The 112,885-nt window shown below is 59.8% G+C and carries 107 protein-coding genes, 11 pseudogenes and 1 riboswitch (1 of these 119 cut by a window edge); of the genes and pseudogenes, 55 read left to right on the top strand and 63 right to left on the bottom strand.

The window, feature by feature from the left end:
* The 4 genes in view from FHX09_RS13115 to FHX09_RS13100 are tightly spaced (at most 56 nt apart) and all read left to right on the top strand, a layout consistent with a single transcriptional unit that may run on beyond the window.
* Positions 1-1,135, top strand: partial view of a copper oxidase gene (locus FHX09_RS13115; RefSeq protein ID WP_132591387.1) — the 3' portion only. Its footprint begins 212 nt before the window's first position; the window shows 1,135 of its 1,347 coding nt (coding positions 213-1,347); the start codon falls outside the window, past its left edge; its stop codon occupies positions 1,133-1,135.
* A gap of 35 nt (positions 1,136-1,170) precedes the next feature.
* Positions 1,171-1,650 (top strand): plastocyanin/azurin family copper-binding protein, encoded by a 480-nt coding sequence (locus FHX09_RS13110; protein ID WP_183719591.1) that lies wholly within the window; start codon positions 1,171-1,173, stop codon positions 1,648-1,650.
* Between the two features lie 25 nt (positions 1,651-1,675).
* A complete protein-coding gene (locus FHX09_RS13105; RefSeq protein ID WP_132591385.1) occupies positions 1,676-1,963 on the top strand; it encodes a copper-binding protein in 288 nt (95 codons plus the stop codon).
* Positions 1,964-2,019: 56 nt separating this feature from the next.
* Entirely contained in the window at positions 2,020-2,481 is a 462-nt protein-coding gene (locus tag FHX09_RS13100; protein WP_184450137.1) for a DUF411 domain-containing protein, read from the top strand.
* Positions 2,482-2,515: 34 nt separating this feature from the next.
* On the opposite strand, the gene FHX09_RS13095 is transcribed toward FHX09_RS13100, so the two are convergent.
* The 3 genes and pseudogenes from FHX09_RS13095 to FHX09_RS13085 form a co-directional block, all read right to left on the bottom strand.
* Positions 2,516-2,884 carry a hypothetical protein gene (locus FHX09_RS13095; protein WP_183719593.1) on the bottom strand — a complete coding sequence of 123 codons (369 nt, stop codon included), beginning with the start codon at positions 2,882-2,884 and terminating at the stop codon, positions 2,516-2,518.
* Between the two features lie 96 nt (positions 2,885-2,980).
* Positions 2,981-3,382 (bottom strand): EF-hand domain-containing protein, encoded by a 402-nt coding sequence (locus tag FHX09_RS13090; RefSeq protein ID WP_132591379.1) that lies wholly within the window; start codon positions 3,380-3,382, stop codon positions 2,981-2,983.
* 35 nt (positions 3,383-3,417) lie between these two features.
* Positions 3,418-3,585 (bottom strand): annotated as a pseudogene (locus FHX09_RS13085) (HAD hydrolase family protein); the annotation flags it as partial.
* Between the two features lie 352 nt (positions 3,586-3,937).
* Here FHX09_RS13085 and FHX09_RS29455 point away from each other — a divergent pair.
* Together FHX09_RS29455 and FHX09_RS13075 are read left to right on the top strand one after the other, a co-directional pair.
* The gene (locus FHX09_RS29455; RefSeq protein WP_210301546.1) at positions 3,938-4,108 is read left to right on the top strand and encodes a hypothetical protein; all 171 of its coding nucleotides are present in this window, start codon (positions 3,938-3,940) and stop codon (positions 4,106-4,108) included.
* A gap of 75 nt (positions 4,109-4,183) precedes the next feature.
* Positions 4,184-5,566, top strand: coding sequence for a DUF882 domain-containing protein (locus FHX09_RS13075; protein WP_184450135.1), 1,383 nt, complete (start codon positions 4,184-4,186; stop codon positions 5,564-5,566).
* A gap of 188 nt (positions 5,567-5,754) precedes the next feature.
* Here FHX09_RS13075 and FHX09_RS13070 read toward each other — a convergent pair whose 3' ends face one another.
* Together FHX09_RS13070 and mntR are read right to left on the bottom strand one after the other, a co-directional pair.
* Positions 5,755-6,072, bottom strand: a complete 318-nt coding sequence (locus tag FHX09_RS13070) for a transcriptional repressor (RefSeq protein ID WP_246699439.1) — start codon at positions 6,070-6,072, stop codon at positions 5,755-5,757.
* A gap of 272 nt (positions 6,073-6,344) precedes the next feature.
* A complete protein-coding gene (mntR, locus tag FHX09_RS13065; protein WP_183719597.1) occupies positions 6,345-6,806 on the bottom strand; it encodes a manganese-binding transcriptional regulator MntR in 462 nt (153 codons plus the stop codon).
* Between the two features lie 162 nt (positions 6,807-6,968).
* On the opposite strand from mntR, the gene FHX09_RS13060 reads away from it, so the two are divergent.
* Together FHX09_RS13060 and FHX09_RS13055 are read left to right on the top strand one after the other, a co-directional pair.
* Positions 6,969-8,099, top strand: a complete 1,131-nt coding sequence (locus FHX09_RS13060; RefSeq protein WP_184450133.1) for a multicopper oxidase domain-containing protein — start codon at positions 6,969-6,971, stop codon at positions 8,097-8,099.
* A complete protein-coding gene (locus tag FHX09_RS13055) occupies positions 8,096-9,298 on the top strand; it encodes a metal transporter (RefSeq protein WP_132591365.1) in 1,203 nt (400 codons plus the stop codon). The genes FHX09_RS13060 and FHX09_RS13055 overlap by 4 nt, the downstream gene beginning before the upstream one ends.
* Before the next feature lie 279 nt (positions 9,299-9,577).
* Here the strand turns inward: FHX09_RS13055 and FHX09_RS13050 are convergent, their stop codons facing one another.
* From FHX09_RS13050 to FHX09_RS13040, 3 genes are all read right to left on the bottom strand, one after another.
* Positions 9,578-10,426 (bottom strand): carbohydrate ABC transporter permease, encoded by an 849-nt coding sequence (locus FHX09_RS13050; RefSeq protein WP_184450131.1) that lies wholly within the window; start codon positions 10,424-10,426, stop codon positions 9,578-9,580.
* Positions 10,419-11,357 carry a sugar ABC transporter permease gene (locus FHX09_RS13045; protein ID WP_132591361.1) on the bottom strand — a complete coding sequence of 313 codons (939 nt, stop codon included), beginning with the start codon at positions 11,355-11,357 and terminating at the stop codon, positions 10,419-10,421. The genes FHX09_RS13050 and FHX09_RS13045 overlap by 8 nt, the downstream gene beginning before the upstream one ends.
* Positions 11,358-11,425: 68 nt before the next feature.
* Positions 11,426-12,736, bottom strand: a complete 1,311-nt coding sequence (locus FHX09_RS13040; RefSeq protein WP_132591359.1) for an extracellular solute-binding protein — start codon at positions 12,734-12,736, stop codon at positions 11,426-11,428.
* A 213-nt stretch (positions 12,737-12,949) separates the two neighbouring features.
* On the opposite strand from FHX09_RS13040, the gene FHX09_RS13035 reads away from it, so the two are divergent.
* The 3 genes from FHX09_RS13035 to FHX09_RS13025 are packed head-to-tail and all read left to right on the top strand — an operon-like array spanning position 12,950 to position 15,943.
* Positions 12,950-14,149, top strand: a complete 1,200-nt coding sequence (locus tag FHX09_RS13035; protein WP_037081455.1) for an ROK family transcriptional regulator — start codon at positions 12,950-12,952, stop codon at positions 14,147-14,149.
* Between the two features lie 34 nt (positions 14,150-14,183).
* Positions 14,184-15,284: a Gfo/Idh/MocA family oxidoreductase gene (locus FHX09_RS13030; RefSeq protein WP_184450130.1), complete on the top strand. Its 1,101-nt coding sequence runs from the start codon at positions 14,184-14,186 to the stop codon at positions 15,282-15,284.
* Between the two features lie 17 nt (positions 15,285-15,301).
* On the top strand, positions 15,302-15,943 hold the full coding sequence (locus FHX09_RS13025) for a ThuA domain-containing protein (RefSeq protein WP_007787952.1): 642 nt from the start codon (positions 15,302-15,304) through the stop codon (positions 15,941-15,943).
* Between the two features lie 82 nt (positions 15,944-16,025).
* Here FHX09_RS13025 and FHX09_RS13020 read toward each other — a convergent pair whose 3' ends face one another.
* Together FHX09_RS13020 and FHX09_RS13015 are read right to left on the bottom strand one after the other, a co-directional pair.
* Positions 16,026-17,279: a D-amino acid dehydrogenase gene (locus FHX09_RS13020; protein WP_184450128.1), complete on the bottom strand. Its 1,254-nt coding sequence runs from the start codon at positions 17,277-17,279 to the stop codon at positions 16,026-16,028.
* A gap of 436 nt (positions 17,280-17,715) precedes the next feature.
* A complete protein-coding gene (locus FHX09_RS13015; protein WP_184450126.1) occupies positions 17,716-18,615 on the bottom strand; it encodes a LysR family transcriptional regulator in 900 nt (299 codons plus the stop codon).
* Positions 18,616-18,687: 72 nt separating this feature from the next.
* Here FHX09_RS13015 and FHX09_RS13010 point away from each other — a divergent pair, with 72 nt between their 5' ends.
* The 3 genes from FHX09_RS13010 (at position 18,688) to lhgO (ending at position 23,401) form a co-directional block, all read left to right on the top strand.
* Positions 18,688-21,546, top strand: a complete 2,859-nt coding sequence (locus tag FHX09_RS13010; protein WP_184450124.1) for an FAD-binding and (Fe-S)-binding domain-containing protein — start codon at positions 18,688-18,690, stop codon at positions 21,544-21,546.
* A gap of 38 nt (positions 21,547-21,584) precedes the next feature.
* Positions 21,585-22,037 carry an Lrp/AsnC ligand binding domain-containing protein gene (locus FHX09_RS13005; protein WP_184450122.1) on the top strand — a complete coding sequence of 151 codons (453 nt, stop codon included), beginning with the start codon at positions 21,585-21,587 and terminating at the stop codon, positions 22,035-22,037.
* Positions 22,038-22,165: 128 nt separating this feature from the next.
* On the top strand, positions 22,166-23,401 hold the full coding sequence (gene lhgO / locus FHX09_RS13000) for an L-2-hydroxyglutarate oxidase (protein WP_184450120.1): 1,236 nt from the start codon (positions 22,166-22,168) through the stop codon (positions 23,399-23,401).
* Between the two features lie 258 nt (positions 23,402-23,659).
* Here lhgO and groL read toward each other — a convergent pair whose 3' ends face one another.
* The 8 genes from groL to FHX09_RS12960 form a co-directional block, all read right to left on the bottom strand.
* Positions 23,660-25,288 (bottom strand): chaperonin GroEL, encoded by a 1,629-nt coding sequence (gene groL, locus FHX09_RS12995; RefSeq protein WP_184450118.1) that lies wholly within the window; start codon positions 25,286-25,288, stop codon positions 23,660-23,662.
* Positions 25,289-25,342: 54 nt separating this feature from the next.
* Complete coding sequence (groES, locus tag FHX09_RS12990) at positions 25,343-25,657, bottom strand: co-chaperone GroES (RefSeq protein ID WP_037081550.1); 315 nt, start codon at positions 25,655-25,657, stop codon at positions 25,343-25,345.
* Positions 25,658-26,040: 383 nt separating this feature from the next.
* Positions 26,041-27,039, bottom strand: a complete 999-nt coding sequence (locus FHX09_RS12985; RefSeq protein WP_132591343.1) for a hypothetical protein — start codon at positions 27,037-27,039, stop codon at positions 26,041-26,043.
* 263 nt (positions 27,040-27,302) lie between these two features.
* The gene (locus FHX09_RS12980; protein ID WP_184450116.1) at positions 27,303-28,376 is read right to left on the bottom strand and encodes a lipocalin-like domain-containing protein; all 1,074 of its coding nucleotides are present in this window, start codon (positions 28,374-28,376) and stop codon (positions 27,303-27,305) included.
* On the bottom strand, positions 28,366-30,777 hold the full coding sequence (locus FHX09_RS12975) for an ABC transporter permease (protein ID WP_184450114.1): 2,412 nt from the start codon (positions 30,775-30,777) through the stop codon (positions 28,366-28,368). The genes FHX09_RS12980 and FHX09_RS12975 overlap by 11 nt, the downstream gene beginning before the upstream one ends.
* Entirely contained in the window at positions 30,774-31,430 is a 657-nt protein-coding gene (locus FHX09_RS12970) for an ABC transporter ATP-binding protein (protein ID WP_184450226.1), read from the bottom strand. Before FHX09_RS12970 ends, FHX09_RS12975 begins: the two co-directional genes overlap by 4 nt.
* A 228-nt stretch (positions 31,431-31,658) precedes the next feature.
* Positions 31,659-31,907: a hypothetical protein gene (locus FHX09_RS12965; RefSeq protein ID WP_007787895.1), complete on the bottom strand. Its 249-nt coding sequence runs from the start codon at positions 31,905-31,907 to the stop codon at positions 31,659-31,661.
* Positions 31,908-32,687: 780 nt separating this feature from the next.
* Positions 32,688-33,755: a LacI family DNA-binding transcriptional regulator gene (locus FHX09_RS12960; RefSeq protein ID WP_132591431.1), complete on the bottom strand. Its 1,068-nt coding sequence runs from the start codon at positions 33,753-33,755 to the stop codon at positions 32,688-32,690.
* A 220-nt stretch (positions 33,756-33,975) separates the two neighbouring features.
* Between FHX09_RS12960 and FHX09_RS12955 the strand changes: the two genes are divergently transcribed.
* From FHX09_RS12955 to FHX09_RS12930, 6 genes are all read left to right on the top strand, one after another.
* The gene (locus FHX09_RS12955) at positions 33,976-34,929 is read left to right on the top strand and encodes a sugar phosphate isomerase/epimerase (protein ID WP_132591337.1); all 954 of its coding nucleotides are present in this window, start codon (positions 33,976-33,978) and stop codon (positions 34,927-34,929) included.
* 58 nt (positions 34,930-34,987) lie between these two features.
* Entirely contained in the window at positions 34,988-36,220 is a 1,233-nt protein-coding gene (locus FHX09_RS12950) for an ABC transporter substrate-binding protein (RefSeq protein ID WP_132591335.1), read from the top strand.
* A gap of 72 nt (positions 36,221-36,292) precedes the next feature.
* Positions 36,293-37,180 carry a sugar ABC transporter permease gene (locus FHX09_RS12945; protein WP_132591333.1) on the top strand — a complete coding sequence of 296 codons (888 nt, stop codon included), beginning with the start codon at positions 36,293-36,295 and terminating at the stop codon, positions 37,178-37,180.
* Entirely contained in the window at positions 37,180-38,064 is an 885-nt protein-coding gene (locus FHX09_RS12940) for a carbohydrate ABC transporter permease (protein ID WP_184450112.1), read from the top strand. Before FHX09_RS12945 ends, FHX09_RS12940 begins: the two co-directional genes overlap by 1 nt.
* Positions 38,065-38,068: 4 nt before the next feature.
* Positions 38,069-39,151, top strand: coding sequence for an ATP-binding cassette domain-containing protein (locus FHX09_RS12935; protein ID WP_132591329.1), 1,083 nt, complete (start codon positions 38,069-38,071; stop codon positions 39,149-39,151).
* 30 nt (positions 39,152-39,181) lie between these two features.
* Entirely contained in the window at positions 39,182-40,834 is a 1,653-nt protein-coding gene (locus FHX09_RS12930) for a GMC family oxidoreductase (RefSeq protein WP_184450110.1), read from the top strand.
* 270 nt (positions 40,835-41,104) lie between these two features.
* Here the strand turns inward: FHX09_RS12930 and FHX09_RS12925 are convergent.
* Both FHX09_RS12925 and FHX09_RS12920 read right to left on the bottom strand, forming a co-directional pair.
* Positions 41,105-41,284 (bottom strand): annotated as a pseudogene (locus FHX09_RS12925) (ISL3 family transposase); the annotation flags it as partial.
* Positions 41,285-41,398: 114 nt separating this feature from the next.
* Complete coding sequence (locus FHX09_RS12920; RefSeq protein WP_246699432.1) at positions 41,399-42,160, bottom strand: DUF4157 domain-containing protein; 762 nt, start codon at positions 42,158-42,160, stop codon at positions 41,399-41,401.
* Between the two features lie 202 nt (positions 42,161-42,362).
* Between FHX09_RS12920 and FHX09_RS29830 the strand changes: the two are divergent.
* A pseudogene (locus FHX09_RS29830) lies at positions 42,363-42,543 on the top strand (IS110 family transposase); the annotation flags it as partial.
* A gap of 1 nt (position 42,544) precedes the next feature.
* Here FHX09_RS29830 and FHX09_RS29825 read toward each other — a convergent pair.
* A pseudogene (locus FHX09_RS29825) lies at positions 42,545-42,685 on the bottom strand (ATP-dependent DNA ligase); the annotation flags it as partial.
* A 1,242-nt stretch (positions 42,686-43,927) separates the two neighbouring features.
* Here FHX09_RS29825 and FHX09_RS12915 point away from each other — a divergent pair.
* The 4 genes and pseudogenes from FHX09_RS12915 (at position 43,928) to FHX09_RS29820 (ending at position 45,774) form a co-directional block, all read left to right on the top strand.
* A complete protein-coding gene (locus tag FHX09_RS12915) occupies positions 43,928-44,233 on the top strand; it encodes a hypothetical protein (protein ID WP_037081534.1) in 306 nt (101 codons plus the stop codon).
* 18 nt (positions 44,234-44,251) lie between these two features.
* Positions 44,252-44,329: pseudogene (locus FHX09_RS30475) on the top strand (transcriptional regulator); the annotation flags it as partial.
* A gap of 176 nt (positions 44,330-44,505) precedes the next feature.
* Positions 44,506-44,835, top strand: coding sequence for a type II toxin-antitoxin system RelE/ParE family toxin (locus tag FHX09_RS12910; RefSeq protein WP_246699438.1), 330 nt, complete (start codon positions 44,506-44,508; stop codon positions 44,833-44,835).
* Between the two features lie 735 nt (positions 44,836-45,570).
* A complete protein-coding gene (locus tag FHX09_RS29820; RefSeq protein ID WP_132591321.1) occupies positions 45,571-45,774 on the top strand; it encodes a hypothetical protein in 204 nt (67 codons plus the stop codon).
* A 258-nt stretch (positions 45,775-46,032) separates the two neighbouring features.
* On the opposite strand, the gene FHX09_RS12900 is transcribed toward FHX09_RS29820, so the two are convergent.
* Together FHX09_RS12900 and FHX09_RS12895 are read right to left on the bottom strand one after the other, a co-directional pair.
* Complete coding sequence (locus FHX09_RS12900) at positions 46,033-46,755, bottom strand: response regulator transcription factor (RefSeq protein ID WP_132591427.1); 723 nt, start codon at positions 46,753-46,755, stop codon at positions 46,033-46,035.
* 13 nt (positions 46,756-46,768) lie between these two features.
* A complete protein-coding gene (locus FHX09_RS12895) occupies positions 46,769-48,007 on the bottom strand; it encodes a sensor histidine kinase (protein ID WP_132591319.1) in 1,239 nt (412 codons plus the stop codon).
* 279 nt (positions 48,008-48,286) lie between these two features.
* On the opposite strand from FHX09_RS12895, the gene FHX09_RS12890 reads away from it, so the two are divergent.
* The 6 genes and pseudogenes from FHX09_RS12890 to FHX09_RS29815 form a co-directional block, all read left to right on the top strand.
* Complete coding sequence (locus FHX09_RS12890) at positions 48,287-49,303, top strand: ABC transporter substrate-binding protein (protein WP_184450109.1); 1,017 nt, start codon at positions 48,287-48,289, stop codon at positions 49,301-49,303.
* A gap of 69 nt (positions 49,304-49,372) precedes the next feature.
* Positions 49,373-50,824, top strand: coding sequence for a sugar ABC transporter ATP-binding protein (locus FHX09_RS12885; RefSeq protein WP_184450107.1), 1,452 nt, complete (start codon positions 49,373-49,375; stop codon positions 50,822-50,824).
* The gene (locus FHX09_RS12880) at positions 50,821-51,768 is read left to right on the top strand and encodes an ABC transporter permease (protein ID WP_184450105.1); all 948 of its coding nucleotides are present in this window, start codon (positions 50,821-50,823) and stop codon (positions 51,766-51,768) included. Before FHX09_RS12885 ends, FHX09_RS12880 begins: the two co-directional genes overlap by 4 nt.
* Entirely contained in the window at positions 51,765-52,715 is a 951-nt protein-coding gene (locus tag FHX09_RS12875; RefSeq protein WP_132591311.1) for an ABC transporter permease, read from the top strand. Before FHX09_RS12880 ends, FHX09_RS12875 begins: the two co-directional genes overlap by 4 nt.
* Positions 52,716-52,729: 14 nt before the next feature.
* Complete coding sequence (locus FHX09_RS12870) at positions 52,730-53,644, top strand: SMP-30/gluconolactonase/LRE family protein (RefSeq protein WP_184450103.1); 915 nt, start codon at positions 52,730-52,732, stop codon at positions 53,642-53,644.
* 311 nt (positions 53,645-53,955) lie between these two features.
* Positions 53,956-54,090, top strand: a pseudogene (locus FHX09_RS29815) (plasmid pRiA4b ORF-3 family protein); the annotation flags it as partial.
* A gap of 186 nt (positions 54,091-54,276) precedes the next feature.
* On the opposite strand, the gene FHX09_RS12865 reads toward FHX09_RS29815, so the two are convergent.
* A complete protein-coding gene (locus FHX09_RS12865) occupies positions 54,277-55,200 on the bottom strand; it encodes a LysR family transcriptional regulator (RefSeq protein WP_132591307.1) in 924 nt (307 codons plus the stop codon).
* 109 nt (positions 55,201-55,309) lie between these two features.
* Here FHX09_RS12865 and FHX09_RS12860 point away from each other — a divergent pair, with 109 nt between their 5' ends.
* Positions 55,310-56,278: an NAD-dependent epimerase/dehydratase family protein gene (locus FHX09_RS12860; RefSeq protein ID WP_007787834.1), complete on the top strand. Its 969-nt coding sequence runs from the start codon at positions 55,310-55,312 to the stop codon at positions 56,276-56,278.
* A 54-nt stretch (positions 56,279-56,332) separates the two neighbouring features.
* Here the strand turns inward: FHX09_RS12860 and FHX09_RS30470 are convergent, their stop codons facing one another.
* From FHX09_RS30470 to FHX09_RS12850, 3 genes are read right to left on the bottom strand one after another with little or no spacing between them, the layout of a single operon-like run.
* Entirely contained in the window at positions 56,333-56,716 is a 384-nt protein-coding gene (locus FHX09_RS30470; protein ID WP_348649170.1) for a DsbA family protein, read from the bottom strand.
* Positions 56,656-56,964: a DsbA family protein gene (locus tag FHX09_RS30465; protein ID WP_348632825.1), complete on the bottom strand. Its 309-nt coding sequence runs from the start codon at positions 56,962-56,964 to the stop codon at positions 56,656-56,658. The genes FHX09_RS30470 and FHX09_RS30465 overlap by 61 nt, the downstream gene beginning before the upstream one ends.
* Before the next feature lie 13 nt (positions 56,965-56,977).
* Entirely contained in the window at positions 56,978-57,703 is a 726-nt protein-coding gene (locus tag FHX09_RS12850; RefSeq protein WP_184450101.1) for an SDR family NAD(P)-dependent oxidoreductase, read from the bottom strand.
* A gap of 91 nt (positions 57,704-57,794) precedes the next feature.
* Here FHX09_RS12850 and FHX09_RS12845 point away from each other — a divergent pair, with 91 nt between their 5' ends.
* Entirely contained in the window at positions 57,795-58,175 is a 381-nt protein-coding gene (locus tag FHX09_RS12845; protein ID WP_007787828.1) for a helix-turn-helix domain-containing protein, read from the top strand.
* 242 nt (positions 58,176-58,417) lie between these two features.
* Here FHX09_RS12845 and FHX09_RS12840 read toward each other — a convergent pair whose 3' ends face one another.
* From FHX09_RS12840 to FHX09_RS12795, 10 genes are read right to left on the bottom strand one after another with little or no spacing between them, the layout of a single operon-like run.
* On the bottom strand, positions 58,418-59,452 hold the full coding sequence (locus FHX09_RS12840; RefSeq protein ID WP_132591304.1) for a Gfo/Idh/MocA family oxidoreductase: 1,035 nt from the start codon (positions 59,450-59,452) through the stop codon (positions 58,418-58,420).
* A gap of 5 nt (positions 59,453-59,457) precedes the next feature.
* Positions 59,458-59,907 carry a type II 3-dehydroquinate dehydratase gene (gene aroQ, locus FHX09_RS12835; RefSeq protein WP_132591303.1) on the bottom strand — a complete coding sequence of 150 codons (450 nt, stop codon included), beginning with the start codon at positions 59,905-59,907 and terminating at the stop codon, positions 59,458-59,460.
* A gap of 30 nt (positions 59,908-59,937) precedes the next feature.
* A complete protein-coding gene (locus FHX09_RS12830) occupies positions 59,938-60,306 on the bottom strand; it encodes a 5-carboxymethyl-2-hydroxymuconate Delta-isomerase (RefSeq protein ID WP_132591301.1) in 369 nt (122 codons plus the stop codon).
* A 16-nt stretch (positions 60,307-60,322) separates the two neighbouring features.
* Positions 60,323-61,183 (bottom strand): shikimate dehydrogenase, encoded by an 861-nt coding sequence (locus tag FHX09_RS12825; protein WP_132591299.1) that lies wholly within the window; start codon positions 61,181-61,183, stop codon positions 60,323-60,325.
* A gap of 12 nt (positions 61,184-61,195) precedes the next feature.
* Positions 61,196-61,969: an amino acid ABC transporter ATP-binding protein gene (locus FHX09_RS12820; RefSeq protein ID WP_165933126.1), complete on the bottom strand. Its 774-nt coding sequence runs from the start codon at positions 61,967-61,969 to the stop codon at positions 61,196-61,198.
* Positions 61,970-61,976: 7 nt separating this feature from the next.
* Entirely contained in the window at positions 61,977-62,801 is an 825-nt protein-coding gene (locus tag FHX09_RS12815) for a transporter substrate-binding domain-containing protein (RefSeq protein ID WP_132591295.1), read from the bottom strand.
* A gap of 44 nt (positions 62,802-62,845) precedes the next feature.
* Positions 62,846-63,496 carry an amino acid ABC transporter permease gene (locus tag FHX09_RS12810; RefSeq protein ID WP_184450100.1) on the bottom strand — a complete coding sequence of 217 codons (651 nt, stop codon included), beginning with the start codon at positions 63,494-63,496 and terminating at the stop codon, positions 62,846-62,848.
* A gap of 9 nt (positions 63,497-63,505) precedes the next feature.
* Positions 63,506-64,174, bottom strand: a complete 669-nt coding sequence (locus tag FHX09_RS12805) for an amino acid ABC transporter permease (RefSeq protein WP_132591291.1) — start codon at positions 64,172-64,174, stop codon at positions 63,506-63,508.
* Positions 64,175-64,223: 49 nt separating this feature from the next.
* Positions 64,224-65,045 (bottom strand): sugar phosphate isomerase/epimerase, encoded by an 822-nt coding sequence (locus FHX09_RS12800; protein WP_184450098.1) that lies wholly within the window; start codon positions 65,043-65,045, stop codon positions 64,224-64,226.
* Positions 65,045-65,782: a GntR family transcriptional regulator gene (locus tag FHX09_RS12795; protein ID WP_132591287.1), complete on the bottom strand. Its 738-nt coding sequence runs from the start codon at positions 65,780-65,782 to the stop codon at positions 65,045-65,047. The genes FHX09_RS12800 and FHX09_RS12795 overlap by 1 nt, the downstream gene beginning before the upstream one ends.
* A 252-nt stretch (positions 65,783-66,034) precedes the next feature.
* Between FHX09_RS12795 and FHX09_RS12790 the strand changes: the two genes are divergently transcribed.
* From FHX09_RS12790 to FHX09_RS12770, 5 genes and pseudogenes are all read left to right on the top strand, one after another.
* Positions 66,035-66,928, top strand: a complete 894-nt coding sequence (locus FHX09_RS12790; RefSeq protein WP_184450096.1) for a dioxygenase — start codon at positions 66,035-66,037, stop codon at positions 66,926-66,928.
* Between the two features lie 20 nt (positions 66,929-66,948).
* Positions 66,949-67,731, top strand: coding sequence for a 2-oxo-hept-4-ene-1,7-dioate hydratase (gene hpaH / locus FHX09_RS12785; RefSeq protein WP_132591283.1), 783 nt, complete (start codon positions 66,949-66,951; stop codon positions 67,729-67,731).
* 7 nt (positions 67,732-67,738) lie between these two features.
* On the top strand, positions 67,739-68,503 hold the full coding sequence (hpaI, locus tag FHX09_RS12780; RefSeq protein WP_132591281.1) for a 4-hydroxy-2-oxoheptanedioate aldolase: 765 nt from the start codon (positions 67,739-67,741) through the stop codon (positions 68,501-68,503).
* Between the two features lie 11 nt (positions 68,504-68,514).
* On the top strand, positions 68,515-69,201 hold the full coding sequence (locus FHX09_RS12775) for a transporter substrate-binding domain-containing protein (RefSeq protein ID WP_132591279.1): 687 nt from the start codon (positions 68,515-68,517) through the stop codon (positions 69,199-69,201).
* Positions 69,202-69,240: 39 nt separating this feature from the next.
* Positions 69,241-70,427, top strand: a pseudogene (locus FHX09_RS12770) (FtsX-like permease family protein); the annotation flags it as partial.
* A 189-nt stretch (positions 70,428-70,616) separates the two neighbouring features.
* On the opposite strand, the gene FHX09_RS12765 reads toward FHX09_RS12770, so the two are convergent.
* Complete coding sequence (locus FHX09_RS12765; RefSeq protein ID WP_184450094.1) at positions 70,617-71,702, bottom strand: alkene reductase; 1,086 nt, start codon at positions 71,700-71,702, stop codon at positions 70,617-70,619.
* A 100-nt stretch (positions 71,703-71,802) separates the two neighbouring features.
* Here FHX09_RS12765 and FHX09_RS12760 point away from each other — a divergent pair, with 100 nt between their 5' ends.
* The 3 genes and pseudogenes from FHX09_RS12760 (at position 71,803) to FHX09_RS12750 (ending at position 75,278) form a co-directional block, all read left to right on the top strand.
* Positions 71,803-72,681: a LysR family transcriptional regulator gene (locus tag FHX09_RS12760; RefSeq protein ID WP_184450092.1), complete on the top strand. Its 879-nt coding sequence runs from the start codon at positions 71,803-71,805 to the stop codon at positions 72,679-72,681.
* A gap of 527 nt (positions 72,682-73,208) precedes the next feature.
* Positions 73,209-73,874 carry a response regulator gene (locus FHX09_RS12755; RefSeq protein ID WP_132591275.1) on the top strand — a complete coding sequence of 222 codons (666 nt, stop codon included), beginning with the start codon at positions 73,209-73,211 and terminating at the stop codon, positions 73,872-73,874.
* Positions 73,867-75,278: pseudogene (locus FHX09_RS12750) on the top strand (sensor histidine kinase). The gene FHX09_RS12755 and the pseudogene FHX09_RS12750 overlap by 8 nt, the downstream one beginning before the upstream one ends.
* Positions 75,279-75,338: 60 nt before the next feature.
* Here FHX09_RS12750 and FHX09_RS12745 read toward each other — a convergent pair.
* The 3 genes from FHX09_RS12745 to FHX09_RS12735 form a co-directional block, all read right to left on the bottom strand.
* Positions 75,339-76,214, bottom strand: coding sequence for an ABC transporter permease (locus FHX09_RS12745; protein ID WP_007787814.1), 876 nt, complete (start codon positions 76,212-76,214; stop codon positions 75,339-75,341).
* A 12-nt stretch (positions 76,215-76,226) separates the two neighbouring features.
* Positions 76,227-77,045 (bottom strand): ABC transporter ATP-binding protein, encoded by an 819-nt coding sequence (locus tag FHX09_RS12740; RefSeq protein ID WP_184450090.1) that lies wholly within the window; start codon positions 77,043-77,045, stop codon positions 76,227-76,229.
* A 92-nt stretch (positions 77,046-77,137) separates the two neighbouring features.
* The gene (locus FHX09_RS12735; RefSeq protein ID WP_184450088.1) at positions 77,138-78,154 is read right to left on the bottom strand and encodes an ABC transporter substrate-binding protein; all 1,017 of its coding nucleotides are present in this window, start codon (positions 78,152-78,154) and stop codon (positions 77,138-77,140) included.
* Positions 78,155-78,418: 264 nt separating this feature from the next.
* Between FHX09_RS12735 and FHX09_RS12730 the strand changes: the two are divergent.
* Positions 78,419-78,517, top strand: a pseudogene (locus FHX09_RS12730) (ABC transporter permease); the annotation flags it as partial.
* A 181-nt stretch (positions 78,518-78,698) separates the two neighbouring features.
* Here FHX09_RS12730 and FHX09_RS12725 read toward each other — a convergent pair.
* The 3 genes from FHX09_RS12725 to FHX09_RS12715 form a co-directional block, all read right to left on the bottom strand.
* On the bottom strand, positions 78,699-79,511 hold the full coding sequence (locus tag FHX09_RS12725) for a transglutaminase family protein (RefSeq protein ID WP_132591269.1): 813 nt from the start codon (positions 79,509-79,511) through the stop codon (positions 78,699-78,701).
* A 94-nt stretch (positions 79,512-79,605) separates the two neighbouring features.
* On the bottom strand, positions 79,606-80,478 hold the full coding sequence (locus FHX09_RS12720) for a transglutaminase family protein (RefSeq protein ID WP_184450086.1): 873 nt from the start codon (positions 80,476-80,478) through the stop codon (positions 79,606-79,608).
* Positions 80,479-80,486: 8 nt separating this feature from the next.
* On the bottom strand, positions 80,487-80,789 hold the full coding sequence (locus tag FHX09_RS12715; protein ID WP_184450084.1) for a hypothetical protein: 303 nt from the start codon (positions 80,787-80,789) through the stop codon (positions 80,487-80,489).
* Between the two features lie 1,058 nt (positions 80,790-81,847).
* Between FHX09_RS12715 and FHX09_RS12710 the strand changes: the two genes are divergently transcribed.
* Positions 81,848-82,009, top strand: coding sequence for a hypothetical protein (locus FHX09_RS12710; protein WP_165933124.1), 162 nt, complete (start codon positions 81,848-81,850; stop codon positions 82,007-82,009).
* A 225-nt stretch (positions 82,010-82,234) separates the two neighbouring features.
* Here FHX09_RS12710 and FHX09_RS12705 read toward each other — a convergent pair whose 3' ends face one another.
* The 3 genes and pseudogenes from FHX09_RS12705 to FHX09_RS30330 form a co-directional block, all read right to left on the bottom strand.
* Positions 82,235-82,480 carry a hypothetical protein gene (locus FHX09_RS12705; RefSeq protein WP_184450082.1) on the bottom strand — a complete coding sequence of 82 codons (246 nt, stop codon included), beginning with the start codon at positions 82,478-82,480 and terminating at the stop codon, positions 82,235-82,237.
* Between the two features lie 107 nt (positions 82,481-82,587).
* Positions 82,588-83,289, bottom strand: a pseudogene (locus FHX09_RS12700) (IS1595 family transposase); the annotation flags it as partial.
* A 12-nt stretch (positions 83,290-83,301) separates the two neighbouring features.
* Positions 83,302-83,433: a hypothetical protein gene (locus FHX09_RS30330; protein WP_281040968.1), complete on the bottom strand. Its 132-nt coding sequence runs from the start codon at positions 83,431-83,433 to the stop codon at positions 83,302-83,304.
* A gap of 750 nt (positions 83,434-84,183) precedes the next feature.
* Between FHX09_RS30330 and FHX09_RS12690 the strand changes: the two genes are divergently transcribed.
* The 5 genes from FHX09_RS12690 to FHX09_RS12670 all read left to right on the top strand — a co-directional run bounded on the left by FHX09_RS12690 (position 84,184) and on the right by FHX09_RS12670 (position 86,837).
* Positions 84,184-84,420, top strand: a complete 237-nt coding sequence (locus FHX09_RS12690; RefSeq protein ID WP_184450078.1) for a hypothetical protein — start codon at positions 84,184-84,186, stop codon at positions 84,418-84,420.
* A 306-nt stretch (positions 84,421-84,726) separates the two neighbouring features.
* On the top strand, positions 84,727-85,002 hold the full coding sequence (locus FHX09_RS12685) for a hypothetical protein (protein WP_132591257.1): 276 nt from the start codon (positions 84,727-84,729) through the stop codon (positions 85,000-85,002).
* A 46-nt stretch (positions 85,003-85,048) separates the two neighbouring features.
* On the top strand, positions 85,049-85,621 hold the full coding sequence (locus FHX09_RS12680) for a hypothetical protein (RefSeq protein ID WP_184450076.1): 573 nt from the start codon (positions 85,049-85,051) through the stop codon (positions 85,619-85,621).
* 388 nt (positions 85,622-86,009) lie between these two features.
* Positions 86,010-86,225 (top strand): hypothetical protein, encoded by a 216-nt coding sequence (locus tag FHX09_RS12675; RefSeq protein WP_132591253.1) that lies wholly within the window; start codon positions 86,010-86,012, stop codon positions 86,223-86,225.
* Between the two features lie 81 nt (positions 86,226-86,306).
* On the top strand, positions 86,307-86,837 hold the full coding sequence (locus tag FHX09_RS12670; RefSeq protein ID WP_246699431.1) for a GAF domain-containing protein: 531 nt from the start codon (positions 86,307-86,309) through the stop codon (positions 86,835-86,837).
* 287 nt (positions 86,838-87,124) lie between these two features.
* Here the strand turns inward: FHX09_RS12670 and ribB are convergent, their stop codons facing one another.
* The 7 genes from ribB to FHX09_RS12635 form a co-directional block, all read right to left on the bottom strand.
* Positions 87,125-87,751 (bottom strand): 3,4-dihydroxy-2-butanone-4-phosphate synthase, encoded by a 627-nt coding sequence (ribB, locus tag FHX09_RS12665; RefSeq protein WP_132591251.1) that lies wholly within the window; start codon positions 87,749-87,751, stop codon positions 87,125-87,127.
* A gap of 115 nt (positions 87,752-87,866) precedes the next feature.
* A riboswitch (FMN riboswitch) is annotated at positions 87,867-88,011 on the bottom strand.
* A 106-nt stretch (positions 88,012-88,117) separates the two neighbouring features.
* Positions 88,118-88,900 carry a glucose 1-dehydrogenase gene (locus FHX09_RS12660; protein WP_184450074.1) on the bottom strand — a complete coding sequence of 261 codons (783 nt, stop codon included), beginning with the start codon at positions 88,898-88,900 and terminating at the stop codon, positions 88,118-88,120.
* 71 nt (positions 88,901-88,971) lie between these two features.
* Positions 88,972-89,709, bottom strand: a complete 738-nt coding sequence (tpiA, locus tag FHX09_RS12655; RefSeq protein WP_132591247.1) for a triose-phosphate isomerase — start codon at positions 89,707-89,709, stop codon at positions 88,972-88,974.
* A 4-nt stretch (positions 89,710-89,713) separates the two neighbouring features.
* A complete protein-coding gene (locus FHX09_RS12650) occupies positions 89,714-90,502 on the bottom strand; it encodes an SDR family oxidoreductase (protein WP_132591245.1) in 789 nt (262 codons plus the stop codon).
* Positions 90,503-90,524: 22 nt separating this feature from the next.
* On the bottom strand, positions 90,525-92,003 hold the full coding sequence (locus tag FHX09_RS12645; protein ID WP_184450072.1) for a sugar ABC transporter ATP-binding protein: 1,479 nt from the start codon (positions 92,001-92,003) through the stop codon (positions 90,525-90,527).
* A 28-nt stretch (positions 92,004-92,031) separates the two neighbouring features.
* Positions 92,032-92,961 carry a sugar ABC transporter substrate-binding protein gene (locus FHX09_RS12640; protein ID WP_132591241.1) on the bottom strand — a complete coding sequence of 310 codons (930 nt, stop codon included), beginning with the start codon at positions 92,959-92,961 and terminating at the stop codon, positions 92,032-92,034.
* A 117-nt stretch (positions 92,962-93,078) separates the two neighbouring features.
* Positions 93,079-94,059 (bottom strand): ABC transporter permease, encoded by a 981-nt coding sequence (locus FHX09_RS12635; RefSeq protein ID WP_132591421.1) that lies wholly within the window; start codon positions 94,057-94,059, stop codon positions 93,079-93,081.
* Positions 94,060-94,270: 211 nt separating this feature from the next.
* Between FHX09_RS12635 and FHX09_RS12630 the strand changes: the two genes are divergently transcribed.
* The 4 genes from FHX09_RS12630 (at position 94,271) to FHX09_RS12615 (ending at position 98,544) form a co-directional block, all read left to right on the top strand.
* Entirely contained in the window at positions 94,271-95,080 is an 810-nt protein-coding gene (locus FHX09_RS12630) for a transketolase (protein WP_184450070.1), read from the top strand.
* The gene (locus FHX09_RS12625) at positions 95,080-96,036 is read left to right on the top strand and encodes a transketolase family protein (RefSeq protein ID WP_184450068.1); all 957 of its coding nucleotides are present in this window, start codon (positions 95,080-95,082) and stop codon (positions 96,034-96,036) included. The genes FHX09_RS12630 and FHX09_RS12625 overlap by 1 nt, the downstream gene beginning before the upstream one ends.
* Before the next feature lie 66 nt (positions 96,037-96,102).
* Positions 96,103-97,569 carry an FGGY-family carbohydrate kinase gene (locus FHX09_RS12620; protein WP_184450066.1) on the top strand — a complete coding sequence of 489 codons (1,467 nt, stop codon included), beginning with the start codon at positions 96,103-96,105 and terminating at the stop codon, positions 97,567-97,569.
* Between the two features lie 21 nt (positions 97,570-97,590).
* Positions 97,591-98,544 carry a sugar-binding transcriptional regulator gene (locus FHX09_RS12615; protein WP_007787785.1) on the top strand — a complete coding sequence of 318 codons (954 nt, stop codon included), beginning with the start codon at positions 97,591-97,593 and terminating at the stop codon, positions 98,542-98,544.
* 348 nt (positions 98,545-98,892) lie between these two features.
* Here FHX09_RS12615 and FHX09_RS12610 read toward each other — a convergent pair.
* Together FHX09_RS12610 and FHX09_RS12605 are read right to left on the bottom strand one after the other, a co-directional pair.
* Positions 98,893-99,821: pseudogene (locus FHX09_RS12610) on the bottom strand (arginine deiminase-related protein).
* Positions 99,822-99,831: 10 nt separating this feature from the next.
* The gene (locus FHX09_RS12605; protein WP_132591231.1) at positions 99,832-100,887 is read right to left on the bottom strand and encodes an ornithine cyclodeaminase; all 1,056 of its coding nucleotides are present in this window, start codon (positions 100,885-100,887) and stop codon (positions 99,832-99,834) included.
* A 146-nt stretch (positions 100,888-101,033) separates the two neighbouring features.
* On the opposite strand from FHX09_RS12605, the gene FHX09_RS12600 reads away from it, so the two are divergent.
* Positions 101,034-101,471 (top strand): Lrp/AsnC family transcriptional regulator, encoded by a 438-nt coding sequence (locus FHX09_RS12600; RefSeq protein WP_132591229.1) that lies wholly within the window; start codon positions 101,034-101,036, stop codon positions 101,469-101,471.
* A gap of 348 nt (positions 101,472-101,819) precedes the next feature.
* Here FHX09_RS12600 and FHX09_RS12595 read toward each other — a convergent pair whose 3' ends face one another.
* From FHX09_RS12595 to FHX09_RS12565, 7 genes are all read right to left on the bottom strand, one after another.
* Entirely contained in the window at positions 101,820-102,362 is a 543-nt protein-coding gene (locus FHX09_RS12595) for a YbhB/YbcL family Raf kinase inhibitor-like protein (protein WP_184450064.1), read from the bottom strand.
* A 30-nt stretch (positions 102,363-102,392) separates the two neighbouring features.
* Positions 102,393-103,250, bottom strand: coding sequence for a helix-turn-helix domain-containing protein (locus tag FHX09_RS12590; RefSeq protein WP_132591225.1), 858 nt, complete (start codon positions 103,248-103,250; stop codon positions 102,393-102,395).
* Positions 103,251-103,517: 267 nt separating this feature from the next.
* Complete coding sequence (locus FHX09_RS12585) at positions 103,518-105,656, bottom strand: beta-galactosidase (protein ID WP_184450062.1); 2,139 nt, start codon at positions 105,654-105,656, stop codon at positions 103,518-103,520.
* A 17-nt stretch (positions 105,657-105,673) separates the two neighbouring features.
* On the bottom strand, positions 105,674-106,810 hold the full coding sequence (locus tag FHX09_RS12580) for an ABC transporter ATP-binding protein (RefSeq protein ID WP_184450060.1): 1,137 nt from the start codon (positions 106,808-106,810) through the stop codon (positions 105,674-105,676).
* A 25-nt stretch (positions 106,811-106,835) separates the two neighbouring features.
* The gene (locus FHX09_RS12575) at positions 106,836-107,687 is read right to left on the bottom strand and encodes a carbohydrate ABC transporter permease (RefSeq protein WP_184450058.1); all 852 of its coding nucleotides are present in this window, start codon (positions 107,685-107,687) and stop codon (positions 106,836-106,838) included.
* Complete coding sequence (locus tag FHX09_RS12570; RefSeq protein WP_132591217.1) at positions 107,687-108,571, bottom strand: sugar ABC transporter permease; 885 nt, start codon at positions 108,569-108,571, stop codon at positions 107,687-107,689. The genes FHX09_RS12575 and FHX09_RS12570 overlap by 1 nt, the downstream gene beginning before the upstream one ends.
* Before the next feature lie 148 nt (positions 108,572-108,719).
* Complete coding sequence (locus FHX09_RS12565; RefSeq protein ID WP_246699430.1) at positions 108,720-109,994, bottom strand: ABC transporter substrate-binding protein; 1,275 nt, start codon at positions 109,992-109,994, stop codon at positions 108,720-108,722.
* Positions 109,995-110,203: 209 nt separating this feature from the next.
* Here FHX09_RS12565 and FHX09_RS12560 point away from each other — a divergent pair, with 209 nt between their 5' ends.
* Positions 110,204-111,358 (top strand): ROK family transcriptional regulator, encoded by a 1,155-nt coding sequence (locus FHX09_RS12560; protein WP_184450054.1) that lies wholly within the window; start codon positions 110,204-110,206, stop codon positions 111,356-111,358.
* 622 nt (positions 111,359-111,980) lie between these two features.
* Positions 111,981-112,712, top strand: coding sequence for a hypothetical protein (locus tag FHX09_RS12555; RefSeq protein WP_184450052.1), 732 nt, complete (start codon positions 111,981-111,983; stop codon positions 112,710-112,712).
* Positions 112,713-112,885: the final 173 nt, after the last annotated feature.

The following is a 112,885-nucleotide window of genomic DNA, read 5'->3' as shown; positions in this document are numbered from 1 at the left end:
GGAGTTTCATCTGCTCGCTGAACCAGTCGAGCGCGAGATGGCCGACGGCATGACAGCCTATCTCTGGGGCTACAACGGCCAGTCTCCGGGTCCAACGATCGAGGCAGTCGAAGGCGACCGCGTCCGCATCTTCGTCACCAACAAGCTCCCGGAGCACACGACGATCCACTGGCACGGCATGCTCGTGCCGTCGGGCATGGACGGCGTCGGCGGGCTGACGCAGCCGCACATTCCGGTCGGCAAGACCTATGTCTACGAGTTCGACCTCGTGAAGTCCGGCACCTTCATGTACCACCCGCATTCCGACGAGATGGTGCAGATGGCCATGGGCATGATGGGCTTCTTCGTCGTCCATCCCAAAGACCCGAAGTTCATGCCGGTCGACCGCGACTTCGTCTTCCTGCTCAACGCCTATGACATCGATCCCGGCTCCTACGTGCCTCGGATCATGGAGATGACCGACTTCAACATGTGGTGCTGGAACAGCCGCGTGTTTCCGGACATCAGCCCCCTCGTCGTTTCCAAGAACGACAGGGTGCGGGTCCGCGTCGGGAACCTGACGATGACGAACCATCCAATCCACATGCATGGCTACGACTTCGAAGTGACATGTACCGACGGCGGCTGGGTGCGGCCGGAAGCGCGGTGGCCCGAGGTGAGCATCGACATCCCGGTCGGCGCAATGCGCGCCTACGAGTTCGACGCCAAATACCTCGGCGACTGGGCGATCCACTGCCACAAGTCGCACCACACGATGAACGCGATGGGTCACGACATCCCGACCTTCATCGGCGCGGACAAGTCGAAGGTCGCCGAGAAGATCAAGAAGCTGCAGCCGGAATACATGCCCATGGGCACCAAGGGCATGGCCGACATGGGCGAAATGGAAATGCCCATCCCCGAGAACACCGTGCCCATGATGACCGGCTGGGGGCCGCACGGCCCGATCGAGATGGGCGGCATGTTCTCGGTCGTGAAGGTCCGCGAGGGCATCTCGGCGGACGATTACTCAGATCCCGGCTGGTACGAAAACCCGCCCGGAACGCAGGCCTGGGAGTGGACCGGCGAGCTGCCGGACGCGACCAAGGCCAAAGACGCGAAAACGCAAATCACGCCAAAGCCGACAAACGGCTGAGGCTCAATCTCAAATATTCAAAAAAGGATCTACGCATGAGGAACTATGTACTGGCACTGGCGCTCGTCGCTCTCGCAACCCCAGCACTCGCTTCCGGCAATCACGCTGGCGGCCACGGTGAGAAAATGGCAGTCGGCGAGCCTGGCGACAAGGCCAAGGCGACACAGACGATCCGCGTCACGATGAAGGAAACCGACGACGGCAAGATGGTATTCACTCCGCCCGTCCTCAACGTCCGCAAGGGGCAGACGGTCAAGATCGCGATCAAGAATGCCGGCACCGTCGACCACGAGTTCGTGCTCGATCAGGAAGACAAGATTCTCGAGCACAAGGCGGTCATGGAGAAGTTTCCCGAGATGGAACATGACGATCCAAACTCGATTCGCCTACCTGCCGGCCAATCCGGCGAGATCGTCTGGAAGTTCACCACCGACGGCGCATTCAAGTTCGCCTGCCTGATCCCCGGCCACTACGAAGCCGGCATGCACGGCGATGTCACCGTCGCTGGGAAGTAATCCTCAAATAAAAGGAGTCACGAAGATGAAATCCGCAATGATCAAAATCGGCGTAGCCACCCTGCTTTGTGCCAGCGCGGCATTCGGTGCGTTCGCCCAGGAATTCACCAAGGGCGTCGTCAACAAGGTCGACGCCAAGGCAAGGAAGGTCACCATCAAGCATGAAGACCTGAAGAACCTCGACATGCCTGCGATGACGATGGTCTTCCGCGTCGAGGACCCGGCTCTGCTCCAAAAGCTGAAGGAAGGCTCAAGCATCGAGTTCGTTGCCGAACGCGTGAATGGCAAGCTGACCGTCACCGAAGTAAAATAGCGAGACTCCTGCCGCCCGGATCCAACCGGGCGGCAGGACATCGAGGAGTTGAGACGATGCACAGGAGAAGCTTCATCGCAATGGCGGCATCCGCCCTGGCGTTCCTCGGCGGAGGGGCCCTCGCCGCCGCGCCGGCGAAGATGACGGTCTACAGGGATCCGAACTGCGGCTGCTGTCATGAATGGTCGAAGGCAATGGCCGCGGCAGGATTTTCCGTCGACGCCCGCGACACCGACAACCTTGCCGCGGCCAAGGCGCGGCTGGGCGTGCCTGCCGACTTGGAGGGCTGCCACACCGCCGTTGTCGAGGAATACTACCTCGAGGGACATGTGCCGCTCGAGGCCGTCCAGCGGCTGCTGCGGGAGCGGCCGCCAGTCCGAGGGCTGGCCGTACCGGGGATGCCGCCTGGTTCGTTGGGAATGGGCGACGACCCGCAGGCGCCCTATGACGTCTATGCTATTCCGTCAGGGACCGAATCGCCATACGTGTTCATGGAGGTCCGCCCCCGAAAGGGCTGACGCCTCGATCGATCAAACCATGCCGTACGGCCGTTCAGGACACCTGAGCGGTGCAGAGCGCAGCCCAGAGATCATGCTTCCAGTCAGTTCCCGGCCGCGCCGAAACGTCGATCGCATAGTCGGCGGAATTGATCCGTACCATGGCGGGCGAAAGGCAGCGCACGCTCGCCTTGTGCCTTCCTCCGTCCCGATAGAGTACAGCCCCGCCACCGTCGAATTCCGACAGCGTGATGACGACGTCGTAATCGAAGGCCGGATCGCGGGAGGGACCGCCCTTCGCCAGACTGAGGCTGACCGACCGGCTGCCGCTAAGAGAAGCGGTGTGGAAGACGGCAAGCCCGGACGCCGCCGACATCGATGCGGACTGCGCGCAAAGGATCAGGGACAGAAGGACGCGACGCATCTCCCCCTCCCGTGGATGATGCACTTCGATCCTATCATATCAGCGGAGGCTACGCGACTATTCACAGAACCTGCGAAAACGGATCCGCCGGCTCCGCTAAGGCCGCATGAACGCGTGAATTTCCTCGGTCGTGACCTTGCCGTCCTTGTTCGCGTCCACGCTGTCGAATATCCGCTTATGGATCGCCGTCACCTCCTCGAAGGACAGCGCGCCGTCCCCGTCGGCGTCGGCGACCGCGAACATAATCTTCATCATGTGTCCGTGCATCGCCATCATCGGTCTGCCGCCCATCATGCCGGACATCATGCCGGTTCGACCGGGCATGGCTCCCGGGCCCTGCCCCGTCGTTCCATCGTCCGCGTCGGACGGCGGGGTTGCCTGTGCCGGCGTCGCAGGATGATGCGGGTCGGCATCCGTCTGCGCAAGCGTGAGACCAGTTCCGCCGGCCGCGATCAGCGCGGCCAGCACGGCCGCCTTTGGCAATCTTGTCATCGTCATGTCCGTTCTCCTCTTGCGTGGTCTTCTTCCACCTGCGTGAGCTTGCGCGCCCTGGCGATGCCCTGAAGGTCGCCCTTCAGCAGCGTGACACCCGCGCTCTCGATCGCCTCGTCGGTTCCCGTGCCCATGGCGGTACCGACGTCGGCGGCGGCGAGCGCCGGGGCGTCGTTGACCCCGTCGCCGGCCATCGCGACGACGCGGCCTGCCGCGGGCGCAAGCACAAGCGCGAGTGCGACCAGGAAGGCCAGCCCTGCGTTCATCCATGCGAACCTGCGGCGGTCGGCGGCTATGTGCGCGCGCTCCGCTCCCCTGCTCAGCCGAAACACCGGCTGATGAAATTGAAGATCGCGGCGATCGATGCTCCTGCATAGGCGCCGAAGATGACGCTTTGAAGGAGGCCCGGCGCCAGGCTTCGAAGATCGAAGCCCGTCAAGCACTGGGACCGAAACATGAGCAGGCGTCGCCGGGGATGTCTCGGACTGGACATGCAAGATTGTGTTCGCCATTGAACGACCCTCCGCCGGCTGCATATGCAGCCACCTTGACGAGCGAACAATGAGCCTGCCCGCATGCTTCTTTGATTTAAATCAAGAATGCGAAAACATCGCCGGGCTGCTGCATGAAGGTGCGCGGCCGGAGCCGCTTGCTGTCAGCCTGGCCTTCCTCGGATGGCCCGCGCAATCCTCAATTCGCCGAGCGGAGCTCCAACTATTAAGAGTTCGTTGACCATAACGTGGCTTTACTAAGCGCGATGGATGCGGACGTTCCCGCACGTCGTCGAGTGTTTTGTGTGGGACGGGATTGATCGTGTCGAAGTATCCAGTGAAAGGATTCTCGGGTGGAACCTTGGGCGGCGGGGTTGCGGCACTGCTGTCGCGTGTAGAACGGCTCGTCGCACAGACCATCCTGCCGGCTCTGTTCGCGCTGCCTGCGCTAGCCGGCTCTGCATCATTAGCCTCCGCGGAAGATCGTGCGCTGAAGCTGTTCTTCACCCATACGGGCGAGAAGGCCACGATTATCTATAAGCGCGACGGAAGGTTCGACCCAAAGGGCCTGTCTCAGATAAATCGGTTCCTGCGCGACTGGCGAAGGAACGAACCAACCCGGATGGATCCGCAGCTGCTTGACCTGGTCTGGGAGGTGTACAAGCGCAGCGGCGCGAAGGACTATATCCACATCGTCTCCGCCTACCGTTCTCCGGCAACCAACAACATGCTCCGCAACCGCTCGCGCACGACCGGTGTCGCCAAGAAGAGCCAGCACATGCTTGGCAAGGCCATGGACTTTTACGTTCCCGGCGTGAAGCTTTCGACGCTGCGTGCCCTTGCAATGCAGATGCAGGTCGGCGGTGTCGGATACTACCCAACCTCGGGTTCGCCCTTCGTGCATCTCGACGTCGGCAACGTCCGGGCTTGGCCCCGGATGTCTCGGCAAGAACTCGTTCGAATATTCCCGAGCGGGCAGACGATGCATCTTCCAGCGGATGGCCGCCCACTGCCGGGATATAACCAGGCAGTTGCGAACTACAAGAAGCGCGTCGGCCACGCCTCCATCCAGATCGCCAGCACTACCGGAGAAGAAGACGACGACGCAGGCGCGGCAGCCACGTCGAGCCGCGACTCCGCGGACAGAAGCCTCGTGACAGCGCTCCTGCCCACGCCTCGGAGCCGCGCATTGAATGGGCTGGCCCTGCAGGCCGACGCGTTCGGGCGGGACGACGAACGGTCCCCCGTGGATCTTTCATCACGACCGATTCCGATACCGGCGATGCGGCCGACCGCTCGGGGCGGCGACGCGGGTATCGATGCCAAGCTGGAGACTGCATCGATCGGCCCGATCGACGCGCCTCCGGATAGACGGACATCTGCATTGCCGACCTATTCCGGCTTCGAACCTTTCGCTGCCGTGCGCGAGGCCTTGCAGAAGGGGGCGGACGTGATCGCTTCCCTGCCAATGACTGCTTCCTGGGAATACACAGGTTCGTTCGGATCGACCTCAGGCGCGGCGCTGATGAAATGGGCGCTGCATACTCCTGGCGAGATGATTGGAATGAGAGCGCCTCGCGTGTCCCGCCGCACGGTTCAGCATTACCCGGATGCCGCGGCATCCGATGGGGCAATCATTCCTGTCGCCGCCACAGACCAGTTCGATACCAACCGGTTTGCGTCGCCCCCAAAGGGCTGACCGCAACCTCTCGAACGGCAGCGTTATCTCAATTTTCCGCTATTCGGTAGCAACGGCCATCACCGTGGCCCGAGTGAGCGGTAGGAATCCCGCGACCTGGCGCCTCGCTCCTCGGACGTTTTGGCCGGAAGCAGGTGCACCTGTCGGCCGCCAACGACTTGCGTTGCCGCCATGTTCAAGATCTCTCGTCAAGCGGCACCGCATAAAGCTCTAGTCGCCTTCGAACGACTCGATATCCCATCTGCGCGGCTATTTTCTTCAAGAGCATTGAGGCGAGGTTCGGAAAACTCAATGATCTTGCCGGTCGAAATGTCGATGAGATGGTCGTGGGGCGTGGCGACTTCGTATCGCGCTTTTCCCGATCCAAAATGTTGCTCGGCAACGACGCCAGCCGCGACCAGATGGCCCAAATTCCTGTAGAGGGTCGCCAGGGACACGCGCCTCCCTCGTGCCCACAGGCGTTCATGCAGCGAACCGACATCCCGGTGATCCGGTCGGGTGATCAACGCTTCGAGGATTTCGCGCAAGTTCGCGGTCACTCGCAGTCCGCCCTGCTGGCATCGGTTCTCGAGTTCGGCTAGCGACAGATCGTCCATTCTCACACCACGAAGTCCATGATGCACTTTGCGTTGGGGTCCGCAATGATCAACGCAGTCAATACTTTAGCGGCCACCAGCCGCGCCCGGGCACCCAAGGCTCCCGTTTTCTGCTTGCTTGCTGTGCGTATGCTGGGCGCAGAGACCTCGGAAATTAAACGGCGATCATCTGAGGGATCGCTTTACAGGTGTCGCTTGGGCGTGAACCGCTTCATGGCCTCCAAAGTTTCAGGACTGACGTGATGCTCAATACCCTCCGCATCCATCCGCGCCGTCTCTATGCTGACGCCGATAGAGCAGAGAAACAATTCCACGATCTGATGCCTCTCGCGACTGACGCGCGCCAATTCCTTGCCGGTACCCGTCAGGAAAACACCCCGATACGGGCGCTGCTGGATATAACCTTCCGCAATCAGCCGCTTCAGCATCTTGGCGACCGTCGGCTGCGCAACGCCCAGGCGCTGGGCAATATCCACCTGCCGCGCCTCGCCGCAGTCGGCGAGAAGGTCGGCGATGAGCTCGACGTAATCTTCCACGAGTTCGCTGCGGCGGTTGTTCCGCGCCTGCCGGAAGCTTTCCATCTGGGTGTCGGCTGCGACAAGCGCAGTCTCAATTTCGATCGACTGACGAAGCTTCTCGTTCAATTCAATTCCGCCTGCTCATAATTTTTCTCGAGCATTACGCTAACATAGCAACGGCTATATTTCCAATCTTCATTTGCCTGCGGGCCGGGAAATATAGCTCTTGCTATATTCCTGTTATAATGCTTTATTTCATTTAAATTGCTAATTGGAGCTTCTTCTAAAATGTCGAAGTGGGCACAGACGGCCTTGAGCAGGAGAAGCCTCCTCGGAGGCGGGATCGCAACACTCGGTGCCACGAGCATCTGCACCGTCAACACGGCGGCTCAACAGGCCCATTCCGGCGATCATGGTGCCGCGGTGTCCGCCATGAAGAGCGGCGACATTGCTCCTGCCCACCATTCCGCGCACGGCGCGATGATCACCGTTGGAAATGTCGACAATGCCCGCAACGGGTTCGATCCGACGAGCATGCTTACCGACTGGTATACGGGCGAATTGAGCGATCTGCCCGATGGGCGCAAGCTGCGCCGCTTCGAAATCACCGTCGAAGAAAAGGAAATCGAAATCGCACCCGGCGTCATGTTTCCCGCCTGGACCTATAACGGCCGCGTCCCCGGTCCCGCCCTTCGGGCGAGCGAGGGGGAGCGGCTGAGCATCAAGCTCATCAATAACGGCTCGCATCCTCATTCCTTGCATTTCCACGGCATCCACTCGTCACGTATGGACGGCGTCCCTGGAGCCGGCGTCATCGGCCCTGGCGAGGAGTTCGTCTACGAGTTCGACGCCAAGCCCTTCGGCTGTCACCTCTATCACTGCCACGCCCTGCCGCTTGCCCGGCACATCCACAAGGGCATGTACGGCCTCTTCGTGATCGATCCCGATCCAACGCTGCACTCCGACAACGCCGAGGTGGCGAAGTCCCGCCTGCATGGCTCGCCGGAAAATGCCGAATGGCAGGAACTGGCGATGGTCATGAACGCCTTCGACACCAATTTCGACGGCGAGAACGAGTTCTATGCCTGCAACACCATCGCCCATTGCTACGCCAAGGAGCCGATCAGGATCGAAAAAGGCCGCCCGGTGCGCATCTATCTGGTGAACATCACGGAGTTCGACCCGATCAACTCGTTCCATCTCCATGGGAACTTCTTCGACTACTACGACACGGGAACGACGCTGACGCCGACGCTGCGGACGGTCGACCTCATCACGCAATGCCAGGCCCAGCGCGGCATCCTGGAGTTCACCTTCAAGGAGCATGAAGCCGGGCTTTACATGTTCCACGCCCACCAATCCGAATTCACCGAGCTCGGCTGGATGGGCATGTTTGATGTTGTGGAGACGCTGTCATGAATGAGACCCCGCGCAACTTCCTGCCCGTCTCCACGGTCGCGCCGAGCCGCCAGCATCTTCTGTGGCTTCTTTTACCGTTGGTCGTGTTGGCCGCCGCAGTGCTATGGCTGTTGCAGAGCGACCCGCTGCGAGGCTTCAACAACGGCGCACCGCCGGTCGAAAATCTGAGCGTCGAGCGCACCGTGCTCGATCAGGACGGCTTGCGGATGCTCGTCCGCGCCGGCGGATCGGAGCCGATGACGATCGCGCAGGTACAGGTCGACGCTGCCTACTGGCAGTTCAAGCAGCAACCTGCCGGAACGATCTCCCGCGGCGACACGGCCTGGGTGGCGCTCCCCTTCCCTTGGGTTCTCGGCGAAGCGCACAAGGTCACGTTCGTCACCAACACGGGCGCCACCTTCGATCATGAGATCCCGGTTGCCGTCCCGACGCCCAAGGCCAGCCAAGGCGCGTTGGTGTCTCAAGCCGTCCTTGGTGCCTTCGTCGGAATCCTGCCCGTCGCGATCGGATTGCTTTGCTACCCGGCGCTTCGTGGCGCCGGCCGTGGCACGATGACCTTTCTGCTGGCCATGACGGTCGGGCTGCTCGCCTTCCTGCTTGTCGACACGATGATCGAGGCGCTGGAATTTGCGAACCGGTCGGCTGCGATCTTCCAGGGAAGCGTCATGGTCGTCCTGGTTGCGGCATCAAGTTTCCTGGCGCTGGTCGCGGTCGGCCGTCGCCACGGCTCTCCGACGGGCCTCGCGCTCGCGACTTATATCGCCCTCGGTATCGGACTGCACAATTTCGGCGAAGGTCTCGCCATTGGCGCGGCTTTCGCGGCCGGCGCGGCGGGACTCGGAACGTTCCTGGTGCTCGGTTTCGCCCTCCACAATATCACCGAGGGCATCGGCATCGCCGTTCCTATCCTGAAGATCCGGCCAAAGCTCGTTCACTTTGTGGGCCTGACGCTGCTGGCCGGCGGTCCTGCTGTTCTCGGCATCTGGCTCGGCAGCTTGGCCGTCGCCCCGCACTGGACCGCAATCGCCCTGGCGATTGGCGCCGGCGCTATCGCGCAGGTTATCGTCGAAGTCACGGCGTTGCTCGCAAGGAACGGCAACCGTGGGGACTACGCGCAGGTCCTCAGCCCTACAGCGTTCGGCGGCATCGCGGCCGGACTGGCGTTCATGTATGTGACCGCCATGCTCGTCAAGATCTGACGCCAACCGCCAACAACTGCAGCACGCTTCTCAAAGGCGCGTGATGTCTTTGCCTGGCTAGGGGTGGTTGCGCGCCAAGACTCGACGGAGGCAAGCAGGATCTGTCTCCGACGCATGATCATCCACGGCAAGAGATCATGCTTGATGCACCTTGATCGCAGCAAGGACCGCCCTCGGACCTGGATTGATGTGCTTCGATCGCGTCTTCCGTTCGTTTCCCGGCGAGGAAAAATAACCGGAAAACTCTAACCAAAAACGGTCCAGTTTGAAGGGTTCGGATCAGGACTTGACTGCGCCCGCGGTCAAGCCGGCGATGATATGCTTCTGCGCCAGGAAGAAGACGATGATGGTCGGCATGATCGTCAAGGTGATGAAGGCGAGCACCAGCTGCCAGGCGGTACCAAACTCGCCGCGATACACCATAATGCCGAGCGGCCAGGGATACATCGTTTCCGAGTTCAGCATGATCAGCGGCAGGATGTAGCTGTTCCAGCTGCCGACGAAGGAGATGATGCTGACGGTTGCGATGATCGGCCGCGAGAGGGGCAGCGAGATGTGCCAGAAAAACCGGATGTAGCCACATCCGTCGACGATGGCGGCCTGGAACAATTCTTCCGGAAGGTTGCGAAAATAGTTCCGGAACAGGAGAATGCTCATGCCGAGGCCGAAGGAGACCTGCGGCAGGACAACACCCCAGTATGAATTCAACAAGCCAAGGTCACGGATCCGGATGAAGAGGGGCAGGATGGCAGTCGCAGCCGGGAACATCAGGCCAATCAGGAAATAGTTGAGCAGGAAGCCGGCGCCGAAGAACTTTACGTGCGCGAAGGTGAAGGCAGCCATGGCTGAGACCGAAACGGTCAGACAGACAGTCAATGTCGCGATGATCAGCGAATTCATCATCTGCCGCCAGTAGCGATCCCCGAAGAGAATGTCGGTGTAGTTCTCCGGATGCCATGCGACAGGCAACCCGAAGGGGTTGGTGCGCAGGTCGCCGAGATCCTTGAAGCCGCCAAGCGCTGTCGTCAGCAGCGGCACCAACACGATCGCGGCGATGATCGTCAGCGAGACGTAGAGGTAGATCTTTGTGCTGGTCGCAATCCGGGCTGTTGAGGCCATGTCAGTCATTGCGCATGAATATCCGTTTGTAACCGAAGGCAAGCGTCACGCAGATCACGAACAGGACGACGCCGACGGCACTGCCGAGGCCGACCTGCATGCGCGTGACGCCGAAGTTGAACAGGAAGGTGACCATGGTCTGCGTTGCGTTGAACGGCCCGCCGCCCGTCAGCGGCATGATGAGGTCGAAGAGCTGCAGCGAGCCGACGACTGCGAAGAAGACGGACAGGCGGACGGTCGAGCCAAGAAGCGGCAGTGTGATATAGCGGAACCGCTGCCAGCCGCTCGCGCCGTCGATTTCGGCAGCCTCCAGCACGCTCTTGTCAAGCGACTGCAGCCCTGCGATGAAGAGCATCATGTGGAAGCCGAAGTACTTCCAGACGACGACCGCCAGCACTGCATAAATCGCCAGGTCCTTGTCGGCCAGGACATAGGGGGTCTCGACGCCGATGAGGTGGGCAGCGGAGGCAAACAAGCCATAGTCGCCGTCATAGACGAAGCGCCAGATGAGGCCCGCTGCCACCTCAGCCAGGACGTAGGGCAGGAAGAAGATCAAGCGGAAGAGAACCACGCCGGCGATCCGGTGGGCCAGCATCATCGCCAGCCAGATGGCGAGCGGTATCTGGATCAGGATCGAAATAACGATGATCAGGGCATTGTTCTTCAACGCCGTCAGGAAGGCGCTATTCTTGAATAGCACCTCGAAATTTCGCATTCCGACGAACTGCGTCGGCAGACCGTAACCATCCCACTTGTAAAGGCTGTACCAGGCCGCCTCCCCCATCGGCAGGATGACGAAGATCGTAAACAGCAGCAGTGCTGGCGGCAGGAACAGAAGCAGGACCGGCAGGCGCCGCGCCAGGCTGGGGTCCTTGCTGCGCGCCGACGACCTGACAGTCGGGCGCGCACGGACGAGGCTTGTCGCGCTGATGGTGGTCATGGAGGCCGATCCCCTTGATTCAGATTGAGGGCGGCGCGGATACTTGCTCCGCGCCGAGATAGTCTTGGTCAGAGTTGATCCTGCTCGAAGGCTTCCTGGATCTGCTGAGCGCCATCGGCAGGGCTCATCTGGCCAGATACGATGGCAACGGAGACATCGTTGACCACACGGCCAACGGACGGGCCGAGATCCTGATCGAAGAAGTTCTGGTGCCACGTCGAATGTGCGAGCTGTTCGGCGGCTTGATGCATCAACGGATTGGTCACTCCGTCCTCAGCGCCGACGGCGACCGGGATGAGCATGCCGGCCTTGGCCATTTCGCGCTCGTTTTCGGCGTTTGTCAGATAGGCAAGAAAATCAAGCGTTTCGGGTGGAGCCTTCTTCGTGACCGCCCAGCCGTTCAAGCCGCCAAGCGTGTCGGTTATAGCACCAGAACCGCCGGAGACGGCAGGGAACGCGAAGCGGCCGATATTGTCGGGATCGAGGCCCTTTGCGTCGCCGGAATTGGTGCGTTGGTTGGCAGCGGTGTTTTCGAAACCGAGGATCATCGCGGCCTTGCCGTCACCGAAGACGCCAAGCGCCTGCGGCCAGGTCGCACCGAGGTAGCCCGGCTGGAACGGCTCGAGCTTGCCGAGTTCAGCAAGTTGTTCGCCCGCCTTGATGATGGCCGGATCGTTGAAGCCTTCGCCCTGCCCGTTCTTGGCCGCATCGAAGACCTTCTGGCCACCGTCGCGCATGACCAGGTAGCTCCAGTAGAAATGGATCGGCCATTTTTCGCCGCCGCCACCTGCAATCGGCACGATGCCGGCATCCTTGAGCTTTTTGACGGCAGCGAGATAATCGTCCCACGACTTGATGGACGCTGCGTCGACGCCCGCCTTTGCAAACATCTGCTTGTTATAGAAGAAGGAAACCGTGCCCATCTTGTAGGGAACTGCACCGATCTTGCCCTCGAAGCTCAGGCCGTTGATCGATGCCGGATTATAGCTCTTCAGCCAGGCGCCATCCTTGGCCTTCATGGCTTCGGTCAAGTCCATCAGTGTACCGGTGGCAAGCTGCTGCTTCAGCACGCCGCCGCCCCAACTGAAAAATAGATCCGGGGCATCGCTCGATTGCAGCAGCGTCGGAAGCTTCGCCTTGAAGGCTTCGTTTTCCAGAAACTGCATCTCAATCTTTACGCCAGGATGCTCAGCCTCGTATTTTTCAGCGATCTTTTTCCAAACCGCCAGATAGTTCGGGTCGATTTCAAGATGCAGCCACTTGACGGTCGTGTCGGCTGCGGCACTTCCCGCAGCAATCAGGAGCGCCAGCCCAGTGGCCGCCGAGCGGGCAATGAAACGGCTGCGAAGCAAGGCCTTTGCCTTCATATGGTCAAACATGATTTCTCCTCTAGTAAGGGCAAAAATCGTCCTCTTCAATTTTTCCCTTATGCGGATTAAATCATCGGGAGGTTTTGGCGAATGTCAACTCCCCCGGCTGAAATTGGCAGATTTGCCTTGACAGGTAGGGTCGCCAACGCGCTATTTAATTCGCATACCGTTGAAAACATAAGCCCCGCGCCTTGCGGGATACTGAAGAGCCGGCAAGACCACATGAAGACCGCAGATCCCGAATTGATGCGCGCGATCAACCGCTTGAACGTGCTGGATACGATCCGCCGTCACGGCCCGATATCGCGTGTCGAGATCAGCGAGCGAACCCAGTTGTCAACGACGACGGTGTCAGCGATCACCGCCTCGCTGCTCGATGACGGTCTCATCCTGCCGCGCCACGAGGGGGATATTCGCAACGAGGCGGCCCGCGGCAGACCGCGCGTCATGCTCGAACTCAATCCGGATGCAGCAAGAGTGGTTGGCGCGAAGATTGCGGCCAACCGCCTCGTTTTCGTCGTGACTGATTTTCGCGGAGACGTGCTGTCGAAACTCACTCTTCCCATTCGCATCGATCGTCAGCCGATCGGGGTCATCGCCGACCTCGTCGAGGATGGTGTGCGCCGCTGCGTGGTCGATGCCGGCCTATCGCTCGAGGATGTCGATACTGTTTGCCTTGGTCTTCCCGGTGTGATCGAGCACCGCACCGGCCATGTCCGCAGTAGCCCGATCTTTCGCGACATGAATGTCGACTTTGCCAGCGAAATGACTGCCCGGCTCAATACCTCGACCATCGTGGAAAGCGATGCACATGCGATCACCCTTGCCCACCACTGGTTTGGCAAGGCGCGCGATCTGGAGGACATGGTACTGATCTCCCTGGAGCAAACACTCGGACTGGGCGTGCTCCACGACAATCAGCTTTTTCGTGGCGCCGGCGGCCTCAGCCACAATCTTGGCGATTTGGTGCTCGGCATGGGGCCGCGCGGCATCGTGCGACTGTCGAGCCAGGCCGGCGAAAGCGAGATTCTCGGTGAGCAACCGGCCAGCGGCCGGTTCGCCGAGGCCATCCGGCTTGGACGGGGAATGACGCATGCCCAGGCGCTTATCAAGGCCGAAGACAACACCTTGATCAACGCCGCAATCCGCGCCGGCGAAGCCGTCGGTGTGGCAATCGCCAATATCGTTACCTTGTTTGCGCCGCCGCGGGTTATCCTTGTCGGCTCCAGCCTCGCACTCGGGGAGCCGTTTCTCGACAGCCTGCGAAACGCCTATGCGCTCGCCGTTCCGCCGTCTCTGAAGGGTGTTGCCGAACTCGTCTTCGACGATTCGACCGACGACTTCTGGGCGCAAGGGGCCGCCGCTGTGGCGCTTTACGAACTCTACGAGTCGCCGTGGAACACCACCGGTCCGGCGCTCTAAGCTGCAAATTCACGACATCCAACGGGAGGAAATCATGGAACGAGTCGGTATCGGCATCATTGGGTGCGGCAACATCTCCGGCGCCTATCTGAAGGCGATGGCGTCCTTTCCTATCCTTGACGTCCGCGCCGTGGCTGACCTCAACCACGATATGGCTGTGGCAAAGGCCGCCGAGTTCGACGTGCCCGCAAAAAAGATCGATGAACTGTTTGCCGACCCGAAGGTCGAGATCATCGTCAATCTGACGGTACCCAAGGCACATGTCGCGGTTGGTCTGCAGGCGCTTGAGGCGGGTAAGCACGCCTATTCGGAAAAGCCGCTTGGTATCAACTTCGCGGAAGGCAAACGACTTGCGGAGGCCGCAAAAGCCAAGGGTTTGCGCATCGGTGCTGCGCCCGACACCTTTCTTGGCGGCGGACACCAGACCGCACGCACACTCATCGATCAAGGCGTCATTGGCCAACCGGTCGGCGGAACGGCGACCTTCATGTGCCCGGGCCACGAGCGCTGGCATCCAAATCCGGCCTTTTATTACGAGGTCGGCGGCGGACCGATGCTCGACATGGGGCCCTATTACATCACAGATCTCGTCAATCTTTTCGGACCGGTCGCACAAGTGGCCGGCTTTGCGGTCACGCCGCGCAAAGAGCGCGTCATCACCAGCGAACCGAGAAACGGCGAGCATATTCCGGTGCATGTTCCCACCCATGTCGCCGGTCTCATGGCCTTCGCCAATGGCGCGGTCGTACAGATCAGCATGAGCTTCGACGTCGCCGGCCACAAGCACGTGCCGCTCGAAATTTACGGGACCGAAGGCACGCTGATTGTGCCTGATCCCAACCACTTCGGCGGTGACGTGGAACTGCTGAAGAAGGGTGGGGCATTTGAGCAACAGCCACTGACAGCACCATATGGCGACGGCAACTATCGCTCGATCGGTGTCGCGGATCTCGCCCACGCCATCCGCTCGAACCGGCCGCATCGTGCCAACGGCGATCTGGCTCTGCATGTCCTTGAGGTGATGGAAGCCTTCCACACGGCCTCTAAGAGCGGACGCACGGTCGCCATCACCACTCAAACCGAGCGGCCCATGCCGCTGTCCCAGTCGCTCGTCGACGGGCGCTTGGCCAAGTAATCATCAGGAGGAAGAGTATGCGTGAAGCACTGATCGTCTGGGGCGGATGGAGTGGCCACGAGCCGCAGGAATGCGCCGCAATTATCAAGGACATGCTGGAGGAGGATGGGTTCAAGGTCTACGTCGAGCACACGACCGAGGCCTTTGCAGACCCCTCTGTCCATGATCTCAGCCTCGTTGTGCCGATCGTGACGATGTCGAAGATCGAAAAGGAAGAGATCAAGAACCTTGCGGCTGCGATCGAGGGTGGCGTCGGCATTGCCGGCTACCATGGCGGCGCTGGCGACAGCTTCCGTGAATGCGTCGAATACCAGTTCATCATCGGCGGCCAGTGGGTCGCACATCCCGGCAATATCATCGACTACACGGTCAACATCACCCGGCCCGACGATCCTGTCATGGAGGGCATCAGCGACTTCCCCTACACCTCCGAGCAGTACTACATGCATGTCGATCCTTCGAACGAGGTGCTGGCGACGACGAGGTTCACCGGCGACCACGCCTACTGGATCGACGGCGTGGTGATGCCCGTCGCCTGGAAGCGCAAATACGGCAAGGGACGTGTCTTTTATTCCTCGCTTGGCCATCAGGCCAAGGAATTCTCGGTGCCTGAGATGAAGACGATTTTCCGACGCGGTGCGAACTGGGCAGCACGCTGAGCGGCCAGTTCATAAAAATGCCGGCGCCATATTCTGTAGCGCCGGCATTTTATCAAGATCGCGTACGAATTCCGGGCATAGGTCAGCCATAGCGGCCGAGACCCAGTCCCTCGGTCGATATTTGCGGTTTTGCCCTGTTGATAAGATCCGTCAGCACACGGCCGGAGCCGCAGGCCATCGTCCAGCCAAGCGTGCCATGCCCGGAATTCAGGTAGAGGTTGTCGTAGGCCGTTTTGCCGATGATTGGCGTTCCATCGGGTGTCATCGGGCGCAGGCCGCACCAGAACTGCGCCTTGCTCTGATCCCCTGCTCCACCGAACAGATCCTCAACTGAATGTGCAAGTGTTTCCTTACGAGTCGGCGGCAAGTCCTTGTTGAAACGGGCGATTTCGGCCATGCCTCCTACACGGATCCGATCACCGAGACGGGTGATGGCAATCTTGAAGGTTTCGTCCATGATCGTCGAAACAGGCGCCCGGCTCTCGTCGACGATCGGAACCGTGATTGAGTATCCCTTCACCGGGTATATCGGAACCTTCAGTCCGAGCGGCTTCAACAAGATTGGCGTGAAACTGCCAAAGGCGGCCACGAAGACGTCGCTGTCAAACGCGCCGTGCGAGGTTTCCACTGCCCTGATCCGGTTGTTCTCGATGCGCAGCTTGTGGACGTCTGCGCCGTAGATGAAGCGCACGCCCAATGCCTTTGCACGCTTTGCGAGTTCATTTGTAAATTTGAAACAGTCGCCCGTTTCATCGTTGGGCAGACGCAAACCGCCGACGATCTTATGCTTCACCGGCGCCAGTCCCGGCTCGGCCGCGACGCATCCAGCCGGATCGAGTACCTGGAACGGCACGCCGTCTTTAGTGAGAACCTCGATGTCCTTGGTGATCGAATCGAGCTGCTTTTGCGTGCGAAAGAGCTGTAGTGTCCCTTGCATCCGCTCGTCGTAGGGGATGCCGGTCTCGCCACGGAGCTCGATCAGGCAATCGCGACTGTATTCGGCAAGACGGACCATCCGGCTCTTGTTGATGGCGTAGCGCGCTGAAGTGCAGTTGCGCAGCATTGCCGTCACCCAGGCCCAGGTGGCTGGGTCGAATGTTGGACGTATGATCAACGGCGCATGCTTCATGAAAAGCCATTTGACGGCCTTCTGAGGAATTCCGGGCGCTGCCCAGGGCGATGCATAACCGGGCGAGATCTCACCGGCATTGGCGTAGCTGGTCTCCAGAGCCGGTCCGCCCTGGCGCTCCAACACTGTTACCTCGTGTCCCGATTTCGCCAGATAGTAGGCAGTGGTAATGCCGATGACGCCGGCACCAAGCACGGTGATCTTCATAGTGAACCCCAGAAAAGTCAGATCAGATGTAACGATGGCCCAAATGGGTGGGAGTTTTTGAAGGAGATGGTATCGGTGTCTTCAGCCATCATCGCCAAACTTTGATGTTTGCCAAGTATCACCGGTGTACTGAGAACAGTTTGCCTTTTCCGCCAGCACATTGATGCCGATTGCTATGCTGCCATCGACACGCGTCCCATGCTCGGCAACAGCCCCTCTCGACGGCGCCAAGGTCGATTGAAAGAACGCCGCATCCGTCGTCGGTGGCGAGCGTAACATTGACGGTGTTGCTGTTCATGAACCGGCCCAAAATTGCACGCGGCAAGGATATCGGCCAGTGAACGAATTTTTCGCTCAATTCTTCATGGAAACAAACAATTGCGGCTGCGTTCTTGCAATTTTCTTCAAGCCATTGAACGTTTCGTGCGGGGATCGATTACAGCAGATAGCTGATGAAGCGCTCTGCGGCTGGCGGCAGACTAGAGCGGCTGCGGGTCAACAGATAGAGCGAGCGGACGAGCCGAAAATCGGCAATCGCGCGAAAGACAATTTCATTGCTCTGGATGACCTTCGCTGCCTGCTGTGGCAACAGCGCCACGCCGGCGTTGCGGCTGATCAAGGTCAACTGCGCAATGGTGCTGAACGTTTGGATACGGCCGATCGTCAGGCTCGGCGGCAATTCGGGGCAATCGGCAAGCATCCTTGCAATGCCGGCCTGTCCGTCGAGCGCGATCACATCTTCCGGATTGATATCGGCCAAGATAACCGGACGCGACGACCGTGCAAGCTGATGATCTCTGTGGCAGACGAGACCAAACGGGTCCTCGCTGATCTTTCTTCCCTCCAATTCGGCCGATTCAAAGCCCGGTCCAGCCAGCGCGAAATCAAGCGTTCTGTTCACCACCATGCCCGCCAGCCGTTCGGCCACGTCATCATGGACGATAATGTCAATGCCCGGATGGTCGATGCGAAACGTCCTAATCGCCTCCGATAGTGGGGCCAGGACGGCCGACGGTGCGGCGCCAATTGCCACACGGCCACGTTTGAGACCGCCGACCTGTCTGAGGTTGGTCAGCGAAAGCTCGAAACGATCGAGAAGATCGCGCGCGCCCTCCAGGAACGCCTGGCCAGCTTCTGTTGCTCTCACAGGGCGCGTCTTTCGGTCGAAGATCGCCGTCCCGCACTCCAGCTCAAGCATCCGGATCGTCTCGGTCAGGGCCGAGGGCACGACGCCAAGCCGTTGCGCTGCCCGGCTGAAGGATCCCTCCTCCATCACCGTTAGCGCTGCGCGAAGATGGCGAAGGCCTATATTCGTATTTTCCGAAAAAACTTTCATATCTTTCTAATTATACGAACTGCTTGTTTGTGGTTCAATGCAGGATCCCTCGATTTCTCCGGACCTACCGCGATGCTGAACCAGACTATAAGGAAAATTTCCTATCGTGTTGCTCTTCAACGGCTTCCTGCATTACTTTCTGACGCAGGATTTCGGGGCGACACCGCCGCCGATGCCGCACTGCTCGCGGCCATGTCCACGGACAACAGCATTTACACCATGATGCCGGATATCGTCGTTGCTCCGCGCGATGCCGAGGATGTTCAACGGTTGATGCGCGTCCTTGAAGCCGAGGATCTGTGTGATGTTCCGGTAACAGCACGCGGAGGAGGCACCGGCACCAACGGCCAGAGCCTGAACGCCGGCATCATCGTCGATTTTCAAAAATACATGAACCGCCTCCTTAACGTGAACGTTGAGGAGCAGTGGGTGGAGGTTGAACCGGGCATCGTTCTCGACGAGTTGAACGCCCAATTGGTGGGAACTGGTCTGTTCTTCGCGCCCACGACCTCGACGGCAAGCCGCTGTACGATCGGCGGCATGGTGAGCACGGATGCATCCGGAAAAGGGTCGAGGCGCTACGGCAAGACCAGCGACAACGTGCTTGGAATGGAGATCGTCCTCGATGGCGGCCGAACACTGGACAGTGATGCGCCGACACCTGATTGGGCAAAGACAATGCTCTTGGAGATTGAAGCGGCATGTAGGTCGGGTCGCGATGCTCTGCTTGGCCGGGTCCCGGCACTTTCGCGCAGGTTTACGGGCTATGATCTCGAACGGGCGAAGCCGCCTAAAGGCGACCTCGAATGGTGGCGCCTGCCGATCGGTGCGGAGGGTACGCTCGGCCTCGTCACACGGGTGCGCTTGCGCCTGTTGCGCAAGCCAAAATTCAAGCGATTGGTTGTCATCGGCTTTAAGACATTCGCTGCGGCACTGGATGCTGGTAGCGCCCTCCTCGCGCATGATCCGTTGGCAATTGAAGTCATGGACGAATGGGTACAGGGTCTGGCCGACAAGGCCGGAATTCTGCAAGCACTGCCTGCCAGCCTGCGGGCTCGCGACGGTCAGCCGATCGCCTACAATTTCGTCGAGTTCGTCGGGGACGACGAGGCAGATCTGATGGGGCGGGTCGAAGCCCTGCGGGAGCGCGCGCTGACGCTTGCCGGCGCAATCGCAAGCCACGTAGCGGTTGACGATATCGAAATGGCAGCACTCTGGCAGGTCAGGGCGGCAAGTGTTGGCTTGCTCGGTAAGGTCAGTGGCACGCGCCGACCGATTGCCTTTGTCGAGGACTGCGTGGTGCCTGTCGAAAACCTTGCAGCCTTTGTCAAGGACTTCACAGCGCTGCTGAACAGACACGGCTTGAACTATGGCATGTACGGGCACGTTGATGTCGGCTGCCTGCATATCCGTCCCGCGCTCGATATCGATCGCGAGGAAGACCGGGTCATCATGAAGGCGATCTCGGATGGCGTCTTCGACTTGACGCGCCGGCATGGCGGTATTTTCTGGGGAGAGCATGGCAAGGGCGTGCGTGGCGCCTACTTGGCAGAGTTCGTCGGTGCTGCCGCATATGATGCGTTTGGCCGGGTCAAACGCGCGTTCGATCCGCGGCATCGTTTCAATCCGGGAAAGCTCGTCGGTGATCCGGGGTCCCTGATGGGCATTGGGACAACCCCGTTTCGCAGCGTCAACACCGACGAGAACGATCCTCTCAGCCTTGCCTTCAAGTGCAATGGCAATGCTCAGTGTTTGAGCTATCAGCGCAGCAATGTCATGTGCCCCTCGTTCAAGGCGACGCGGGACCTGCGCCACTCTCCGAAGGGCCGCGCCGACGCTCTAAGGCATTGGCACCAGGCGCACAGGCAAGGTCATGCGACCAAAGAGCTGGAGAGCGATGTCCTGTCCGCACTCGACGGATGCCTCGGCTGCAAGGCCTGCGCCACGAGCTGTCCGGTGCAGGTCGACATACCAGAGATGAAATCGCACTTCCTCGAGCGGTTTTATCGGAAACGCCGGCGATCGCTGGCCGATAGGGTAGCGCTGTTGCTGGAGGAATACTCGCCGGTTTTGGCCCGGCACAGGAAGCTGGCGGCGGTTTTTGCAAGGGTGTTCAACCCGCTCATGGAGAAGGTCACGGGTCTGCATGACCTTCCCCTCATTGCCTTTAATGATGTGGGCATAGGCGGGTATCAGACGTTTTGCGCCGAGGTGATCGCGCAGCGCCAATGGCATGAAGATACGGTCTTCGTCTGGCAGGATCCGTTTACGGCCCTCTTCGACAGCCAGGCCGCGATGGCACTTGCGGACGGCCTTCGTGGCTTTGGCTATCGCCCTGTCTTCGTCTCCATGCTGCCGGGCGGAAAGGCGGCCCACGTGCTCGGCGACAGAACCCGCTTTTTCAGGCAGGCACGCAAGCTGCGATCCGCGATCGACGTGGTTGCGGCATGTGGTCGACCGATGGTAGGGGTCGATCCGGCCTTCATCATGATGGTCCGCCAGGAATACCTAAAGGCTGGCCTGACAGGCCAACCGCTGCAGTTGGTCCAGGAGTTCCTGAACGAGGAGATCGCCCGCGGGCGTGTCCTGCCAAAACTCGCCACGGCAAGGCTGCCGCCTAAATTGCTCCTTCATTGCAGTGAAAGCGTCGGCGCCGGAGCAACGGCCTGGAAGAAGCTTTTTGCCGCACTCGGCGCGTCGATTGACGTTGCGGCAACCGGGTGCTGCGGTATGGCCGGTTTGTTCGGCCATCAGCAGCGGCACCAGGCTCTCAGCAGGCACACATTTGACCTTTCCTGGTCGGGGCAATTGCAGGGCGAACGGGAGGCAATGGTCTCCGGTTTCTCGTGCCGTTGCCAGACGAAGCGATTCTCTTCTATTCGGGGCGAACATCCTATGCGATGGATGGCCGATGCAATCGGCGCTGAGTGACAAGACGGCGCGGCGCGGCGCGAATAGATGAGGTGGTAATGTATGAGATTGATGCCATCGACCGGAAAATCATCCGGCAGTTGCGCCTGAACTCGCGTATCTCCAATGTCGATCTTGGCAAGGAGGTCGGCCTGTCCGCCTCGGCTTGCCTGCGCCGTATTTCACTCATGGAAAAGGCAGGAGTAATAATTGGTTATACGGCGCTTATTGATGTACTTGGTGAGGACGCCATTGCCGTGATCATCCAGATCACTCTGGAGCGCCAGACAGAGGAGTATCTGAACCGCTTTGAAGCGGCTGTCCGCAAATATCCGGAAATTCGCGAATGTTTCCTGATGACGGGCGGCTCAGATTATCTCTTGCGTATCGACGTCGAGAGCGCCGGTGCCTTCGAAAGGATCCACAAGGAGATCCTCTCCGTCCTGCCCGGTGTGCTGCGTATCAATTCCAGTTTCTCCATCCGCAATGTGCTGTCGGCGCGTCAGAAATAGATGCTGAGGGCCCGAAGCGGAGCGGCCTCCCGCAAGGTCTCTGGAGCGACTTACGCCATAAGGATCGCAAGACGGCGAAGCGCGTGAATGCTAGCTTTATGCCGGACCCGTCGGATTTGGATAGCAGCATGTATGACCATTGCATTATTGGAGGCGGCATCGTCGGCTTAGCGGTTGCCATGGCGCTGCAGGGAAGAACACCTGGCGCCAGCATCGTCGTCTTGGAGAAAGAGGCCGAACTTGCCAAGCACCAGACGGGTCACAACAGTGGTGTTATCCATGCCGGGATCTATTATGCCCCAGGCTCACTGAAGGCGAAACTCTGCCGTGAAGGTGCGGAGGCGACAAAGCGCTTTTGCAATGAAAATCGGATCGCCTTCGAAACCTGCGGGAAGTTGCTGGTTGCGACCGATGATGCGGAGATGCAGCGGATGGAGGCGCTCGAGGACAGGGCGCGACACAACGGCATCGACTATACCAGATTGTCGACCGCAAAACTGAGAGCCGACGAGCCCCATATCGCCGGTCTCGGCGCCCTTCTCGTTCACTCCACGGGCATCGTCGATTACGCGATTGTGTGCCATGCCATGGCACGAAAGATCGAGGAACAAGGCGGTGAAATCAGGCGCGGCGTGGCGGTCAGGGCGATTCACGAACACGAAAACGGGGTACGCATCGAAAGCGCGTCCGGAGCTATCGAAGCCCGCAGACTGATTGCCTGCGCTGGCCTCCAGTCCGACCGCATTGCTTTGATGGCCGGCGTGAAGATCGATCATCGGATCGTGCCGTTCCGCGGCGAATACTACGCATTGCCCGCATCCAAGGCGAAGGTGACGCAGCGCCTGATCTATCCGATCCCCGATCCAGACTTGCCGTTCCTCGGAATCCACCTGACGCGAACGATTGACGGCGGCATGACGGTTGGACCGAACGCCGTACTTGGCTTCGCGCGCGAAGGCTATGTCAAGGGCAGCTTTGCGCTCAAGGACGTCGGCAGCATGGCTGCATTCGCCGGCTTCTGGAAAATGGCGCGGAAAAACTGGCGTTCGGCGATTTCCGAATTTGCCAATTCCGCATCGCGGGCACGCTACCTCAAAGAGTGCCGGAAATATTGCCCCTCGCTGACAATTGATGACCTGCAAAAGCCACAGGCTGGCATTCGCGCGCAGGCGGTCATGGCCGACGGAAGCCTGGTGCATGACTTCCTCTTCAAGCAGACGGACCGAATGCTGCATGTCTGCAACGCTCCCTCGCCCGCAGCGACCTCGGCCATCCCGATCGGCCGCATGATCGTGGATCGGCTGCTCGAAGGCGGTACCACAACGATTAGCGCATCGCCTGCCCGTGAGGAGGCCCGGGCTTAGGCTTTCAGAGGCTGGATCGGGCTCTTGGGCATCAAGAGATGGCGAGGCCGCCCTCGACCGGAAGCGATATCGTCCATCTCTGGAGATCCAGGGAGATGTTGCTGATAGCGGCCGGATCCTTGGAAATTCCACTTGTCCTGGAGACTTTCTTAACGACGCTCGCGCACAAGCACGCCTCCTCCTTTGTTGGCAAAGACGTCGGATTTATGTCTCACTCCGGGAGCGGCCCACCCGACGGGCCGGGCCTGGCCGATCGATCTAGTAGTCCATGCCGCCTGCCGACATCGGCGGGTACTGTACATCCTTCCTCGGCTTTTCGGCGACCATTGCCTCGGTGGTAATCAGTAGGCCGGCGATCGAGGCGGCATCCTGCAGCGCTGTGCGAACGACCTTGACCGGGTCGATCACGCCCTGATCGTAGAGATCACCGAACTCGTTGGTCTGGGCGTTCCAGCCGTAGCCAAAATCGGTCTTCTCACGCAGCTTGCCGACGATGATCGAACCCTCGGCACCTGCATTCTCGGCGATCTGGCGCACCGGCGCCTCGATTGCACGGCGGACAATGTCGATGCCGTGTCTCTGGTCGGCATTCTCGGTCTGAACGCTGTCCAGTGCTTTGACGGCTCTCAACAACGCAACACCACCGCCGGGCAGCACGCCCTCCTCGACGGCCGCGCGCGTGGCATGCATGGCGTCGTCGACGCGGTCCTTGCGTTCCTTCACCTCGACCTCGGTCGAGCCGCCGACGCGGATGACGGCCACGCCGCCGGCAAGCTTGGCCAGCCGCTCCTGCAGCTTTTCGCGATCGTAGTCCGACGTGGTTTCCTCGATCTGCGCCCTGATCTGCGCAACCCGGCCCTGAATCTCCGTCTTCGAACCTGCGCCGTCGACGATCGTCGTGTTTTCCTTTTCGACGACGACCTTCTTGGCGCCGCCAAGCATGTTGAGGGTCACATTCTCGAGCTTGATACCGAGGTCCTCAGAGACTGCGGTCCCGCCTGTTAGGATCGCTATGTCCTCCAGCATCGCCTTGCGGCGGTCGCCGAACCCTGGAGCCTTGACGGCAGCAACCTTCAGGCCGCCGCGCAGCTTGTTGACGACGAGCGTCGCCAGCGCCTCGCCTTCGACGTCCTCTGCAATGATAAGCAAAGGCTTCCCGGACTGAACCACGGCCTCGAGGACCGGCAGCAACGCCTGCAGGTTCGAAAGCTTCTTTTCGTGGATCAGGAGGTAGGGTTCCTCGAGCTCAACCCGCATCTTCTCTGGGTTGGTGACAAAATACGGCGAGAGATAACCACGGTCGAACTGCATGCCTTCGACGACTTCCAACTCTGTCACGGCGGTCTTGGCTTCCTCGACGGTGATGACGCCTTCGTTGCCGACCTTTGCCATTGCTTCTGCAAGGAAGCGGCCAATCTCGGCGTCGCCATTGGCCGAGATGGTGCCCACCTGGGCGATCTCATCGTTCCTGGTAACTTTACGGGCGTTCTTCTGCAGCTCCTCGACCACAGCTTCGACTGCTTTGTCGATACCGCGCTTCAGGTCCATCGGGTTCATCCCCGACGCCACGGCCTTCGCACCCTCCTTGACGATCGCCTGGGCGAGAATTGTCGCGGTGGTGGTGCCGTCACCAGCGATGTCGCTGGTCTTCGAGGCAACTTCGCGCACCATCTGTGCACCCATGTTCTCGAACTTGTCCTCCAGCTCGACTTCCTTGGCAACAGTGACGCCGTCCTTGGTGATCCGGGGTGCGCCGTACGACTTGTCGATAACAACATTGCGCCCCTTGGGGCCGAGCGTAACCTTAACCGCATTGGCGAGGATATCGACACCGGCCAGCATCTTCTCGCGGGCGTCGGAATGGAACTTCACTTCCTTGGCAGCCATTTTTCTACTCCTTCCTCAGGCAGCATTCCTTGTAAGCAGGGGGCGGTATCGACCCTACGCCGCATTTCTCGCAGCGGCGTCGACCTCGATCACGCCCATCACGTCAGATTCCTGCATGATCAGGAGATCCTCGCCATTGAGCTTGATCTCGGTGCCCGACCATTTGCCGAACAGGATGCGATCGCCCACCTTCACATCGAGGGGTCGCAATTGCCCATTGTCGTCGCGCGCACCGGGGCCGGCGGCAACGACCTCACCTTCCTGTGGCTTTTCCTTCGCCGTGTCTGGGATGATGATGCCGCCGGCCGTTTTCTCCTCGGCCTCGATGCGGCGAACCAGGATTCGGTCATGCAAGGGACGGAACGTCATGTCGCTCTCCTCAGGGACAAACAGATTTTCCCTCCGCGCCGCATTCGGAGCGAAGCCGACGCGGGGCTCCGATCCTTTCGCCATCGCGTTCAGATCGATCTGGTTTATAATTTTTGGAGTTTCAAGAGGGGAGTTGAAATTTTTTAGCACTCTAGCCTATCGAGTGCTAACCGGTCTGAATTGATACAGCTGTTTCACGTCGCCGGCGGTTTGGACGCGTACCGCGTCGCCATGGTGGTGGGTTTTGCCGAGACGAGCTGACGATCACCCATGAGAGCCGTTTGGGCGCAGATTTGGAAAACGGGCTCCCGGATTTTTGCCGCTGAGTGTCCCCGGAACGTAAGCCGCCCACGATGGGCCCTTTGCCTTGACGAGATCACGATTCACTCGGCCAACTCACCGTCGGACTTGGTCACCTCACTTTCGAGGTGTTCGAAGAGAAACGGATTGATCATATCCCAAGGTCCTCTGCGATTTTTCTTTATCACCGAAACGGCCTCCGCCAGCCGCTGCTCCGAAAAAGTCGAAAATTGGTCAACGCTCGAACATTCGCGGAGCAAACTATCAGCATTGCGTATCTCTTCTAGCTTCGGAGGCTGCGCTTGGTAGCCGACTTGAAGCTTTATGCTTTGAGAAGCCATCACCGGCAAATGCAACCTTCGATATACCGGAAGGGTCTGTGACATGATTTCATCCTGGATTATGCCAGCATCTAGGACGTACTCACTCGGAATATTGGCCTGTACATAGAACTTATGATCTTGCATGCAGTGCCCAAGCTTCAACATCGTATACGTGTATAGGCCCTGCGTGATCACGTTCCAATCAAGCCCCTGGAGCCAAGTCAGATCCCCTGGCTTGTAGCAGCCAACATTTATAAGACCGCCGACATAGTCGCCAGCAAAGTATCCACCGACCGTGGCCACGCCATACCAAAAGGTCTTGTTCGTCGCGACTGACCGGACGAACCGTATCCCTTCCAATCGATCACTCTGGAACGCTCTCCACGAAAAAAGTACTTCCCCGGCCGTTATCGCCACTGGAGCACCAGCGGAGAGACCATAGAGTTCTTTATCGCGCTCTGAAAACCATGTGATCATGGTCGAGGCAAGGGGGCTCGAGATCGGGTTGACGTTGTACTGCCGCGTAGCGACGTCATACTGAATCTGCGAATACTCGCCTTCACAACTATAGTTTATCAGCACTTTCCCTTGGTCATCAACAGATAGACTGAAGTATCCATCATCGATGTCTTTCAGCGGATTAGTTTTCCAGTCTCTTGACACCCTCACTGCGACGCCAATCGCGAACAGGGAAACGGAGATCGCAACGAATAGTAAGCAGAAGTTCAGGATTCTAAGGCGCTTAGCTCGATCAGACATGATGAACACCTCGAACTCCGGCAGGAAGTATCGGCACTATAATATATTTACCGTACACGAGACAGTTCGGCTTGAGAGGGTGATGGAGCAGCTTATTCTCGTTCAAGTACGTCAATCGCACGGCGCTGCTGGCCTAAGGGCCTGGACGAACAACACCTTCCCGGAATGCGCGACATGCAAGCGCACAAGCGCTGGCGGCCTCCATCATAAAGCAGGTGCGATAGAAACTGCCCCCATTACCTTCCCGCTACCCCTTGGTTGGGCTAGTACCCGGTCATCTCCAGGTAACCCCTGCCACTGACACTGCCCTCGAAGGAGATCGGGCCTTCCCAGTACGGGACGGACGTTGACATCCACGCATGATCGTTCAGAGGATGGGTGGTGACGTCAAAGCCGCGACTGGGAATCTGGACGTTCCAAGAAACAGGAATTTGACGCCCTGCGACTTTGGCGGTTCGCACGGGAACGATCTTGAGAGCTGCCGCCGGCAAAGGGTCCGGTTGCCCGTCGGCGGTGATCCAGGTAGCCGAGGTAAATCCCTCTCCATCATTTCGCAGACGGAAGCCCATGAGCTTCTCACCTGTATCGAGATGTAGCGAGAACCAGTCCCAACCGGTCTGGTCTTGCGCAAGCGGCTGTGACGACCACTCGCGGTCAAGCCAAGCCTTCCCCGTCACCTCTACATTCCCGGCCGGTAGCGAAAGCGAGCCGGTCACCGCATAGAACGGTTGCGAATAGTAGTAGCTGGCCTGTCCCTTCGCTGACTTCAGCGAATAGCCGTTATCGCCCTGTGGCACCAGCGGGCCTGTGGCCATTAGGCGGAGTTTGTAGCCGAATTCCTCTGTGGTCGCAGTCAGGCTGAGGTCGGCCAGTTGATCCGCTCCCGGGGCGGCATGTCCCTTCATCTGCCAGTCATCGATCCAGGCCGAGAACGGCGCCGCGACAACCCCAGCCTGCCCCACTCCCCCGCGTGAAATACGTTCTGCGACGAAGTGGTTCTGTGAAGTGGTGACGGCTGCGTGACCCATCCAGAGCTGTGGGCTCGACCACTCGTTGGCCTCACCCGGAGCAAGCGCTGACCGGAAAAGGGTCCACTGCGCTCCGTATTGGGTTCCGTCGGGGGCTTCAAGATTGGCCGTTAGATACCACCACTCTATCCGGAAGTCCGGATGTGGGCCGTGGTCGGCGGGGAAACGGAACGGTAGGCCTGGCTTCGGCACCGAAAACCCTTCGGCCGGCGAGCCAAGGTCACCAAAACCCTCGGAGGCCGCTTGGCTCCCGGACAAGCTGGCCATGGTCGTCACCGCAAAAGCGATCACAGTCGATCTAACGCTCATTGGCAAATACCTTCAAAAGTTCCGACGGTGCGAGTCCCGCCAGCCGGCGAAGCGGAATCAATACGGAAACGACCGCAGCGGCGAGCGCGACTAGACCGAGGCGAACCCACTCATAGGGAAAGATAGACATAGGCAGACGCCAGCCGAAGGCTTCGACGTTGACCACCGCCAGAAGCACCCACGCCAGCGCCAGGCCGAGTGGCAAAGCGGCAACAAATGTCGCCAGCCAGAGGACCAGCGTCCTTAGAATTTCAAGAAGAGCGAGATCACGTCTCGTAACCCCCAAGGCCCACACGGGCGCAAGCTGCGGGAGCCGCATTTCTGAAAGCGTGAGGAGGCTCGAGAACATAGCCAACGCTGCAACCCCAAGCGTGAATATGCTCAACGCGCCAGTAACCGAGAATGTGCGATCGAAGATCCGCCGTGACTGTTCCTTCAGTGCCGCTTGATCGACGACGTTATCCGGTGGTAGTCCGAATTCGTCCGAGAGCCTCGATCGTAGGTCCGCAACCTGATCAGGCTGGATCCGCAGACCGTAGCGCAGGCGCGAGACCTGCGGGTAGCGAGAGATCAGGGCGTCTATTCCGGTGATGACCTGGCCTTTTGGGTTTCCGTAGTCCGAATAGACACCGACAACCGCCGCCCTCCAGCCGCTCGCCAAATCCAGCTGATCGCCGATGCGGAGCCGCTCCCGCCTCCAGAACTGTTCGTTGACCAGCACCCCTTGACCAGACGCCACCCGATCCCAGACACCCGGCATGCCAACGATCAGGGGCCAGTGCTTCCTGTAGGTCGGATCGTCAACGACACCGAAGATCTGGATCGGCTGCCCCCGGATCTCGGCATCTACGCTGGAGATCGGCAACACCGATTCCACCTTCGTTGCGAGCCATGTCCTGAGCCTGTCTGCCTCGCCCTCGTTCCGGGCAGAAACGTAAAGCTCGGCGGCGAGACGTTGGTCGAGCCAGCCAACGAAGGTGAGCCGGAAGCTCGACACCATGGTTCCGACGCCAACGTTTGCCGCCAGCGCAAGAAGCAATGCCATGAGCGCAAGGGAAAGTCCGGGGAGCTGCTGCCGCGCGTCGGCCCAGAACCACGTGACCAGCGCACGCGACGACGCCCGCTGCATTAAGGTGAGGAATCCGGAGAGCACGGTGGGGAGAAGTAGCGACGCCCCGAGCAGAAGACAGCCAAGAACGCCAAAGCCCGCCTCGAGTCCTTCAGCCCACAGAAGAAGAGCTCCCGAGAGGGCTAGCAAAGCCGCTGCGGCCAGCACCTGAAACCGCCGCCCCGCTTGCCACGATCGCCCCCAGGTCTGGGGCTGGGCGGCCGCGAGCAAAGGCACCCTCGTCAAGCGCAACAGGCTCTGTGCCGACGAAACCAATGTTCCGGCCATCGCGATGGCAAAACCAGAAACCCACCACTCCGGACGCAGGGAAAGCGTGCCAGGCACGCTGGCTCCGTAGAGTCCTTCGAGGGTCGCGGCCACTCCGGGGAGCAGCAGCGACGCGACCAGATATCCGATCGCGACGCCGACAGCCCCGGCAAAAAGCGCGAAAAGGACAAGCTCGCCGAGCAGCAGAGCCGCAAGCGCACGCAACGAAACTCCAAGGCAGCGAAGCGTCCTGAAGGTCGGCCGCCGTTGTTCGAAGGCGAGACCGATCGTCGAGTACACGATGAACAGCCCCACCGCGAAGGCGAGAAAACCGAAGGCCGTCAAGTTGAGATGGAAGCTCTCGGTAAGATGCTCGACGTCGGTTTGTGCATTCGGCTCGCGAACTGAGAGCGTTGGAACAAGCTTTTCAAGCGGCTCCAGACCGGATCGTTGGTTTTCGGCGATCACAATCCGACTGAGTTCGCCCTCTCTTCCTAATAGCTTTTGGGCCAAGCCGATGTCGATGAAGGCGGCGCCGTCCAGCATGCGATCCGAAACACGCAGTGCGAGATCCGTTTGTCCTCGCATTTTTTCCGCTGTACCTGGAGAGACGAACAGCATGCCCGGAGGCGTGATGAAGGAAAGCAAGTCTCCGGCATTTCCCAGGTCGACGATGTTAGTCTGGGCGGGCATCGTCAGTGGCTCGATGCCGATCACCCTTAACCGGGTGACTCCGAACCGATAGTCTCCCTCCAAAACTGGTGACACGTTCCAGCCCGCCCGTCTGAGCCGCACGAACGCGGACTGAGGAATCGAGCTGCCGTTTGGAGAAACCAGGTTCGCCAACCCGTTCTGGTCGAGCACAACCGCGGCGCGGGTGTAGCTCGCGCGGGCTTCTGCGTTGATCGCCTGCACTCCGGACCACAGGGCCGTCGCCAGCGCCAGGCCGGACAAGAGAGCGCCGAGCTGCAGCGGTCGTCGTCGCCAGTGGGACAGAAGTGCCGTGGCTGCGGTCCACATCTTCATTCGATCGTCCCGGACCGCAAATGCACCTGCCGGTCGAGCCTATCCGCCAGCCGTTGCGAGTGTGTCACCAGGAGCAGTGTCGATCCGGTTTGCTTCGACAGCGAGAGCATCAGTTCCAGGACAGCGTCTCCGTTGGCCTCGTCCAGGTTTCCTGTGGGTTCGTCCGCCAAGACCAAGCCGGGACGCGCGGCAAGGGTTCGTCCAATCGCCACCCGCTGCTGCTGTCCGATGGAAAGCTGCTCGGGATATCTGGTGAGCAATGTCCCGATTCCGAGGCGCGCCACGAGTTCATCTTCCCACGGCGGATCGTGGCGTCCCGCGAGCTTGGCGTGGAAAGCGATGTTCGCGGCCACGTCTAGTGACGGGACAAGGTTGAACTGCTGAAATACGAGGCCGACTTCTGTCCGCCTGTAGGCAGCGCGTTCCCCGTCGTTCAGCTTGGAAATGTCTCGCCCCCCGATCGCGATCTCGCCTGAGTCCGGTCGGTCGAGGCCGGCTACGAGATGCAGGAGCGTGCTCTTTCCGCTACCGGACTCCCCCGTCAGGGCGACTCTGTCTCCCGCGCCGAGATCGAGATCGATCCCTCTCAAGACTTCAAGCCGCCCTTCGGCAGTCTCATAGGATTTCCTAAGATTGCGGAGAGCGATCACAATAGCGGCCAAGATTAGGACGATTGCACATATTTAACTCTCCACAGCCGCTTGGAAAGGCCTACGGTGAGGAGATGCGAATACGGACGTCGAACGTCAGGCTCTTCGCAAAACGGCTCGTCTCCCGAAGGATATAAAGCTGTTTTTGGGGCCGTCTTAGCACCTTTTCTGGGATGGGCTTGGAGCCATGGAGAAGCGGGGGCCGATGCCCCACTTGAAAAAAAGTCGACGTCACATGGCGTCGCGCGAGTCCGGTGATTGCGAACGTTGATACATCGTCAGCGCCCACTGCGTTCGAAGCACGTCCAGATACAAGATGTAAACGTCACCCTCGCTGCCCCTGACCTTGAAGTATCGGTAGTCGGCGCCATGCCACTGATCGAGGTTTTCGCCCACTTCGACCTGCCGGCCGTTGAGGTAGAATCGTCGGAGCTTTTCGACACCACCTTCGTCCACGAAGGTTTCGACCTGAACTTGCATGGCGCGCTCGCTGTTCTCTCGGCCGAAAGGCGGCGAACCGCGCCTCCTGCCAGTCGAAGCGGGATCGTTCTTGGATAAATAGCTGAGGGTGGACGAGAAGAAAGGTGCACGGCGCCCCTCGCCGCATGTCTGGACGCTGTAGGACTGCTTGGGACGCCCTCCACCTGTTTTGCGCCGGGTTACGTGGGATGCCGCGATCGACATCAAACGGTGTGCCAACATCGATTGCAAGAGAGGCCATTCCGCCTATCTCACGAACGGTTCCGATCTGGAAAAAAGCCTTGCGACGTCTGCTGATCGTATCGATCCCGCGACCCGGCGAGTAAGGCCGGGGACAAGATAGAGGATCGCGGCCATCGTCACGACGCCAGTGAACCCGACATGCATTGCAAGCATTGCGGCGAGGATCGCGCTCAGCACCGCCGCACAGCCATTGATCCCCCACGCCTCATCAACAGGCAATTCGGGGTCTATTCTGTCTGAAGCAGCAACCACGATCCCGTTCCGCACCCACTCCCGCCGTTGCGGGAAGACGATCGAGCCGATCAGCGGGAGGCGTTCTCCAGTCAGACATGCCCCATCGAGACCGCAGTGGGCACGCCTTGCACTGAGATTAAAGAGATCGAGAATGGCATCCAGGCGGGCTGCTATGCGGCCAGCGATAGCCTCGCACCTTCAGGTGAGCCTTCATGTCGAATGGGCTTTTTGCGCGAAGATGCGTATGCGGGACCGCTGGCGGTGCCCGCTTCCGGTCGCTGCGCGACTCCATCGATACGAGCCTTATGTGGGTGCAGTCATGCTCTCACGCTGAATAAATCGGCTGCGGATGACATTTCGCATCTTTGGCTTTTGCTCCGATCGGCCAATGGCTGCCAGCAAGAGTGCGACCGCCGCCTGCCCCATTTCCTCTACCGGCTGCTCGATTGTTGAAAGCGGCGGCGAGCAGAATGCGCAAACGGGCGAACCGTCGAAGGAGACGATAGAGAGGTCGCCCGGGATCGTCAGGCCAAGACGTTGCATCCGGCTCATGAAGGAAATTGCCATATCGTCGCTGGTCGCGATTACCGCGGTCGGTTTATCCGCAAGATCAGCAAAATCACCAGCCGCTTGCACCCCGATGTCGAAACCTTGCTGATAATCCAGATTGCCGCCCGATCGGACCACGGCAGATTCTGACAATCCTGCTTCCTTCAACGCCTCAATGACGCCACTATAACGCTCGACGTCGTGATAGTTGCCCTTAGGGCCGGCAAGGTAGAGAAAACGGCGATGGCCAAGACGGATAAGGTGGGCGGTCACTTCCCGCACAGCCTCGCGGTCGTTCGTCACCACGCTCGGCAATCCCACATCGCTCATATCGAGCAGCAAGGAGACAATCGGCAGGCTGGCATTCGCAAGAGATCGTCCGTCGACCTCGGGCAGTTTCGACGATAGGATGATGGCGCCGCGAACGGTGCCGCCAAAGGCCAGATCGAGAATGTGCCGTTCCGACTCTACGTCACGGTCCAGGTTGGCAATCATCAGATTGTAGTCGTTCTGGATTAGAGCTTTGTTGATGCTTTGCAGCACCTGCGGGATGATCTGGGACACGCCGTAGTAGAGCGACCCCGGCAGAATGATCATGATGATGTTTGACTTGCCAACCCTCAAGCTGCGGGCCATGGCATTCGGTGTATAACCCAGTTGCTTGGCAGCCGCATCGATCTTGCGGCGCGTTTTTTCATTGACTCGTCCAGGATTGGCGAGCGCGCGGCTGACTGTCGATATTGCCACGCCCGCCAGGCGAGCGACATCCGCCATCAAAGGTCCTGATTGCTCTTCCACCGGCATAGCTTTGTTTCTTTTCACTTTTTCACTCTCATCCCGATGCCTGTCGCGCCGAATCCTAAGGCACTCGCGATCATTTAGCAAACGATTGCCAAAAACCACTTGCATAAAAAAGCGACTTGTCTAGTATCTGAGCACGGCAAACGATTGCCAACTGCAGAGCATTGAAATCATTGTGAATTACTTGCTGCGGATACCAGTTCGGCAGCCGACCCCCTGTGCCTGGAGAGCGGATAGCGTCATGACCTCAACCGAACGGCTTCGCTTTGGTGTCGATCTCGTCACCTTTTTCCACACCGATTTCTGGGGCGTGGAGGATTATGACGGCATCGTCGCCTTAGCCCGTAGCGAGCCGCGCGCCTTCTGGGACAAGATTCTCGATGCCGTACAAGCCTCCGGCGTCACCGGCGTCGAACTCACCTTCTCGCCCTTCAACTGGCAGGATGCGACGAAGACCTACGGTTCGGTCGAAGCATTCGCCGCCGAACTGTCCAGGCGGGGGTTGACGCTGGCGAGCGGTTTCTTCGCAGAACTCGAGGCGGCCGGCGATTTCACCGAAGCCGGAGCCCAAGCCGCCATCATCGAAAAGGCCGAGAAATACGCCGAATTCCTCAAGGCCTGCGGCAGCGACATCATGGTCATCGGCGCGCCGCTGCGCCAGACGCTTGGCGCCCAGCCTGTACGGTTTTTCGATTTCGAGCAGGCGCGCAAGATCGCCGATTTTCTCAATCGGCTCGGCGCGGTTCTCCACGCCAAGGGTGTTCGGCTGGCGCTCCATACCGAAGCCCATTCGATCTTTGCCGCCGCGCGCGATGTCGACCTGCTGATGCTGCTGACGGACCCGGCCTATGTGCATATGTGCCCGGACACGGCGCATATCATCGTCGCCGGCTCCGATCCGCTGCAACTCGTCGATCGCCATCATGAGCGCGTCATCATTGCCCATTGGAAGGATGCGCTCGGCCCGATGCCGGCCGACACGCCGATCGACGAACATATCCATGATCGCCACCGTCCCTATTTCTGCGGCTTCGGTCTCGGCCGTGTCGATTGGCCGGGCTGGATCAGGCTCTTGCGCGACCGCAGCTACGAAGGTTGGGCCATTCTCGAGCTGGACGCCGCACCCGACCCCGTCGACGACATCGCCAACGGGCTGACCCTCGTACGGCAAGCACTTCTGCCGATCTATCGCTGATATCTATGAACCCAAGACCATAGCCCCGCCAAGAGGGCTTTCTCAAAGAGGTGGAACGATGAAAGACACGATGAAACTCTTCCTGCTGGGCGCTGCGCTCTCGATAACCGTCGCCCCCGTTTACGCCGAAGACAAGCCAAAAGCCGAAGTGATGACCTCATGGACATCCGGCGGAGAGGCGGCGGCTCTTGATGTCATCAAGCGGGAGTTCGAAAAGCGTGGCGGGGCCTGGAAGGATTCCTCCATTGCGGGCTTCGGCGCAGCCGATGCCGCCTTCCAGAACCGCCTGGTTGCGGGTGATCCGCCCACCGCCAAACAGGCGGTCATCGGCCTTGCCAATGCCGATTTCGTCAATCAGGGCCTCCTGAACCCGATCGACGACGTCGCCGAAGCCGGCAAATGGACAAATGCCCTGCCGAAGTCGATCGCCGATCTCGTTTCCTACAATGGTAAGGTCTATCTTGCACCGACCGGTGCCCACGGCGAAAGCTGGGTATTCTATTCCAAGGAGGCCTTCGCCAAGGCGGGCGTGAGCGAGGAACCGGAGACCTGGGACGAATTCTTCACTGCCCTCGACAAGCTCAAGGCTGCCGGCGTGCAGCCGGTCGCCTGGGGTGGCCAATCCTGGCAGGAATCCAAGGTCTTCAATATGATCCTGCTCACCCAGGTCGGCATAGACGGCTTCCTGAAGATCTATGTCGACAAGGACAAGGACGAGGTGTCGACCGAAGGCGTGAAAAAGACGCTCGACATTCTCGGAAAGCTGCGGGCCTATGTCGATGAAGGTGCACCTGGCCGCAACTGGAACGACGCCACCGCCATGGTCATCACCGGCAAGGCGGGCGTGCAGTTCATGGGCGACTGGGCCAAGGGCGAATTCATCGCCGCCAGCAAGGAGCTGGGCAAGGACTATGGCTGCATGCTCGCGCCGCAGTCGCCGGGCATGGTCTATGTCGCTGACGCCTTCTCCTTCCCGAAGATCGCTGACGCAGCCTCCCAGAAGGGCCAGACCCTGCTTGCCGAAATTGCCATGGACCCCACCGTGCAGGTCGAATTCTCGCTCAAGAAGGGTTCCGTGCCGATGCGCACCGACGTCGACCAGTCGAGCCTCGACGTCTGCGCCAAGAAGGGGCTGGAGCTGATGAGCGCAGGCAAGATCGTGCCGGACCAGGCGCTGATCCTTTCGCCGCAGCAGGCCGGCGCGCTCAACGACTACGTTGATGAGTTCTGGACCAACCCTTCCGAGGACAGCACCTCCGGCGCCGAGAAATTCTTCGCGATCTTCGAATAGGGCCACGTGGCAGGCCGATTGGAAAGAAGAACGCCGATCGGCCCTGCACATTCCGTTTGAGAAAGTTTGCTCATGCAAGCCAGGCGCAGACGTTCCCCTGCCGCGACCATCGCGCTCCTGCCGACATGGATCGCAGCGATCTTCATCTACATCGGCACCATGGTTTGGTCCGTGAGGCTGTCGTTCACGGATTCGACCATCTTTCCATCATCCAACTATGTGGGCTTTGCCCAATATGCCAAGCTGTTCCGGACGTCGAGATGGCTCGCATCCCTGGAAAATGTCTTAATTTTCGGCGTGCTCTATGTTGCCGGCTGTCTCGCCCTCGGCTTCGTGCTGGCGGCCTCGCTTGACCGCAAGGTGCGCTTCGAAGCGGTGTTCCGCACCATTTTCCTCTATCCCTATGCCATGTCCTTCGTGGTCACTGGCCTCGTCTGGCAATGGATGCTGAACCCGACCTTGGGCATTCAGGCAAGCGTCAGGGCGTTGGGCTGGCAGAGTTTCGTATTCGACTGGATCGTTAGTCGCGACATGGCGATCTATACCGTCGTCTTCGCCGGCGTCTGGCAAGGGGCCGGTCTCGTCATGGTGATTGCGCTCTCCGGCATGCGCGCCATCGGCGAAGAACAGTGGAAGGCCGCGCAAATCGACGGTATCCCAGTCTGGCGCATCTATCTGTCGATCGTGCTGCCGCAGCTCGGTCCCGCGCTTGCGGCATCGGGGATGCTACTCTCCATGGGCGTGATCAAGACCTATGACCTCGTCGTGGCCTTGACTGGCGGTGGGCCGGGCAATGCGACAGAGGTGCCGGCGAAATTCATCATGGACAATCTGTTCGAGCGTCAGAATCTCGGTCTGGCAAGCGCCGGCGCCACGGTGCTAGTGCTCTCCGTCATCATGGCCGTCGTCCCGTTTCGTTATGCGCTCTCCATGCGCGCCAGAAGAAGGGGGGCGCACTGATGGCCACTCTTCACGCCCGCGGGCCGAAACCCTCGCGGCTCACCATCGGCCGCATCGGACTATACGCCTTCCTGATCCTTGCGGCGCTGTTCTTCCTGCTGCCGCTCTACACGATGCTCGTCACCTCCTTGAAGACGATGGAGGAGATCCGTCAGGGGCGCATCTTCGCCGTGCCTGAAATCATCGGTTTCAACGCCTGGAAAACTGCCTGGTCGGGGGCCTGCATGGGCACGCAGTGCCTGGGCGTGCGCATCGGCTTCTGGAACTCGGTGAAAATCACCGTGCCGGCGGTCGCCATTTCCGTCTTCATCGGCGCGATCAACGGCTATGCGCTCTCCTTCTGGCGACCGAGAGGTTCCGGCCTGCTGTTCGGGCTTCTGATGGCCGGCGGCCTGATCCCCTATCAGATCTTCCTCTATCCCTTGGTGCGCCTGCTTGCCAATCTGAGCCTCTACAACTCCGTGGCGGGCGTCGTCCTCGTCCATGTCATTTTCGGCCTGCCCTTGGTCACGCTGCTGTTCCGCAACTATTTCGTGGCGATCCCCGAAGAGCTCTGCAAGGCCGCTCGCGTCGACGGTGCCGGCTTCTGGCGCATCTTCCTCGAGATCATGCTGCCCATGTCGGTCCCGATGGTCGTCGTCGCCTCCATCTTCCAGTTCACCGGCATCTGGAACGACTTCCTGATCGGACTGGTCTTTGCCGGGCGGGACAATCTGCCGATGACGGTTCAGCTCAACAACATCGTCAACACGACCATGGGCGAGCGCGCCTACAATGTGAACATGGCCGCCACCATCCTGACCGCCGTCGTTCCGCTCGCCATCTATTTCTTCTCCGGCCGCTGGTTCGTGCGCGGCGTCGCCGCCGGCGCAGTCAAGGGATAATGCCATGCAGCCTGCCGTCTCCGTAAAGGACCTCAAGATCGCCTATGGCGATCACACCGTCATCGAAAAACTATCCATCGATATCGCGCCACGCGAATTCCTCGTGCTGCTTGGGCCGTCGGGTTGCGGAAAATCGACGCTACTGAACGCCATCGCGGGGCTACAGGACATTACCGACGGCGAGATGTGGATTTCCGGCAAAAATGTCACCTGGGACGAGCCGAAGGACCGCGGCATCGGCATGGTCTTCCAGTCCTATGCACTTTATCCCCGCATGACGGTCCGCAAGAACCTGTCCTTCGGCCTGCGTGTCGCGGGCTTGCCCAAAGCCGAAATCGACGCGCGCATCGCCCGCACGGCTTCGCTTCTGCATCTCGACACGCTGCTCGACCGCCGGCCATCGGAGCTGTCCGGGGGCCAGCGCCAGCGCGTCGCGATCGGTCGCGCTCTGGTGCGGGAGGTGGACGTCTTCCTGTTCGACGAACCACTCTCCAACCTTGACGCCAAGCTGCGCAACGAATTGCGCGTGGAGATCAAGAAACTGCATCAGAGCCTCGGCAACACGATGATCTACGTGACGCACGACCAGGTCGAGGCGCTCACGCTTGCCGATCGCATCGCCGTCATGAAGGACGGCGTGATCCAGCAGTTCGCCACTCCGTCCGAAATCTACCATCGCCCGGCCAATCTCTTCGTCGCAGGCTTCATCGGCGCGCCGGCGATGAATTTCATCGAGGGGAGGATCGTCGTCGACACCGGCACGCCCACCTTCGAAAGCAACGGGCTGAAGATCAATCTTTCCGGCTATCCCTTGCTGACCTCCATCAAGGCAGGCCCCGCCACGCTCGGCATCCGGCCGGAACATCTCGCGCCCGACGGCGCGGAAAGGGGGTGGCCGACCATTCCGGGCACCGTCTCCGTTGTCGAGCCTATGGGCGCCGACACGGTGATCTGGTTCGACTGGGCCGGCGACAGCCTGTCCAGCCGGGTGATGGGCGATGTGACTTTTGTACCGAACACGCGGATCGCGCCTGGTCTCGATATTGCCAAGGCCTCTCTTTTCGACGCCGACGGCGTCCGCCTCTAGCACCGCTTTCAGATCATACGGAAATTGCTCATGTCTCAGACTGTCTACGATGCGTTGGTGATCGGCTCCGGCGCAGCAGGCTCCTTCGCCGCCAAGGAATTGACGGCACAAGGCCTGTCGGTGCTGCTGCTCGAGGCAGGCCGTGCCGTGACGCACGATGACTTCGATCCTGCTCGCAAGAAAGCACCGGCCAGCAGCATCAATATCTGGGAGCGGGCGCGCGCGACGATTAAGGGGCAACCCATCCAGGCACGCGCGGCCTTCTTTACCGAACGCTTCAGCCATTTCTTCGTCAACGACCGGAAGAACCCCTATACGACGCCGAGGGATGCGCCGTTCCTGTGGATTCGGGGCCGTCAGGCTGGCGGGCGCCTGCACAGCTTCGGCCGTGTCTTGCTGCGCTGGACCGATGATGATTTCAAGATCAAGTCGCGAACCGGCAAGGGAGTCGACTGGCCCATTTCCTACGACGAGCTCGAACCCTACTACAACGAAGTCGAATCCTGCCTTGGGCTCTATGGCAATGAGGACGGCGTGGAGACCTTGCCCGACGGCGTCTATGCGCACCCCGCGGGGCTGACGCCAGCCGAAGAGATCTTCAAGGCCGACGTGGAGGCCCGTTGGCCAGAGCGGCGCGTTGTCTCCTGGCGCTATGTCGCTCCCGACGCCGAGCGCACGCCGAAGCCCTTGCGAGAGGCGCAGGCGACCGGCCGCCTCACCATCCGCCATAACGCCATCGTACGCCGGATCACGACGGATGACGGAGGCGGCCAGGCGGCCGGTGCGGAATTCATCGACGCCGTGACGGGCAAAGTAGAGATTGCCCGTGCGGCACTGGTGGTGCTTTCGGCATCACCCATAGAAAGCGTCCGGCTGCTTCTCAATTCGGTATCCGCCAGACATCCCGAGGGACTGGGCAATCGCTCAGGCACGCTCGGGCGCTATTTTATGGACCAGCTTCCCTGTCTCGCCTTCGGCTCCTTCCAAAAGGCCAAAGGCTGGGCCCATGATGCTTCCGCACCGACCGATCCATTCTATAACCCCTCAGGGGGCATTTTCATTCCGCGTTTCGGCAAGAATGACCCCAGCCGCGGCGATTTCGATTTCCAAGGCAGCGTGGGGCGGGCACCGACACCGGACAATCAGCCGTCCCGGCTCGCTTTCTTCGGTTTCGGCCGCATGCTGCCCTATGCCGACAATCGCATCACGCTCGATATCAGGCGCAAGGACGCCTGGAACATTCCCGTTCCGCACATACGCTGCGCCATGCACGATGAGGAACATGCCCTGCTGGCGCAACAGGAAAAGACCATGATCGACCTGGTACATACCGTCGGGGGTGAACTGGAGTTCATCGGCTCCCCCGCAGGCCTCAGAGAAATGGGCCGCGGCGCCTTTCCCGATGCCGATCCGTTCAGCCGCTTCATGTTCCGCAGATGGTTCGGCAAGACCATGTGCATGGGAGCGGCGATCCACGAAACCGGCGGCGCGCGAATGGGGGACACCCCAGAGAATTCGGTCCTCAATCCCTACAATCAGCTCTGGGATGCGCCAAATGTCATCGTCGCGGACGCCAGCGCCTTTCCCGGCAGCGGCATCGCCGGGACAACACTCACGGTCATGGCATTGACGATCCGCGCCTGCCGGAATCTCATTGACCAGCACCGAACAGGTCGCGTGTAGAAACTATTTGGCGACCAAAGTGCACTTCTGCGCCTTGAAGGGATCTGAACCGCCGCCCCACCTTGATCGAACCGGCCGTCGCCCTCGCGACATGGTGTTCAACGACTCGGTTGTTTTCACATCGACCAGAGAATCGAAAGGGGAGCGGCGTGCAACTTCTCTCCAAACGGGGTCACGCCAATTCGAACCCGGCGCCGACCCCAGCCGCGGCCGACATCGATACGCCAGAATCGAGCCTGATCCGAGCCGGCATCTTCGGCCGGAACCGTGTTATGTCGCGCCAATCAGGCGGGCTTGAAGAAGATCGAGCTTTACGTGTCCGTAGATCCGGCGCTTTGCCGGCTTGAGCTTGGTAGTCTGCCCCTCGGTTTGTCCATTGGACCATGGTGAGACGATCGCTGCCCAGACTGCCTGTATATCTTTCGCCACGCCATTGCCAAAGGAGGAAACAGACCGTCGCGGGCACGATCGATCCACGACACGAGCTGGCTTTCTGCCTTGCGCCGGATCATCAGATGGAAGTCGGGCGGTCCTTGACGCGACCTGGGATATCCGCAATTTACCTCAGTCATCTCTGGAGCCTGAGGTACATTCGGTCGGGATGGTGAAATGCTTCCCTCGGCGGATATTCCCGAGAAATGCACTGGCTTTGCGGGATTGTAGCCAATTGCAAAAGCCATAGCCTTTGGCATACGCGGGATTTTCGACAGCTCGCCAATTCCGTGCATATTGAACTGCAAAACCATGTACCCCCCAGTCTCGGAACTGGTCGACATGTGTGAGTTCATGCGCCCAAGCGGAGACGTTAGCGGCCGCCTTAGCTTCGCGAAACACAACTACGTCGATCAGCGTGACCGCGTCTGCAAAGCCTCCCTCTAGCAGGAGAGCAAGGTTTAGAGAGCCGCCGTTGCCGATCTTGTACCGGACACGGTTCATCGAGTCTTCGGTCGCGTAGCCGGTCAGTTGCTGTCGAATATAGGGAGGGATCGGCATTGATCCGCTGATCGCGTTGTTACGACTCCACACAATAGCTTTTTCCAGCATTGGCCCAGTCAGAACATCGGCTTGCAGCTCATTGAGAGCGGCGGCGATGCTGTTAATGGTGTTCGCGACTGCATTCGATGAGTCTGGAATGCCTAAATCCATCAGCACAGGATCACTGCTGTCCACATGGTTATGCTTTGAGGTGAAACTTGGGCTAGCAGTCCCCTCGCGGGCAAACGTGTTCGACGACGGCACGAGCGTCCAGAACACGATCGCGATAGAGAAGATGATGGAAAGGCCGAGTTGGGAAATTGTCGCGGTTGTGGTTCGGTCAATTGGCATAACCAGGTCCCTCGGCCGATATCCTATCATACCGACTGAATAGCGAAAATAAGCAAGATCGACGCAAAAGCGCTCGAAGAGGCGCAGTTGAAGCCGCATTAGGACTTCGCGACGCACAATCCTTCGTCCAACTGATTACCGCACAATTGCTTGGCATTGATCGCGTGCGATATCCAACATTCTCGGCAGCGACGCGGCGCGGGATTTGCGGCGGCTGCTCATCGTTGGAGCCACGACCGTCGTCCGCTGGGCGAGGCGACGCGGCGCGCCGGGCTGGTACCTGGCTGGCAAGAATGCTTCTGACGAAACCGCCAAAGCTGATTGCAGTCGCTCAGGCCAGCAAATTGGCGCGTATCGCCTGGGCTCTCATGGCCCGCGGGGGCGCAGCGCAAGACCCGGCTCGTTACGTGCTGGCATCGGGTCGAGCGGACGTTTCGGTTGCGCTGGATCACAACGTTTACGCGGGCGCGAACGAATGGGCGCATCTGCGCGCGGCAATGGTTTGGAGCGCGGAGGTGTGGCGATGTATCATCGTCACGAAATGTAAAGGAGAGTTGTTTTGCTTGAGAGCCTCGATGGTGAGGCGTATTGTCCGCGCGTTGCCCGCTCTAGGGCACTGCTCATCAATCTGGGCCCTGCCCTTGTGGGGCTCTTTTTTCAGCTCGCTCCTCGCGACTCGGCAATATCATCCGGCAAGATGTGAAGCCGAAGCTCAGGGGCAGCTATCACAAGGGCTGCCCAGGCATCGGCTGCCTCCACGTGAAATTCAAGAGATTCCATCGAGGTCATAAGCGCACGATGGAACGACGGCGCATTCGACCAACTCCATTGGTGGCTCAGGAGCATGGCGGCGAGATCTCCGACTGTATCAGCGTGTCGATAGCGGCCGGTGTTGCCTTCAAATTCGACATCTATCGGGCTGATATAAACGGGGACCTCGCCAGCCACGCCCCCAATCTCCCTTGGCAATCTTATAAATTAGTAAATTGCCGATCCGTTTTGTCCAGTGCAATGAGCTGACTGAACGCTTGACTGCCCCACAGAAAAGAACAAAATAGGAACCTTATGATTGATGGCTCGCGGACTGGTGTCCGATGGAGGCCGTCGTCACGCAAGAATGGAGGTCCTTACTTATGCTGATGCGTCTTCCAAAGCGGACCACGGATGCAGAAACAGCTTTTAACGATTGGTGGACTGCGCAGTCCAAGGAATTCAAGGGAAGCCATGACAAGGGCGACCTGCAGCGAGGCTTCAAGGCGGGGTTTGCGGCCGGTCGCAGGAAGAAGGTTCGCCGCTTTACCTTCACGGCGGGGAAAATGAGGGTTACGGTGTGGGCCGCGAACCAAGGAACGGCAAAGGCGCTGGCATCTCAGGAAGCAGACAGGAGAGCAGCCGCGGTTGGGATTTCCCCGCCACGAGCCGGTTGGACACTGCGTTTGGTCGCGAGCGCCGGACCATGAGCCGTGGTAGGCAGGAAGCAGCGGATATCGCTGAAGCGCTTGGGAACCATTTCAAGGAGCAGGTCGCCGACACTGAACGAGCAGCAGCCTAAAGCGAAGATTGTCTGCTGGTAGCTTGCGCTCCTCTGTCCTCGGCGGAGCTGTGCGTCGTGGTCAGTAGTGCCGTTTTGCCGATGCTCAAGAAACCCACCCGATCTCTTGATCGGACAATCAATCGACAGATGATGGGTCGTGCAAAGTTTGAGTTGACCGTTTTCGATGGCAAGGCGACACTTGCAACCTGCAGCAAGGCAGGAGGAAAAGAATGATGGACGAGCCAGACCGCTGGCGCCACATGGCAAGCGCGCCGAAAGACGGAAGTCGGATCCTCGTCACGATCTACCCGTCCGAACAGGGGCCGGCAGCCGTTGACCTCGCGTATTGGTCGAATGGCGATCAGTTCGGTGCAGAAGGCTGGCGCGCCTCTGATTCCTCACCGGGCCGCATCATTGGATACGCCGAGCCGGAATTGAAGTGCTGGATGCCGATGCCCTCGGCCAATCTCAATCGCACTTCGATGCCCTCACCCTGGGAAGGCGACGACGCCCTGCAGCTCGACGGGTCAGGAATTTAAGAACGCGCGCCGCTTGCTTGCCTCTCTGTTCCTAAGGCACTGACGCCAAGCGCGATCAAGGCGCTGCGCGAGAAAAATCATGTGAGTCAGCCAGTTTTGCGGCATCAGGTAGCAAAGACCACCGGAGGGCATCGACCGCGGTCCAAGTTCGCGCTCGACGATGGCAGAGGTGAAAGCTGCCGCGCGCCATCGCTTTGAATCTCCACGACACGAACGCTAACTGTGCTTTCGATTGTCCACACGGATCGTGCCGATGAAGACCAAATCGAAATCTGGTCCTACATGCTGTTGAAAACATAGTCGCACCAGATCGAGTTCTCGATGCGATTGAGGCCCGCTGGCAGCATCTTGCACGACACGCTTACTCGGGCGTGGCGCGCGACGATATCGCACCGGGTATTCGGTATCTGGTCTCAGGCGAGTATCTAACTCTTTATCGGCTCACCGGCGGCGCAGTCGAAATCATCCGAGTGCTGCACGGGCGCCGAAAGATCTCCCCCAAGTCGTTGTTTAAGGGCTGGCCTCGTAGCGGCGAGCTTACCGGGGCACTTCAGCTCGAACACTGCGCCGCGCGGACCAATTCGCATCTCCGTCATGAATGACGTCGCCTGGAGTGGCACGTCGATATCGTGGCCGACGAGCACGATTGGCCGTTAAACACCGCGATGTCCGAGAAGCAGGAGCTTGATGTCGCAGGCCATGCTCCATTGTCGTAACCTCCAGCCGGTTTCGATGAGCAACCTGCATCCCGATAATCCGAGGCGATCACGCCGAAGCCTCTCTTTACCAGAAGCGGCGTGACCTTGCGCCACAGATGGCTTGTCTGCGGGAAACCATGAACCATGGAAGGCCGCTTTTGGCCTGCCTCCCTCCGTCCGGAGACGCAACGTCACGTCATCCTTGATGGTTGCGATGGCAGGCGAGAGATCATGCGAGAGTTACCCCTTGCCTCTCGCCTATCAAGAGCAGCTGCAGCTTCAGCTGGCTACCCGCCTCCGATCTTTATCGGACCGAAAACCGAACCCGCCTGGCGATGCGTTCTTGCGACATGAGTTGCACGACAGGCTCCACCACGGGAAACGACTGTCAATTCGGCAAACCGATCATCGGTCTATCGAACGCGTTGTCATCCAATCGTTCCTGAGCGAAGGGAATGATTGACCACTGCCACTTCCCCCAGCCGCAGAAATGGACGCCGCTGCAAGTTTTGGGATCGGAAGCTAACGACACGCAGCGCGTAAGGCATTAGAAAAGAAGCATAATAGCGCATGGCAAGAGGCTGAGTGCATGACGAATGCACTTGTGGTGCAACAAGGCAAACCGTGAGGGGCGCATCAATGAAAGCTATCCGTCTGATAATGCGAGCCGCGAATGATCCCTGCCGAGCTCTTGATCGCGAGGAGGTACTCGCGGCGGCGTTTCGCGATTTCGTGCAAAGGACCCTCGCGGCGGGGTGGAATGAACCGGAGGTCGCCCTGACTTTGGCTGATATCGCCGATGACTACGTCATGGCACTCGCTCGGCGGGCTGCGGTAAACTAGTATCAAGTACCGACGCGCGTCGCGGGAAGCGAGCGCGAAGACTGCCGCAACCCTTCGGCTCTCCCGACTGCCGCTTAGCAGATCTGCAGAGCGGCAGTCGGATCTGGCAGCGTAGGAAAAGGTTCACGCACTGGTCAGTACCATTTTACTTGAGAGCAGCCTACTCCCGGGCGACGGCTGCCGGGCCTGATCCACGAGCAGTCATTCTATGCAACGGCGGCCACGACCCGAAGCTGCGCGTGAAAGCAGCTTCGGGGACTACTTTCCGTCAAGCCACTCCTGCAGTTCTGCCTCAGCCCGCTCCAGAGCGCTGTAGTTCAGGAGTTTGCGCAGGAAAGCGACGGTGACGGCGCGGGCGCGGAGATTGAAGCGGCCGTCCTCATGGTCATCGCCGGCGCTCTGGTAGACGTCGAGCTTGTCGTAGAGTTGCTGCAAGCGGTTCTGCACACTGCGCAGCGAGAGGCTCCGACGTTTGGCGATGGCCCGGTCCGTGAGACCCAGCGCGATATCGACGAGGATCTCGTATTCGGAATCGGTGAAGCCGTTCGTCTGGCCGAGGCTCTTTTGCTGCAGGCCCCGCACCTCGCGGTCGATGACGCACTGGCTCTCGATGAAGATCGAGCGTAGCGCAAGCTTCAGCCGCTCGTCGGAGGCAGATTTGAGCACATAGCCATAGGCGGCGCCGTCCGGCACGATGCGGGAGACGCCGCGCACATAGGCCTCGTCCGAGTAATTCGACCAGAACAGGATGCGGGTCTCCGGCCGCTCCTTCCAGATCGTGCGCGCCGCCTCGATGCCGTTGCGGCTGGCCATCTGCAGGTCCATGACGATATGCGCCGACTTGTGGTCGCGGGCAAGCTTCTCGCCGACGGTTCCGTTCTCCGCCTCGATCACCGTGTCGCATTCTGGCAGGGCAGCGTTGACCGCCTCGTGCAGATAGGACCGGTGCAGCGGGTCGTCCTCGACGATCAGAACCTTCATCATGCCCCTCTCCTCAGTTTGGCCCGCTCGCCGGGTCGTGCGGCACGAGCGGCAGCACGACCCGCACAACAGTCCCGCGATTGTTGTGACCTGGCCCGGTCGTGAAGCGCGCCGAGATCAGCCGCGCACGGGTCTTCATGTTGTCGATGCCTCCGCCAATCCGTCCCCGCGCCTTGGCGAGCCCGGTCCCGTCATCGGAGACCTCGATCGACAGCCGTTCGTCGTCGGCCCCGAGCCGCACCATGATAGCCAGGGGGGCGGCATGACGCACCGCATTGTTGATCGCCTCCTGCGCGATCCGGAATAAGGCAATGCTGACGGTCGGCTCCAGTCGCTCCAGCGCGCCATTCGTCTCGTCGACGAGGCCCCATTCGATGCCCGATCCCGTGTCGCGGGTCGATCGGTCCAGATGATGCTCGATCGCTTGGGAAAGGCCGAAGAGCTGCAGCACGGAGGGTTTTGCCTGCTCGATGATCTGCCGCAGATCCTGCATGCAATGCTGGAGAGAACGTGACACGGGCTCCAGCGCCTCGGGCGCAACCTCGCCGTTGCGCGACAGCCGATCGATCCGGCGGGCGAGCCGTGTCAGGTCGGCGAGCGTCTGGTCGTGCAGGTCCATGCCGATCCGCTGACGCTCCTGCTCCAGTGCTTCGGTAAGCTTCAGCGCGCCTTGCCGCAACCCCTCCTCGCGGGCGCGCGCCTCCGCCTCCACGATGGCCGACCGTTGGGCCTGCTCAGCCGCCTGCAGCGCGAAGAAATAGGGCGTCAGCAGGTCGGCGATGATGCGGGCGCGTTCGATATCCTCCATTGTATAGACGCTCGCCCTTTGCGATGAACAGGAGAGCGCCGCGATGATCGTGCCCTGCACCTTCATCGGTACATGCAAACGGCTCCTCAGCGACTGTTCGACGATCGGCCGCTTGAATGCGCCCTCGAAGTGGAAACGCGGGTCCGTCATGGCGTCTTCCGCCAGGAGAAAGTCCACCTCGCCCCAGAGCAGCGAGCGGATGGGGCTGTTGACCACAGGCGCACCAGCAAGGTCGCCCCAGGCGGTCTCGATGCCAGTCTCGTAGGCCGTGTGATAGTTACCGTCCTCAAGCAGCACACAGACATCGAGATGGTCGTGCGGGATGATATGGGCGACCTCGGCCGCGACGGAACGGATGGCCGAGCGGAAGTCTAGCTGGCCCGCGAGCAGCCGGGAAATGCCGAGATAGTGGTCGAACATGGCTGCGGGTGCGAGATGCAGCATCGTCAGTTCCTCCCCGAGATGGCAGGCTCCTCAACCCGCCGCGATCGCTTCGCAGTAAGCGCCAGCGGAAGCGCCGCCGTCTTGCGTAAACCCGCAGCTTGTTAGGCAAAACCCGCAAACGACTTGCCGCCTTGCCCCTGTACAGGCCGGTCGATCTCCCGCATCCTGCCCTTACTGAGAGGAGGATGCTCAGTGCAAGAACAATTTTCACTCGAACCCGATTGGGCGAGGCAGGAGTGAAGCGATCCGCCGACCGGCGCGATCATGAGGGAGGAAGACATGACAATTCGTAAGATGCTTCTGGCATCGGCCGCTATCGCTTGCGCCGCGATGCCCGTTTCCGCCTTTGCCGACACGTCGGCCAAGAAAATCGCCCTTTCCAACAACTATGCCGGCAACTCCTGGCGCCAGGCGATGCTGACGAGCTGGGGCAAGGTGACGGGTGAAGCCGTCAAGACCGGCGTCGTTGCCAGCGCCGATCCTTTCACCACCGCCGAGAACCAGGCGACGGAACAAGCCGCGCAGATCCAGAACATGATTCTGCAGGGCTATGACGCGATCGTGCTGAACGCCGCCTCGCCGACGGCGCTAAACGGCGCGGTCAAGGAAGCCTGCGACGCCGGCATCACCGTCGTTTCCTTCGACGGCATCGTGACGGAACCCTGCGCCTGGCGCATCGCCGTCGACTTCAAGGAAATGGGCCGCAGCCAGGTGGAATACTTATCGAAAAAACTCCCGGACGGTGGCAACCTGCTCGAGATCCGCGGCCTTGCTGGTGTCTTCGTCGACGACGAGATCTCGGCGGGCATTCACGAGGGCGCCAAGCAGTTCCCGCAGTTCAAGGTTGTCGGTTCCGTTCACGGAGACTGGGCGCAGGACGTGGCGCAGAAGGCGGTTGCAGGCATCCTGCCGAGCCTGCCCGATATCGTCGGCGTGGTGACGCAGGGCGGCGACGGTTATGGTGCCGCACAGGCGATTGCCGCGACCGACCGGAAGATGCCGATTATTGTCATGGGCAACCGCGAAGATGAACTGAAGTGGTGGAAGGAGCAGAAGGACGCGAAGGGCTATGAGACCATGTCCGTGTCCATTGCACCCGGTGTCTCCACGCTCGCCTTCTGGGTCGCCCAGCAGATCCTTGACGGCAAGCAGGTCAAGAAGGACCTCGTCGTGCCCTTCCTGCGCATCGACCAGGACAATCTCGAAACGAACCTCGCCAATACCCAGGCCGGCGGCGTCGCCAACGTGGAATACACGCAGGCGGACGCAATCAAAGTCATCGAGTCGGCAAAGTAAATCTCCCGGCGACTGCCGCGTGCCGCAAATGGCTGCGCGGCATTTTTGCAAGCAGATGTGGCGGGCAGCATGAATGACGTTTTGAAGGCGGTGATCGCGGTCGATGGCGCCAAGGTGAGCTTCGGCGCGGTCAGGGCACTCGACGGCGTTACGCTTCGCGTCATGCCGGGCGAATGCGTCGGGCTCGTCGGACACAATGGAGCTGGCAAGTCCACGATCGTCAGCGTGATCAACGGCGGCCTCACACCGCACGAAGGAAGCATCGCCAGCGACGGTGAGCCGCTGGAGCGCTACGGCATCAACGTGGCGCGAGCCCGCGGCGTGCGCTGCGTCTTCCAGGAACTTTCGCTCTGCGCCAACCTCTCCATCGTCGAGAATACGCGCATCATGCATCGCCATCTCGGTGGCTTCGGCTGGCGGAGGCGCGCGGCAAAAATCATCGAGAAGAGCCTCGATACCGTGTTTCCCAACCACGGCATCGACAGCAGTCGGGCCGTGGGAGATCTTTCGATCGCCGAGCGGCAGATGGTCGAGATCGCCATGGCCTTTTCCGATGCCGGCATTGCGCCGCGGCTGGTGATCCTCGACGAACCGACCTCGTCGCTCGACGCAAGCCTTGCTCGCCAGATGCTCGACCATGTCCGCCGCTTCATCGCCGCGGGCGGGTCCGTCATCTTCATATCGCATATCCTGCACGAGATCCTCGAAACCTCCGACCGCATCGTCGTCATGAAGGACGGCCGCGTCGCAGCCGAACGTCCGGCGCGCGGCTTCGATCATCACGGCCTCGTGGAAGCCATGGGCACCGTTGCGAAAGAGGAGACCGGGCAGGCTTCGGCGCGCGAACAGTCCACCGCTCCGCTTATCCTGTCCCATCAGGCCGCAGGCCTTTCGTTCACAGCGCGCAAGGGTGAGATCATCGGACTGACGGGTCTTGCGGGCCACGGGCAGACCGAGCTCCTGCTCGCCCTGCATGCCGCCCAGTCCGGCAACTGGCTGCCTCAGCGCGATCCGCAGGTCACCTTCGTCGCCGGCGATCGCCGCCTCAACGGCGTCTTGGAACTGTGGAGCATCCTGCGCAACTTCTCCATCGCCTCGCTCGGCGACCTGTCCCGGCGCGGCGTCATTCTCGTGAGAGAAGAGGAGACAAAAGCCGCCGACTGGAAGCGGCGGATCGAGATCCGCACGCCCGATATGGACAACCGCATCCTGTCACTTTCCGGCGGCAACCAGCAGAAGGTGCTCTTCGCACGCGCTCTTTCGACGCGCGCACCGATCGTCCTGATGGACGATCCGATGCGCGGCGTCGACGTCGGGACCAAGCAGGAGGTCTACGCGATCATCCGCGAGGAAGCGGCGCGCGGCCGCACCTTCATCTGGTACTCGACGGAAATGGACGAGGTCCGCCTCTGCGACCGCGTCTACGTGTTCCGAGAAGGCAGGATCACGGCCGAACTCGTCGGCGACGCCGTCAATGAGAAGAACATCATCGCCGCCTCCTTCGAGGGGGTCGCCGCATGACGTTCCGGCTCTCGTCCGACGCCATGCGTCTTGCCATTCCCGCCCTGTCGCTGACGCTGCTGCTCGCCGCCGTCTTCTGGCTGCAGCCGCGCGCCATGAGCTATGTCGGGCTTAACCTGCTGTTTAACCTGGCTGTGCCCATCGCGCTTGCGACGATCGCCCAGATGCTCGTGATGGCGGTGAACGATCTCGATCTTTCGATGGGAACCTTCGTCAGCTTCGTCGCCTGCGTAACCGCGACCTTTCTGCGGGATGCCCCCGTGACCGGCATTGTAATCCTTGCCGGCGCGATCGCGACCTATGCGGCGCTCGGCGTTGTCATCCATCTGCGCAACCTGCCGTCCATTGTCGTGACCCTCGGCATGAGTTTCGTATGGGGCGGCCTTGCCGTACTGCTGCTGCCGGCACCCGGCGGGCAGGCGCCGGACTGGGTGCGCTGGCTGATGACCGTCAAGCCGCCGCTAGCGCCGATGGCGATCGTCGCCAGCATCGTCATCGCCGCCGTCGCCCACCTCGTTGTCATGCGGTCCTCGCTCGGCGTGCTGATCCGGGGCATCGGCGGCAACCAGCGCTCGGTCGAGCGCGCCGGCTGGTCGATTGTCGGGGCGCGCGCCGCCGCCTATAGCCTTGCCGGCTTCTTCGCGGTGCTGGCTGGCATCGCCCTCGTCGGCCTGACCACCTCAGCCGACGCCAATATCGCGCTGCGCTACACGCTGCTGTCGATTGCCGGCGTGATCCTCGGCGGCGGCGAGTTCATCGGCGGCCGCGTCTCACCCATCGGTGCCGTCATCGGCGCGCTGACGCTGACGCTCGCCGGCTCTTTCTTGTCCTTCCTACGCATCTCGCCGGACTGGCAGATCGGGGCTCAGGGCGCCATCTTAATCATCGTGCTCGCGCTCCGCCTGATGCTGAACCGTCTCGAGAAGCGGGAGAAACGCCGATGACCCCCATGCTGCGTCTTTTCGGCAAACCCTGGATCTGGTCATGGCTTGCCGCCTTTGTCGTCTGGTTCCTGACGATCATCGTGACGCTCGGCGCCAGCACGCTCGGCCTGTCGCAGGCCGCTCTCACCTTCGCGGCCTTCTCGGTCGTCGTCGGCATCGGCCAGATGTTCGTCATCACGCTCGGTCCCGGCAACATCGATCTCTCGGTTCCCGCCACCATGACGCTTGCCGGCACGGTGGCGCTGAAGCTGATGAATGTCGAAAACGGCATGATCCTGCCCGGGCTTCTTGTCGTCATCGTCATCGGCCTCGTCGTCGGCCTCTGCAACTATGCGCTCATCAAGGCGCTACGCATTCCGCCGATCATCGCGACGCTTTCGATGAGCTTCATCGTACAGTCCGCCGCGATCTGGACGAACCGGGGATTGCGCATCAAGCCTCCGAGCATGCTTGCGGAGTTCACGACGTCGAACACGCTTAGCGTGCCGAACGTGGCGATCGTCGCGCTCCTCATCTCGATCCTTGCCTGGTTCCTGCTCGAAAAGACGATCTACGGGCGCTGGATCTCGGCGATCGGCCAGAGCATGCCGGCCGCGCGTATGGCGGGCATACCGGTCGACGGCACGCGCTTCGTCACCTACCTCTTCTGCGCCGTGCTCGCGTCGGTCGCAGGCTATCTGCTTGCCTGCTTTTCCGGCGGTGCGGCGCTCAACATGGGCTCGGAATATCTCCTGATGTCGATCGCCGTCGTCGTGATCGGCGGCACGGCGGTCGCCGGCGGCGATTCCAACGTGCCGGGCATATGGGGCGCGTCGCTCTTCATGTTCCTGGTCGTCTCCATGCTCAACACCTACGGGCTCGGCGCGGGCATCCGCCTCATCATGACCGGCCTCATCATCATCAGCGTCATCATGCTCGCCGGCGGTCGCCGAGCCGGCATGCGATAAACGGAAAGACCGCCATGGCCGAGGCCAGCATCTACGAAATTCACGACCCGCGTTTCCGGCAGATGATCGTGACGAGCGCCGGTCTCGACGAACTCTATTCCGGCTGCCGCTGGGCGGAGGGTCCCGTCTGGTTCAACGACGCGAACCAACTTCTGTGGAGCGACATCCCCAACCAGCGGATGCTGCGATGGACGCCCGAGAGCGGCATCTCGGTCTATCGGCAACCGTCCAACTTCACCAATGGCCATACGCGCGACAGGCAGGGACGGCTCGTCTCCTGTGAGCATGGTACACGCCGCATCACGCGCACTGAAGTCGACGGCTCGATCACCGTGCTCGCCGACCGTTTCGAGGACGCGCGGCTCAATTCGCCGAACGACGTGGTGGTGAAGTCCGATGGCACGATCTGGTTTACCGATCCCACCTACGGCATCATGTCGGACTACGAAGGCTATCGCGCGGAGCCGGAGCAACCGACCCGCAACGTCTACCGGCTCGATCCGGCGACCGACGAGCTTACGGCGGTCGCCACGGATTTCAACCAGCCGAACGGCCTCGCCTTCTCGCCCGACGAGACCATTCTCTACGTGGCGGATTCGGCAGCAAGCCACGACGAAAGCCTGCCACGCCACATCCGCGCTTTCGACGTGGTCGACGGTCGCAGGCTCACGAACGGCCGCGTCTTCTGCCTGATCGACAATGGCATTCCAGACGGCATCCGCACGGACGTGAACGGCAACCTCTGGTCGAGCGCTGGGGATGGCGTGCATTGCTTCGACCCGACGGGTAAACTGATCGGCAAGATCCGCGTACCGCAAACCGTCGCAAACCTCACCTTCGGCGGCCCCAAACGCAACCGGCTGTTTATTGCAGCAACCCGCTCGCTCTATTCACTTTACGTCGCCGTGACCGGCTCTCAGATGCCGTAAGGTGCCCACCTTAATGGGACAGGAACCCAAGACCTGTGCGTTGAATTGAAGAACGTGCCACGCCTCACGAATTTGTATTCTACGCGCCATAGTGTCTCGATCGAGATCAAGATTTGCCACTGCGGGTCTTGGAGACAAACAAGCCAACAATTTTCATCCCCTGATCCTACCTGCCTCCAGGGGACGTTCGGCAGCGCGCTGAACTGACCTGAGCGCCTACTTGGCCGAGCTTGCGGTTCCACCGAACTTCAAAAGCCCACAACCTATTGAAGCTAGTAGACTGAACAGGGTTCTAGGGCGACTTCGCAAGTCGTTGGTGCGGTGGATACTTTGATCCGGAATGGTTCGACCTTTCGATGGTGGACAAAGATCTCCGCAATGCTCTAAGCGCGAAAGTCAAACGGCGTCTGTATCAACCGAAACCGAAAGCCATCCCGAAGAAATGATTTGGGCGAGGATTCCAGGTGGAACGCCCTCGAAGGGAATCGAACCGCGGAATCGCTGCGACAGACTGATACTTATGCGTTCGAACGTCCCGTGCAGTTGCCCCCATCAATCTTCTTGGGAGACCAGTACCGCAACTGAAGCCAAACCTGAGGAACGTTTGGCGAATTCGCCAACACCGGAACTTCCTAATTTCCGGCCTCTCTGCTTCTAAGCGGCCCGCGATAACACATCGCGTCGACGAACGCGGCAAAAGCCGGGGAGTGCTGTTTGCGGCTGGGATAATAGAGATGATAGCCCTCATAGGAGGGGCACCAGTCACTGAGGACCTCGATGAGGCGGCCGTCCGCAAGATATGGGGCGGCAAATTCCTGCGGGATCCAGCCGAGGCCGAGCCCGTCGACCGCGCCGATGAGCGCGGCGCCGGACGTGTTGAACGTCGCCTGCCCCTCCACGCGTAGGCTGATGTCGCGCCCTTCGGGCGAGCGGAACTCCCATTTCAGCGTGCCGCCAGAGGCCGACAACCGGATATTGATGCAATTGTGCTCGCGCAGATCCTGTGGCGTGACCGGCGGCGCATGACGCGCGAAATAACCAGGCGAGCCGACGACGCTGAAGCGCCAGTCCGGCCCGATCCGTGTCGCCACCATGTCCTTCTCCAGCGCTTCGCCGATCCGCACGCCGGCATCGAAACGCTCCGCGACGATATCGACCAGTGCGTAGTTCATGTCGAGCTCCACGCGGACGTCGGGATATTTCTGCAGGAAGGCGCCGAGCCTCGGCCGGAAGATCGTCTCGATCATCGCGTCGGTGCAGGTGATCCGGATCGTGCCGGCCGGCCGGTCGCGCAGCGAGCCGATCTCGTCGATCTCGGTGGCGATCTGCTCGAAGAGCGGGCCGACCTGCCGCTGCAGACGCTCCCCGGCCTCGGTCGGCGCCACATTGCGGGTCGTCCGCGACAGGAGCCGCAACCCAAGCCGCTCCTCCAGCCCTTTGATTGTGTGGCTGAGCGCCGAGGGCGTAACGCCGAGTTCGGCCGCCGCCCGGGTAAAGCTGCGCTCCCGGGCAACGGCAAGGAAGGCGGTGAGTTCGTTGATCTGGTCGCGTGGCATTGCTGAGCTTATTTCACAGGTGCATCGAGTTTACGGCTGCTAATCGCGATAGGCAATGCGTGTTAGCTTCAGCTTCACCGGGATTTATAGAGCTTTGAGGAGATGAGCCATGTCACGTATCGTCATTATTGGAGGCAGCGGCCATGTCGGCAGTTATCTGGTGCCGGCGCTGGTCGAGCGCGGGCACCAGGTGGTCAACGTCAGCCGCGGCGTCGCCAAGCCCTATCGCCCGTGTGAGGCCTGGAGCCGCATCGAACATGTCGCGCTCGACCGCGCAGCCGAGGAAAAATTCGGCCAGTTCGGCGCCAAGATCGCAGCCCTTGAGCCTGATATCGTCATCGACATGATCGCCTTCGATCTCGCCAGCACCCAGCAGGTGGTCGAGGCGCTGCGCGGCAGGATCGAGCACTACCTCTTCTGCAGCACGATCTGGGTCTACGGCCGCCTATTCACGATGCCCTCCACCGAGGCCGATCCGACCAATCCGATCGATGCATATGGCAGGGGCAAGGCGGAGAGCGAAGCTTGGCTGATGCGCCAGGCCCGGGTTGCCGGCTTTCCTGCCACCTGCTTCCGGCCCGGTCATATCGTCGGCGAAGGCTGGAACCCTATCAACCCAATCGGCAATGCCAATCCGGAGATCTTTTCGCAGATCGCTCGTGGCGACGAACTGGTGCTGCCGAACCTCGGACTGGAGACGGTCCATCACGTCCACGCCGACGACGTCGCCCGCTGGATCATCGCGGCGATCGACAATCGCGCAGCCTCCATCGGCGAAGTCTTCAACATCGTCTCCGAACAGGCCGTGACGCTGCGTGGCTATGCCGAAACGGTCTTCAGCTGGTTCGGCAAGGAGCCGCGCCTTGCCTACAAGCCCTTCGAAGAATGGATCCTCGGCCTCGGAGATTATGCCGAAAACAGCCGCGGCCACATCATCCGAAGCTCCTGTCACTCGATCGAGAAAAGTCGCCAGCGTCTCGACTATCAACCCCGCTACACGAGCTTCGAGGCCGTCAAAGAATCCCTTAGGGCAATGATAGCGTCCGGAATAGTGATTGCTCCAGACGCTCGGCTATGAGCATCGCTCGACACCCTGCGAGTGATCCCGATCCGGTCAGGCCGCACCTGCCTCTCAACCGCTCGCGACGACCTCGCTTATCGCCAGTGCGATCTCGTCTTCGCTGCGGCCGCCATTGATCGCAACGCGTCCGCCGAAGACGAAGTGGGGAACCGAGCGGATACCGGCAGCAGCGGATTGCGCCGCTGCCTGCTCGACGCGCGCATGCCAGGCGGGATCCACCGCAATCGTGCGGCCCTCCAGATGATCAAAGCCATGGTCCGCCGCGATATCGGCGAGTAGATCGGCATCGGAGATATTCTTAGCGCCGAGGAAATGTGCCGCGCAGATCGCCACCGCCAGCGGGTGTTGTGTGCCGCGATCGCGCGCAGCGAGGATCAGCGCATGGGCCGCGTGTGTCGGATAGGTCCAGAGCTGCCGGCTGAGATTGAGCTCCAGCCCGGAGGCGCGGGCCTCGGCCTCGGGCCGCGCGAACGCGGCCTTCGGATCGGAGACGCCGTAGCGGGCGAGAAGCAGGTCCGGAATGTAAAGCCCGTCCGCCGTGCGTCCGGCATCATCAGAACGGGGTGATGCCTGATATCGGCGGCAAGACCCGTGAAGCGCTCGGATAGCACCTTGTCGAGCCGGTGTTGTCCGATGATGCACCAGGGGCAGGTAATCTCGATGTAAAGGTCGATCTGCAACATAACCCCCACCCGCTCAGGCCGAAGGCAGCGGCGGGAGGATGACCTCGAGACGGTCGCGCTTGCTGACGAGGTCCCAAATCTCGTCAGCGATGCCGTCGGGGTTGATCACCGGATATTCTGGACCGAGGGTCATGCCGTTCGCCGTCGCGGCACGAAGGCCGGTCGAGCGGTCGATGAACGCACCGATATTGACCGTGCCGGCATAGATGCCCCTCTCCGCAACCTCGGCATTCAGCGTGAAGGCATAGTTGCGGGCCGCCGCCATCAGCGGGCCGACACCGCTCATTCCCGGCATCGTCACGACAGCCGTCAGTCCGCCGACGATGACGATCGCGCCGTTACCGCGCGCCAACATGCCTGATAGCACCGCATGCGACACCTCGACCGGCGCGAAGGTGAAGATATTGGCCACTGCCCGCAGCTTTCCCGCGTCGAGCTCTACCGCCGGCACGAAGCCGGCGTCCGACGGCACCGGGGCGTAGATCGCGACGTCGATCGAGCCGAAGCGTTCTTCGATGGAGCGCACGAGCGGCGCGATCCCGTCGAGATTGGTGAGATCGGCCGGGAACGCCGCGGCTTCGATACCGGCCTTGGCGAGTTCGGCCACGCGCTCCTCGAGCGGCCCGGCACGCCGCGCAACGAGCGCGACGCGATAGCCTTCGCGGCCGAACCGCAGGGCCAGCGAGCTGCCGAGCCCGGTACCGGCGCCGAATAGGGCAATGGTTTTTCTGTCAGTCATAACATACTCCTGAGATGGTATATTTTACTGACTAGAATTGATATACTGACCACCAACGTCGCAAGAACGCATATTTTCGAGGCCTGGTCACATGCATATGCCTACCCCGCCCAATGAACCGGGCACCGACCCGAGCTGCCGGAAGGTCAACGAGATCCTCGGCCGCATGGGCGACAAGTGGACCGTCATGGCAATCACGATGCTGGCCGAGCGGCCGCGACGCTTCAACGAACTGAAACGGCTGATCGGCGGCATTTCCCAGCAGATGCTTACCCGCACCTTGAAAGCCTTGGAGCGCGACGGGATGGTGAGGCGCAAGGTCTACCCGACCATACCGCCGCAGGTCGAGTACAGCCTGACCGATCTCGGCCGCTCCCTCTCTGACCCTCTGTTACAGCTCTCCATGTGGGTGCTGAACCATCTGCAGGAAATCGAAGCAAATCGTGCCTTGCATGATGGCGAAGCAAGTTAGCGAGAATGGATAACCGGCCCTGCCTGTTGCATTGCCGATCAATGAGTGTTCCGCCTTCCCTTGTTCAGGTGCTCAGCCGTGTGACCTACAGTGAGCCAAGCTGAACCTGTCGCCTTGAAGGGATGCGAACCAACGACCCATTCTGAAATTTATCTAACGTACTGAGTCGTAGGCGCTTCGCAGGGTTAAGATTCTATTATGAAACAGCTATGCGTTTTCTCGCCGCTTGCCGGGACTCCTGGCTAAAGGACGACGCGTCTTTCCATCGCGGCCGACCGCTTGATGGCCTCAATGACTTTCAATGTCTCCAAGCCTTCCCGAGCGCTGACTAAAGGAGCTTCCTCGCCCCGAATGACTTTGCAGAACTGACGGATCTGCATGACAAGCGGATCCTCGTTTTCGAATGCTGCCCTGTCGCGTTCAAATGCCTCGGTCCAGCTTCGCTTTTCGGCATTGCGCCATATTTCCAGCGACGGCACGGCCAGAGATCCGTGTGTTCCGCCGATCATGTAGCAAGTCTGTTCGGTTTTTGGGTAAGCGGGATTTTCTCCCGTCGTCATCTCCCAGCTCCACGGCGCGACAACGGAATCGGACACGGAAGCAGTACCGAGAACACCACTTTTGAATTCGATGAGGATGACCGCGGTTTCCTCGACGGCGTTGCTCCGCACTGCGTTGGATTCATGCGCCTGTACGGCGTTTATATCGCCGCAAAGGAAACGGAGGTTGTCGATGTCGTGAATTAGGTTGAGGAAGACCGGCCCCGCTCCACGCTCTCGCCGCCAGTGGATATCAAAGTACTCGTCCGGCTTGAACAGCCAGAACATCGCATTCACGATCAGGATCCGACCGAGCGTCCCGCTGTCGATGATCTCCTTCGCTTTCTGCATCATCGGATTATGCCGGCGGTGATGTCCCGTCAGCAGCGCCACGCCTTTGGCCTCCGCCATTTGCACAAGCTTCTCGCCGGCGGCGATATCGTGGGCGAACGGCTTTTCGATCAGCGCCGGTACGCCGGCTTCGACGGCTTCCAACCCATTTTGGACATGCAACTGATTTGGCGTCGCGATGATGACTGCGTCGGGGCGCTCGGAAATCATCATGTCTGCAAAGCTGGGGAACCATCTGACACCAGCCTCACTAGCGATTGCTTGCCCGACTGGTGTGGGATCCACAACTGCCGTCAGCTCTGCGGCCGGCTCTTCCATCACATGATTGATATGACGCTTGCCGATTAGCCCCGCCCCAAGGACTGCCAGCTTGACCCGGGTCGCCATCGCTATCAGTCCTTCTTCTCGGTCTTGAGCATGGTCGCAACTCTGCGGATGCCGAGTTGATAGCCTTCGGTACCGAGACCAGCGATGACGCCGTCGGCCCGGTGGGACACGAAGGAGTGGTGGCGAAAACTCTCGCGCTTGTGGACGTTGGAGATATGGATCTCGATGACGGGGCCTTCAAAGGTATTCAGTGCGTCGAGGATAGCGAGCGAAGTGTGAGTGAACGCGGCCGGGTTGATGACAATGCCAGCACCGTCCTCGCGCGCCTGATGGATCCAGTCGATGATCTCGTATTCGCGGTTGCTTTGATGGAAACGGATCTCGTGCCCCAGTTCCGACGCCAACTTTCGGCAGTCCGCCTCGACGTCAACCAATGTCTCGTGCCCGTAGATATGCGGCTGGCGCTTGCCGAGGAGGTTTAGGTTTGGTCCGTTGAGAACGTAGATGAGGCTCATTGCATTTGTCCTTGTTAGGCGTTGCCGGGATCAGGCGAACGCTATGTCCTGAAACGCGAAGTTCGGGTCGGATTCGTAGAGATCTGCGCGAAGCCCAAGCCGACCGGTTTCCAGTGCGGAAGCTGCGACGTCACGCGCAGCTTCAAGCACCGATTTCAGCAGCTCTCGTTTGACCTCCGGAGGACGACCTGGGGCCAAGCGTACGATTATTTGCACAAAGTGGTTGTCGGGATGCTCGTCGCCGACGCATGAGACGGTGGCTTCTCTGGCGAACGTGCGGACCACGGTTGGCTTGACCAGCCCACCGTCGCGGACTCGGCGATGAACCGCGCGGGTCAACTCGTCGATGGCGATACGTTGCGCTGCGCCTCGGCTGTAGTCGATGATAATATGCGGCATGGAGTAGTCCCCCCGATCAGGCCGTCACTCGGCACAGCTCGTCGAAATGGCGCGACATTCGCTCCGTGTCGGGCGACAGGCCTGTAAAGAGCTCGAAGGCCGCGGCCGCTTGAAACACGGTCATTCCTCCTCCTGGGAGCGTCCGGCACCCCTTCTGCTTTGCCAGTGCAAGGAGCTCGGTCACCAAAGGCATGTAGACGATATCCGCCACCCAGTGACGATGCTGTATCCAATCGGGATCTATCGGAAGCCCCGGATGGCTTCGCATGCCAGTCGGCGTGGCGTGGATCAGGCCATCTGCGGCGGCGAGCGCAGCACCGACGTCTCTGACCGTCCTTGCGACCTCTCCTGAAAATCTCTCGTTGAGCTGATCGGCGAGCGTAGAGGCCCGGCGCTCGTCCTGATCAAAAATCGAGAGTTTTTCTATGCCAACTTTCACGGCAGCGTGCGCGACGGCCACCCCAGCACCACCAGCGCCAAGCAGAACAGCATGAGCCTTCGCGACGTTGGGCAAGCCGCACTCGAAATTCTTGTAGAAGCCATACCAGTCGGTGTTGTGTCCGATCCGCTCCCCGTTCTGAAGCACGACCGTGTTTACGGCTCCAAGCATCTCGGCATCTTCGGACAGGCGCGTCAGGTGAGCCAGCACGGTCTGTTTGCATGGGTGGGTGATGTTGGTTCCCGCAAAGCCGCGGCTTTCCAGTTCGTTCAGAAGATCTGGCAGCGCGGAAGGAGGCAATCCGCGCACTATCAAGTCCACGAGCTCGTACTCGTAATCAAGTCCCAGGTGGCGCCCTTCCGTTTCATGGAGCGCCGGCGACTTTGACATTTGGATGTCGGCACCGATTAGGCCGACCAGGAATTTGTTGTTGTCCATGTCTCTGCCCGATCAGTGATGCGCAAGGATTTCGCCGAGAAATGCCCTCGTCCGGTCGTGCTTGGGGTTCTTGAAGAAGGTTTCGGGCTCGGCGTCCTCGATAATCTCTCCGGAAGCCATGAAGATGACCCTGTCAGCGACTTGCCGGGCGAAGCCCATTTCATGAGTCACGCAGATCATAGTCATGCCGTCTCTTGCGAGGCCGATCATGGTGTCGAGAACCTCTTTGACCATTTCGGGATCCAGGGCGGACGTGGGCTCGTCGAAAAGCATCGCTTTCGGCTCCATGCATAGGGCGCGGGCGATGGCGACGCGCTGCTGCTGTCCGCCGCTGAGTTGTGCTGGATACTTTTCCGCCTGATCGAGGATGCGAACGCGCTCGAGATATTTTCGAGCCAACTTCTCTGCGTCGGCACGGCTTGCGCCCCGCACTCTCATGGGTGCAAGCGCGCAGTTTTGCAGGACGGTCATGTGCGGGAATAGATTGAAGTTCTGGAAAACCATTCCGACTTCACGTCGAATGGCGTCGACCGCCTTGGTGGTGCCGTCCAGCACTTGACCTTCCACCACGATATTGCCGCCCTGAATCGGCTCAAGGGCGTTGATACAACGGATCAAGGTGGACTTGCCGGAACCGGACGGTCCGCAAAGGACAATCTTCTCTCCCTTGCGAACCGACAGATCGATGGTCTTCAGGGCGTGGAAGGAGCCGTACCATTTCTCCACTTTATCCAGGGATATCAAGGTCGATTGATCGTTGGGAGAATTGAGCACAGCGCCCTCCATTTATGCTTTACTTGACCGTAAACGGGATGTTGGGGATGGATTCAGGGAACTTGGGAAGATCGATTGCCATCCACTTCTTGGTAATGGCCGCGAGTTCGCCGTTGCCCTTAATCTTGTCGAGGAAGGCGTTGACGGTCTCGTTCCAGTCATGCTCGCCGAGTCGCGTTCCCACGCCGTTGTAAGTCGTCAGGAAGTCGATCTTTCGTTCATACGTTCCGGCACTGGCTGCATCGAGCCTCTGCCCGTAGAACTGATTGCCACCCACTGCCTTTACCTGTCCGGAGATCAGGGCCTGGATAGTGGCCGCGTCATCGTCGAAGCGGCGAAGGGTGGCCGTTGATCCGACCGCGTCGGTTACGGCCTTGTCCTGCGAGCTGGACTTCGGCACGCCTATTTCCCAACCAGCCACGTCGGCCGGCGATTTCACGGTGTCGGCTTTGGCGGCATAAAGCGAAATCGTGTTGGCCGCATAAGGCTTGCTGTACTGGATCGACTTGGCGCGCTCTTGCGTCATCGCCATCGTGGCGAAGAGAATATCGACCTTGCCGGTCGTCAGCGCGGGAATACGGTTCGCTACCGCGAGCGGTTGGAACTGGACTTTCACGCCGAGCTCCTTGGCGAACAGCGTCGCCACGTCGGCATCGAAGCCGTCCTGTTTGCCGCTCGAGTTCACAAAGCCCCAAGGCGCGTTGTCACCTTGGATGCCCACGACGAGCGTTCCCTTCGACTTGATCTCCTCAACAGATGCCGCAGTGGCTGCCGCAGCGCCAACGGCGGCGAAGGTAGCGGTCGCAAGCGCTAGACCGAGAAATTTCCTGCGATTGGTATTCATTGCACTTTCCTCCTCTTGTGCTGTTTACTTCTGCCGAAGCAGGTTTAGCGGGCGGCTTTTGCCATCCGTTTCTCAAGGCCGCTTCCGACATGGGAAAGAGGCCAGCAAATCACGAAGTAGATTATTCCGACGATCCCGAAGACGAGCAGCGGGCGGTAGGTCTGGTTCGATATGATCTGACCAGCCCGGGTCAGTTCGATGAAGCCCACGATCGCCGCAAGCGACGTCCCCTTAATGAGCTGCACAAGAAAGCCGATGGTCGCAGGCATCGAGATCTTCAAAGCCTGTGGCAGAACCACGTCCTTCATTCGGGAGACATAATGCAGGCCAAGAGCGTTCGCGGCTTCGGTCTGCCCTTTGGGAACGGCTTCAATCGAGCCGCGCCATATCTCGCCGAGGAAGGCGCTCGCGTGGAGAGTGAACGCGATCGCGACAGCGACCCAGGCATTGACGTCGATGCCAAGCAAGGCAACGCCGTAGTAGACGACAAAGAGCTGCATCAGGAGCGGTGTGCCTTGGAAGAGCGCGATGTAGCCAGATGATGCAAGCCGGGCGAACCGATGCTTCGACGTGCGCATAAGCGCGATCAAAATGCCGAATACGCCTCCGCCAGTGAAACCGATAATCGCCAGCAATACGGTCCATTTCAGACCCTGCAGGAGGAAGAACAGCTCGTTTTCGCCGATGGAATCCATGAGCGCCTCCTATCGAGTCGGATAATTGAAGTAGGAACGGGAGATCAGAGCGAAGATTCCCATCATTAGGCTTGAGATGACCAGGTAGATTGCGGTCACGGTGAAGTAGACTTCGAAGCTTCGGAACGTATCGGACTCGATGCGTTGCGCCGCGGATGTCAGCTCATATGCGGCGATCGAGGTGCACACCGACGTGGTCAAGGTCAGCATCACGAATTGGCTTGTCAAAGATGGATAGATCGCCCGCAGTGCCGGCTTGAGAACGATGAGCCGGAAGACGTCGGCCTTGTGCAGCCCGAGCGCAAAGCCAGCTTCGATCTGTCCCTTGTTGATGCTCTCAACGCCCCCGCGGATGATCTCGATAGCGTAGGCGCCTCCGTTGATCCCCAGCGCGATGATTGCGGTGACCGTCGGGTTCAGGCGGATGCCCATAAGCGGAAGGGCGAAGTAGATAAAGAAGATCTGCACGAGGAACGGCGTGTTGCGGACGACTTCGACGAACGCGACGACCGGAGCGCGAACCCACGCGGTCTTCGAGGTTCTTGCTGCAACGCCCAGGATTCCGATCACGAGAGCGAGCAGCATCCCGGCGAGGGCGAGACCCAACGTTCCAAGCGAACCCCAAACCAATTCCGGGGCGCGGTCGAAGACCGCGCCAAAATCAAACCTGTAACCCATGTGTTGGCTTCCTCCACTCGGCGCGGCTCTCGCCCCGCCGGCGCCGCGATTACCGATCCAGCTTAAGTATTCGTAAGGCCCCTTCGAACAGGCGTTTCAAATGCTCCTCCGCGTCTGCCGAGCCTGGAAGAGGTACTTCGACCGAGACCGATGCGGCCCCGTCGGCTATTGCAACCAGTTCACCCAGCGGCAATTCGCCCTCGCCGGGAGCAAGACGCTTGCCTCGGGCCTCCGCGATCATGGCCTCGGCAGTGCTCGGAGCGGGTCCGGCGACGTCGCACAACTGGACGTGCTTGACCCTGTCGATCTCGGCGCGCAGCGATGTCAACGTTCCGCCGTTCCTGAAGAAATGCACTCCGTCAACGAGTGCGCCGGCATTGGGCGCGCCGCTCGATTTCAGGAGATTGACGCTGTCAGCGAAGGTTCTGACCGTCCGCCAGCCCATGTTCTCGATATCGACTGCCAATCCGTAGCCGCTTGCAAGGCCGCAGAATTCGGTGAAGTTCGACTGTAGCCTGCTCCGTTCCGGATCGTCGCCGCACGCGCTTAGACGTTTGGCTCCGATGTTGGCAGCCGCAGCCACTATGGGTTCTAGAGACGAGGCGTTGAACGAGGGATCGATGACGAAGAACTCGATATCGAAGACCTCGAGCGCTTCGCCGCGCAGTACGGCTTTCAATTCTTCCGCTGCGCGGCCGCCTACAGGCAGCTCGTAGTACGGTGCACCAGGAAAGGCCGGATTCAGCCTCAGTCCAACCCTGGAAAAGCCCGCCCCCGCTGCGGCCTTCGCAAAATCGCTCGGCGTCAGGGAGATGGCGGAGAAGTGCGCCACGCCAATCTTTTGCTCTGATTTTGATCCAGGCACCACCATCACACGATCCCTTTCGTCGCGAGATGATTTCGAAGGTTCGTCCCAGTGCGGTGAATGTGCTGTCGCAGTTTCTCGCTGGCGTATTCGATATCCCGCGCGACCGCTCCTTGCGCAATCTCGCTGTGCTCCTGCCCGACGTTCCGGTCGCCGGAAGTCCTGATGAGGAAGACCCGGCGGTATCGATCATTCAGGTTCAGCAAGAGGCCGCAGAAATGCAACAGGAGCGGTTTGCCGCAGCCGGAAATGAGCGTGAGATGGAATTCCCGGTGAAGTGCCTCCCATTGCTCAAGCGTCTCAGGCCGTGAGGCATCTCGATCCGTGCGGTTCAGGCGATGGAGCGAGCGCATTATATTGCTCTCCCACTCGACATCGCCGATACGTATGGATTCCCGCAGCGCGAAGACTTCGAGCTCTTCGCGCAGCGTCGTGATTTCTTCCAGATTCGCCAGCGAGATCGGAGCTACGCGATAGCCGCGGTTGTCCTGAAACTCCACCAGGCCGTCGGAGATGAGGCGGGCAAGTCCCTCCCTCAGAGGGCTTAAGCTAACGTTGAACGTGCGTCGCGCCTTGTCGAGATTGATCTTGCTGCCGGCCTTCAGCTCGCCAGAGATGATCGCCTCGCGCAGACGCGACGCCAGCTGGCTTCCGATAGTGTTCTTGCCATCATCGGAAAAACCCGCGGACACTGTCTCCTCGTCTGTCATTGGCGCAGAGGCGCTGTCGTCGGTCGAGCTCATCCCTACTCCCTAGCAATTTTGATCAACTGTCGATGATCGATATGATAAACGATTATTCATGTCAACGAGAAAACGAAGGCGAGTCCGTTTTGTAGCTAAAGCCAGATTGCTTCATGACTTTAAGTCAATATCTTCAATATCTTAATGTAATGATGAGCCAATTTCCTCCCCACCCGCGGAAAAGGTCGTCGTAACACTCATTGACAAATAATCGATTATTTTTAATAGTCGGAGCCATTGGGAGGTAGCCCTATGGCCATAAAAACTGAAGGCGAGTTGACGCCTGCCGTCCTCGCGGTGATGAACAAAACCGAGGATCCACGCCTGCGAGAAATCCTCGGAGCGATGGTGAAGCATCTCCATGCATTCGTGCGGGAGGTGAAATTGTCCGAAGCCGAGTTCCGCGAAGCTACGGCAATACTCAACGAGATCGGACAACTGCAGACGGACAGCCACAACGAGTTTGTTCTCATGGCCGGATCCCTCGGCGTATCCTCGCTGGTTTGCCTTTTGAACAACGGCGACGGCGGCCAGACGGAGACGTCGCAGTCTCTTCTCGGCCCGTTCTGGCGCCTGAACTCTCCCCGTGTCGAAAACGGCGGTACGATCGTCCGCTCCGACACGCCAGGCACGCCACTATATGTCCGCGCCAGGGTGGTAGACCGGGACGGCAGGCCGATCGCTGGTGCCGAGGTCGACGTTTGGCATGCTTCTCCTGTTGGGCTCTATGAAAATCAGGATCCCGATCAGGCTGAGATGAACCTTCGGGGCAAGTTCACCACAGACGTCGGCGGCCGCTTCTGGTTCAGGACCGTGAAGATGGTCGGATACCCGATCCCCGTCGACGGCGTCGTCGGCCGACTGTTAAAGGCGCAGGGACGTCACCCGAACCGACCAGCGCATCTTCACGCCCTGATCTTCAAGCAGGGATACAAGACGCTGATTTCCCAGGTCTTCGATCCAAGCGATCCGAACATCGATTCCGACGTTCAGTTTGGAGTGACGGCAGCCCTGACCGGCGACTTCGTCCTCCATCACGAACCGCATCCGTCCGAACCCGGCGTCGGCGGCCCCTGGTTCTCACTCGACTACACCTACGTCATGGAGCCCGGCGAAGCCGTGCTACCGCGCCCACCAATCAAATGACCAACGACAGAGCCGAACCGATGATCACAGAACAGGAACGCCAAGAGGCGGCCAACGCCCTTCTGAAGGCAGAAACCGACCGCAAGCCAATCGTTCAACCGAGCAAGACCTACCCCGGTCTGGAGCTTGAAGACGCCTACAAAATTCAAGCGCTCTGGGCGCAGGCTCGGACTGCGAAGGGTGCTCGGGTCGTAGGCCACAAGATCGGCCTTACGTCGCGCGCGATGCAGATGGCATCCAAGATGACCGAGCCCGACTATGGTGTCATCCTCGACGACGCCCTCTTCAACGACGGAGCACAGATCAAGGCGGACCTCTTTATCAAACCCCGCCTCGAAGTCGAGCTCGCCTTTGTGATGGGCGAGGATCTTGAGGGGCCCGGTACGCGGATCTACGACGTGATGAGGGCGACTGAATTCGTAGTTCCGGCTCTCGAGATCATCGACTATCGCACCGAGGTTCCGAGGGCGATCACCGACACGATCGCTGACAATGCCGCTTTTGGGGCGATCGTTGTAGGGGGTCGCATCATTCGCCCCATGGACATCGACATCCGCTGGGTGGGCGCCACCCTCTCGAAGAACGGCATTATCGAGGAATCCGGTGTTTCTGCCGCAATCATGGGCCATCCGGCGGCGGGGATCGCTTGGTTGGTAAACAAGCTCCATGCAGTGGGCGGCGGTTTGAAAAAGGGGCAGATCGTGCTGGCCGGCTCTTTCACCCGCCCTGTGGACATCGCCCAGGGCGACGTGATCCAGGCCGACTATGGCCCCGTCGGCTCAATCGGCGTCTCATTCGTGTGAGGATCTAATGGAACTTCCCGTAAACAGCTTCAAGCGAAAACTCCAGGCCGGTCAAAGTCAGATCGGATTGTGGTGCGGCCTTCCGGGCAGCTATACAGCGGAAATCGTCGCACCGTCCGGTTTCGACTGGCTGCTTTTCGATACCGAGCATTCTCCCAGCGACGTCCTCACTGTGCTTCCACAGTTGCAGGCGATCGCGCCGTACGACGTCTCCCCCGTGGTGCGCCCGGCCTTCAACGACCCTGTATTGATCAAGCGTTTTCTGGATATTGGCGTCCAGACGCTTCTCATTCCATATGTGCAGAATGAACAGGAGGCGAAGGCGGCCGTGGCCGCGACTCGTTACGCACCGCGAGGAATTCGTGGCGTATCCGCCCTCACCCGCGCCACCCGTTTCGGGCGCGTGCCGAACTACGCACAGATTGCGGAACAGGACATCTGCCTCTTGCTGCAGATCGAGACACGAGAGGCGCTCGATCAGCTTGAAGCCATTGCAGAGGTCGACGGAGTCGACGGGATCTTCATCGGTCCGGCGGACCTGGCAGCCAGCCTCGGCCATCCTGGCCAACCAGGACATCCCGAGGTAGTTTCGGCAATCGAGAATGCGATCGCGCGCTTGAAAGCCGTCGGTAAGCCTTCGGGCATCTTGACGGCTGACGAGAAGCTTGCGGCTCGCTGCATTGCGCAGGGAACGCTATTCACGGCGGTTGGCGTAGACGTTGCCCTCCTTGCCAGAGGATCGGAAGCACTCGCGTCCAGGTTTTCGCGCTAGGGAGACGTAGCATGTTCAATCTGGAGCAGGTCCGGTCGGAGATAGCACCGGCTGGAACCATTAGGGCCGCCGTCAACATGTCGAACACAGCGTTGATTCGCTGGGACGAAAACGCCCGCGCCTTAGTGGGACCTAGCGCGGAAATTGCGGATAGGATCGCCCACGAACTTAATAGAGGGCTTTCTCTGATGCGATACGGATCGGCTGCGGATATTCTTTGCGCTGCCGACGGCGGTGAGTGGGACATCGCCTTCATGGCGTCAGACCCATCAAGAACCGATCGCTTCAGCTTCTCGCCTCCCTATATCTCGGTCGAAGCCACCTACCTGGTTCCGGTAGCTTCACCTTACCGGACGGCGGACGAGCTGGATTGCACCGGAATTCGCATCGCTTCCGCGCGTAGCGCCGCCTATACGAAGCAGCTTGAGCGAACACTCAAACGAGCGACGGTGCTACATGCCGACAGCCCCACGGCGGCTCTCGACTTTCTCGCCGACCGAGAATGCGACGCGGCGGCTGGACTGACCGAATTCCTCTTCAACGCCTCGGAGCGGATGGAAGGCTTCCGGATGGTAGACGGAGTGTTTTCGCGAATTCCTCAGACGATCGCGGTGCACAAACGGGCCACCAACGCCTCGCTCTTCATCGCGGACTTCGTGCAGCGTTTGGCGACATCCACTGGGCAAGGAGACGTCTGACTTACCAGGACGATCGCACAAAGTCCCAAACGACCAGACGCGCTCGGGGTTGCCGTTACGCTACAGGAGCGGGCGTTGCGGCTGGGCAGCGCGCGCGCCGCCGACAGGTTCGACCTGGTTATCGGGGCTGCCGGCAGCGAGAACCAGCTGGTACTCTCCTGCGTCTTCCTCCAGGCTTCGCCGCTGCCCTTGATGGACGGCCAGGTGCTGACCGCTCTCTCTGCCGATCCGCGTGTCGCCTGGGCCGCCCCGATCGGCTTCGGCGATTCCTTCAGGGGCTACCCGATCGTCGGCACGACGACGGCGTTGGTACACAGTCTCACTGCGGCCTGAGCGACGGCAAGATGTTTGCCAGAGAGGGCGAGGCCGTGATCGGCGCAAGCGTCACCCTCAAGCTGGACGACCAGATCAAGCCAATGCACGGCTCGGCGGAGGAAGGGGGACATACCCATACCCAACCTGCCTATCATGTCGTTGGCCGTCTGAAGCCAACGGGCACTGCTTGGGATCGCGCCGTGCTGGCGCCGATCCAGGCCGTCTGGCATATCCATGGCATGGGCGGCCACCACGATGAGGTCGAGGAGAGCGATCACCACGACGAGCATGACCAGGTGGTCGAGATCCATGCAGAAGACGAGCATCATGCCGTTGATCCGGATGCGCCCGTCGATGAAACCTGGGACGCAGCTGTTCCCGGCCTGCCAGCGATTCTGGTGAAACCTAAGACCATCGCCGACGCCTATAAGCTCAGGCAGCAATACCGCGCCGGCGCGACAGTCGCGGTTTTCCCGGCCGAGGTGCTGACCCGGCTCTATGCGACACTTGGTGACGCCAAGCGCGTGCTGTTTGCCGTTGCCGCCGGATCGCAGACACTGGTCGCCGCGTCCCTGCTGCTGGTCACTGTCATGCATGTTGGCCAGCGGCGGCGGCAGATCGGTGCGCTCCGAGCCTTCGGTGCACCGCGACGGGCACTGTTTTCGATCGTCTGGCTGGAGCTGTTCGTGCTGGTGGCCTTGGGCTTGGTTCTCGGCTTTGCGCTCGGCTACGCGGCAGCACTAGCGATCGCCGGCATCGTGGCAGGCGGCAGCGGCGTCATGATGCCCGTGGGCTTCGCGCGCGAAGACGCCGGGTTCGCAGCAGCGCTGTTTGCCTTTGCGGCACTGATTTCATCCGTGCCCGCCATCCTCGCCTACCGCCAGCCGCCAGCACCGGCACTCCGCGGGTGACCGGAGACAATTCTGCACTCTGCTTAACTCCCACGCGAACGGTTCCAACCATCGGTTCGGACGATATTGGGAAGTCAATTCTTATGTCTCGCCTTCATATCCACCCGCTCCTGCCCTATCTGCTCCTGCTGTTCGTCGGAACGAATTCTTTTCAACGCGCGCCCCATGTGATCGAGCTGTCCCGCTTCATCAGACGGCTTCCTTGTCCGTCGCCACATCGATCAATGTGGGATAGTCCGTGAAGCCCCTCTCTGTCCCACCGAAGTACGTCGCGCGGTCAGCCTCATTCATTGGCGCCCCAACCTTCAGCCGATCGATGAAGTCCGGGTTAGCCAACGCCATCTGGCCATAAGATTCGAGATCGGCCAGTCCTGTGGCTATGTCTGCGCCGATCTCATCGCGAGGACGTCCGGGTCTGTTGATGATCAGGGCTCGATGCCAAAGCTTGCGAATGTCCACCAATCGTTCTTCGACGCCGCTGTGCATGATATGAAGGTACGCCAGTCCTAGCTTGTCGAGTGCGCCAACGAGGTGACGGTAGAGGGCCGACCCCTCGGTACCCTCGTCGATACCCCACATCGTGATGCCGGGTGACAAACGGATGGCGGTACGGTCGGCGCCGATCTCTTCCGCGATCGCTCTGGCGACTTCCAGCGCGAAACGGGAACGGTTCTCGATCGAGCCACCGTATTCATCGGTGCGGGTGTTGGCGCTGGGGGCGAGAAACTGTTGCACCAGATAGCCGTTCGCGCCATGAACTTCGACGCCGTCCGCTCCGGCCTCGATCGCGCGACGTGCAGCGTCTCGGAAGTCAGCCACGGTCTGACGAACCTCGTCCGTCGTCATGGCGCGTGGTGTGGGAATGTCCTGCATGCCCGTGGGCGTGAACATGGGAACGCCCGGCGCAATGGCCGAAGGCGCTGCGCCCTGACGATGATGCGGCGTATTGTCGGGATGCGACATGCGGCCCGCATGCATCAGCTGCACGAAGATGCGGCCGCCGTTGTTGTGGACGGCGTCGGCCACCTTCCTCCATCCTTCGACATGGGCGTCCGTGTAGATGCCCGGAGTTGTGAGGTATCCTTGCCCATCGTCGGAGGGTTGCGTGCCCTCGGTGACGATCAGGCCGACGGCTGCCCGCTGCGCATAGTATTCGGCGGCCAGTTTGCTTGGTGTGCCATCGGCATTCGCGCGGGACCGGGTCATGGGCGCCATGACGAGACGGTTCTGAAGTTCAATGCCGCCCAGGGTGACAGGTGTAAAGATATCGCTCATTGCCGTTTTTCCTTCGTTGGTCACCCTCATATGGACTTGCTCATCCAACGGGATAACCCTAGGAAAATGGGAAACATTATCCATCCAGTGGAGCAATGCTTTGGATTACCTGAACGACATGGCACTGTTCGTCGAGGTGGTGAAGACGCGGAACTTCCGCCGTGCTGCCGCCGTTCTTAGAATGCCGAACTCGACCCTTTCGCGTCGGATCGCTCTCCTTGAGGAAGGCATCGGGTTAAGGTTGCTCAACCGGACAACGCGCAAGATTGAACTCACCGAAGCCGGGCAGCTCTACTACGAGCGGTGCAGCCGCATCGTCGACGAAGCTCGAATTGCCTACGAGGAGCTTGGCGACATGGTCGCGCAGCCCACAGGCGTTCTGAAAGTTTCGTTGCCCGTCGATTTCGCGACGACATACGTCGCGCCGTTGCTACCGGAATTCGCAGCACTCTATCCCGGGATCAGCTTCGATTTCGATCTGACGCCGCGCAACGTGGACCTCGTTGGAGAGCCTTTCGATCTGGCGATCCGAATGAGAGCGCCCGAAAACGCAACGCTCATCAGCCGCGTTATCACCCGGATTTCCGCACAGTTCTACGCTGCACCGGAATATCTTCAGGTCAACGGCGAGCCCTCGAAGCCGGCAGATCTCGAGCAGCACCAGTGTCTGACGATGCCCACCATGCCGAGCTGGCCCGTACATTCCGCTGCAGGTACCGCCGATCCCAAGGTCGAAAGCCGCTTTCGTGTGAACAGCGTCTCGATGATCCGCAAGCTGGCAGTATTGGGGATGGGCATTACATTCCTACCTGAACGGATCGTCGCCGATGACGTCGCGGCAGGGAGGCTACAGCGCATCCTGCCGGATTGGCAGGGCGCGGCGCAGCCGATCTTCGCGGTCACGGAGACGCGGCTGCTGCCTGCGAAGACACAACGTTTCATAGACTTCGTGAAGGAGCGGCTTCGGGAGGCTAACTGATGCGGCGTCGGCCAGCACGACGTCGTCGCCGGTCTAAACAACGTCCTGGCTCTGTTCAATCTGCACGAACGTCCGGTCCGTTCGTCCTCGCCGAAGCGGAAACGTGCCAAACGGCATCAAGATTGCGACAGCGACCCGCCCCGGCACCGTCGCCGATCTGTTTAAAGGCCAGTCGCCTCGCGGTACTCGGATAGAGCGGCTCAAAAAAATTCCACCGCGTAACACAGACTTTGGCGATCTTTCGCGGCTCATGCATTGCCCCATCACCGGCATTGACGAGGCCTCGCCACGCTTTGCGACCTTCTTGCGGAACCGGCTGAGTGTCTCAGCGGCATGCAGTAAGTGCATCATGAGCGGTCGCAGGCGCGAGGCGTCTGACGTCGCTACTCCAACCTATCGCTGACAACGTGACAAACCCGTCACGATCGTGGGAAAATAGGCAGGGCGGAAGATTGTCATTCCAAGGAGTTCTGATCAGCATTGACCAATGATAGGTTGGTGGTTGCCTGTTGACGTGAGCACAGAAAATGCGCCTGCTTATTGTGGAAGACAACGCCGACCTTGCTGCCTGGCTCGCAAAGGCCCTCAGACAAACGCAGTACACTGTAGATATCGCTGCGGACGGCTCTGACGCTGAGCATATGCTACGTCTTGCGACCTATTCGGCCGTTATCCTCGATCTCTCCCTTCCCAAGTTGGACGGCATGACGGTCTTGAAGCAGTTGCGGCGCGCCGGCAACAAGGTGCCCGTCATCATTCTCACTGCAAACGCCAGTCTCGAAGGTCGTGTTGCGGGTCTTGATAGCGGTGCGGACGACTATCTCGCCAAGCCGTTTGAAATTGCGGAGCTTGAAGCGAGAATCCGCGCGGTCATCAGACGTGGTCATGACGTCGCCGCGCCACAAATTGCGGTTGGAGAGCTAATCCTTGACGGCAAAACACGACAATTTTCGCTGAGTGGCCAACCACTACAGCTCACGCCCCGCGAACACGCCGTGCTCGAGCACCTGATGATGAAAGCGGGGGCGACCGTGACGAAAACATCTCTTTCCGAAGGTGTCTTTGGCTTCGACGACGTCGCCGATCCGAGTGCAATCGAAATCTATGTCCATCGACTGAGAAAGAAGCTTGAAGGCAGCTCCATCCAGATCGTAACACTGCGCGGCCTTGGCTATCTGTTGCGCCATGTTTAGCAGCTCAGGATCGCTCGCCCGAAGGCTGAGAGGCGGAATTGCTCGGCTAAGGCGCAGCCTGCGCGTCCAGCTGGTCTCATGGGTCGTCTTGACGCTAGCCGGGGCAATCTGCGTCAACCTCTATTTGAGCTTCCGTTCTGCCACAGCCGCCGCCCAGCTCGTCGCCGATCGCACTTTGCTGGCATCGGCTCGTGTCATTGCCGAGGCCGTGCACGTCGACCACAGTGGCTCCGTTGAGGTCGAAATTCCCCCCGCCGCATTGGAGATGTTTGACACGGGTTTCGGCGATCAGGTGTTCTATCGAGTGACCACGCCCTGGGGCAACCTGCTCTCAGGATATCCCGATCTGCCAACGCCGCTCGTTGCGCTGAAGGGCGAGGATCTGACATTTCGTGATCACGGCATTCGTGCCCTCATGCTTGACCATCCAGTCGTGGGACTTGGGGGCGACGGAACGATTGCTGTGACGGTCGGTGTCACTCATGGCAGCCAATATGCAATTCGACGCCAGCTGTGGCTTTCCGGTTTCGCAAACAGCTTGCGCTTGTCCTACTGGCAGGCCTTGTCACCATCATCGGTCTCCAGCGAGGACTTTCGCCCATATTGCGTCTGCGAGACGCTGTGCGCCAACGTGGTCGTGACCGCCTCGATCCGTTTCCGACATCCATGGTGCAGACAGAACTGCAGCCGCTCGTTCACGCCTTGAACGACCATATGGAGAGCGTGCAAAATCAGATGGCGGCTCAGCGGCGGTTTGTTGCCAACGCCGCTCACCAATTGCGAACCCCGCTGGCGCTGATCGCGACGCAGGCTGCCGTGGCGGCCAGGGAAGTTGACATTCGTCAACGCGATGAAGCACTTCAGGCTCTGCAGAAAAGCACGCGTCAAGTTACCCGGCTGGCCGGGCAGCTGCTTGCCCTTTCGCGGGCCGAGCCCGGAAACCTCCGTCCACGCTTGGACAATACCGACCTGGCGTCCCTCACACGTTCCGTGCTCGAAAATATCGCCGAAGAAGCCTTGAAACGCGGCATCGATCTCGGTTTCGACAATGGCGGTCCAGTGAATGTGACCGGCGATGCCACCATGCTCGGCGAGTTGGTGGTGAACCTGGTCGACAATGCTCTGCGCTATACGCCGCCTGGCGGCTCGGTGACCGTTGCTGTCAAATCGCTCCAAAATACAGCAATCCTGATGGTCGAAGATACCGGCCCGGGAATTCCCGAAGGCGAGCGCGCGCAGGTATTCGAACGCTTCTATCGAGTGATGGGCACACAGACCGAAGGTAGCGGCCTCGGATTGGCAATCGTGCGGGAAGTGGTCGATAGCGCCGGCGGCACGATCGAACTCAGAGATGGAAAAGCCGGAGGACTTCTTGTCCGTGTAGCATTGCCGCTTGGACAGTAAAAACCAAAAGGGCCGAGCGTGCACCCGGCCCTTTCTGCGTTCCAGCAATGCTTGGGAGGATTACTGAACGTCAACCTGCTGTGGCCGCCATTTGGCCAGGCGGTTCTCGATCACGGTCATGATTGCCTCTGCAACCAGCGTAAAGATCATCACGAGGATGATCGCCGCGAACATGCCAGCGGCATCGAACGTGCCCTTGGCAATCGAAATCAGCTGACCAATGCCAAAGCGGGCGCCGACAAATTCGCCAACGATTGCGCCGATAATCGCAAAGCCGAACGAAACATGCAGGCTGGCGAAGATCCAACTCATCGCCGATGGAACGATAACATTGCGGGTTACCTGCCAATTGGAGGCGCCAAGAATACGCGCATTGGCGATCATGTTGCGGTCTGCCTCCCGCACGCCCTGGAAAGCGTTTGCAAAAACCACGAAGAACACCATGATGAAAGCGAGCGCGACTTTGGATGGCAAGCCAAGGCCCATGATCATGATGAAGATCGGTGCAAGCACAACGCGCGGGATCGAGTTGATCGCCTTGATGTAAACGGAAAAGATGTCCGATAGGAAGCGGTTGCGGCCAAGACCGACGCCAACGAATACGCCCGTGATCGAGCCGGCGAAAAAGCCGATCAATGCTTCTTGCATAGTCACCCACAGGTTATACCAAAGTGAACCTTCCGTCGTGCCGTTGAGCGCCCAGTCGTAAAGCCGTTCTGCGATCGCGCTTGGGCTTGCATAGAAAAACGGGTCGATCCAGAGCATTGTGGAGGACAGCTCCCAAAGCCCGAGTGTCGCGACGAGAATAGCGATCTGCCAGAACAAAACCGTCTGCTTGCGACGCTTGATGGACTTCAGCGCCGTCGCTTCAATTTCGGCGTCAGACGTGCCGGGGCGAAAAACGGTGCCGGTTGTCTCCATGGTAACGTTTGCCATTACTAGATCCTCCTATGCGGCTTCGCTCGCGCGGCGATAACTGGTTTCGACCTCCTGTCGCAGATCATCCCAGATGGTCTTGCAGTAGTCGATGAATTGCTGTTCGTACCGGATTTCCGACACGACGCGCGGCCGCGGCAGGTCGATTTTGTAGACCGATTTGACAGTCGCAGGCCCGGCGGTCAGGACATAGACCTTGTCGGCAAGAGCGACAGCTTCCTCAAGGTCGTGCGTGACGAATACCACTGATGCCTTGCGCTCAGCCCATAGTTTCAGCAATTCCTCGTGCATGACGGTGCGTGTCTGCACGTCCAGTGCAGAAAAGGGTTCATCCATCAGCAGGATTTCCGGCTCGTTGATGAAAGTCTGAGCAAGCGAGACGCGCTTGCGCATGCCGCCGGACAATTGATGAGGATAGTGGTTCATGAACTTCGAAAGGCCGACGCGCGCCAGCCAGCGCTTGGCCGATGCTTCCGCAACGTCGCGCCGCTTGCCACGGAACAAGGGGCCGGCCATTACATTGTCGATCACGTTCTTCCAGGGAAAAAGAGCGTCAGTCTGAAAGGCAAAGCCGACGCGCGGATCGATGCCAGATACAGGCCCGCCCATCAGGCGGACTTCGCCGGCGCTCGGTCGCGCAAGGCCGGTGACAAGATTGAGCGTCGTCGACTTGCCGCAACCCGTCGGGCCGACCACGGCGACGAACTCGCCGCGTTCGACAGTCATGTTGAAATCGCGAAGCGCTGTGAGAGACTTGCCGGTCGGGGAAACGAAGCGGCGATTCACATTGATCAATTCGATCGCTGGATCATGGGTTATATGCTCTGTCATGAGATATCCTCGCGCATGCCTATCGGCGCATACGGGTGCTTTTGTTCAAGGGAACCGGTTCCGGCTCGACCGGACGCGCAGCGAAGGGGCGCTTAGTCGACGTTCTTCACGAATTCCGTCGTATAGGTCTTCGAAAGGTCGATTTGCTTGCCCTTGACGTTTTTGGAGAATTCCGAGAGTACGGCAAGAACGGTCTTCGGGCCGTCTTCCGGCATGACGCCGTCCGGCGTGAACATACCCTTGCCCGCGCCGAGCGCGGCGATATAGCCGTCCTTGTCACCGACGTAGAAATCCTTCGGCATTTTTTCGGCGATCTCGGCGGCAGAATGCGTATTGATGAATTTCAGGGTTTTTACGAACGCATTGGCAAGCTTCTGAGCGTCCTCCTTATGTGCGTCGACCCAGGCCGTTTCCATGTAAAGAGAGGCAGCTGGATAGGTGCCGCCGAGCGCCTTGCGTGTGGACTCGACGGTGCGCATATCGACGAGAACCGATGCCTCGCCGGTCTTGACCATGCGCGAAATTGTCGGTTCCGTCGTCATACCCGCCTGGATCTGATCCTGCTGCATGGCGGCGATGAAGGTGCCTCCTGCGCCCACGGGAACGGTGACGACATCTCCGGATTGCAACCCAGCCTTCGAGGCCATGTAAAGGGTCAGGAAATTGGTCGAGGAACCAAGCCCCGTCACGCCGAGCGTCTTGCCCTTAAATTCGCTGGGGGCATTGATTTCAGGGTGCTTGCTCGAAACAAGCACAACCTCGCCCGGCGCCTGGCTGAACTGGACGATGGATTCGACGAACTTGCCTTTCGCCTGCAGATCAACGCAATGATCATAAAAGCCGACAACCCCCTGCACGGCGCCGGCAAGCAGCTGATTTTCTGCATCAACGCCTGCAGCCTCATTCAGAAGTTCGACGTCGAGGCCTTCCTCCTTGAAATAGCCAAGCGCCTCGGCGAGCTTTGCCGGCAAATAGATCTGCTTTTCGTAGCCGCCGACCATGATTGTGATCTTGTCAGCAGCATTGGCCGAATTTGCGGTTGCCATGGCGGCGCCGGCAAAGAAGGCGGAAATGAGAGCGGAATGAAGAAGTGCGCGTGTACAACGCATAGACTGTATCCTCCTGATAATTTCAGCATCGCCAATAACACACGGGCTCGTGTCTCCTCCACGATGCGACGACCAAGGTATCAGGCCAAGCTTTCAGCCCGCTTTCAGCCAGTGCCGCTAAAACTCAAAATCACGAGCGACTGTTAGCGCAGGTACGCAGGACGACGGGAGGCTCTTCAAACCAACTCAACCATCATCGCGCGCGGCCTCGACGAGAGGCAGCCGCGCGGTTCTCGGGCTGGCGCAGACAGTGGAAATCGCTTGACCTCAGCCGACGCCAATATCGCGCTGCGCTACACGCTGCTGTCGATTGTCGGCGTGATCCTCGGCGGCGGCGCGTTCATCGGCGGCCGGATCTCACCGGCAGCGGGCGATGAGGACGTTATAATAAAGATCCTCGCTCAGGGCGAGAAGGAGCTTCGAGCCCACATGGCGACGCTGATGACCAAGGAAGCAGACGCCGACGCGCGCCGTCCCTGAACGCCCCGGTGACTACTCATCGGAAGTGTGATGTGGGTCTCCTGCGTTTGTGCCGGTCAGCAGTTCAGCTTTGCTGCATTTCCTCGGTTATCACTTCGAAACGGGAAAGCGTTGCGGGCCCGAACGCTGTCGACAGGGCAACATCCGTCGCGTCGCGACCGGTTGCCATCAGAATTCGCCCGATGCGCGGCGTATTGTGCCGGGCGTCCACCGTCTGCCAGTGACCGCCGAGATAGACCTGGAACCAGGCGCTGAAGTCCATAGGATTGGGATCGGCCGGCACGCCGATATCTCCGAGATAGCCTGTACAATATCGCGCCGGGATATTCATGCAACGGCACAGCGTAATGGCAAGATGCGCAAAATCCCGGCAAACGCCAGTCTTGTGGGTAAAGCCGCCATATGCGGTTCGAAGTGGATCGGCCTCCAGGTAATTGAAGGTGATGTGATTGTGGACGAAGTCGCAAATGGCCTGCACACGCGGCCATCCGAGCGGCGTTGACGAGAACCGTGCCCAGGCGAAATCGGCGAGCCTGTCGGTATCGCAGTAGCGGCTGCCGAGCAGGAAGATCAGCACCTCGTTCGGCAAGTCGTTGATCGCATGCTGAACGGCGCTTTCCGGGACGATATCCGGCTGCCCGCTGTCATAAATCTCGAATTCGGTGGAAATCGTCATCAGCCCCGGCGGCGCGACAATGCGGCTGCAGGCATTGCCGAACACATCGGTATAGTTCCAGGCCTCGATTTGCCTGTCGAAGGTCAGTATCTGATCGCTGAGAAGATCGACACGGCGGGAGGGATGAATGTTTAAGACCATAAGCATCGGGGTCGGCTGTATACACTCGTAGCCTATATGAAATCCGGCACGTATTTTCATCCTACATTCCTTATTGGAGAGATCGGCCATGCACGGAACGCAATTGCGAAACGTCGACGGCATTGCGGAGTTCCCGCGAGTTTGCGCTTTCAGTTCATTGGGTCGTAACGTTGACCTGCACCGTCATGCCGTCGAAGTCGGCAAGGCTGCCATCATAGCTGCCGCTCAACGGAACCGCCTGGCGGGGGTCACGTGCGACTGCCACGCGAATAAGGTCGCGATTGCCCACGATGCCGTTCGTCGGATCGAACTCGGTCCAGCCTGCGCCGGGAAGATAAACCTGGCACCACGCATGTGTGGAGCCTCCTCCAAGCGTTGGGCTGCCATCGCGGTCGGCGACGTAGATGTAGCCGGTAACGAAGCGCGCGGCCAGTCCCAGCGAGCGGACTGCCTCCATCATCAGTAATGAAAAATCGCGACAGGATCCTGAACGCAGCGAGAGGGTCTGAACCGGCGTCTGTGTTCCGTGTTCAAGGCGCCGGCGATAGGAAAAGCTCTCGCTGATGGCATAACAGAGTGTCATCAGCAGATGGCCGGTTTCCGTCGGCTGGCCGCAACGGACAAACTGGCGGGCCCAACGTCCGATCTCGTCGCTAGAATCGCGGTAGTGACGCTGGATTGCCGGCGCGAGATCGGGAACCTCGTCCGCATCGTACGAAAACGGGTAGGTCAAGGCGGCATGATCGATCTGGAAATCGAGTGCGAGTTGAGGCGTGTGATCGAGCGTGATCCGGGTTTCGAAACGCAGCTCGCGAGCCGAAGATGCAATATCGACCAGCGCGACACAGTTGCCGAAAGCATCATGTATCCATCGCACACGATGCGGCTTGGGGTCGGTCGCCAGGGATGTATCGATAAGCCGTTGATCGAAGCTGTCGCGGGGCCGAAACATCACCCGGTGCTCGCCGAAAGCAACTTCGCGCAAATAGCGATAGGAGGTGACGTGACGAACGGAGAAGATGGTCATGGTCGCGCCTACCCGCAAACCGGGCGTTCTCCCCAGATGTCGCGAGCCGCCTCCGTGCTCTCGGCCAGAAGGGACGGATTGATGACCGCTGCGTATCTGCCTGCGTGTTTTACAAGCGCCGCCTCATAAGCTTCGAGAAAGCGCTCTATGTCGAACCGAGTTTCGCTGGCGATATAGACGGGCCAGTAAAGAATATCGCGGTCATCAACAGACGTCAGTTCGGCAAGTCTGTGCGCTTCAATTTCGAACGTTCCGTCCCGCATTTCGGAATGCATTCCGAAATCGTCGACGATCCAGTGATCGTTTTCCATGGGGTCCATCGACCTCCAGCATACTTGGCAACACGGCGGCCTGCACCAGGTTGGTGACCGGCCCGGAAAGCGACAGCGACCGGGTCGCCATGGCGAGCTGGTTCGTCTTGCAGCCATAACCGTGTGTGCGTGTGAATTCTCACCGGAGCGCCGCCGTCGTCCAGCCACCGCGCCAGCGAACCGTCGCCCTCCGATAGAGGTCGCACAATCGGATTTGTTGTTGCGAGATACATTCTAAGCGCTGATTTCTTTGTCGTCGACAGCAGAGATTTGCTCACCTCGAAAGCCAGCTTTCATCAAGATGCGATCCAGCATCCTCAGATTTGCGACGTCGAAGAATTGACTAGGTTCGGAAGACATTGAGTCCTCCTTGTTGGATCCAGGACTTTATTCCTAGGTGACTTTGCCGGTATGACGCCAGCCAATCACTAACCATGCGCTCTTTGCAAGCCCATCGCAACCCCATTCGGGCATCACGGGTTGATAAGACGGCCCAGAGCCTATTTGGAGGTGTAGCAGGAGGCTGGGCCATGGCGTTCAACGCTGAACCAGCATTGAGGAAGCCTTCGGCGCTGGCAGTTTCGGAGCGACGGGTACTTATGCTCTACCTTCGGGATTCACTCGCATACCAGCATACACCCGCTGACGGCAGATGGACATGCGGAGCTTGTGCGGCCGATCCTCGACGTGAACGCCGTCGTGAGAGATTTGACGGACGACATCTGCCAGACGAACGAAATTTACTCTGATGAAATCACAGCGGGCCCGGTTCGACTTGTCAGAACATCGCAAGCTTTGCTGAAAGACCGGATCATTACGCAAACGATCCATCAATGCGGAAGGAGATTGCGGCACTGGAGCAGCAGCGGTCCGCGTTCGACATCGTAATCCGAACTTACGAGCCAGAGTACGCCCCGGCAACGGAATCTGGTGTAGTACGGCGGCGCAGGCAGCGCGATAACGATGTCTCCGATTTATTCAGGGATTATGACCGCCGTGGCTTTTTGCTACGCACGCTCCGCGAGGCGGGACATCCAATCTCGACTGCGGAGTGCGCCATGGTCTTTGCCCGAGAGATCGGACTGCAGACGGACGACATCCGGCTTGGCAAGATCGGCAACAGCCTTTCGCAGACTCTCGACCAGCTTGCTAGGGCAAACCGCGTGCGACGGGCCGGAAAGGTCGATGGCCATCGTTACCTTTGGGAGGTGGCCATCTAGCCTCCTGATTTCATTCGATCCAGAGTACCGGCGGGCTTGACTGGATAGGGCGGCGGCATTGTCTATTGGATGTTGAAACGAGGGACGCTGATCGACTGGGAGGCGTTCTCACCGTCGCGAAAGCGATCCGGCTGGTATAGCGGATAGAACGCAAGTTCGAAGAGTTGTCGAGACCCCGAGGGGGCTTACCGAAAGGTGGCCCCCTTGATGCTTTCTAGCAAAAGCTCAGTTTAGCTTTGCAAAGACGCCCGCAAGCGTTACCCATTTATTATGGCCTAGCTGCGGATCGAAATAGGCGCTTTCTACTGTCATCATGAACCTGTGACGCTGTCCATCCCAACTGCCACGCTGACGCTCCATGGTGAAGAACGTCGTGTAGAATTCGCCATCTTGCGTTTTGATGGTGGCGTTGTATGCGCCATAATTTCTGCTACTTGCGTTATAGATCGTGTGTTTCGCAAGACCTTCCATTGATCAAGAGTCCCAGTGGACTCAGTAGGAACCGAGGCTTCATAATTTCTTCTTTGATGTGATCTGACACTGCAACGTGCGAAGACTTTCCTATAACAATCAGGAGATTACCAAAGCCTTCGCACATGCGTATCGGCCGCCTGTTCATCGGGGTTCTCCCCGCCCTCCCATACAAGGTTTGGTGGATGGTTTCCCTGCCAGTAGCCGCACAGGTTCCGCGACGTCTTCCCCGACATGGCGAAGTGGATCATTCCCCATAGCAGCATGCCATTGTCGACGTGGCGATTGTCCTCACGCCAGGCGATCTCGGCCGCGTACCAGTCGAAATACCGGACCGAGAAGCGATGGTGGATGCCGACGTAGGCTCGCTGGATGCGGCTGAAGAAGCTTTCGACGTGGTTGGTGTTGACCCCGCCCTTCGTCTGGTACTCCTTGCTGTGGTTGACACGGAACAAGTCCTGCAGGCCAGCGAGGGCGTCGTACGAGAAGTGTTCGTCGGCATGGATGCGCGACCCCTTGCTGTCTTGCTTCTTGAAGAACTCCCAGGCCTCGTTCGGATCCTCGCTCCGGGTGACGCGCGTCAGGGTCTGCTCGCGGCCGCGGCCGAACGGCGTCTTCTCGCGCAGCGTCAGGATCGTGAGGCGCTTGAAGTTCTGGTACTCGCCGCGGCGTCGGTCGATCCGCTCTTCCTTGCGGTTCTTCTGCTTGACGTGGCCGCCGGCATACTTGCCGTCAATGTGGATCTCGCCCTCGAGCATCATCCGGAAGCGTCTGGTCGCCACGGCCTCGCGCATCTTCATAAGCAGGACCCGGGCCGTCTTCTATTGGACGCCGAGCTCACGGGAGAGCTGAAGGGCGCTCTTGCCCTTCACGCTGTTCACCGAGAACCAGAGGCCCGCCAGGATGTCCTGGAAGCTCATCTTACGGAACGCGAATACGGTGCCCGTCGTCACCGAGAACTCCCGGCGGCAGGCCTGACACTTAAAGCGTCGACGCCGGATCTCCCAGCAGGTCGCGTGCGAGCAACGGACGCAGGTCGGGCGTCCCTCCGTCGCCGGCCAGCGGATGAGGCAGAAGGCCTTGTAGGACTTGGCTTCGTCGAACGACCGGAGATGGTTAAGCGTAAACGTCCGGCAATACGGGGACAGCAGGAAGTGCTGGTTGCCCCAATATTTCCACCCTCCGGAGAACCTCCAGATCGGGCGCGGCTTTGCGCGGCTGCGGAATGACGGACGGCAGGTTGTCGGAGACCATGTTCAATTCCCAGAAATATACGCGATACGACGGGACCTCGCCGGGTCGGCGAGCGGAAGGTCAGCGTTGGCGTATTCGTATGATCCTGAACATGCCGCGGACCATACGAGCGCGATCAGCGGGAGTCGATCGGAGTGCTGGTGGCAGTTGCTACAATGCGCTGCGGCGAGTCGAACGTTCAAGGGCATGTGAGACAACTCGCATAAATAAACTTGCTTCACTTCATTCGAAGGCGCATCTTTTCGGCCTCGGCAGCAATTATCAGGGCTCTGCTGTTTAGGGTCCCCCACCCTTGCCCCGACCGAAAGGAGGACACCCATGTCTTCCGACTTTTATCCTCAAACATAGCCGCAAAATATTGGTCAAGGTCTATCTGGCGGTCATGATAGGCCCGGTCGCTATTCGCGGCGTGGCGCTAGAATACCGCTCCTGACGCACGGAGACAAAATATGCAAAAAATTACATCACCTCATTTCAATGTTGATGATCTGCGCCGAGAGGCAGAGTGTTGTCGTGTATTTGATGAGATCGCCCGGACCATTGCGATTTCAGCAATAAATGCAGGATGGCGGGAGGGGGAGGCAGCGCTGGCGCTGGCGGATGCTGCCGAGCGCTATGTCCTTTATCTGGCCTCGCCCGTTCGGCTGCAGTTCTTACCAGCAAATTCAAACTCGCCCTCGGGCTAAGACTGAGTATTTCCTTATCGCCGAAGCCTCTGCTGGCAACAGTAACCCTTTTGCGCCATACGCAGAGGCGGCGATACTGGATCTTTGCAAGTAGAGTCGCCCGCGCCCGAACGTAAGGCGTCCTCCGTGGTGAATTTTGCAAAAGGTAAGTTGGCCCGGCCCGGCGGCGTATTTCTGGCACCCTCCATTGTATTGCTACTGGATCAACGCCACTTATGAATATGGGTCTGTACCCGACGGATAATTCAAAGCATTTCATCTGGATCGCCCATCGGACATCTCCCTGCCGAAGCTGGAGACAATACGATGGATGATCTACCCAAAATTACTGGGATGAATGTAGACGAGCGCATTGCAGTCCTTCAACAACTGTCGTCGTACCTGAGATTTGGGTCGAAAAAATCCGCTGCGGCTGGCGACAGCATCATGGCCCTGAGATTGGACGAAATCGAGCGTATCGTACAGGCCCATTGCAGCCATGTTGCTGGCAACAACGCGATCGGCTCGGCCCAGATCGTTCATCGAGCCATATCTGCCCTCGCCGCCTTTCAGTTCAGCAGGCAGCCAAGCTCGAGAAAATAAGCCAACTCAACGCAGTGGCATATCGGACCGCGGAATAGGAGGCAGCATGCCTTACGATCAAAAGAAGTCTGGCCAAACGAACGAAGAGGAAACGCTTGTTCAAAGCGTGCTAGAGGAGGCCGGATACACCGGACAGGTCACACCCACGGACGGTGACCAGCTCGACCCGGCCGCGCAGCTGTTGGTGAAGTTGGTCAGGCAAGGCATCACGGACCGTGGTGTTCTGTCCGGCGAACTTGGAAAGCACTTCGGCCATGTTCCGGTGGAAACGGTGCTGTACAAACCCATCAACAAAAATCGCCAAGCTATTCAGGGTATTCCAATGACCAGAATTCCTGCTGCAAACGAGACACACGCAGGCTCCGCCTTGCAAGCTGCGGCGCCCCAAGAGACTGTCTCTTCAGAGAATGATCAATTACAAGCCGACTTGGCGCTAGCGCGAAAATACCTGAAACATGATGATATCGAGATCGCGGCCCAAGAAGCGCGGATTTCAGGTGCATCGCTTCGAGGCGAACCTACGTCGCTGGCTCTGCAGGAGTTGAACGGATATTTTGCGCGGCAACGCTATCACCGCTTCGAATTGAGATTAATCGAGGCGCGGATCAAAGCTCAATAGAACTCGCTGGTCTCCCCTAGCTTTCCCAGATCGCCAGAATGAGCGACGGCGAAGCCGCCCTCGTGGAATGTCGCCTTACGACATTCCACTGCCATGCTACCAAAGCGATCGAATTATGCAATTTTACGTCGTACTCGTTCGAGTGCTTGCCGCCTCTTGACGACGGCGCTTTGTTTGAGGATCCTACACTGCGGTTCTTCGCTGCGACCAGGGGTCAGGTCGTCCTCTTCGACAACTGCAACGACATGAGCTGTGCCCATCGCCCTCGGTTTGCCGCGACCGCTGGAGCCTAGAGGGCGGTAATTGAGCACCTATTCGATGATAGGCTGTGCACTGCCTTCAAAAGAGAAATCGTGCTATCGTAGATCTGGACAGAGAGGCACTTATCATGATCGCACGGAGAGACTTCACTTACGCCGAATGGAGCAGCCTCTTGCAGCTTTACAGGCGCGAGCACGCTGCCCTTGCGACCGATCAGGGCCGGAAATTCAAGGCGCTCGGCATAACCGAGGAAATGGTCGGCGAAACAGGCCTCAGTGCCGCAGGTAAGCGGCTGGTCGAGCACGAGCTCCTGTTGGAGCGAAGGAACCGGCTTCAGCGATGACGTCGTGACTGAGAGCCCTTGCCGTTGGATACCAATTTAGGCGGGCCGGCCTCCCAGGCATGCCGGATGCGATGAGCCAGATTGCCGTTGCCGCTTGTCGCCGGAGGCACGGTTCGCGGCGTTCTCTTTCTCGAAAGCGCGGAACGGCGGGCTTTCACCGCCGAGGACGAGGTCGCGCTTTCCATCGTCGCCAGACAAGCGGCGGTGGCTCTGGCGCTGGGCGAAAAGCTCTCACTGGAGACCGGCTCTCACCGGGTCGCTCCGGCCGAACACTCGGCTTCGGAACAGATGATTCGGGTCGTTCATCACAGCTTTGACGACAGCGTTTTCGTCGACGGCGACTATGTTATCAAGGGAATCGCGGGCCGGCTTCTTGTCTCCATGCTCGAACAGCATCTGGCAAACGGCACGCTCGAATTCACCAACCGCGAGATCCGGCTCGATGCGGCACTGAAGCTGCCGCAGTTCAAGGACAACCTGGAAACGCGGCTGCTTCTTCTGCGTCGCCGGTTGGACGAAAAGCAGCTTCCGATACGGCTGGTTCGCCTCGGCCGCGGCCGGATAGGCATCCGCATAGAGGGCCGGTTGCGGCTCCGCAAGGATATGGCATAAAAGGACGTGAAAACCGGACGATCCTACGCTCAGCGGGCGAAGACTCCATAAGCAACTGCAAGAGTTTGCAGATAGAATGTTAATGTGCTGCCCTACCGAAATCGCTGGTCTTGGCCTCGGGACGTTCGCGACATCCTTCACGTTTGCGTTGGGCTGTACCCTTGCCAGACCGGAAACACGCTTACTCGACTGCGAACGTTTTGTTGGTGGCGCGAGAAGAACTGCTTCGCCTCCGGCGCGCCACCATGCTGAGGCCACGAGTACCAGCTGGCACTCCGCAGGGTCGATCAGGCTGCCTTGACGGGTAGGCTCTCGGCCCTGTATGCGATGAGGTCTTCGATCGTAATCAGATGAAGACCGTGCCGTTCGGCAAACGCTTCAAGCTCTGGCAATCGAGCCATTGTTCCGTCGTCGTTGGCAACCTCGCAAATCACACCTGATGGAAACAGCCCCGCAAGCCTTGCAAGGTCAACGGCCGCTTCCGTGTGCCCGGGGCGGGAAAGGACGCCATGCGGATGGGCTCTAAGCGGGAAGATATGCCCCGGCCGTGCAAAATCCTCTGGACGTGAGCCGTCCGTGACAAGAGCTCGCACGGTTGCAGCGCGATCGGCAGCGGATATGCCTGTCGTCGTTTCAGGGATGTAGTCCACCGAGACGGTGAATGCAGTCTTGAGAACTTCGGTATTGCGCGGCACCATCAATGGAATGTCGAGTTCATCGAGCCTCTCGCCTTCCATCGCGACGCAGATAAGGCCGCGGGCGTAGTTCATCATGAACGCGATCGATTCCGGCGTAACTGCTTGCGAAGCGATCACCAAATCGCCTTCATTTTCCCGGTCGCGATCATCGACAACGACCACGATCTCGCCACGTGTAATTGCGGCCACCGCCTCGTCGATCTTGGAAATTGCCATCCTTTTGCCTTTCAAGGGTTAGCCGCTTTTAGCGGCGAGCATGGCCTGTTAGAGCCACCGTTTTTCCCTTGGGCGAACAAGCATAGGAAACGCCGCTCATCACGCGGTTCCGCTGCGTTGCTCTCTTCCATCCGGACTATGACCGTCGGCTCCGGCATCTCACCGGATCTGCTGACCCTTCGTTTTAGCGAAGGCGCTCGCGGGCTCCGAGTTGCCTCGATACCGCCGGTGGGGATTTTCACCCCGCCCTGAGAACGTCTTTAACATAAGCAATCGGTGCCTGGTTCTGCAAGAGGCTTCCAGCAGTTCAACCATCGGGAACCCGGTTCTCCTGGTGAACGCACCGTTCCCCATTGTCGAATGAAGTTACGACATGATCAAACCGCCATCGACATTGATGGTTTGGCCGGTGATGTAGGCGGCGTCGTCGCTGGCAAGGAAGGTGACCAGACCGGCGACGTCCTCGCCAGATCCGGCCCGCTTCATCGGAATACCTTCGACCCACTCCTTCATCAGCTCCCCAGGGCCATAGTTGCCCAGGAGCTTGCCCCACGCCTGGTCGTTATAGGCCCACATGTCAGTCTCGATGATGCCAGGGCAGAACGCGTTGACGGTGATACCTTCGGTCGCGACTTCCTTTGCGAGGCTCTGGGTAATGCCGACGACGCCCATCTTCGATGCGGCGTAGTGTGGCGTATAAATGAAGCCGTCGCGCGCTTGGCCGGAGGCGGTGTTGATGATGCGGCCGCCGCGTCCATGCTTACGCATGCGCAGAATTGCTTCTTGCGCGCACAAGAATACGCCCTTTGTGTTGACCGCCATGACTTTGTCCCACTCGCCTTCCGTCATGTCCTCGATGCGGGCGATGGTGATGACCCCGGCGTTCTGGATCGACACGTCGACGGTACCGAAAGCCTTCTCCGCCGCGTCATAGAGTGCCTTGACGCTGGTCTTGTCAGTGACGTCTCCAACGAAGGAAATGGCATTGCCGCCATCCACCTTGATCTGCGCGGAGACTGCATGGACCGTCTCTTCATTGGCGGAGACCACTAGATTGGCCCCTTCCCTTGCGAAGCGCTTGGCGATCCCAGCGCCGATGCCGCGACTGCCTCCGGTGATGACGACGGTCTTGTTTTCGAAGCGTTTCATAGTTTCTTCCTTTCGCGGTGCCTGACGATATCGGGCGGCCGCAAAGCAACCCAAGTGCGTCATGCCCCTTTTCAAGCGGCTGCAGAAATGATCCCGGCAAACTCTAGAGCCTTCAGCGATGCGCCTCCGACCAAGGCTCCATCCACATTTGCCGCCCCGAAGATGTCGGCGGCATTCGAGGCCTTCACGGAGCCACCGTAGAGAATCCTGACCCTGCGCCCGTCTAGGCCAAGCCGCTCTTCGAGCATTTGTCTAATCGAAGAATGGATCTCCTCGATCTGATCTATGGTCGGGACCAGACCAGTTCCGATAGCCCAGACCGGTTCATATGCGATGGCCACGTTCGAACTGGTGGCACCCGCTGGAATTGAACCGCGTAGCTGTCCACCGACGACTTCGATCGCCTTGCCGTCATCGCGTTCACTGCGGGTCTCGCCCACACAAATGATTGCGGTCAGTCCGGCCTCATGAGCGGCGGCGACCTTGGTCGAAACGACGGCATCACTCTCGCAATGGAATACGCGACGTTCGCAATGACCGAGAATGACGAAGCGCGCACCCGCATCGACGAGCATTTCCGCTGATACGTCTCCGGTGTAGGCGCCTGATATCTGCGGATGGCAGTCCTGGGCGCCAATAATAACGACAGAACCCTTTGCGCGTTCGGCGGCCTTTTCTATCAGCGTGAAGGGCGGGCAGACGACGATATCGCACGTCGCCTCGCCCGTTAGTCCCTTCAGCGCCTCGATCTCAGCCAGGGAGGAAGCGAGACCGTTCATTTTCCAGTTGCCGGCAATCAGCTTTCTCATCGCATCACCAGCAGCAGAAACCGCCGTCGACAAGCAGATCAACGCCCGTCACAAAGCTTGCCGCATTCGACAGCAGGAACACGGCCGGGCCGACCATTTCGTCGACCGTTGCCATGCGCTGCATTGGCGTCTGCTCTTCGAAGAGCTTGGTCTGATGGATCATCTCCGGACGCGTGTTCATCGGCGTCGCGGTGTATCCGGGCGAGATAGTGTTGACGCGGATGCCGCGGTCGACCCATTCCATCGCCAAGGATTTCGACATGTGGATCACGCCGGCCTTGGAGGCGTTGTAATGCGCCTGGCTCAGTCCCCGATTGACGATCACGCCGGACATGGAAGCGATGTTGACGATGGCGCCGCGCCCGTTTTTCAACATAGCGCGAGCCTCGGCCTGGCAGGAAAGGAAGACCCCTTTCAGATTGATGTCCATCAACGCCTGATACTGGTCCTCCTCCATCTCCTCTGCGGGGCTGGCGTTGGCAATGCCCGCGGCGTTAACGGCAAGTGTCAGTGCGCCTAGCTCAGCCTCTGTGCGAGCCACCGCGTCTCCCAGGGAAGACTTGCTGGTGACGTCGGCTGCGATCTTAAGAAAACGACGGCCGGCGGCCTGGATGTGCTTGGCGGTTGTGGCCAATCCGTCGTCGGTGCGACGGTCGAGCAGTGCGACGTCGGCGCCGCACTGTGCTAGGCCGATGGCAATGCGCTGCCCAATCCCGCTCCCAGCACCGGTCACGATGGCAACCTGGCCGCTGAGATCGAAAAGCTTCGGGGCGTTGAGAGTGATGTCGGACACCGCTCTTCCTTTCTCTGTCTGTTTAGATCGTAGCTAGCTCCATGACAGAGACGTCGTTTGCCTCGTCACGATTGAGAATTCCTGCCTGCTTGCCCTGGGCAAGAACGAGAATGCGATTTGAGACGCCGAGAACTTCCTCGAGGTCGGAGCTTACGACGATGACCGCAACGCCCTGCTTGGCGAGGTTGACGATGATGTCGTAGATGCCGGCGCGGGCGCCGACGTCGATGCCGCGGGTGGGTTCGTCGAGCACAACCACCTTGGGATCGCGCATCAGCCACTTGGCGATCACGACCTTCTGCTGGTTGCCGCCGGACAAATCGGAGGCATACTGCTCCGCACGACCCTTGACGCCGAACTTGGCCACCGCCTTTTGCGCGAACGAGCGCCTGACGCGCGGTGTGATCCAACGCCCGCCCAGCTTGTCGAGGTTGGCATAGATGATGTTTTCCCCGATACGGTGCCCGACGACCAAGCCCTGCTCCTTGCGGTCCTCGGGAACCATGACGATGCCCTTGGCGATCGCGTCGGCAGGATCGCGCAGTCGAAGCTCCTCGCCTTCCAGCTTGATCGAGCCCGCGCCGATCGGATCGGCGCCCGAAATCGCGCGGACAAGCTCTGTGCGACCGGCACCGACCAATCCGGCAATTCCGAGGATCTCGCCTGCCTTGACGTCGAAGGTGATGTCACGGAACGAGTTGTCCAAAGAGCTGAGACCGGACACCTGAAGGACCGGGCGATCCGTTGGATCGGGCAGTGTCGGAAACATGCGGTCGAGCGAGCGCCCGACCATGCTCTCGACGATCGTGCGCACGGGCGTCGAGCTGTCAGCGAATTCCTGCACACGCTCGCCGTCGCGAAGCACGACGATCCGATCGGTGATCTGCTTGATCTCTTCCATGCGGTGAGAGATGTAGATGATGCCGACCCCCTCGGAACGAAGCTTCCGGACCTGTTCGAAAAGTGCTTCGGTCTCCGCGCCACCGAGGGCCGCGGTCGGCTCATCGAGGATGAGGAGCTTGGCGTTCAAAGCCAGCGCCTTGGCGATCTCGATGAGCTGCTGATTTGCGGTCGAAAGGCCGGCGACCTTCCGCATCGCTGGTATGTGCAGGTTCAGTCGGGCGAGCTGCTCCTGGGCGCGACGAACCATCTGCTGACGGTCGACCACGCCGTTCTTCATAGGCCAGCGACCGATGAAGACGTTCTCCGCGATGGAGAGCTGCGGCAGGAGCTGCAGCTCCTGATGGATCAGGACGACGCCATTGTCGATCGCCTCTCTTGGGGTGGCTGGGGCATAAGGCTGCCCCAGCCATGTCATGGAACCTTCGGATGGGGTGCGTGACCCGGCGATAATGCCGGAAAGCGTCGACTTGCCCGCTCCGTTTTCACCGAGAAGTGCGACCACTTCGCCCGGATGGACGTCCAAGCTGATATTCTTCAGAACCTGGAGCGGTCCATACCGCTTCGATATGCCCCTCAGCGAAAGAACCGCATCAGTCACGGCACACCTCCTCAAGACCTCGACTTCATTACGGATGGTTGGCGATGAAGCCTGCGACGTTTTCCTTGGTCGTCAACGTAGCGTCCAGGAGCTGGACCGGCGGCACCTTCTTGCCGGCGACAAGCTTGGCGGCGTTTTCGACCGCGTCGCGACCCATCTTCTGCGTCTGCTGCGTTGCAGTCACGTCGAAGACACCCTTGCTGAGGGCTTCGAGGGCAGCGGTATCACCGTCAAAGCCGCCAACCACGATCTTCTGAGAAGGATTGGCAACCTTGATGGCCTGTGCAGCACCAAGTGCGAGTGCGTCTGCCTGGGCAAAGACGATCGACACGTCCGGATTTGCCTGGAGCATGTTCTGCATGATCTGGAATCCTTCATCCTGGCTCCAGATGTTCGAGTACTGCTCGGCCACGACCTTGACGTCCGGGTTTGCCTTGAGAGATTGAGCGCAGCCCTTGGAACGGTCAACTTCGGGCGTCGTACCCTTCTGGCCATGGATGATGACCATTTTGCCCTTGCCGCCGGCCTGCTTCAGAATGAAGTCGCACACGGACTTTGCGGATGCGACGGAGTCCGTCGCAAGGAAGGTGTCGCCTGGTGCGCCGTCGGCATTGCGGTCGACGTTGACCACCGGAATGCCGGCGCTCTTGGCAAGCTTGACCGGAACGGTCGCAGCCGCCGCACCTGCCGGAATGTAGATCAGCGCGTCGATGTTCTGGGTCAGAAGGTCCTGGATCTGGTTGACCTGTGTCGGTCCGTCACCTTTTGCGTCGACGGTGACAACTTCGATGCCATGCTTTTTAGCTTCGGCCTCGACCGACTGCTTGATCTGGTTGAAGAAGTTTGCCTGGAGATTGGCAACCGCCAGGCCGAGCTTCTTCAGCTCCGCTGCGTGTACGGGTCCGAGCGTGAGACCGAGCAGTGCGGCAGACGCGAGCATGGTGCGCGCAATTTTCATTGTATTTCCTCCGTTGTTTGATGGAACCCTCGGGTATTTCCTCCCCCTCGGGGTATTGATCCGCTCCAGGACTTGGGGCGGAATTCCACGAGCCCGCCGACGCGGCGGACCCACTCGTCAGGCGCGATGTCGACGAATGGTCTCCGCGCCAACCGCAAGTACGATGACGATCCCGATGATCACTTGCTGAAGGAACGGCGAAACATTGAGTAGGTTGAGGCCGTTGCGAAGGACGCCGATGATAAGAACGCCGATCAGCGTTCCTCCGATCCCTCCGGCGCCGCCCGAAAGCGACGTCCCGCCGATGACGACCGCAGCAATGGTGTCCAGCTCATAGCCCAGGCCGCTGGAAGGCTGGACAGAGTCCAGGCGGGCGGCGAGTACGATGCCGGCCAGTCCGGCAAGGACCGCACTCACGACATAGACACCGATCGTCACGAGCTGGACGTTGATACCGGCCAAGCGAGCGACTTCCGGGTTTCCGCCGACAGCGTAAAGCATGCGGCCTTCGGACCGGAAGCGCAGGAAGAGCCCGGCTGCAAGCACGACAGCAAGCATGAGAAATACGGTGGCAGTCAGCACCCCGAAATGGCGATCGATCGCGAGCATCATGAACCAGTCGGGGAATCCAACAATCTGCTGGCCATCCGTGATCATGTTTGCGACGCCGCGAGCTGCGGACATCATGGCCAAAGTGGCGATGAACGCCGGCACTCGGAATTGCGTCACCAGGAGTCCAACAATCAGACCGGAGACGGCGGATGCGACCAGCCCGAAGGCGATCCCGACAGGCAGCGGAAGTCCGGCAACGTTAGCGGTCCAGCCCATGACCATCATAGCAAGGGCAAGCACCGAACCAACCGAGAGGTCGATGCCGCCGATCAGGATGACGAAGGTCATTCCGACCGCCATGATGCCAAGGACGGTGATCTGATCGAGGATGTTGAGGCCGTTTCGAACGGACAGAAACGCGTCGGTGCTGAAGCTCAGAAAGACGCAAAGCGCGAGCAGCCCCACGAGTGGGCCGGTGGCGCCCCTGAGCTTGGCAAGCCAGGTGCCGGACGAGAGCCTCTGTTCATTGATGTCGAGCGCCACCATCGTTCCTCCCTGGATCTCGTCGGTCGTCAATATTTGTTCAATGCAGAATATTTATTCACGCCTGCCGGAAAATTCATTAACAAGTTGCTTTAGGGCTGTCAACAGGATTTGTCCGTGCCCGTCATGGCACGATGTTTGTCTGAGGGGGTTGACTAAACGTGTTCGTATGCAAAAATATTGGATAGTGAATATTTATGCACAAGAGGAATCCATGGATACGACAGAACTCGAGCGCCTCGCTCGCGAGATCCGATTGCGCGATCTTCAGGCCGTCTTCGAAGCAGGTGCCGGCCATATCGGCGGGGAAATGTCGGTCATCGATATCCTGACGGCCCTTTATTTCCGCGTGCTGAACGTTTGGCCGGACCAACCAAAGCACCCCGCTCGGGACAGGTTCGTTCTTTCGAAGGGCCATACGGCGTGTGCCCTGTACGTGACCCTGGCAAAGCGCGGCTTCATTCCGGAAGAGGAGATTTCCACCTTCCTGCGGCCGCACTCGAGACTGAACGGGCATCCTAACTGTAATAAGGTTCCGGGTGTCGAAACGAACACCGGGCCGCTTGGCCATGGTCTGCCCGTTTCGGTGGGTATGGCGAAGGCCGCCAAGCTCTCCGGCGCAAAGTATCATACATACGTCGTCACCGGCGACGGAGAGATGCAGGAGGGTTCCAACTGGGAGGCGATCATGGCCGCGGCCCAATTCAAGCTGGATAACCTGACGCTGGTCATCGACCACAACAGGTTCCAGCAGGGTGCCGCTCTGGCCGACACCAACGATCTCGCGCCGCTGCGCCCGAAGCTCGAAGCCTTCGACTGGGAAGTCACCGAGGTCAACGGAAACAATATGAGCGAGGTCGTCCCGGCCCTCGAACACAGGGGATCGCGGCCGCACTGCATCGTGGCCCACACCAACAAGGGTCATGGAATCTCGTTCATGCAGGACCGCGTCGACTGGCACCACAAGGTCCCGAGCAAGGAACAGTACGAAATCGCATTGGCAGAACTGTCGGAGGCACTGTGATGAACGCGCCAGTAAACGCACCCAACCTCCACGATTGCCGCGACGCGTTCGCAGCGACGCTCGAGCGCCTGGCAGCCGAGAACGAAACGATCGTCGCGGTCTGCAATGACTCCGTAGGCTCCTCCAAGCTCGGCGGCTTCAAGTCGAAGTTTCCCGACCGCCTCGTCAATGTCGGCATCGCGGAACAGAACATGGTCGGCGTTGGAGCAGGTCTCGCCAACGGCGGGCGCCTTCCATACGTCTGCGGCGCCTCTCCCTTTCTGACGGGGCGATCGCTGGAGCAGATCAAGGCCGACATTTCCTATTCGAATGCAAACGTCAAGCTCGTGGGCATTTCCTCTGGAATGGCCTATGGCGAGCTGGGGCCGACCCACCATTCGATCGAAGACTTCGCCTGGACGCGCGTCCTGCCCAATCTTCCTGTGATCGCGCCATGCGACCGCATCGAGACTGCCGCGGCCGTCGAGTGGGCGGCGACCTACCATGGGCCATGCTTCCTGCGCCTTTCGCGCGTGGGTGTGCCCGACCTTCTTGCGCAAGGTCACAGGTTCGAGCTTGGCAAGGCAAATCTCCTGCGCGACGGTTCGGACGTCACGCTCATTGCCAACGGCACTCTGACCCATCGCATGGTGAAAGCAGCCGAAATCCTTGCAAAACACGGCATCAGCGCCAGGGTGCTCAACCTTGCAACGGTTCGCCCGATCGACGAGGAGGCCATTATCGCCGCGGCGATAGAAACCGGCGCTATCGTGACGGCCGAAGAGCATTCGATCTTTGGGGGGCTTGGCTCTGCGGTCGCTGAAGTGGTGGTCGACAATGCTCCAGTCCCGATGAAGCGTCTGGGTGTTCCCGGCATCTACGCTCCGACCGGATCGGCGGAGTTCTTGCTCGACGAGTTCGGCATGGCACCGTTTGCAATCGCCGACGCCGCGCAGTCGCTGATCAAGCGCAAGTAAACTGGTAGCACCTAATCAAGCCGGGGCGCACTCGCCGCCCCGGCCCGAATGATCTGGGAGGATACGATGCGGGTTATTCTGGCGATCGACCAGGGCACGACCAATTCCAAGGCAGTTCTCGTTTGCGAAAAGGGTGAAATCGTCGCCAGAGGCTCGGCTCCTGTCGGCATCTCCTATCCAAGGCCCGGCTGGGTCGAACAAGATCCACGCCGGCTCTACGCCTCTGTCTGCGAAGCAATCGACGCCTGCTTGAAGGCCGTACCCGATGTGACCATCGAAGCCGTGGCGATTTCCAATCAACGCGAGTCGGTCACCGCCTGGGACGCCGACACGGGAGAAGCATTAGGCCCGGTGCTGAGCTGGCAGTGCCGACGCACGGCGCAAGATTGCGAGCGTCTAGTCGCCGAAGGTCGTCTTGACCGTGTACAGGCTCTCACCGGCCTTCCCTTGGACCCGATGTTTCCCGGTTCGAAATTCCGATGGCTGCTCGACCGTGTGCCGACAGGCCGATCGGTCCGACTTGGAACGATCGACAGTTGGCTTGTGCACTGCCTGACCAGCGGGGCCCGGCACGTCTGCGATGCCTCGAACGCTGCCAGAAGCCAATTGTTCGACCTTCAGCAGCAGAGATGGAGTGAGGAACTCGGAGAGATTTTCCGCGTCGATACCGCATTCCTCCCGGAGGTGCTCGACAGCTCTGCGGATTTCGGCGCGACGCATGGGCTTCCGGGCGTACCGGACGGCACACCTATCAGGGCCGCAATCGGCGATAGCCATGCCGCCCTGTTCGGTCATGGAGCGTTCAAACCGGGCGATGGCAAGGTAACCTTCGGAACGGGCTCCTCGGTGATGACGACACTTCCTCGGTTCATCGCCCCGTCCAACGGCGTCACGACCACTGTCGCATGGCGCATCAGCGGAAAGCCGACTTTCGCCTTCGAAGGCAACATTCTCGTTTCCGCCGCAAGCCTCCCCTGGATGGCGGGCATTCTCGGCCTCCCCGATGTGGCCGCCTTGGTCGACCTGGCGGCGACCGCTGAACCAGGAGGACCAGGCTTCGTGCCCGCCTTCGTAGGACTGGGCGCACCCTACTGGAACTCCGACGCGCGGGCCCTCTTCTCGCAGATCAACTTCAGCACGACGCGTGCTCAGATGGCACGCTCAGTGACGGATTCGATCGCCTTCCAGGTCCACGACGTGATCGCTGCCATGCGCGCACAGAGCGGCGGCGAACTCGGCGCCCTTTATGTCGACGGTGGACCAAGCCAGAACCGCTTCCTGATGCAGTGCGTCTCGAACCTTGTCGAACACGCCGTCATCCAATGCGAGGCGCCCGAGGCGTCGGCGCTCGGTGCCGCATATCTGGCGGGACTATCACTCGGCCTGTGGAGCGATCTCGGGGTCATCGCGGGACTGCCTCGAAGCAAGCAGGTCATTGCCCCGGAACGCGTGGATCGGGATGCGCTCCTGAATACCTGGAATGATGCTCTCGCCCGCTCGACGTCGCGCCAAACACCGGCTAAAGGTGAATAAAAATTCACACCGGGATCAGCGATGTCTCGCCTAAACGAACTCCGCCTCATTTCAAGAGTCGCCCAGATGTATCACATCGAGGGACGGCGACAGGCGGAAATCGCACAGCATCTTCGGCTGTCGCAGGCAACAGTCTCCCGGATGCTGAAGCGCGCTGAGGCGGAGGATATCGTCCGGACGAGCGTCATCCCGCCTGTTGGCACCTACAGCGAACTCGAGGCGGGCCTGCGTGAAAGGTACGACCTGCCCGAGGCAGTTGTTGTGGAGTGTACGGAAGACCGCGACGGAGCCATCATGGCCCGGATCGGAGAAGCGGCAGCTCATCTCCTGGAGGTCACACTTGCCCCCGGAGAGATCATCGGGGTTTCGAGTTGGAGTCAAACCATCTTCAAGATGGTGGAAAACATCCACCCTCAGAAGAGCGCGCAGGCGAAATACGTCGTTCAGACGCTAGGCGGCATGGGCGATCCATCGGTACAGACCCACGCGACCCAACTTACGACACGGCTTGCGCGGCTGACCGGTGCGGAGCCGAAGCTTCTTCCTGTGCAGGGAGTGACCACCTCGCGAGAGGCCAAGCTCCTCATGCAGTCCGATCCATTTGTCAGAGAGACGATGGACTTGTTTGGCAGCATCACGCTTGCGATCGTCGGCGTCGGAGCCGTCGAACCCTCAGAACTTCTCGCACGGTCGGGCAACATCTTTTCGTCGCGGGAGCTTGCTGATCTCGCAGATGCAGGTGCCGTCGGCGACATCTCGCTCCGTTTCTTCGACAAAAACGGCAAAGCGGTGAAGACGCCCTTGGACGAGCGCGTTATCGGCATCCCGCTTGAGGATCTTGCGCGGGTCGATCGCGTCATCGCTTTGGCTGGCGGCTTGAAAAAGACGGCCGCTATTGCCGGCGCGCTGCGACTTGGGGTCATCGGCATGTTGGTGACCGACAAGTTCACCGCCCAGCGATTGATCGATCTGTAGAATCGCTTTCCGGAAAACACCGAGCCACCTAAAGCCGATCCAAGCGGCATAATTTCGGCTGAACGCGTAATGGACCAGTTGTAACATTCGTGGAACCGGTCATGACGCTCCGCGAGCGCAATGCGCACGTAGACGCCATCCCGGTACGCAAGCCATGCTTTGGACCTCGCCGATGTGGATGCGGGTTGGCGAGCGCTGTCGCTGTTGGCTTCCAGGTGACGAAGAACCGAGAGCACCATTTAGAAATTGCCAGGCCGAATATGCGTCAGCCCATGGCAAGCATTATTGGGGCGGCGGCGTTCAAAAGGCAGGACTTGGTTTGGTTAGCGCCCTGAGGCTTTGCGCCTATCAGCGCTTTACCAGATGGATGCCTGCCAAGGTGCAACGGACCGATCCGCCCGCTTTTTCGATCGTCGGAATATCAAGGGCGACGGGTTTGACGCTTTCCTCGATCACGGCAAGTTGATGCCGGTCGAGGCATGCGAGTGCGGTGGTCGAAAGCGCCAGGATACGGCCGTCCCTTCCCTGAAGCTCCAGGGCGTTGCCGGCAAAGTGCGAAATCTGCTCGTTCGTCAGCGCAACGATGCTCCGGCCGGAACGCTCCAGTCTGGTGACGATCTCCTGCCGCCTGGCAGGATCGGTCATCATCTCCAGCCCGATCATGGCGAAATCGGTGGCGATGCACATCAGGACGTTAGTGTGATAGACCGAGACGCCGTTTTCGTCGCGGGCGTCGAACACCATCGGCTCGTAGTTGAAATGGGTCGAGAAGCGTTCGAGCGCGATCGGATCGGTGCGATCGGAGCGCACCGCATAGGCGACCCGGTCGATGTGGTCGAAGACCATAGCACCGGTGCCCTCGAGAAAGAGCCCGTCGGATTCAAGGCCCGAATGTCGATGACCTCCTGCACCCGATAGCGGGTCTTCAGCATTTCGATGACGTCGCTGCGCCGTTCGCGGCGGCGGCTGACGGCCTTCATCGGATAGATCGCGAGGTGACCGCCGGTATGGGTCGAGAACCAGTTGTTGGGAAAGACCGAATCCGGTGTCTGCCGACCGGTATCCTCGAAGAGATGCACCTCAACGCCGTGACGTCCGAGCGTGTCGGCGGCCTCAGTTATTTCACCATACGCCACGGACGACAGATCCTCCCTCATGTCCTGACTGGTCTGGAAATGATTGTCGGCCGCCGTTTCCGTGTTCACGCTAAAATGGTGCGGGCGCACCATGACCACCGCGGAGGGCGCTTGAATGGAGTAGGCTGAATGTCCAGGCATCGTTTTGCTCCTACGCCTGCCTTGCCCGCTGCAGCATGCCGAAGAGATCACGCGGATCGTCGGGGTCGGCGATGATGTCGAGGTCCTGGTAGAGCCCTGTGCCCCTGAGCCTGTCGCGGACGTAGCGCAGCGCGGAAAAATCCTCGATCGCGAAACCCACGCTGTCGAAGAGCGTGATCTGGCTGATATTGCGCCGCCCCTGCGCCTGGCCGGTGATGACCTTCCACAATTCCGTAACAGGGTAGTCCGGTTCCATCTGCTGGATCTCGCCCTCGATGCGCGTCTGCGGCGGATATTCGACGAAGGTGTCGGCGCGCAGCAGGATATCGCGATGCAGCTCGGTCTTGCCGGGGCAGTCGCCGCCGATGGCGTTGATGTGGACGCCGGCGCCGATCATGTTGTCGGTGAGGATCGTCGCATATTGCTTGTCGGCGGTGCAGGTGGTGATGATGTCGGCGCCCTCGATTGCGGATTGCGCCGAGGTGCAGGCGGTGACCGTCAATCCGGCGCCCGACAGGTTGCGCACCATCTTTGCGCTCGCCAGCGGATCGATATCGTAGAGCCTGATGTGATCGATGCCGCAGATGGCCTTCATGGCAAGCGCCTGGAACTCCGCCTGCGCGCCATTACCGATCATCGCCATGGTGCGGGCACCCTTCGGTGCCAGATGGCGTGCCGCCATGGCCGAGGTGGCGGCGGTGCGAAGCGCTGTCAGCAGCGTCATTTCAGTCAGCAGCACCGGATAGCCGGTCGAGACTTCCGCCAGGAGGCCAAAGGCGGTGACGGTCTGCAGGCCCTGCGCCATGTTCTTCGGATGGCCGTTCACATATTTGAAGCTATAGATCTCGCCATCCGAGGTCGGCATCAGCTCGATCACGCCCTCGCGGGAATGGGAGGCGACCCGCGGTGTCTTGTCAAAGAGCTCCCAGCGGCGGAAATCCGCCTCGATGACGTCGGTGAGCTCGGCCAGTAAGGTTTCCAGCCCGATATGGTGGACGAGCCGCATCATGTTCTCGACGCTGACGAAGGGAACGAAGGCTTTTTCCGATGGAAGGGGTGACGACATCACGAAATCCTCTGGCGCTGGGCTGATGAAGAGAGGCTAGCGTTCCCAAGTGTTGGCCGAAAGCGCAAAACTGTGCTAGTTCCGGCAGCTGATTGTACAATTTGTTCAGTCGGTTTGCATAAATTTATCAACCAGGAGCGGGAAGCATGGATGTCGCGAAATATTCCCCGGATGATCTCGACCGCCGCATCATCGGCCATCTTCGCGCGGATGGACGGGCATCGTTGACCAAGCTTTCGCATGCGCTCGGCGTTGCACGCGGGACAGTGCAGAACAGACTGGACCGCTTGATCGAGACAGGGACGCTGCTCGGATTTACCGTGCGGGTGAGAGAAGACTACGATCTGAGCGCGGTGCATGCGGTGATGATGATCGAGGTCGTCGGCAAGTCGACGACGCAGGTCATTCGCAAGCTGCGCGGTCTGACGGAGATTTCCGCGTTGCACACGACCAACGGCAATTGGGATCTCGTCGCCAATATCCGGGCGGCAAGCCTTGCGGATTTCGACCGCGTTCTGCGCGAGGTGCGCATGATCGATGGCGTTGCCAACAGCGAAACGAGCCTTCTGCTGAGCAGCGTTTGACAAAAAGAGATGTCATCGATACCTCCGCCATTGTCGCGATCGCCCTGGACGAACCGGAAGCAATCGACCAAACAGCAAGCGATGGTGTGCGGCGTATAGCGCCTGTTGCCTTGATCGCTGGAGTGCGATGCCCGCATAGGCGCGCGCAGACCGCGGTCGACGTTTTTTGAGCGCGGCATATCCGTTCGGCAACTGGGGCTCAACGCGATCCGGTGAGCCCCGATCCAAATTCACACGATAGCAGGCAATCGGCTCAGTGATGTTCTTGACCCGCTGATCGCCCATCGGCTCGAAGGCAAAGGCAAGCTTGCCTCCGACCTCCTTCGATACCTTGCCTGAAACACAGGATCAGCGACCGTAAGTCACCTCAACGGTCGCCTTGCCGAGCGTATTTGCCCGTACATAGAACCCAATCATGGCCGCAGGCGCCGTTTCGGGAAGCGCAAGCTTGTCCACAGAGAGCGCGTAGACGGTGAACTGATAGTGGTGCGGAGCATCTCCGGCCGGCGGGCATGCGCCACCATAGCCGGATGTGCCGAAGTCGGTGCGGCCTTCCACGGCGCCCTCCGGAAGCTTCTTGTCGCCACTTGCGCCGGTCGCAATCTTGGAAACAGTTGCGGGAATGTTGATCACAGTCCAGTGCCACCAGCCGGAGCCTGTCGGCGCATCCGGATCGTAAGCCATGATGGCGAAGCTCTTGGTGCCTTCAGGCGCCCCTGACCAGGCCAGTTCCGGCGAAATATTCTTGCCCGTGCAACCGAAGTTGTTAAACACCTGCGCGCTGGCCATGGGTTTTCCAGGGCTCAGGTCATTGGAGCTCAGTTTCATTTCGGCGTGAGCGACAGTTACGTTGACAAGTGACGAGGCAAGCAGTGCTGCTATGAGACGCATGATGTTTTCCTGGTTGATACTGCCGGGAAACTATCCTCCCCCAGAAAGAGCGTCTGCCCCGAGATGCTCAACTTCTGTCCTGGTCCGCTCAAAGACGTCAGGGTTGCTGCGCACATGGCGCGGGTTGATACCAAACCGTTCCTTGAACCGCGCCGCGAATTGAGATGGCGAGTCGTAGCCCACCTCCAGCGCGATGTGTGCAATCGGCACACTGGTCGTGTGCAGGAGGCCCAGTGCCCTCGTCATTCGGGTGTCGCTTAAGGTCTCGCTGAAACTCGTGTCTTCAGCAGCCAGCTTACGTCTGAGCGTCGCCTCGCTCATGTGGAATGAACGGGCCGCATGCCCCAGCGTCCAGTCGAAGGCAGGGTTCTTTTCAATCATGTGGCGCAGCCGGTCTCGCAGCAACAAACTTTGGGCTTCGCCCAAGACGGCACCTGCAAGCGCGAACCATGTGATGAGTTCCATCAAGCGGGCCGCGGCAATCGGCACCGGAAGCTTGATCAGGTTTTCCGAGTCGCTGCAAAACTCGAAGAGTGCCGCTGCCTGCTCGGGCATGTCAGACACTTTCGCGGGAACTGCCGTTGACGGACGGGTTATGGCACCCATGCGACCGTATGCGTCCTCGAATAGTTGGCGCGGAACGGGAAGTGCAAGCGTTTCATAGCTCTGTGGCGCCTTCGGTATGTTTTCCATGGTCAGCGGACGATTATCTGGCAAGAGGCCAAACTCTCCGGCGGCAAGGCGCAACGGCATGTCGTGGGCCGTAACGATCTTTGTTCCCGATCGAACCTGGATCAGCAAAGGACACGTGTTCACGAGGCGGTAGAAACACGCCCGTCCACCCTGTCGGATTACGGCGCCGGCGGGGATAGGCAAAACGTCGTGCAATGCAACCTCTTGATGTCTGACGGATCTGGCATGGCTAGATCTTTGGGTCCACAGCCGATCATAGGTCGAACGTGCGGACGGCGGAAGCTTTCACTTTCACATCCACGTCGGTTGTCTGCAGATCAAGCAGCTTAGCCCATATCGAGGATATTGCGCGTCGCGGAAAAAGATGGCCGCGTTCGCATTTTCGGCAGGACCGGCGCGAGGAGCTGCCGCGCAAATAGCGCCGATGGGCCATCCGCGCGATCATTGGTTGACCCGAATTGCTCAGAAGCGAATGACCACACATCCGTGCGGCCCAAGTGAAAGGCAATCATTGACCTCCTTGCCGCTAAGAAGATCTGTGCCACCACCTGGCAAGCATTTCACTTCGACATCGGCTCCGTCCGTATTGAGCACGAACAGGAGCTTGCGGTCGGCCGCTTCGCGGACGGTCACCTCCACGTTGGCGGGAAGGTCGGCCACCAGGGGTGCGATGCCTGCGCGCGCAAACACCTGTTCTGCAAGGCTCTCGGCCAGTGCAGCGGTGAGATATGTGCCCATGTAGATGGCACTGCCCTCGCCTACTTTGCGGCTGGTAATGGCCGCCCGCCCGCTCGCAAAGCGGTTGCTCCACCGACCGAGCACCTCGACGTCTGGATCCACGTCGAGCAGTTCGTAGAGATGGGCGGCCTCGTGCTCCTGATTGCCGAGCACGAACTTGTACCGTCGGGCCGCCGAGCCGGCCGAAAGTCGCTTTGCGGGATTGTGCAGTACGAACTCCGTGCCATTGAGACCGAACAGGCCATCGGCGCCTGGTTCAGCAACGCGACCGAATTCCTCGACCCGCACGCCACAGAGTTCGGAAAGACCGCGGCCGGGCGCGAGAACCGTCGGAATGTGGTTATGCTCGTCCCGCGTTCCTGTCATCGCGCCGATCACCAGCGTGCCGCCATTCTTGACAAAGGCCTCGACATTGGCGTTCCACTCCGGCTTCCACATCGCCCAATGGGGAACATAGAGCAGCTTGATCCGCGAAAGATCATCTTCTGGATGAATGAAACCGCAAGCAATGCCCCTGGAATGGCAATAGCGGTGCAGATGAACACCATCCTCCAACGGGCTCGGCAGACCCATGGGATAGGTCTTGTAGGCCTCCTGGTTGTCGAAATCGGCACCGGCGATGGCGACATCCATGCGGACGGTCGTGCCCAGAAGGTCCTTCTTGATCTTGGCGACGTCGCCGGCGAATTCGATCGCTTCCTGATAGCGCCGGCGCGGCACGTCGTCATGGTCAATGAGGCCCATCCAATAGATTTCGGCGCCGTAATGCGCCGGACGCCAACGGAAGAACATCAAGCCGTCGGCGCCGCGCGCCACAGAGCTCAGCGCCATACGGCGCATCTCGCCCGGTTCGGGGGTCATGGTGGAAAAGCCCGGCTGACTGCCGAAGCCCGAAGCTTGCTCCGGAACGATGAAATTGCCGCTGTAGGCGCGACAGACATCGAGATGCAGCGCCTGCGTTGCGGCATGCCCGCCAGTGCGACGCATCTCGTCGTAGAGCATCGGATAGATATCGAAGCCGATAAAGTCCAGGTCGCTACCGAACTGGCCGCGGAAGTCGATGTCTTCCAGGCGGCCAAGATTGTGGAAGATGAACCAGTCCGGGTTGGTCCGACGCAGGATTTCCACCTGATCGTGCTGGAATGCGGCGGTCGCATGCGCCAGGAAGCGGTGATAGTCCTGGAAATGACCAGGGCTCGGAAAGCCGGGATTGTGGGCACGCGGCGCGGTGATCTGGTCGAAATTGTCATATGCTGTTGCCCAGAAATTTCCACCCCACACAAAATTGAGCGCATCGATCGTCTCGTAACGATCCCTGAGATAACGGCGGAATTCGCGTTCTGTCGCTTCTGAATAAGAGGTGGAAGACGTGGTGTTGAGCTCGTTGTCGGTCTGCCAGCCTATAACGTGCGGGTTGTCGCGATAATGGTTGGCGAGCGCCTCCGTGATGCGGCGGCTGTGCGCACGGTAAACAGGACTGTTGGTGTCGGCATGCTGGCGAGAGCCATGGGTTGCGACGCGATCGTTCACGTCAACGCGTAGCACTTCCGGATAGGTCGCGCTCAGCCACCGGGGCGGCGTGGCGGTCGGCGTACAGAAGATCGTCTCGATGCCACAGGCGCCCAGGACGTCGATCGCCTTGTCGAACAGCGAGAAGTCGAACACGCCCTCGCGCGGCTCCATGATGTGCCAGGCGAACTCGCCCAAACGCACGACGTTGAAGCCGGCAACGGCCATGCGCTCGGCGTCACGCTCCCAGTAGCTCTCGTCGACATGTTCCGGATAATGCGGGACGCCGATGAGAAAATCGTCAAGATTAAGGGTGCGCCACACCGAAAGGGGCGCAGGAGCTGTGCGCTTCATGTCATTCTTATCCTTGTTCAGAGACTTGCGACGGGTTTGGGAGAGCTGATGGTTCGGCCGTCGGCCGCAAAGAGGTAGGCATCGCGCACGTCAAAGCCGATGGAAACCGAGGCAGCTGCCTGGAATGGCCGGATGTCGCCGATCTGGGCGGTGAAGACACCGGTTCCGCTGTCGGAGCCGGTTGTCACCAAATCACCGGCATCGACATAGACGATGGTTTCTCGGCCGAGATATTCGGTGAGCCGCACTTGTCCGTAGAAGGTAAAGGCGCACCCAGCCTGATCAATCGTGAGCTTTTCGGGGCGGATACCAACCGTGACCGTGTCGCTCTTGGCGGCTGGCACTCTAAGATCGTCGAAGGAAACCGTCAGCCCGTCGGCACAGGCGACCCTGGCACTGCGACCCGAGACCTCCGCGACCGTGCCGGTCACGAAGTTCATGCGCGGCGCGCCGAGGAAGCCCGCGACGAACAGGTTGGCGGGATTGGCATAGAGGTCGAGCGGCGCACCCACCTGCTCGATACGACCGCGATTGAGCACGACGATGCGACTTGCCATGGTCATCGCCTCGACCTGGTCATGCGTCACATAGATCATCGTCGAACCAAGCTCAGCATGCAGGGTCGACAGTTCGACGCGCATCTGCGTGCGCAGTGCCGCATCGAGATTGGACAGCGGCTCGTCGAACAGGAAGACGTCGGGCGAACGGGTAATGGCCCGGCCGATGGCGACACGCTGCCGCTGACCGCCGGACATTTGCTTGGGCCGCTTGTCGAGCTGCTCCTCGAGCCGGAGGATTTTTGCCGCCCTCGCCACCGCCGTATCGATTTCCGCCTTGGGCCGTCCGGCCATGCGAAGGCCGAAACCCATGTTCTGCGCCACCGTCATATGCGGATAGAGCGCATAGGACTGGAAAACCATGGCGATGCCCCGGTCGCCTGGCTCGAGCCGGGTGACATCCCGCCCCTTGATCAGCAACTGGCCCGACGTTACCGTCTCGAGACCCGCGATTGTCTTCAGAAGCGTGGACTTGCCGCAGCCGGATGGTCCGACCATGACAACGAACTCGCCCTCCTCGATGGAGAGGTTGATGTCGTTGAGCGCATGGAACTTGCCATAGTGCTTCTGAACGTTCTGGATTTCTACGCTGGCCATTGAGCCATCCTTTGATCTTTGCGCATCAGCCCTTCACGGCTCCAACCGTGAGGCCGGCGATGAAATGGCGTTGCATGAGGAAGAACATCACGACGGGCGGGATCGCGACCATGATCGTGGCGGCTGCCACGAGGTTCCATGCCGAAACCCATTCGCCGCGCAGGTTGCTGAGGCCCGCCGTCACCGGCTTGACGGTATCGCTCTGGGTCAACACGATTGCCCAGAAATAATCATTCCAGACGAAGGTGAAGGTCAGGATCGCAAGTGCTGCCAGCGCCGGACGGATCAGCGGCAAGACGACATGGATCAGCGTTTGGCCGGGCGAAGCCCCTTCAGCTCGCGCAGCCTGGAAAAGTTCGTCCGGCAAAGCCGCGATGAAATTCCGCATGAACAGCGTCGCAAAGCCGGTCTGGAAGGCGATGTGGAAGAGGATAAGCGCAGTGTAGGTATCATAAAGGCCGAACGACACCATCAGGTCGCGCACCGGGATCATCATGATCTGCGCCGGCAGGAAGTTGCCACCAACGAAGAGCGCAAACATCAGGTTGGCGCCCCGGAAACGGTAGCGCGACAGCACGTAGCCTGTGAGGGTCGAAAGGATCAGCACTCCCAGAACCGACGGCAACGTGATGATCAGGCTGTTGAGAAAGTAGCGGGCCATGGCCGTCTGGGTGAAGACGGCCATATAGTTTTCGACGAAATTGAAACTCTTCGGCCAGCCCCAGTAATTGCCGGCCATCACTTCCTCGAACGACCGGAGCGATGTTGCCATTACTGCCATCAGCGGCACGAGCCAGAGGATCAGGACAAACGCGACCATGCCGGCATAGGCTGCCCGGCGAAGTGGGGATTCTTCGGAAATCGGACGCGGATACATCAAAGAGCCTCCCGTTCAGGCTTGAGCAGGGTGCGCAGGTACCAGGCGATAAAGACGGCCATGATGACGAAGAGCACGGTGGCTATGGCGGCTCCATATCCAAAGCGATAGGAGAAGATGGATTGCTCGTACATCTGATAGGCGAGCACGCTAGACGAGCCGAACGGTCCGCCGGACGTCATGACCGCGACCATGTCGAATGAACGCAGCGCTCCGATCACGGTGACGGCAAGCGCGATGAAGCTGACTTCCCGCAATTGCGGCAGCACCACGTGCCACAGCATCGGCCAGCCACGCGCTCCGTCGACCTGGCCGGCGCCGATCAGATCCTCGCTGAGGTTATTGAGACCCGCAAGAAACAGCACCAGGCAGAAGGCAGTCTGAGGCCACAGCGCTGCGACTACGACCGCAAACGTAACGAAATGCTCGTCAGAAAGCAGCGCCGGTGCGGTGGCTCCGAAATAGCCGAAGATCAGCGATAGCAGGCCGAAGCTCGGATCGTAGACCCAAGTGAAGACCACGCCGACCGTCACCGATGCCAATACCAGCGGCACGAAGAAGAGGGACTTCATGACGCGCATGCCCCTGATCGGCTGGTTGAGCAGCAGTGCCAATGCGAGACCGAGTGGTGGCGCCAGCATGAACATGACGAGCCAGATCAGGTTGTTCTTGAGCGAAACATAGAATTGCGGGTCATCGATGAGCTGTGCGTAGTTCGACAGGCCCACCCACCGCATCTCGCTGACGCCATCCCAGTCGAAGAATGAGACCCAGACCGTTTGGATCGAGGCCATGATGATGACGATGCCGAACAGAAGGGCTCCGGGGAAAATGAACAAGGTTGGAGCCATCCAAGAGCGATGGCGTCGCCAGAAACTGGACATCTCTTTCTGCTTTCCAGGGTCGGAATTGGTTACGTGCGGTCGATGCTTGCCGGCGCTGCCGGATTTCGGACAGGAGTGCGTGAAGTAAGCATCTCCTGTCCGAAGCGCGGCCAGCGCAGGGAGGGTGCATGGCCGCAGGCGATCGCGGTCACGCCTTGAAGACGCGCTTGCGGGTTGCTTCAAGCCGCTCGAGAATCTGCTCGCGCCGTTCTGGCTTGACCATGAACTCCTGGAAGCCCTTCAGCCCTTCCTGTGCCATGTCGGGATCGGTGTCGCGGTCGTAGTACTGGGCAGTGGCCGCAACGGTCTTCAGCGATTCCACGGCAGCATTGACCAGCGGATCCTTGCTCGGCGGGCAATCACTGCGGGGTGGCACTGCACTTTCCGCTTCGAGGAAGGCCGACAGGTTCTCGGTCTTATAGAAATAGGCAAGGAAGTCGCGTGCGCCTTGCTTGTTCTTGGCATTCTTCGGAACGTGGATCGAATTCAGTGCGAAATCCTCATAGCGTGCCATGCCGGAGGTGATTTCCGGGAACGGCGCAAACGCGATCTGGTCGACCTGATCCTCGGGGAAGCCATATTTTATGAAGCCGGCCAGATCCATCATCGCGGCTTTCTTCTGCGCCAGTGCGGCGGCAGCCTGCTCCCAGCCGAAGGAGGTGTGGTTTGGGCTGAACATCTCAGCCTTGATCAGTTCCTCCCATGTGTCGAACACCGGCTTCAGCGCATCGTCGGTATAGGACATCTGACCATCCATCAGCGCCATATGCTTGTCGAGGCCGTTGATGCGCAGGTTCATGTGATCGAACCACCCGGCGGCAGGCCACATTTCCTTCGTGCCCATGCTGACCGGGATCATGCCTGCCGATTTCGCCTGCTCGCCAAGTGTCAGTAGATCCTTAATGGTCTTGGGCGCCGTCCAGCCCTTTTCGGCAAAGACGTCCTTGCGGTAGAACAGGCCCCAGAGAAGGCCCCCGAGAGGCAAGCCATACTGCTTACCATCCACCGTGACCGCTGCGGTCGATGGGCCGAGCACGCTCTTGTAGTTCTCGCGTTCGAAAAGATCGGAAATGTCGTCGAACAGATCACGCTTGACGAAGGCCTTCATGCGGTTACCGGAGAACCAGAAGCAGAGGTCCGGCGCACCCACGACAAGATAGCTGCGAATAGCCGTTTTGTGGGCCTCATGGTCCATATTGTTGATGGTGACTTTGACACGCCCCGCCTTCTCATACTCGCTTGCGATGCGCTGAAGCACCTCCCGCTGCGCGGCGTTGCCGATATTGGAGATGATTGTCAGCTCCTTGCTCTGCGCCAGCGCGGGGCAGCTAAGTGCCACGCCAGCCAGCGCCGTACCGGCGCCGATCATGAACTGGCGTCGCGAAGAGGCCGCGCTTTCCATCAACGACGTTAGATCTTTCATTGCCATTCTCTCCTCCCAAGACAAAGCTTCGGCATTGCCGAGCAACCGTCTGCTCGGACAGGCCAAGTTCGATGAATGTGCTGAGCGTCGCCTTGCTGTGCGATGTGGCGGCAGGCGAACTCCTCCTCGATTGCCAACGGCGCGAAGTTAGCCTAGCTTTAGGGTCGACGCAATAGTTAATTTACGAAATAAATTAATGAGGAGATGAAGTGAGAGGCAACGCCAGCACATCGCGAGCCCTGAACCGGCGCCTTATCCTGAACCTGCTGCGCAACCGCGGCCCTATCTCCCGCGCCGAGATGGCGCAAATTACCGGGTTGAGCCCTGCGGCCGTCACGTTCGTGGTCGCCGAATTGATGGAGGAGGCACTGGTCGTGGAGCGCGAGGCGGTTGCTGGAACCACTGGCCGGCGCCCCGTACCAGTCGACATCAACTACGAAGCCCATCTTGCGCTTGGCTTCAAGCTCAACCGATACAGCATCGACTGCGTGCTGACCGATCTGGCCACGACCCCCCTTGCATCGCGCGAAGCGGACGTCGCCGATACGAGCCCGCAGGGCATGATCGAAACCATTGCGGCGACGATCCCGAAGCTCCTCGCGCAGGCTAACCGGCAGGGAACGGAAATCATGGGTATTGGTGTTTCGATCCCCGGAGAAATCGATCCATCGACCGGCATGTGCATCCAGAGCCCCCGCTTCGGTTGGAAGAACCTGCCGTTCGCGGAGCTGCTCGCCAAACGCGTCCATGTTCCGGTCTGGACCGACGACGACGTGAACGCTTTCGCCGTCGCGCAGAAACTGTTCGGCGTCGGCCGGGATCACCAAAACTTCGCAGCGCTTGCGATTGGCGCCGGTATCGGCTGTTCGCTTGTGATCAAGGGCGAGATCTATCATGGAAGCCACAGTGCCGCCGGTAAGCTGGGACATACGACCTCCGTTGTGAATGGTCGCTTGTGTGAATGCGGTCGGCGTGGATGCCTGATGGCGCATGCAGCAGAGCCCTATATGCTGGACGAATGGCAGAGCCGGACGGGCTCCCCCATAAGCCGCGATCAGTTCGCTCAGTCCGTTGAGCATCAAGAAGATCTGGCGCTTTCCATCTTATCGGACTGCGGTTCTCGGATCGGGCGACACCTGGCCGACATGGTCAATCTGTTTGATCCGGAGATCATCGTCGTGGGCGGAGAAGCCGTGCAATTCGGTGATGCCCTTCTCGCCCCGATCCGGAAAACAATGGAGGAATTCGCATTCTTCACCAAGCCGGAACTCGTCACCGATTGGGTCCCAAGTTCATGGGCACGGGGCGCTGCCGCGCTTGCGACGCAGAGAATTTTCGACTTCGAGCGCTCGCCGAGCGGTTGATGAAGGTTCTGCTGCGCACCCCATTCATGAAACTTAAGAAGAGTTGCGGACCGTTGACAGCGAAGCATGCGAACAATGAGGAGGATGGGCTTTGCTACACTTCAACTACCGCCACGCATCGCTGCCAATAATGCCATGAGGAAAATGCGAAGAGGAAGTTTCGCTGTCGCGTCTACCCGCTTCGCAAATCAACCATCCGACATGCACGTGCGTCATCTGTCTCTGGTGGCAAAGCCGGTGCCGACGCCCCGGACCTCGGTGGGGAACACCTCGCCGGGATAGATGCTCGTCAACACCCCATTCACTGCATTCAGAAACGAGCACATAGCCGGCCTAACTCCGATATTGAATGATTAGAGTATATGGCGCGATGTCGCCTGCTATAGCGGTTACTCCCGCCACCCTATGTTGTGGGAGATGTCACTTGCCTGGAGAATACACTTGCCGTGCTGCAACCCTTGCCTGTGAGTTGCGATCGCCCGGCGGAGGCGCAGGGCCGCCGAACACCTCCGATGTCAGCTCAATACCGTGTGACGCCTCGTTGCTTCGATCTTTCGTGTAGACAACCCTGGATACGACTCCTATTGTTTAGTCGGGAGGTTCAAACGCTTCGAGGTCCGCCATGGATACCGTAAGTGCGCTTGATGCAACCACACCCGAAATCTCCGACGACCGGCTGCGATCGCTTTTCTCCGCTATGGAACGGGATGGGTATTGCTGCATACCGGATTTCCTAACACCTGCCAGTTTGATGACGATGCAGGAGTTTGTCGCATCGTCCGTGCGCAGTTCCCAGAACGAATATGTGGTCTTTAGAGGCACCGAAGCCGTAAAGGGATCCGGACTTGATGAACTGGCACAATCCACGCGGTTCCAGTCGATCTTTTCGCGGCTTTATGTAGCGAGCCGCAACAAACCGGCTCCTGCTGTCGAATTCTATCAGTTGCTGAGATGCCTGACCGGCAAGGGAATGATGCAGCATTCTCTCAACTTTCACTATGATTCCTACCTCGTCACGGCATTGATTCCCATTGTTATCCCCACGACCGGTCGGGCCGGCGATCTCCTCCTCGTGCCGAATACCAGACCCGTCCGGGAAACCTATGCGGGAAATCTTGTCGACAAAATAATGGTGGACAAGATCCGGCAAAAGTCATTGAGAACCCGAGCCCTGAACGATCCCGCGTCATTCACGAGGATCAAAATGGTTCCAGGAAATCTCTATCTGTTCTGGGGCTACCGAAGCATCCACGCAAACGAACCATGCGATCCCGACACCGTGCGCGCAACGGCTCTCTACCACTATTTCGATCCCCACGCCGATAGCAGGTTAAAGGCACGCCTCAGGCGTTGACGCGAAGAGGCAATGGGATTGTAGCTTAGCGCCGGCGGTTTGAGGCCGGCGTTCCTGCGCCTTCATCACGGGATCTCAGTAAGCGCGATTTTCGATGCGCATTGACGACGGCAAGACCGATGAACGTGCGCGCATTGGTAGCGAGATCCGGCTCTATCCGGCCGCAGTAGTCT

Source organism: Rhizobium sp. BK538, assembly GCF_014197575.1.
In the GTDB taxonomy this organism is placed as follows: domain Bacteria; phylum Pseudomonadota; class Alphaproteobacteria; order Rhizobiales; family Rhizobiaceae; genus Rhizobium.
This window is presented reverse-complemented; position numbering and strand designations above follow the sequence as displayed.

Excerpts from the sequence above, each read along its gene's own strand:
- FHX09_RS13110 (WP_183719591.1), top strand. The coding sequence starts at position 1,171 with ATGAGGAACTATGTACTGGCACTGGCGCTCGTCGCTCTCGCAACCCCA.
- FHX09_RS13105 (WP_132591385.1), top strand. The coding sequence starts at position 1,676 with ATGAAATCCGCAATGATCAAAATCGGCGTAGCCACCCTGCTTTGTGCC.
- FHX09_RS13100 (WP_184450137.1), top strand. The coding sequence starts at position 2,020 with ATGCACAGGAGAAGCTTCATCGCAATGGCGGCATCCGCCCTGGCGTTC.
- FHX09_RS13095 (WP_183719593.1), bottom strand. The coding sequence starts at position 2,884 with ATGCGTCGCGTCCTTCTGTCCCTGATCCTTTGCGCGCAGTCCGCATCG.
- FHX09_RS13090 (WP_132591379.1), bottom strand. The coding sequence starts at position 3,382 with ATGACGATGACAAGATTGCCAAAGGCGGCCGTGCTGGCCGCGCTGATC.
- FHX09_RS29455 (WP_210301546.1), top strand. The coding sequence starts at position 3,938 with ATGAGCCTGCCCGCATGCTTCTTTGATTTAAATCAAGAATGCGAAAAC.
- FHX09_RS13060 (WP_184450133.1), top strand. The coding sequence starts at position 6,969 with ATGTCGAAGTGGGCACAGACGGCCTTGAGCAGGAGAAGCCTCCTCGGA.
- FHX09_RS13055 (WP_132591365.1), top strand. The coding sequence starts at position 8,096 with ATGAATGAGACCCCGCGCAACTTCCTGCCCGTCTCCACGGTCGCGCCG.
- FHX09_RS13050 (WP_184450131.1), bottom strand. The coding sequence starts at position 10,426 with ATGACTGACATGGCCTCAACAGCCCGGATTGCGACCAGCACAAAGATC.
- FHX09_RS13045 (WP_132591361.1), bottom strand. The coding sequence starts at position 11,357 with ATGACCACCATCAGCGCGACAAGCCTCGTCCGTGCGCGCCCGACTGTC.
- FHX09_RS13040 (WP_132591359.1), bottom strand. The coding sequence starts at position 12,736 with ATGTTTGACCATATGAAGGCAAAGGCCTTGCTTCGCAGCCGTTTCATT.
- FHX09_RS13035 (WP_037081455.1), top strand. The coding sequence starts at position 12,950 with ATGAAGACCGCAGATCCCGAATTGATGCGCGCGATCAACCGCTTGAAC.
- FHX09_RS13030 (WP_184450130.1), top strand. The coding sequence starts at position 14,184 with ATGGAACGAGTCGGTATCGGCATCATTGGGTGCGGCAACATCTCCGGC.
- FHX09_RS13025 (WP_007787952.1), top strand. The coding sequence starts at position 15,302 with ATGCGTGAAGCACTGATCGTCTGGGGCGGATGGAGTGGCCACGAGCCG.
- FHX09_RS13020 (WP_184450128.1), bottom strand. The coding sequence starts at position 17,279 with ATGAAGATCACCGTGCTTGGTGCCGGCGTCATCGGCATTACCACTGCC.
- FHX09_RS13015 (WP_184450126.1), bottom strand. The coding sequence starts at position 18,615 with ATGAAAGTTTTTTCGGAAAATACGAATATAGGCCTTCGCCATCTTCGC.
- FHX09_RS13010 (WP_184450124.1), top strand. The coding sequence starts at position 18,688 with ATGCTGAACCAGACTATAAGGAAAATTTCCTATCGTGTTGCTCTTCAA.
- FHX09_RS13005 (WP_184450122.1), top strand. The coding sequence starts at position 21,585 with ATGTATGAGATTGATGCCATCGACCGGAAAATCATCCGGCAGTTGCGC.
- lhgO (WP_184450120.1), top strand. The coding sequence starts at position 22,166 with ATGTATGACCATTGCATTATTGGAGGCGGCATCGTCGGCTTAGCGGTT.
- groL (WP_184450118.1), bottom strand. The coding sequence starts at position 25,288 with ATGGCTGCCAAGGAAGTGAAGTTCCATTCCGACGCCCGCGAGAAGATG.
- groES (WP_037081550.1), bottom strand. The coding sequence starts at position 25,657 with ATGACGTTCCGTCCCTTGCATGACCGAATCCTGGTTCGCCGCATCGAG.
- FHX09_RS12985 (WP_132591343.1), bottom strand. The coding sequence starts at position 27,039 with ATGTCTGATCGAGCTAAGCGCCTTAGAATCCTGAACTTCTGCTTACTA.
- FHX09_RS12980 (WP_184450116.1), bottom strand. The coding sequence starts at position 28,376 with ATGAGCGTTAGATCGACTGTGATCGCTTTTGCGGTGACGACCATGGCC.
- FHX09_RS12975 (WP_184450114.1), bottom strand. The coding sequence starts at position 30,777 with ATGAAGATGTGGACCGCAGCCACGGCACTTCTGTCCCACTGGCGACGA.
- FHX09_RS12965 (WP_007787895.1), bottom strand. The coding sequence starts at position 31,907 with ATGCAAGTTCAGGTCGAAACCTTCGTGGACGAAGGTGGTGTCGAAAAG.
- FHX09_RS12955 (WP_132591337.1), top strand. The coding sequence starts at position 33,976 with ATGACCTCAACCGAACGGCTTCGCTTTGGTGTCGATCTCGTCACCTTT.
- FHX09_RS12950 (WP_132591335.1), top strand. The coding sequence starts at position 34,988 with ATGAAAGACACGATGAAACTCTTCCTGCTGGGCGCTGCGCTCTCGATA.
- FHX09_RS12945 (WP_132591333.1), top strand. The coding sequence starts at position 36,293 with ATGCAAGCCAGGCGCAGACGTTCCCCTGCCGCGACCATCGCGCTCCTG.
- FHX09_RS12940 (WP_184450112.1), top strand. The coding sequence starts at position 37,180 with ATGGCCACTCTTCACGCCCGCGGGCCGAAACCCTCGCGGCTCACCATC.
- FHX09_RS12935 (WP_132591329.1), top strand. The coding sequence starts at position 38,069 with ATGCAGCCTGCCGTCTCCGTAAAGGACCTCAAGATCGCCTATGGCGAT.
- FHX09_RS12930 (WP_184450110.1), top strand. The coding sequence starts at position 39,182 with ATGTCTCAGACTGTCTACGATGCGTTGGTGATCGGCTCCGGCGCAGCA.
- FHX09_RS12920 (WP_246699432.1), bottom strand. The coding sequence starts at position 42,160 with ATGCCAATTGACCGAACCACAACCGCGACAATTTCCCAACTCGGCCTT.
- FHX09_RS12915 (WP_037081534.1), top strand. The coding sequence starts at position 43,928 with ATGGACGAGCCAGACCGCTGGCGCCACATGGCAAGCGCGCCGAAAGAC.
- FHX09_RS29820 (WP_132591321.1), top strand. The coding sequence starts at position 45,571 with ATGAAAGCTATCCGTCTGATAATGCGAGCCGCGAATGATCCCTGCCGA.
- FHX09_RS12900 (WP_132591427.1), bottom strand. The coding sequence starts at position 46,755 with ATGAAGGTTCTGATCGTCGAGGACGACCCGCTGCACCGGTCCTATCTG.
- FHX09_RS12895 (WP_132591319.1), bottom strand. The coding sequence starts at position 48,007 with ATGCTGCATCTCGCACCCGCAGCCATGTTCGACCACTATCTCGGCATT.
- FHX09_RS12890 (WP_184450109.1), top strand. The coding sequence starts at position 48,287 with ATGACAATTCGTAAGATGCTTCTGGCATCGGCCGCTATCGCTTGCGCC.
- FHX09_RS12885 (WP_184450107.1), top strand. The coding sequence starts at position 49,373 with ATGAATGACGTTTTGAAGGCGGTGATCGCGGTCGATGGCGCCAAGGTG.
- FHX09_RS12880 (WP_184450105.1), top strand. The coding sequence starts at position 50,821 with ATGACGTTCCGGCTCTCGTCCGACGCCATGCGTCTTGCCATTCCCGCC.
- FHX09_RS12875 (WP_132591311.1), top strand. The coding sequence starts at position 51,765 with ATGACCCCCATGCTGCGTCTTTTCGGCAAACCCTGGATCTGGTCATGG.
- FHX09_RS12870 (WP_184450103.1), top strand. The coding sequence starts at position 52,730 with ATGGCCGAGGCCAGCATCTACGAAATTCACGACCCGCGTTTCCGGCAG.
- FHX09_RS12865 (WP_132591307.1), bottom strand. The coding sequence starts at position 55,200 with ATGCCACGCGACCAGATCAACGAACTCACCGCCTTCCTTGCCGTTGCC.
- FHX09_RS12860 (WP_007787834.1), top strand. The coding sequence starts at position 55,310 with ATGTCACGTATCGTCATTATTGGAGGCAGCGGCCATGTCGGCAGTTAT.
- FHX09_RS30465 (WP_348632825.1), bottom strand. The coding sequence starts at position 56,964 with ATGTTGCAGATCGACCTTTACATCGAGATTACCTGCCCCTGGTGCATC.
- FHX09_RS12850 (WP_184450101.1), bottom strand. The coding sequence starts at position 57,703 with ATGACTGACAGAAAAACCATTGCCCTATTCGGCGCCGGTACCGGGCTC.
- FHX09_RS12845 (WP_007787828.1), top strand. The coding sequence starts at position 57,795 with ATGCATATGCCTACCCCGCCCAATGAACCGGGCACCGACCCGAGCTGC.
- FHX09_RS12840 (WP_132591304.1), bottom strand. The coding sequence starts at position 59,452 with ATGGCGACCCGGGTCAAGCTGGCAGTCCTTGGGGCGGGGCTAATCGGC.
- aroQ (WP_132591303.1), bottom strand. The coding sequence starts at position 59,907 with ATGAGCCTCATCTACGTTCTCAACGGACCAAACCTAAACCTCCTCGGC.
- FHX09_RS12830 (WP_132591301.1), bottom strand. The coding sequence starts at position 60,306 with ATGCCGCATATTATCATCGACTACAGCCGAGGCGCAGCGCAACGTATC.
- FHX09_RS12825 (WP_132591299.1), bottom strand. The coding sequence starts at position 61,183 with ATGGACAACAACAAATTCCTGGTCGGCCTAATCGGTGCCGACATCCAA.
- FHX09_RS12820 (WP_165933126.1), bottom strand. The coding sequence starts at position 61,969 with ATGGAGGGCGCTGTGCTCAATTCTCCCAACGATCAATCGACCTTGATA.
- FHX09_RS12815 (WP_132591295.1), bottom strand. The coding sequence starts at position 62,801 with ATGAATACCAATCGCAGGAAATTTCTCGGTCTAGCGCTTGCGACCGCT.
- FHX09_RS12810 (WP_184450100.1), bottom strand. The coding sequence starts at position 63,496 with ATGGATTCCATCGGCGAAAACGAGCTGTTCTTCCTCCTGCAGGGTCTG.
- FHX09_RS12805 (WP_132591291.1), bottom strand. The coding sequence starts at position 64,174 with ATGGGTTACAGGTTTGATTTTGGCGCGGTCTTCGACCGCGCCCCGGAA.
- FHX09_RS12800 (WP_184450098.1), bottom strand. The coding sequence starts at position 65,045 with ATGGTGGTGCCTGGATCAAAATCAGAGCAAAAGATTGGCGTGGCGCAC.
- FHX09_RS12795 (WP_132591287.1), bottom strand. The coding sequence starts at position 65,782 with ATGAGCTCGACCGACGACAGCGCCTCTGCGCCAATGACAGACGAGGAG.
- FHX09_RS12790 (WP_184450096.1), top strand. The coding sequence starts at position 66,035 with ATGGCCATAAAAACTGAAGGCGAGTTGACGCCTGCCGTCCTCGCGGTG.
- hpaH (WP_132591283.1), top strand. The coding sequence starts at position 66,949 with ATGATCACAGAACAGGAACGCCAAGAGGCGGCCAACGCCCTTCTGAAG.
- hpaI (WP_132591281.1), top strand. The coding sequence starts at position 67,739 with ATGGAACTTCCCGTAAACAGCTTCAAGCGAAAACTCCAGGCCGGTCAA.
- FHX09_RS12775 (WP_132591279.1), top strand. The coding sequence starts at position 68,515 with ATGTTCAATCTGGAGCAGGTCCGGTCGGAGATAGCACCGGCTGGAACC.
- FHX09_RS12765 (WP_184450094.1), bottom strand. The coding sequence starts at position 71,702 with ATGAGCGATATCTTTACACCTGTCACCCTGGGCGGCATTGAACTTCAG.
- FHX09_RS12755 (WP_132591275.1), top strand. The coding sequence starts at position 73,209 with ATGCGCCTGCTTATTGTGGAAGACAACGCCGACCTTGCTGCCTGGCTC.
- FHX09_RS12745 (WP_007787814.1), bottom strand. The coding sequence starts at position 76,214 with ATGGCAAACGTTACCATGGAGACAACCGGCACCGTTTTTCGCCCCGGC.
- FHX09_RS12740 (WP_184450090.1), bottom strand. The coding sequence starts at position 77,045 with ATGACAGAGCATATAACCCATGATCCAGCGATCGAATTGATCAATGTG.
- FHX09_RS12735 (WP_184450088.1), bottom strand. The coding sequence starts at position 78,154 with ATGCGTTGTACACGCGCACTTCTTCATTCCGCTCTCATTTCCGCCTTC.
- FHX09_RS12725 (WP_132591269.1), bottom strand. The coding sequence starts at position 79,511 with ATGAAAATACGTGCCGGATTTCATATAGGCTACGAGTGTATACAGCCG.
- FHX09_RS12720 (WP_184450086.1), bottom strand. The coding sequence starts at position 80,478 with ATGACCATCTTCTCCGTTCGTCACGTCACCTCCTATCGCTATTTGCGC.
- FHX09_RS12715 (WP_184450084.1), bottom strand. The coding sequence starts at position 80,789 with ATGGAAAACGATCACTGGATCGTCGACGATTTCGGAATGCATTCCGAA.
- FHX09_RS12710 (WP_165933124.1), top strand. The coding sequence starts at position 81,848 with ATGGTCTTTGCCCGAGAGATCGGACTGCAGACGGACGACATCCGGCTT.
- FHX09_RS12705 (WP_184450082.1), bottom strand. The coding sequence starts at position 82,480 with ATGGAAGGTCTTGCGAAACACACGATCTATAACGCAAGTAGCAGAAAT.
- FHX09_RS12690 (WP_184450078.1), top strand. The coding sequence starts at position 84,184 with ATGCAAAAAATTACATCACCTCATTTCAATGTTGATGATCTGCGCCGA.
- FHX09_RS12685 (WP_132591257.1), top strand. The coding sequence starts at position 84,727 with ATGGATGATCTACCCAAAATTACTGGGATGAATGTAGACGAGCGCATT.
- FHX09_RS12680 (WP_184450076.1), top strand. The coding sequence starts at position 85,049 with ATGCCTTACGATCAAAAGAAGTCTGGCCAAACGAACGAAGAGGAAACG.
- FHX09_RS12675 (WP_132591253.1), top strand. The coding sequence starts at position 86,010 with ATGATCGCACGGAGAGACTTCACTTACGCCGAATGGAGCAGCCTCTTG.
- ribB (WP_132591251.1), bottom strand. The coding sequence starts at position 87,751 with ATGGCAATTTCCAAGATCGACGAGGCGGTGGCCGCAATTACACGTGGC.
- FHX09_RS12660 (WP_184450074.1), bottom strand. The coding sequence starts at position 88,900 with ATGAAACGCTTCGAAAACAAGACCGTCGTCATCACCGGAGGCAGTCGC.
- tpiA (WP_132591247.1), bottom strand. The coding sequence starts at position 89,709 with ATGAGAAAGCTGATTGCCGGCAACTGGAAAATGAACGGTCTCGCTTCC.
- FHX09_RS12640 (WP_132591241.1), bottom strand. The coding sequence starts at position 92,961 with ATGAAAATTGCGCGCACCATGCTCGCGTCTGCCGCACTGCTCGGTCTC.
- FHX09_RS12635 (WP_132591421.1), bottom strand. The coding sequence starts at position 94,059 with ATGGTGGCGCTCGACATCAATGAACAGAGGCTCTCGTCCGGCACCTGG.
- FHX09_RS12630 (WP_184450070.1), top strand. The coding sequence starts at position 94,271 with ATGGATACGACAGAACTCGAGCGCCTCGCTCGCGAGATCCGATTGCGC.
- FHX09_RS12625 (WP_184450068.1), top strand. The coding sequence starts at position 95,080 with ATGAACGCGCCAGTAAACGCACCCAACCTCCACGATTGCCGCGACGCG.
- FHX09_RS12620 (WP_184450066.1), top strand. The coding sequence starts at position 96,103 with ATGCGGGTTATTCTGGCGATCGACCAGGGCACGACCAATTCCAAGGCA.
- FHX09_RS12615 (WP_007787785.1), top strand. The coding sequence starts at position 97,591 with ATGTCTCGCCTAAACGAACTCCGCCTCATTTCAAGAGTCGCCCAGATG.
- FHX09_RS12605 (WP_132591231.1), bottom strand. The coding sequence starts at position 100,887 with ATGTCGTCACCCCTTCCATCGGAAAAAGCCTTCGTTCCCTTCGTCAGC.
- FHX09_RS12600 (WP_132591229.1), top strand. The coding sequence starts at position 101,034 with ATGGATGTCGCGAAATATTCCCCGGATGATCTCGACCGCCGCATCATC.
- FHX09_RS12595 (WP_184450064.1), bottom strand. The coding sequence starts at position 102,362 with ATGCGTCTCATAGCAGCACTGCTTGCCTCGTCACTTGTCAACGTAACT.
- FHX09_RS12585 (WP_184450062.1), bottom strand. The coding sequence starts at position 105,656 with ATGAAGCGCACAGCTCCTGCGCCCCTTTCGGTGTGGCGCACCCTTAAT.
- FHX09_RS12580 (WP_184450060.1), bottom strand. The coding sequence starts at position 106,810 with ATGGCCAGCGTAGAAATCCAGAACGTTCAGAAGCACTATGGCAAGTTC.
- FHX09_RS12575 (WP_184450058.1), bottom strand. The coding sequence starts at position 107,687 with ATGTATCCGCGTCCGATTTCCGAAGAATCCCCACTTCGCCGGGCAGCC.
- FHX09_RS12570 (WP_132591217.1), bottom strand. The coding sequence starts at position 108,571 with ATGTCCAGTTTCTGGCGACGCCATCGCTCTTGGATGGCTCCAACCTTG.
- FHX09_RS12565 (WP_246699430.1), bottom strand. The coding sequence starts at position 109,994 with ATGAAAGATCTAACGTCGTTGATGGAAAGCGCGGCCTCTTCGCGACGC.
- FHX09_RS12555 (WP_184450052.1), top strand. The coding sequence starts at position 111,981 with ATGGATACCGTAAGTGCGCTTGATGCAACCACACCCGAAATCTCCGAC.